The organism is Halomonas sp. AOP7-E1-9 (assembly GCF_052376035.1).
Taxonomy (GTDB): Bacteria; Pseudomonadota; Gammaproteobacteria; order Pseudomonadales; family Halomonadaceae; genus Vreelandella; species Vreelandella citrativorans.
Map to the genome: position 1 here is coordinate 1 of NZ_JBQSVC010000014.1, position 92,056 is coordinate 92,056.

The 92,056-nt window shown below is 53.8% G+C and carries 84 protein-coding genes and 4 tRNA genes; 40 read left to right on the forward strand and 48 right to left on the reverse strand.

Annotated elements, in window-relative coordinates; genetic code table 11:
• Positions 1-168: 168 nt before the first annotated feature.
• The 4 genes from ACT3R4_RS09620 to ACT3R4_RS09635 all read right to left on the reverse strand — a co-directional run bounded on the left by ACT3R4_RS09620 (position 169) and on the right by ACT3R4_RS09635 (position 5,507).
• Positions 169-1,974, reverse strand: coding sequence for an acyl-CoA dehydrogenase C-terminal domain-containing protein (locus ACT3R4_RS09620; protein WP_441678724.1), 1,806 nt, complete (start codon positions 1,972-1,974; stop codon positions 169-171).
• 231 nt (positions 1,975-2,205) lie between these two features.
• A complete protein-coding gene (locus ACT3R4_RS09625; protein ID WP_193054906.1) occupies positions 2,206-2,973 on the reverse strand; it encodes an SDR family NAD(P)-dependent oxidoreductase in 768 nt (255 codons plus the stop codon).
• 20 nt (positions 2,974-2,993) lie between these two features.
• On the reverse strand, positions 2,994-4,658 hold the full coding sequence (locus ACT3R4_RS09630; RefSeq protein ID WP_441678726.1) for an AMP-binding protein: 1,665 nt from the start codon (positions 4,656-4,658) through the stop codon (positions 2,994-2,996).
• A gap of 276 nt (positions 4,659-4,934) precedes the next feature.
• Positions 4,935-5,507 (reverse strand): TetR/AcrR family transcriptional regulator, encoded by a 573-nt coding sequence (locus ACT3R4_RS09635; protein WP_441678728.1) that lies wholly within the window; start codon positions 5,505-5,507, stop codon positions 4,935-4,937.
• A gap of 117 nt (positions 5,508-5,624) precedes the next feature.
• Between ACT3R4_RS09635 and ACT3R4_RS09640 the strand changes: the two genes are divergently transcribed.
• Positions 5,625-6,812 carry an acetyl-CoA C-acyltransferase gene (locus tag ACT3R4_RS09640; RefSeq protein ID WP_441678730.1) on the forward strand — a complete coding sequence of 396 codons (1,188 nt, stop codon included), beginning with the start codon at positions 5,625-5,627 and terminating at the stop codon, positions 6,810-6,812.
• A gap of 75 nt (positions 6,813-6,887) precedes the next feature.
• Here the strand turns inward: ACT3R4_RS09640 and pstB are convergent, their stop codons facing one another.
• The 5 genes from pstB to ACT3R4_RS09665 all read right to left on the reverse strand — a co-directional run bounded on the left by pstB (position 6,888) and on the right by ACT3R4_RS09665 (position 12,957).
• Positions 6,888-7,691, reverse strand: a complete 804-nt coding sequence (gene pstB / locus ACT3R4_RS09645) for a phosphate ABC transporter ATP-binding protein PstB (protein ID WP_441678813.1) — start codon at positions 7,689-7,691, stop codon at positions 6,888-6,890.
• 36 nt (positions 7,692-7,727) lie between these two features.
• Positions 7,728-9,086, reverse strand: coding sequence for a phosphate ABC transporter permease PstA (pstA, locus tag ACT3R4_RS09650; protein WP_441678731.1), 1,359 nt, complete (start codon positions 9,084-9,086; stop codon positions 7,728-7,730).
• 6 nt (positions 9,087-9,092) lie between these two features.
• The gene (gene pstC / locus ACT3R4_RS09655; RefSeq protein ID WP_172117051.1) at positions 9,093-10,472 is read right to left on the reverse strand and encodes a phosphate ABC transporter permease subunit PstC; all 1,380 of its coding nucleotides are present in this window, start codon (positions 10,470-10,472) and stop codon (positions 9,093-9,095) included.
• 107 nt (positions 10,473-10,579) lie between these two features.
• Positions 10,580-11,590 carry a substrate-binding domain-containing protein gene (locus ACT3R4_RS09660; protein WP_172117052.1) on the reverse strand — a complete coding sequence of 337 codons (1,011 nt, stop codon included), beginning with the start codon at positions 11,588-11,590 and terminating at the stop codon, positions 10,580-10,582.
• Positions 11,591-11,769: 179 nt separating this feature from the next.
• Positions 11,770-12,957 (reverse strand): multidrug effflux MFS transporter, encoded by a 1,188-nt coding sequence (locus tag ACT3R4_RS09665; RefSeq protein ID WP_441678733.1) that lies wholly within the window; start codon positions 12,955-12,957, stop codon positions 11,770-11,772.
• A gap of 166 nt (positions 12,958-13,123) precedes the next feature.
• Here ACT3R4_RS09665 and ACT3R4_RS09670 point away from each other — a divergent pair, with 166 nt between their 5' ends.
• Entirely contained in the window at positions 13,124-14,788 is a 1,665-nt protein-coding gene (locus tag ACT3R4_RS09670) for a methyl-accepting chemotaxis protein (protein WP_441678735.1), read from the forward strand.
• A 26-nt stretch (positions 14,789-14,814) separates the two neighbouring features.
• Entirely contained in the window at positions 14,815-15,753 is a 939-nt protein-coding gene (tal, locus tag ACT3R4_RS09675; RefSeq protein WP_441678737.1) for a transaldolase, read from the forward strand.
• A gap of 96 nt (positions 15,754-15,849) precedes the next feature.
• Here the strand turns inward: tal and ACT3R4_RS09680 are convergent, their stop codons facing one another.
• The 8 genes from ACT3R4_RS09680 to ACT3R4_RS09715 all read right to left on the reverse strand — a co-directional run bounded on the left by ACT3R4_RS09680 (position 15,850) and on the right by ACT3R4_RS09715 (position 27,010).
• Complete coding sequence (locus tag ACT3R4_RS09680) at positions 15,850-16,368, reverse strand: STAS domain-containing protein (RefSeq protein ID WP_441678739.1); 519 nt, start codon at positions 16,366-16,368, stop codon at positions 15,850-15,852.
• A complete protein-coding gene (locus tag ACT3R4_RS09685) occupies positions 16,358-17,548 on the reverse strand; it encodes a PP2C family protein-serine/threonine phosphatase (RefSeq protein ID WP_441678741.1) in 1,191 nt (396 codons plus the stop codon). The genes ACT3R4_RS09680 and ACT3R4_RS09685 overlap by 11 nt, the downstream gene beginning before the upstream one ends.
• A gap of 8 nt (positions 17,549-17,556) precedes the next feature.
• Positions 17,557-18,381: an MlaA family lipoprotein gene (locus tag ACT3R4_RS09690; RefSeq protein ID WP_193054899.1), complete on the reverse strand. Its 825-nt coding sequence runs from the start codon at positions 18,379-18,381 to the stop codon at positions 17,557-17,559.
• Positions 18,382-18,428: 47 nt separating this feature from the next.
• Positions 18,429-19,550, reverse strand: a complete 1,122-nt coding sequence (locus tag ACT3R4_RS09695) for a beta-ketoacyl-ACP synthase III (protein ID WP_441678743.1) — start codon at positions 19,548-19,550, stop codon at positions 18,429-18,431.
• Positions 19,551-19,662: 112 nt separating this feature from the next.
• Positions 19,663-23,667, reverse strand: coding sequence for an ATP-dependent RNA helicase HrpA (gene hrpA, locus ACT3R4_RS09700; RefSeq protein WP_441678745.1), 4,005 nt, complete (start codon positions 23,665-23,667; stop codon positions 19,663-19,665).
• Between the two features lie 169 nt (positions 23,668-23,836).
• The gene (locus ACT3R4_RS09705) at positions 23,837-25,522 is read right to left on the reverse strand and encodes an AMP-binding protein (protein WP_441678747.1); all 1,686 of its coding nucleotides are present in this window, start codon (positions 25,520-25,522) and stop codon (positions 23,837-23,839) included.
• A 246-nt stretch (positions 25,523-25,768) separates the two neighbouring features.
• Positions 25,769-26,548, reverse strand: a complete 780-nt coding sequence (locus ACT3R4_RS09710) for a class II glutamine amidotransferase (protein ID WP_441678749.1) — start codon at positions 26,546-26,548, stop codon at positions 25,769-25,771.
• 33 nt (positions 26,549-26,581) lie between these two features.
• On the reverse strand, positions 26,582-27,010 hold the full coding sequence (locus tag ACT3R4_RS09715; RefSeq protein ID WP_172117063.1) for a hypothetical protein: 429 nt from the start codon (positions 27,008-27,010) through the stop codon (positions 26,582-26,584).
• A gap of 62 nt (positions 27,011-27,072) precedes the next feature.
• Here ACT3R4_RS09715 and ACT3R4_RS09720 point away from each other — a divergent pair, with 62 nt between their 5' ends.
• Together ACT3R4_RS09720 and ACT3R4_RS09725 are read left to right on the forward strand one after the other, a co-directional pair.
• Positions 27,073-29,175, forward strand: a complete 2,103-nt coding sequence (locus ACT3R4_RS09720) for a S9 family peptidase (protein WP_441678814.1) — start codon at positions 27,073-27,075, stop codon at positions 29,173-29,175.
• A 141-nt stretch (positions 29,176-29,316) separates the two neighbouring features.
• Entirely contained in the window at positions 29,317-29,499 is a 183-nt protein-coding gene (locus ACT3R4_RS09725) for a hypothetical protein (RefSeq protein WP_441678751.1), read from the forward strand.
• 87 nt (positions 29,500-29,586) lie between these two features.
• On the opposite strand, the gene ACT3R4_RS09730 is transcribed toward ACT3R4_RS09725, so the two are convergent.
• The 8 genes from ACT3R4_RS09730 to grxD all read right to left on the reverse strand — a co-directional run bounded on the left by ACT3R4_RS09730 (position 29,587) and on the right by grxD (position 35,723).
• Positions 29,587-30,042: a YcgN family cysteine cluster protein gene (locus ACT3R4_RS09730; protein WP_172117064.1), complete on the reverse strand. Its 456-nt coding sequence runs from the start codon at positions 30,040-30,042 to the stop codon at positions 29,587-29,589.
• Between the two features lie 2 nt (positions 30,043-30,044).
• A complete protein-coding gene (locus ACT3R4_RS09735) occupies positions 30,045-30,644 on the reverse strand; it encodes an acyl carrier protein phosphodiesterase (RefSeq protein ID WP_441678753.1) in 600 nt (199 codons plus the stop codon).
• 8 nt (positions 30,645-30,652) lie between these two features.
• Positions 30,653-30,955, reverse strand: coding sequence for a YcgL domain-containing protein (locus tag ACT3R4_RS09740; protein WP_193057112.1), 303 nt, complete (start codon positions 30,953-30,955; stop codon positions 30,653-30,655).
• On the reverse strand, positions 30,952-32,085 hold the full coding sequence (gene rnd / locus ACT3R4_RS09745) for a ribonuclease D (RefSeq protein ID WP_441678755.1): 1,134 nt from the start codon (positions 32,083-32,085) through the stop codon (positions 30,952-30,954). The genes ACT3R4_RS09740 and rnd overlap by 4 nt, the downstream gene beginning before the upstream one ends.
• A 51-nt stretch (positions 32,086-32,136) precedes the next feature.
• Entirely contained in the window at positions 32,137-32,742 is a 606-nt protein-coding gene (gene recR, locus ACT3R4_RS09750; RefSeq protein WP_172117068.1) for a recombination mediator RecR, read from the reverse strand.
• A gap of 3 nt (positions 32,743-32,745) precedes the next feature.
• Complete coding sequence (locus ACT3R4_RS09755; protein ID WP_172117069.1) at positions 32,746-33,072, reverse strand: YbaB/EbfC family nucleoid-associated protein; 327 nt, start codon at positions 33,070-33,072, stop codon at positions 32,746-32,748.
• Between the two features lie 60 nt (positions 33,073-33,132).
• Entirely contained in the window at positions 33,133-35,232 is a 2,100-nt protein-coding gene (gene dnaX / locus ACT3R4_RS09760) for a DNA polymerase III subunit gamma/tau (protein ID WP_441678757.1), read from the reverse strand.
• A gap of 140 nt (positions 35,233-35,372) precedes the next feature.
• Complete coding sequence (gene grxD / locus ACT3R4_RS09765) at positions 35,373-35,723, reverse strand: Grx4 family monothiol glutaredoxin (RefSeq protein WP_087106653.1); 351 nt, start codon at positions 35,721-35,723, stop codon at positions 35,373-35,375.
• Positions 35,724-35,929: 206 nt separating this feature from the next.
• On the opposite strand from grxD, the gene argF reads away from it, so the two are divergent.
• Positions 35,930-36,850, forward strand: a complete 921-nt coding sequence (argF, locus tag ACT3R4_RS09770) for an ornithine carbamoyltransferase (RefSeq protein WP_441678759.1) — start codon at positions 35,930-35,932, stop codon at positions 36,848-36,850.
• A gap of 157 nt (positions 36,851-37,007) precedes the next feature.
• Here argF and ACT3R4_RS09775 read toward each other — a convergent pair.
• Positions 37,008-37,083: transfer RNA gene (locus ACT3R4_RS09775), tRNA-Ala, on the reverse strand.
• A gap of 180 nt (positions 37,084-37,263) precedes the next feature.
• On the opposite strand from ACT3R4_RS09775, the gene uvrY reads away from it, so the two are divergent.
• The 7 genes from uvrY (at position 37,264) to nadB (ending at position 42,539) form a co-directional block, all read left to right on the forward strand.
• Positions 37,264-37,914, forward strand: a complete 651-nt coding sequence (uvrY, locus tag ACT3R4_RS09780; RefSeq protein WP_087106657.1) for a UvrY/SirA/GacA family response regulator transcription factor — start codon at positions 37,264-37,266, stop codon at positions 37,912-37,914.
• A gap of 42 nt (positions 37,915-37,956) precedes the next feature.
• Positions 37,957-39,771 carry an excinuclease ABC subunit UvrC gene (uvrC, locus tag ACT3R4_RS09785; RefSeq protein ID WP_441678761.1) on the forward strand — a complete coding sequence of 605 codons (1,815 nt, stop codon included), beginning with the start codon at positions 37,957-37,959 and terminating at the stop codon, positions 39,769-39,771.
• 97 nt (positions 39,772-39,868) lie between these two features.
• Positions 39,869-40,417 carry a CDP-diacylglycerol--glycerol-3-phosphate 3-phosphatidyltransferase gene (pgsA, locus tag ACT3R4_RS09790; protein ID WP_087106661.1) on the forward strand — a complete coding sequence of 183 codons (549 nt, stop codon included), beginning with the start codon at positions 39,869-39,871 and terminating at the stop codon, positions 40,415-40,417.
• Positions 40,418-40,500: 83 nt separating this feature from the next.
• Positions 40,501-40,575: transfer RNA gene (locus tag ACT3R4_RS09795), tRNA-Gly, on the forward strand.
• An 11-nt stretch (positions 40,576-40,586) separates the two neighbouring features.
• Positions 40,587-40,660, forward strand: a tRNA-Cys gene (locus tag ACT3R4_RS09800).
• Positions 40,661-40,696: 36 nt separating this feature from the next.
• Positions 40,697-40,783: transfer RNA gene (locus ACT3R4_RS09805), tRNA-Leu, on the forward strand.
• 157 nt (positions 40,784-40,940) lie between these two features.
• The gene (gene nadB, locus ACT3R4_RS09810) at positions 40,941-42,539 is read left to right on the forward strand and encodes an L-aspartate oxidase (RefSeq protein WP_441678763.1); all 1,599 of its coding nucleotides are present in this window, start codon (positions 40,941-40,943) and stop codon (positions 42,537-42,539) included.
• On the opposite strand, the gene ACT3R4_RS09815 is transcribed toward nadB, so the two are convergent.
• Positions 42,516-42,914 carry a hypothetical protein gene (locus ACT3R4_RS09815; protein WP_226912177.1) on the reverse strand — a complete coding sequence of 133 codons (399 nt, stop codon included), beginning with the start codon at positions 42,912-42,914 and terminating at the stop codon, positions 42,516-42,518. The genes nadB and ACT3R4_RS09815 overlap by 24 nt on opposite strands.
• Positions 42,874-43,167 carry an FAD assembly factor SdhE gene (locus ACT3R4_RS09820; protein WP_441678765.1) on the reverse strand — a complete coding sequence of 98 codons (294 nt, stop codon included), beginning with the start codon at positions 43,165-43,167 and terminating at the stop codon, positions 42,874-42,876. Before ACT3R4_RS09820 ends, ACT3R4_RS09815 begins: the two co-directional genes overlap by 41 nt.
• 213 nt (positions 43,168-43,380) lie before the next feature.
• Between ACT3R4_RS09820 and ACT3R4_RS09825 the strand changes: the two genes are divergently transcribed.
• The 3 genes from ACT3R4_RS09825 (at position 43,381) to lapB (ending at position 45,295) form a co-directional block, all read left to right on the forward strand.
• On the forward strand, positions 43,381-43,677 hold the full coding sequence (locus tag ACT3R4_RS09825) for an integration host factor subunit beta (protein WP_172117076.1): 297 nt from the start codon (positions 43,381-43,383) through the stop codon (positions 43,675-43,677).
• A gap of 112 nt (positions 43,678-43,789) precedes the next feature.
• Positions 43,790-44,095 carry a lipopolysaccharide assembly protein LapA domain-containing protein gene (locus ACT3R4_RS09830; protein WP_087106669.1) on the forward strand — a complete coding sequence of 102 codons (306 nt, stop codon included), beginning with the start codon at positions 43,790-43,792 and terminating at the stop codon, positions 44,093-44,095.
• Complete coding sequence (lapB, locus tag ACT3R4_RS09835) at positions 44,096-45,295, forward strand: lipopolysaccharide assembly protein LapB (protein ID WP_441678767.1); 1,200 nt, start codon at positions 44,096-44,098, stop codon at positions 45,293-45,295. It abuts the gene before it with no gap.
• Between the two features lie 22 nt (positions 45,296-45,317).
• Here the strand turns inward: lapB and pyrF are convergent, their stop codons facing one another.
• Positions 45,318-46,010 (reverse strand): orotidine-5'-phosphate decarboxylase, encoded by a 693-nt coding sequence (gene pyrF / locus ACT3R4_RS09840; protein WP_441678769.1) that lies wholly within the window; start codon positions 46,008-46,010, stop codon positions 45,318-45,320.
• A gap of 230 nt (positions 46,011-46,240) precedes the next feature.
• Here pyrF and ACT3R4_RS09845 point away from each other — a divergent pair, with 230 nt between their 5' ends.
• Positions 46,241-46,525, forward strand: a complete 285-nt coding sequence (locus ACT3R4_RS09845) for a ComEA family DNA-binding protein (RefSeq protein WP_172117079.1) — start codon at positions 46,241-46,243, stop codon at positions 46,523-46,525.
• A 178-nt stretch (positions 46,526-46,703) separates the two neighbouring features.
• Here ACT3R4_RS09845 and prpD read toward each other — a convergent pair whose 3' ends face one another.
• The 6 genes from prpD to ACT3R4_RS09875 all read right to left on the reverse strand — a co-directional run bounded on the left by prpD (position 46,704) and on the right by ACT3R4_RS09875 (position 54,983).
• Entirely contained in the window at positions 46,704-48,188 is a 1,485-nt protein-coding gene (gene prpD, locus ACT3R4_RS09850; RefSeq protein WP_441678771.1) for a 2-methylcitrate dehydratase, read from the reverse strand.
• Between the two features lie 28 nt (positions 48,189-48,216).
• The gene (gene prpF / locus ACT3R4_RS09855) at positions 48,217-49,413 is read right to left on the reverse strand and encodes a 2-methylaconitate cis-trans isomerase PrpF (RefSeq protein ID WP_172117081.1); all 1,197 of its coding nucleotides are present in this window, start codon (positions 49,411-49,413) and stop codon (positions 48,217-48,219) included.
• Positions 49,414-49,442: 29 nt separating this feature from the next.
• On the reverse strand, positions 49,443-52,052 hold the full coding sequence (acnD, locus tag ACT3R4_RS09860) for a Fe/S-dependent 2-methylisocitrate dehydratase AcnD (protein WP_441678773.1): 2,610 nt from the start codon (positions 52,050-52,052) through the stop codon (positions 49,443-49,445).
• 66 nt (positions 52,053-52,118) lie between these two features.
• Positions 52,119-53,246, reverse strand: a complete 1,128-nt coding sequence (gene prpC / locus ACT3R4_RS09865) for a bifunctional 2-methylcitrate synthase/citrate synthase (protein ID WP_087106683.1) — start codon at positions 53,244-53,246, stop codon at positions 52,119-52,121.
• A gap of 70 nt (positions 53,247-53,316) precedes the next feature.
• On the reverse strand, positions 53,317-54,210 hold the full coding sequence (gene prpB / locus ACT3R4_RS09870; protein WP_441678776.1) for a methylisocitrate lyase: 894 nt from the start codon (positions 54,208-54,210) through the stop codon (positions 53,317-53,319).
• On the reverse strand, positions 54,210-54,983 hold the full coding sequence (locus ACT3R4_RS09875) for a GntR family transcriptional regulator (RefSeq protein ID WP_087106687.1): 774 nt from the start codon (positions 54,981-54,983) through the stop codon (positions 54,210-54,212). The genes prpB and ACT3R4_RS09875 overlap by 1 nt, the downstream gene beginning before the upstream one ends.
• 235 nt (positions 54,984-55,218) lie before the next feature.
• Here ACT3R4_RS09875 and pabB point away from each other — a divergent pair, with 235 nt between their 5' ends.
• Together pabB and ACT3R4_RS09885 are read left to right on the forward strand one after the other, a co-directional pair.
• Complete coding sequence (gene pabB / locus ACT3R4_RS09880; RefSeq protein ID WP_087106689.1) at positions 55,219-56,592, forward strand: aminodeoxychorismate synthase component I; 1,374 nt, start codon at positions 55,219-55,221, stop codon at positions 56,590-56,592.
• A gap of 117 nt (positions 56,593-56,709) precedes the next feature.
• A complete protein-coding gene (locus tag ACT3R4_RS09885; protein WP_441678779.1) occupies positions 56,710-57,345 on the forward strand; it encodes a phosphoadenosine phosphosulfate reductase domain-containing protein in 636 nt (211 codons plus the stop codon).
• A 223-nt stretch (positions 57,346-57,568) separates the two neighbouring features.
• Here ACT3R4_RS09885 and cysB read toward each other — a convergent pair whose 3' ends face one another.
• Entirely contained in the window at positions 57,569-58,543 is a 975-nt protein-coding gene (gene cysB, locus ACT3R4_RS09890) for an HTH-type transcriptional regulator CysB (RefSeq protein ID WP_172117087.1), read from the reverse strand.
• 256 nt (positions 58,544-58,799) lie between these two features.
• Between cysB and trxA the strand changes: the two genes are divergently transcribed.
• Positions 58,800-59,183, forward strand: a complete 384-nt coding sequence (gene trxA, locus ACT3R4_RS09895; protein WP_140398967.1) for a thioredoxin — start codon at positions 58,800-58,802, stop codon at positions 59,181-59,183.
• A 51-nt stretch (positions 59,184-59,234) separates the two neighbouring features.
• Here the strand turns inward: trxA and ACT3R4_RS09900 are convergent, their stop codons facing one another.
• A complete protein-coding gene (locus ACT3R4_RS09900; RefSeq protein WP_193057098.1) occupies positions 59,235-60,386 on the reverse strand; it encodes an AI-2E family transporter in 1,152 nt (383 codons plus the stop codon).
• 195 nt (positions 60,387-60,581) lie between these two features.
• Between ACT3R4_RS09900 and ACT3R4_RS09905 the strand changes: the two genes are divergently transcribed.
• Complete coding sequence (locus tag ACT3R4_RS09905; RefSeq protein WP_193057097.1) at positions 60,582-61,409, forward strand: SIMPL domain-containing protein; 828 nt, start codon at positions 60,582-60,584, stop codon at positions 61,407-61,409.
• Here the strand turns inward: ACT3R4_RS09905 and serS are convergent.
• Entirely contained in the window at positions 61,354-62,631 is a 1,278-nt protein-coding gene (serS, locus tag ACT3R4_RS09910; protein WP_441678781.1) for a serine--tRNA ligase, read from the reverse strand. The genes ACT3R4_RS09905 and serS overlap by 56 nt on opposite strands.
• Before the next feature lie 291 nt (positions 62,632-62,922).
• Between serS and ACT3R4_RS09915 the strand changes: the two genes are divergently transcribed.
• From ACT3R4_RS09915 to ydiJ, 3 genes are all read left to right on the forward strand, one after another.
• A complete protein-coding gene (locus tag ACT3R4_RS09915) occupies positions 62,923-64,173 on the forward strand; it encodes a dicarboxylate/amino acid:cation symporter (RefSeq protein WP_172117091.1) in 1,251 nt (416 codons plus the stop codon).
• Between the two features lie 74 nt (positions 64,174-64,247).
• Positions 64,248-64,829 carry a DUF4202 domain-containing protein gene (locus tag ACT3R4_RS09920; protein ID WP_441678783.1) on the forward strand — a complete coding sequence of 194 codons (582 nt, stop codon included), beginning with the start codon at positions 64,248-64,250 and terminating at the stop codon, positions 64,827-64,829.
• A 90-nt stretch (positions 64,830-64,919) separates the two neighbouring features.
• On the forward strand, positions 64,920-68,033 hold the full coding sequence (ydiJ, locus tag ACT3R4_RS09925; RefSeq protein WP_441678785.1) for a D-2-hydroxyglutarate dehydrogenase YdiJ: 3,114 nt from the start codon (positions 64,920-64,922) through the stop codon (positions 68,031-68,033).
• A 6-nt stretch (positions 68,034-68,039) separates the two neighbouring features.
• Here the strand turns inward: ydiJ and trpC are convergent, their stop codons facing one another.
• The 3 genes from trpC to ACT3R4_RS09940 are packed head-to-tail and all read right to left on the reverse strand — an operon-like array spanning position 68,040 to position 70,499.
• Positions 68,040-68,843, reverse strand: coding sequence for an indole-3-glycerol phosphate synthase TrpC (trpC, locus tag ACT3R4_RS09930; RefSeq protein WP_193054944.1), 804 nt, complete (start codon positions 68,841-68,843; stop codon positions 68,040-68,042).
• Positions 68,844-68,852: 9 nt separating this feature from the next.
• Positions 68,853-69,872, reverse strand: coding sequence for an anthranilate phosphoribosyltransferase (trpD, locus tag ACT3R4_RS09935; protein ID WP_441678787.1), 1,020 nt, complete (start codon positions 69,870-69,872; stop codon positions 68,853-68,855).
• A gap of 36 nt (positions 69,873-69,908) precedes the next feature.
• Positions 69,909-70,499, reverse strand: a complete 591-nt coding sequence (locus ACT3R4_RS09940; RefSeq protein WP_441678789.1) for an anthranilate synthase component II — start codon at positions 70,497-70,499, stop codon at positions 69,909-69,911.
• Between the two features lie 264 nt (positions 70,500-70,763).
• Here ACT3R4_RS09940 and ACT3R4_RS09945 point away from each other — a divergent pair, with 264 nt between their 5' ends.
• Together ACT3R4_RS09945 and ACT3R4_RS09950 are read left to right on the forward strand one after the other, a co-directional pair.
• Complete coding sequence (locus tag ACT3R4_RS09945) at positions 70,764-70,961, forward strand: hypothetical protein (protein ID WP_441678791.1); 198 nt, start codon at positions 70,764-70,766, stop codon at positions 70,959-70,961.
• A 462-nt stretch (positions 70,962-71,423) separates the two neighbouring features.
• Positions 71,424-72,338, forward strand: coding sequence for a metal ABC transporter solute-binding protein, Zn/Mn family (locus ACT3R4_RS09950; protein ID WP_441678793.1), 915 nt, complete (start codon positions 71,424-71,426; stop codon positions 72,336-72,338).
• Between the two features lie 29 nt (positions 72,339-72,367).
• Here ACT3R4_RS09950 and ACT3R4_RS09955 read toward each other — a convergent pair whose 3' ends face one another.
• Complete coding sequence (locus ACT3R4_RS09955) at positions 72,368-73,036, reverse strand: phosphoglycolate phosphatase (protein ID WP_441678795.1); 669 nt, start codon at positions 73,034-73,036, stop codon at positions 72,368-72,370.
• Positions 73,037-73,209: 173 nt separating this feature from the next.
• Here ACT3R4_RS09955 and ACT3R4_RS09960 point away from each other — a divergent pair, with 173 nt between their 5' ends.
• Complete coding sequence (locus ACT3R4_RS09960; protein WP_441678796.1) at positions 73,210-74,508, forward strand: NAD(P)/FAD-dependent oxidoreductase; 1,299 nt, start codon at positions 73,210-73,212, stop codon at positions 74,506-74,508.
• 5 nt (positions 74,509-74,513) lie between these two features.
• Here the strand turns inward: ACT3R4_RS09960 and rpe are convergent, their stop codons facing one another.
• The gene (gene rpe / locus ACT3R4_RS09965) at positions 74,514-75,209 is read right to left on the reverse strand and encodes a ribulose-phosphate 3-epimerase (RefSeq protein ID WP_441678798.1); all 696 of its coding nucleotides are present in this window, start codon (positions 75,207-75,209) and stop codon (positions 74,514-74,516) included.
• Between the two features lie 287 nt (positions 75,210-75,496).
• On the opposite strand from rpe, the gene cysP reads away from it, so the two are divergent.
• From cysP to ACT3R4_RS09990, 5 genes are all read left to right on the forward strand, one after another.
• Positions 75,497-76,507, forward strand: a complete 1,011-nt coding sequence (gene cysP, locus ACT3R4_RS09970) for a thiosulfate ABC transporter substrate-binding protein CysP (RefSeq protein ID WP_441678800.1) — start codon at positions 75,497-75,499, stop codon at positions 76,505-76,507.
• 27 nt (positions 76,508-76,534) lie between these two features.
• Positions 76,535-77,389 (forward strand): sulfate ABC transporter permease subunit CysT, encoded by an 855-nt coding sequence (gene cysT, locus ACT3R4_RS09975; protein ID WP_441678802.1) that lies wholly within the window; start codon positions 76,535-76,537, stop codon positions 77,387-77,389.
• On the forward strand, positions 77,389-78,216 hold the full coding sequence (gene cysW, locus ACT3R4_RS09980; protein WP_441678804.1) for a sulfate ABC transporter permease subunit CysW: 828 nt from the start codon (positions 77,389-77,391) through the stop codon (positions 78,214-78,216). Before cysT ends, cysW begins: the two co-directional genes overlap by 1 nt.
• Positions 78,213-79,307: a sulfate/molybdate ABC transporter ATP-binding protein gene (locus ACT3R4_RS09985; protein ID WP_193054950.1), complete on the forward strand. Its 1,095-nt coding sequence runs from the start codon at positions 78,213-78,215 to the stop codon at positions 79,305-79,307. The genes cysW and ACT3R4_RS09985 overlap by 4 nt, the downstream gene beginning before the upstream one ends.
• A gap of 160 nt (positions 79,308-79,467) precedes the next feature.
• Positions 79,468-80,061, forward strand: coding sequence for a YajG family lipoprotein (locus ACT3R4_RS09990; RefSeq protein WP_441678806.1), 594 nt, complete (start codon positions 79,468-79,470; stop codon positions 80,059-80,061).
• A 25-nt stretch (positions 80,062-80,086) separates the two neighbouring features.
• On the opposite strand, the gene ACT3R4_RS09995 is transcribed toward ACT3R4_RS09990, so the two are convergent.
• The 3 genes from ACT3R4_RS09995 to ACT3R4_RS10005 form a co-directional block, all read right to left on the reverse strand.
• Complete coding sequence (locus tag ACT3R4_RS09995; protein WP_193054952.1) at positions 80,087-80,719, reverse strand: thiopurine S-methyltransferase; 633 nt, start codon at positions 80,717-80,719, stop codon at positions 80,087-80,089.
• A 107-nt stretch (positions 80,720-80,826) separates the two neighbouring features.
• Positions 80,827-81,456, reverse strand: coding sequence for a TIGR04211 family SH3 domain-containing protein (locus ACT3R4_RS10000; RefSeq protein ID WP_172117106.1), 630 nt, complete (start codon positions 81,454-81,456; stop codon positions 80,827-80,829).
• Positions 81,457-81,537: 81 nt separating this feature from the next.
• Positions 81,538-81,867 carry a DUF1820 family protein gene (locus ACT3R4_RS10005; RefSeq protein WP_018916745.1) on the reverse strand — a complete coding sequence of 110 codons (330 nt, stop codon included), beginning with the start codon at positions 81,865-81,867 and terminating at the stop codon, positions 81,538-81,540.
• Positions 81,868-82,074: 207 nt separating this feature from the next.
• Between ACT3R4_RS10005 and ACT3R4_RS10010 the strand changes: the two genes are divergently transcribed.
• Positions 82,075-82,233, forward strand: a complete 159-nt coding sequence (locus ACT3R4_RS10010; protein ID WP_441678820.1) for a hypothetical protein — start codon at positions 82,075-82,077, stop codon at positions 82,231-82,233.
• A gap of 217 nt (positions 82,234-82,450) precedes the next feature.
• Positions 82,451-83,212, forward strand: coding sequence for a TlyA family RNA methyltransferase (locus ACT3R4_RS10015; protein ID WP_441678816.1), 762 nt, complete (start codon positions 82,451-82,453; stop codon positions 83,210-83,212).
• Positions 83,213-83,219: 7 nt separating this feature from the next.
• Here the strand turns inward: ACT3R4_RS10015 and mscK are convergent, their stop codons facing one another.
• Positions 83,220-86,522 (reverse strand): mechanosensitive channel MscK, encoded by a 3,303-nt coding sequence (mscK, locus tag ACT3R4_RS10020; RefSeq protein ID WP_442353238.1) that lies wholly within the window; start codon positions 86,520-86,522, stop codon positions 83,220-83,222.
• A gap of 214 nt (positions 86,523-86,736) precedes the next feature.
• Between mscK and ACT3R4_RS10025 the strand changes: the two genes are divergently transcribed.
• The 4 genes from ACT3R4_RS10025 to ACT3R4_RS10040 all read left to right on the forward strand — a co-directional run bounded on the left by ACT3R4_RS10025 (position 86,737) and on the right by ACT3R4_RS10040 (position 88,877).
• Complete coding sequence (locus tag ACT3R4_RS10025; RefSeq protein WP_441678818.1) at positions 86,737-87,768, forward strand: phospholipase A; 1,032 nt, start codon at positions 86,737-86,739, stop codon at positions 87,766-87,768.
• Between the two features lie 80 nt (positions 87,769-87,848).
• A complete protein-coding gene (locus ACT3R4_RS10030; protein WP_172117107.1) occupies positions 87,849-88,181 on the forward strand; it encodes an ElaB/YgaM/YqjD family protein in 333 nt (110 codons plus the stop codon).
• Positions 88,181-88,585, forward strand: a complete 405-nt coding sequence (locus tag ACT3R4_RS10035) for a phage holin family protein (protein ID WP_087106740.1) — start codon at positions 88,181-88,183, stop codon at positions 88,583-88,585. The genes ACT3R4_RS10030 and ACT3R4_RS10035 overlap by 1 nt, the downstream gene beginning before the upstream one ends.
• Positions 88,560-88,877 carry a YqjK family protein gene (locus ACT3R4_RS10040; protein WP_193054958.1) on the forward strand — a complete coding sequence of 106 codons (318 nt, stop codon included), beginning with the start codon at positions 88,560-88,562 and terminating at the stop codon, positions 88,875-88,877. The genes ACT3R4_RS10035 and ACT3R4_RS10040 overlap by 26 nt, the downstream gene beginning before the upstream one ends.
• A gap of 22 nt (positions 88,878-88,899) precedes the next feature.
• Here the strand turns inward: ACT3R4_RS10040 and ACT3R4_RS10045 are convergent, their stop codons facing one another.
• Complete coding sequence (locus ACT3R4_RS10045) at positions 88,900-90,084, reverse strand: BaiN/RdsA family NAD(P)/FAD-dependent oxidoreductase (RefSeq protein ID WP_172117110.1); 1,185 nt, start codon at positions 90,082-90,084, stop codon at positions 88,900-88,902.
• A gap of 133 nt (positions 90,085-90,217) precedes the next feature.
• Between ACT3R4_RS10045 and ACT3R4_RS10050 the strand changes: the two genes are divergently transcribed.
• Complete coding sequence (locus ACT3R4_RS10050; RefSeq protein WP_441678811.1) at positions 90,218-91,297, forward strand: efflux RND transporter periplasmic adaptor subunit; 1,080 nt, start codon at positions 90,218-90,220, stop codon at positions 91,295-91,297.
• Positions 91,297-92,056 (forward strand): efflux RND transporter permease subunit (locus ACT3R4_RS10055; RefSeq protein WP_496201863.1); only part of this gene is annotated, 760 nt, incomplete at its 3' end. The genes ACT3R4_RS10050 and ACT3R4_RS10055, both read left to right, overlap by 1 nt.

Below are 92,056 nucleotides of genomic sequence, written 5' to 3' on the forward strand. Positions count from 1 at the left end.
CGGACGTTTGGCAAGCACTATCTTTAAAAAGATCCAGCGCCCTATAAAAAAAGCGGCAGGTCTGCTTGATGGATATGCTCCATAACAAGAGACTGCCGCAAACCACCGAACACAGTACTGATAAAAACGTTTGGCGAATAACCAAAGCGTGCCTGCACACACTACATGTTAGATCTCAAAGCCCAGACCAAAATCTTCGCTGGAGATAGCCATTAAGCTGCCAGCACCGACCTGGATCATCTGCGCATGCGCTTTCGTACGCGGCAGTAGCCGCTGATAGTAGAATCGCGCAGTATTAAGCTTGGCGGCATAAAACGCCTTATCATCACCTTCAAGCGCAACAGATGCTTGTTTAGCCGCTCGCGCAAACAGATAAGCAAGCGCGACATAGCCGGAATACATCAGGTAGTCGACACTTGCCGCCCCAACTTCCTCACGATCCTGCATCGCTTTCATGCCAACCCCCATCGTCAGCTCACCCCACTCTGCGTTGAGCTTAGACAGCGGCTTAACAAACTCTTTAAGCGCAGGGTTATCAGCCTCGGCTTTACAGAATTTATGAATCTCTTTGGTAAAGACCTTGAGCGACTCCCCTTGGCTCATCAGCACTTTTCGCCCCAACAGGTCGAGTGCCTGAATGCCGGTAGTGCCTTCATAGAGCCGCGTAATACGTGCATCACGCACTAACTGCTCCATTCCCCACTCTTTAATAAAGCCGTGACCACCAAAAATTTGTACGCCTTCATTAGTACTCTCAAAACCAACTTCCGTTAGGAACGCTTTAACGATCGGCGTAAGCAGTCCCAGCAAGGTTTCAGCACGCTCTTTTTCTTCACCAGGCTGACCAAGCTCAACGGTGTCCAGCAACTGGGCGGCGTAAAGCACCAGCATGCGCCCACCTTCGGCAAACGCTTTTTGCGTTAGCAGCATCCGGCGCACATCCGGATGAACGATAATCGGGTCGGCAGGTTTTTCGGGCGCCTGCTTGCCTGACAAACCACGCATCTGTAGGCGGTCACGGGCGTAATTCAACGAATTTTGAAAACTGGCTTCAATGAGACCAAGCCCCTGGATACCCACGCCAAGGCGCGCAGCATTCATCATGGTAAACATGCACGCCAGGCCTTTATTAGGCGGCCCAACCAGATAACCAGTGGCACCATCAAAGTTCATAACGCACGTCGCGTTACCATGAATGCCCATTTTATGTTCTAGGGAGCCGCAGGTTACCCCATTGCGCTCACCGGGATTGCCATCCGCATTAGGTAAAAACTTAGGCACGACAAAGAGTGAAATACCTTTTGACCCTTCTGGCGCATCAGGCAGTTTGGCGAGCACCAGATGGACAATATTTTCGGCCAGATCATGCTCACCAGCGGAGATAAATATTTTGGTGCCGGTAATGGTATAAGCCTCCCCAGCGGCTGGCACGGCGCGAGTCTTGATTAACCCAAGATCGGTACCACAGTGAGGCTCTGTTAAGCACATGGTGCCCGTCCAAACGCCTTCCACCAGCTTGGTAAGATACGTCGCTTTCTGCTCGTCGGTGCCATGATGGCGCAGCGCGTCAGCGGCACCATGAGAAAGCCCTGGATACATACCCCAGGCTAAATTGGTCGCGCAGATCATTTCCGAAAGCACCATAGCAAGCGAAGGCGGCAACCCTTGCCCACCGTGCTCGGGATCAGCCGCCAGACTTGGCCAGCCGCCTTCTACGTACTGCTGGTACGCCTCCTTGAAGCCTTGAGGCGCTTTCACCTCACCGCCCTCTAGCACACAACCCTCTTCATCGCCGCTTTGATTAATTGGCAGGAGAACATCACGAGAAAAGCGCGCGCCCTCTTCCAGAATGGCGGCCACTACGTCGGGTGAAGCGTCATCACCTTCTGGCAATGCAGCGTAGTGAGTAGGGTAATCAAGCATTTCGTCCATGACGAAACGCATATCACGCAGAGGGGCCTGATAACTTGGCATAGCACTTCTCCTAAACGGGGAGTTGAAAGCAGCGCTGGATTTCAAAAAAACAGCTTTCAAACACATGTTTGAAAGCTAGCGCGCACCGCAAAGCGAGTCAAGCGAGCGTTTGAATTAAAGCCACATTAACGCTAGTCTTTTGGTCGAAGCATTGAGAATTGATCGGCTAAACGCAAAAAAACTCGCCAGCCGAATTGCTGGCGAGTTGATGTCTAAGCAACGGATGCGCTTTCACTGCATCCGAATACCACCGTCCAACCGAATCACCTCACCATTAAGCATGGAATTAACAATAATATGCTCGGCTAGCTGGGCAAACTCCTCTGCCCTGCCTAACCGCTTGGGAAAAGGAACAGAGGCGGCAAGCGCTTGGGCGGCTTCATCAGGTATGTCGCCCATCATCGGCGTTTCAAACACGCCCGGCGCAATCGCCATGACACGAATAGCATGCCGAGAAAGCTCTCTAGCGGCAGGCAAACTCATCCCCACTACGCCTGCTTTAGAGGCGCTGTAAGCGCACTGCCCCACTTGGCCATCGAAGGCGGCTATAGATGCCGTGTTAATAATCACGCCACGCTCGCCATCCTGATTGGGCGTGTTTTTTGCCATGGCCGCCGCTGCCAAGCGCATGACGTTGAAGGTGCCTACCAGATTGATATGGATTGTTTTGGCATAGGCATCCAGGTCAGCCGGATTGCCCTCCCGATCCACTAGCTTGGCCACGCTAATCACGCCAGCACAGTGAATAACACCCGCGAGCCCTTTTTCTTCGCTCAATTTGGCAGCGACCTCGAACGCCTGCTGCATCTGTTCTGAAGAGGTAATATCGGCCATACAGGCTTTTGCGCGCTCTCCTAGTTGGGCAGCATGACAGCGAATACTGTCTTTTACATCACACAGCACCACCTTGGCGCCAGCGGCCACTAACCGCTCAGCCGTTGCTGCGCCCAACCCAGACGCCGCCCCGGTAATTAAAAACGTGCTCTCCTTTACCTGCATAATGGCTCTCCCTGGATTGATTAATTGTTATGGCCGGCTTGTTCAACCGCTTGCGCACGTAGCTTGAAGCGTTGGATCTTGCCGCTAGGCGTTTTAGGCAACTCCTCGACGAATTCAATGACCCGAGGGAACGCATGGGCAGATAGACGTTCACGCACCTGCTGGCGAATCGCCTCAGCCAGCTCATTGCTTGGCTCGTATCCTTCGCGAAGCACAATATAGGACTTGATCACCTCGCCGCGAATTTCATCAGGCTGCCCGACCGCCGCAGATTCCGCCACGGCAGGATGCATCATGACACTATTCTCCACATCGGTAGGTCCTACCCGGTAGCCAGCGGTGGTAATGATGTCATCATCACGGCCTGCAAACTGGAACGAACCATCCTCATTACAGATCACTACATCGCCGGTCAGATAATAGCCTTTCACAAAGGGGTTTTTCTCTTGCCACGTATACCCTTGGAAAAAATGCGCCGGTGAATGTTCAATATCCACGGCCAATACGCCCGGCTCTCCCGCTGGCAACTCATTATACTCTGCATCCAGAATGGCCAGCCGATAGCCCGGCAAAGGTACGCCCATGCCACCTACATGCTTGGGGTGATCAAGGGTGTGATGATTGTTGCAGGTCATGCCCGTTTCGGTTTGCCCGTAGTGGTCCATCACTGAACAGCCAAGCGATTTTTCGACCCAGTTGACCACTTCAGTATTTAACGGCTCGCCTGCCGAGCTCGCAGCGCGCAGCGATAACGTTTGATAGGCATCATCGAACAACCCTGACGCCTTCATTAAACGATAGGCCGTGGGGGCTGCCGCAAAATTGGTGATCCGGTGACGTTTCATAAAGTCAAGCGCCCCTTCGGCACTAAACCCGGCTTCGCAGAAATGCGTGGTCACACCTAACAGCAGCGGTCCGGTAATGGCGTAGTAAAGGCCATACGCCCACCCAGGGTCCGCCATATTCCAGAAGCAGTCATCATCACGCAGGTCAACGGCAAGTTCCATATACAGCGCAAAGGCGGTCATTGCCGAAAGCGGCACGGCCACACCCTTGGGCTTGCCCACGGTACCCGAGGTGAACATTTGCAAAAAAGGCTGGGTAGGATCAAGGCGAGGCGGCTGGGTCGTCATCGACGCATGCGCCAAGGCAGCCTGCCAATCCAGATCATTTGGATGTTCGCGGCTCGCCCCTCCTACCGTCAGTATTGACGGGCACTGACTCAAGCCGTCAAATTTATCGCGGTTGGCGTGATCGGTGATCACCAGCTTGGTATCTGCCCGGCCTAAACGGTAATCCACTGCATCAGGCCCAAAGGCTGTAAATAGCGGCTGATACACACCACCTATCCGCCAGGTAGCCAGCACAGCTATCAGTAATGCCTCTGACCGAGGCAGCATACAGGCAATGCGGTCTCCCTCTTTTAGGCCTTGCGCCACCAACCAACCCGCCAGCTTGCCACTCTGTTCGTCCAGCTCGGCATACGTCAGGGTGTGCGTTACACCTTGGGTATCCTCATGAATCAGCGCCAGCACTTCTCCGCGCCCCGCTCGCACATGGCGTCCGCAGCACGCTTCAAAAGCATTGAGCTGGCCGTCCTGATAATCATCCAGACGGGCAACCATCTGGTCGATTGAGAAATGCTCAAGATAACCCGAATAATCGGGGAGTGGTGTCGCTGTCATGATGGCTCTCTTATGTTGTTGGTAATGAGCAGTCTTGCAACAGGCGGGGTAACGTTTTAAGTCATGCGTGCATTGCTTTCAGTTTACGTTAACGTAATCCCACAGATAACCTCAACGCTAAAAGCAATCCGCAGGAAGCGCAAGCTATCTACCGCATTAAAGGGTTATACGTTGGTCGAGGAAATACACAGACGAGTCGCTGGCAGCAAGTGCCTATTTACTACTGCTAGAAAAAAGCACTGAGGGCGTCTGGCTGGTTGCTTAAAAAAATAGCGCTTAGCGCGCCATGATCATCGCCACCAGCTCATCCGCAAGGTCATCTGGCGTACGTGGGCCACCTGGGTCATACCAGCGCACGGTCCAGTTCAAAGCGCCCAATATAAATCGCGAAACCAGAAAGCGATCCCCACGGATAAGCTTCGCTTCCAGTGCATCGTCTATAACCTGCACCCACAAGGCCTCATACGCATCGCGCAAATGGCTTAAGTGTGCGCTAGCGGCAGGGTCCAGGCGCCGCCATTCAAACAGGGCCACCACATGAGCATTGCGGTCGGTAAACAGCGTTTCCAGATGAGCACGTGCCATCGCGCGCAGCCGCGCTTCAGGGTCAGACGAGCAGCGCTCAATCGATTGACGAGCAATCATTAGCGCATTCTGCATTCCTTCCTCGATTACCGCAGCAAGGATTTCCTGTTTATCCTTGAAGTGATGAAACAGGCTGCCGGACTTGATCCCCATTTCCTGCGCCAGCATACGTACAGTGGTACGATCAAAGCCCTCCTGGACAAAGAGCTGAGCCGCTAAACGCGTCAATTCCTTGCGGCGCACAGATGCATTTATTACATTCATTTCACTCACACTAGCGCTTGCTTGGTTATCCACGAGAAAACCACAGCCCCGCCAACGGGTCAACGCATCGCTTATCGCCCAGCAGAATAATCACAATAAATCCTAAGGAGTTAGCTAATGAATACTGCAACCGATATCGTATTTCTATCCGCTGCACGCACCCCCATGGGAGGCATGATGGGCAGCTTATCGAGCATGAGCGCCCCTGAACTGGGCGCGGTTGCTATTCGTGCAGCGGTTCAACGTGCGGGCATTGAGCCCGATGCCATTGATGAAGGCATTATGGGCTGCGTGCTTCCGGGGGGCGTCAAACAAGGCCCTGCTCGCCAAGCCATGCGTCAGGCCGGCATACCCGATGCGTGCGGCGCAATGACGATTAACAAGCTATGCGGTTCAGGCATGAAGGCCACCATGCTCGCCCACGACGTAATTAAAGCGGGTAGCGGGCAAATTCTACTGGCGGGGGGCATGGAGTCCATGTCCAACGCCCCCTACGTGCTGACCAAAGCCCGCGGCGGTTATCGGTTAGGCCACGGCGAACTCAAAGACCACATGTTTTTGGATGGTCTTGAGGATGCTGAAACGGGCACATTAATGGGCGTTTTCGCTCAGGATATCGCTTCACGGCGAGGCTACACACGGGAGCGTTTGGATGATTTTGCCATTGCCTCGCTCGAGCGCGCTATCGCGGCTTCCAACGGTGGGCAACTGGATGCTGAAATGGCGCCCGTCACCGTATCTACGCGCCAAGGCGACACGCTTATTGAACATGATGAACAACCGTTTCAAGCCAAACTCGACAAAATTCGCCACATGCGACCAGCCTTTTCTAAAGACGGCACCATCACTGCAGCAAACGCCAGCTCTATCTCCGATGGCGCTTCAGCGCTTATTGTGGCAAGCGCAGAAGCAGCCGAACGCCACGGCGTGAAGCCATTAGCCAGAATGCTGGGGCATGCAACCCACGCTCGCCACCCCAGCGAGTTTACGATTGCCCCGGTAGGCGCCATAGAAAGCCTGATGAAAAAGCTTGGCTGGAGCGTCGGCGACGTCGATTTATTTGAGATTAACGAAGCCTTTGCCGTGGTGACGCTAATGGCAATGGACGATCTTGGCTTACCTCACAGCAAGGTCAATATTTTTGGTGGCGCCTGCGCCCAAGGGCACCCTGTTGGCTCTACCGGTTCACGCATCATTGCCACGCTTATTCATGCCCTACGTACTCAAGGCAGCAAACGTGGCATTGCCAGCCTGTGTATTGGTGGCGGCGAGGCCACAGCGGTTGCCGTTGAGCTTATCGACTGACATAAACGACGCGGGGCCAACGCTTTGCAGCGTTAGCCCCGCGTCTTCCTATCACTCACGCCAGGAAGTTGTTGCTTATCCAAACCGCCCGGTAATGTAGTCGTGAGTACGCTGATCCTGAGGGTTAGTGAATATCTGATCAGTGCTATCCACTTCGACCAGGTCGCCCATATGGAAGAACGCAGTGCGGTCTGCCACTCGAGCGGCCTGCTGCATATTGTGAGTCACCATAACGATGGTATAGCTCTCACTTAACTCATCAATCAGCTGCTCCACTTTGGCCGTGGCAATCGGGTCAAGTGCAGAGCACGGCTCATCCATCAAAATGACATCCGGACTTACCGCGACCGTCCGTGCAATACACAAACGCTGCTGCTGACCACCTGACAACCCGGTACCTGGCTGATCAAGACGGTCTTTTACCTCTTCCCAAAGCCCTGCGCGGCGCAGGCTGCTTTCTACAATATCGTCAAGCTCGGCCTTACGCCGAGCCAAGCCGTGCAAGCGCGGCCCATATGCAATATTTTCGTAGATGGATTTCGGGAAGGGGTTCGGCTTTTGGAACACAATCCCCACCTGAGCGCGCAGCAATACTACATCACGGTTAGCCGCATAAATATCGTTTTTATCTAATGTAATTTTGCCTTCAACACGACAGATATCGATGGTGTCGTTCATGCGGTTTAAGCAGCGTAAAAATGTCGATTTACCGCAACCGGAAGGCCCAATAAAGGCCAGCACTTCGTTTTCGTAGATATCCAGGTCAATACCGTTAATTGCCTGAGAGTCACCGTAAAACACCTTAACGGCTTCGGCACTCATTTTGACCTTGTCTTTCGCCTTGCTGGTGCGGCTTTCACCGCCCCCGACGCTAACCATGGGAGTTGTTGTCATCGGCTCTGTTGAAGTATTCACTTACCACCTCGTCTCGAATTTTTTACGCAACCAAATCGCCAATGCATTCAAGCTTAACATTAGTCCCAGCAATACAATGATGGCCGCAGACGTGCGTGCTTCGAAGAAATTACGCAGCTCATTGCCTTGCCATAGATAAATCTGTACTGGCAGCGCGGTTGATTGATCCAACGGTGTTGCTGGCACACTCGCGACAAACGCGTTCATACCGATCAGAAGCAAGGGCGCTGTTTCCCCCAATGCTTGAGCAACACCCAAAATAGAGCCTGTCAAAATACCGGGAAGCGCCAAGGGCAGTACGTGGTGAAATACCGTCTGCACTCGCGATGCCCCGATCCCCAACGCCGCTTGACGAATAGAGGGCGGAATGGAGCGTAACGATGCCCGCGTAGCGATAATAATGGTCGGTAATGTCATCAACGTAAGCACCAGCCCCCCTACCAGGGGCGCTGAAATAGGCAATCTTAAATAGCCAATAAAGATAGATGCGCCCAGCAAACCGAACACAATGGAAGGAACCGCTGCCAGGTTATTGATATTGATTTCAATTAGATCGGTTAAGCGATTCTTGGGCGCAAACTCTTCCAGATAAATAGCGCTTGATACCCCTAACGGCACAGACAGCGCGATGACGATGATCATCATAAACAGCGAACCCATAAAGGCACCGGCCAGGCCCGCTGATGCCAAAGAGCTGCGTGAGTCAGTATTTAAAAATAACGAGGTACTAAACGCGTTACGAATGACGCCAGAGGCTTCAAGCTCGTCAGCCCAGGCGCGCGTTTGAGCACTTAGCTGTTGGCGTGCATCCGGCAAATCACGATCAATATTGCCTTTGATCCAGACATCCACGTTCGCACTCGCCAGCATCTTGAGTTCGACGGTTTGCCCCAACAGCGAAGGATCTTCAATAAACCGATCACGCAACGCGTAGCGCTCGCCAGAGGTGACAAGCGCACGCAGATCACGTAACTGCGGCCCCTCTACCTCTACCCCCAACGCCTCTTCCAGTGCGTTATCAATTAAGGATTGCCAATTGGCCAGCCCTGCTTGTGTTTCCCACTGTAAAAAACGCTCTTCAAACTCAAACTGGCTCTCGCCACTAGCGCGTTCAGGCTTGGGCTCAAGCTGGATAACCTCAGGGTCGAAATACACATCCATGTACATGGTGGCTTGCCAAAATGCCGGCACACCACGCATTAGAATGCTGATAAACAGGATGGCGACCAGCACCATACCGGTAATAACAGCGACAAGTCCCATCCGCCGAAAGCTGTTTTCTTTACGATGCCGTTTCGCCAGCGACTTTTCTATCGTCATCAGCCGGTGTTGCCGGCGCTGCTCAATCGTTATGGACATAGTCACTTACTCGTATTGCTGGCGATATTTACGCACGACAACCAGTGCGATGACGTTTAGGCCTAAGGTGATCACAAACAGGGTAAGACCGAGGGCAAACGCAACCAGGGACTGGGGGCTTGCAAAATCCATATCCCCGGTCAACTGGTTAACAATCGTTACGGTAATAGTCGATACCGCCTCGAAAGGGTTGGCATGCAGTACAGGGTTATTACCAGCGGCCAATACCACAATCATGGTTTCCCCAATCGCGCGGCTAGCTGCCAGCAAAAAAGCACCCACAATGCCGGGAAGCGCAGCGGGCAATACCACCTGTCGAATCGTTTCAGACTTGGTGGCGCCCAAACCTAATGCACCATCCCTCAGCGACTTAGGCACTTGGGTAATAATGTCGTCAGACAGCGAGGAGACAAAAGGAATGATCATGATCCCCATGACCAGGCCCGCTGTTATCGCGCTGGTTGTGCGAATATTAATGCCAATCAGATCACCAAAAGCGGAGAGAAAGGGGCCCACAACCATCAGCGCGAAAAAGCCATAAACAATGGTCGGGATACCCGCCAAAATCTCAATCACCGGCTTGGCCACATTGCGCAACCAGGGCGGCGCGTACTCTGCCATGTAGATTGCGGTCATTAACCCAACAGGAATCGCTACCAACAGTGCAATGCCACTGACCATTATGGTGCCCCAGAGGAGGGGTAATAAACCAAACTCCCCTTGGTCAGAGGTACCAGAGGTGCTAAATCGAGGGTTCCAGGTAGTGCCAAAGAAGAAGTCGACGGGACTAATAAAACTAAAGAACTTCATTGCCTCGCCCAGCATGGAGAGCACAATGCCAATCGTTGTAAATATAGCGACAGCCGAGCTTGCGGCTAGCGCAAACATAATAACCCGTTCAACCTGGTTACGGGCGCGCCACTGGGGCGTGATACGCCGCCGTGCAATGACCAGGCCCGCCACAGATAGCACGGCGACTAATGCCACCAGGCTAAAATTTTCAAACGTTTGAAGCCTTGCCATATGTGCCGCAGCGGCCCACTCTTCAGGACTACCACCACCCGCTACGCCACGTTCGTTTGCCAAGGCAGTTACACGATCCAGAAACGTTTGCATTTCACGGTCGCTCATACTGGCAACCATGTCAGTAGGCAACTGCTGAATAACCAGCATGTCGATTAACTGAGGGGCTAAAAATGACCATAACAAAAATATAGCGAGTGCAGGCAAGCCGCACCAAAGCGCCACAAGCGTACCGTAATAGCCCGGCCGCGAATGCATTCGTACATCTTGAGTTGCCGCAACCGCACGGCTGCGCGTCAAGCCTAAATGGTATGCCAAGGCCATCAACACCAACAGCGTGGCTATCAAGGCAAAGTTGCTCATTATCTTTCCGCCTTTGACTTGCTACGTTTAAGCGCCAGCATCAACTGCATGATGCTGGCGCAAAAACAAACTTAATAAGGTACACCGAATCTGAAGCAGTGCCGCACTTAGTCGACGCTTACGACCGTACGGGATTCGAACTGCTCAAGCACTTGGCTACGCTCGCTCTCATCCATCGGGATCAGACCAGCGTCTTCCAGCGGGCTGCCATAGCCAGAGGTCATTTCGTTCAGGAAGAACTCCGTGTATTCCGCCAGGCCAGGAATCACGTCAATGTGCTCGCCCTTTACGTAGAAGAACAGCGGACGAGAAACCGGATACTCACCAGAGCCAATCGTTTCCAGGCTAGGTGTTACACCATCAACGGTCGCCACTTGCAAGCGGTCACGGTTTTGATCGTAGAAGCTAAGGCCGAAGACACCTACTGCATCTTCCTGAGCATCCAGGCGCGCCAGGGTTTCGGTGTAATCGCCGGCAATTTCAACGATACGGCCATCGCCACGCAGGTTGATGCAAGCATCGCCTTCTACTTCAGCAACAGTGTCACAACCCGGGTGAACGACTTTCTCTTCAAAGACTTCACGCGTACCGTGGTTGGAAGCCGGGATAACCAGTACGATTTCCTGGTCAGGCAGGTTGCTGTCGATTTCAGACCAGCGGGTGTAGGGGTTATCAACCAGTTCGCCGTTTTGCGGCAGTTGAGCAGCCGCCGCTTTGAAAACATGCTCAGGCGTTAGGGCAAACTCGCCACGATCAAGGCGCGAGGCAAATACAATGCCGTCGTAGCCGAATTGGATTTCAATAATTTCGTTAACACCGTTTTCGGCACAGCTCTCAACCTCACCGCTACGAATTGAGCGAGAAGCGTTAGCGATATCAATGGTGTTTTCACCAACGCCCTGGCAGAACTGACGAAGGCCGCCACTTGAACCACCAGAACCAACTACCGGCGTATTAAACTGAGAATACGTATTACCAAACTCTTCAGCCACGATACCTGCAAACGGCAGTACAGTAGAAGAGCCCGCAATTTGGATTGTGTCGCGAGCCATGGCAGCGCTTGAAACACCTACCGCTAGACCGGCTACTACTGCAACACTTAGCGTATGCTTTTTCACGTCGTGTTCCCCTCTGGTTTGATATCCGGCCAGCTGATGCTTACCGGAAGAGTTGGCCTTCTGGCCTTTCACAAAAGAGAGTTTGCACACGTATCATTGCAGAAATATGACAATCTCTAAATCGTTAAATACGCAAAACGTCGTATAGCAAAGGAGAACACTACGACAGGGTAAAACGACTAGCGACTCTGTTCTGAATTGGCGGTTAGCATCCGCACACCAATATTTCCAAGTAATGACGCCCCCAGCATGGTCAATACCATGGGCCACAGATGGGCGACTTCAAACGCCCCGACCAGCACCCCGGCAAGCGCGCCACAGCTAAACTGGATGCCACCCAGCAACGCCGTTGCGGTCGCACTGATATGCCCAAAGTGATCCAGCAGTGACGAGATAGCATTCGGAGTGATCAAGCCAATCATGCCGGTAAATACCATCACCAGAGGCACAACGGTATATAGCGTGACCATATCCAGCGCTGTAACGATCACCAAGCCCAAGCCCGCGATCATCTGGATCATTAACCCCAGGCGCAGGTTTTGTTGGGGTGTGCGTTGACGCAGCATATAAATATTAACGCGGTTGGAGAGCGCAATAACAACGACGTTAACCCCGAAAATCAGCGGATACATCCCCGGAGAGAGACCAAAATAATCAAGATAGACAAAGGGCGATGCTGTTACAAAGGCGAAAAGACCGGCAAAAGAGGCGGCCACTGCACAGATATACCCCATGCCTTCTTTATGCCGCAGCACGCTTACATAATTGCCGAGCACCTGACGAGGCGACGCTGCAGGCAGCGTCATATCACGGGTTTCGGGTAACCGCGTCCCCAGCAGCCAAAGCAAAAAGCCGGCATAAGCCGCAAGAAAAACAAAAATCAGCCACCAGCCTGCAATATGCAGCAGCATACTCCCCACCGCCGGAGCCACCAGGGGAGCCAACATCATGATCATGGCCATGGTCGACATCACTTTGGCAGCCTCTCGGCCGCTAAAGCAGTCGCGTACAATGGCGGCAGAGTTTACCACGCAGGCTCCGCCACCCAGTGCCTGGATAAATCGCCAAAACAAAAGCGAGTTAAGGCTATCAGCCGTGGTAATCATCAGGCTTGCCAGCATAAATACGACTAAACCGCCCATGAGTACCGGCTTGCGCCCTATCCGGTCAGATAGCGGTCCAAAGACAAGTTGGCCAATGGCAAAACCAAACAGGAACACACTAATCGAAAGCTCCGCGTGATGAATGCTGGCATTAACGGATTCCGCTAACACGCCAATCGCAGGCAAATAGGCGTCAATCGCAAAAGGGGCAAGCGCTGTGTTGGCAGCAACCAACAAAGCAACCCGTCGTGGGTTAAGTTCCATAGGACTCCCTGAATTAATTAGCCACCATCAAGCACAGCAGCAATCGATAGGCCGCTAATAGTAACGCGGTGATGAAAATTAAGCACCGCAGCCCCGAAAAACTGAAACATAAACTGCTTAGCCTAGGATTCATAAGCCTTTTCCAAGACCAACTCATGGAAGCACTATGAATTTTAGAGCGCTGAAAAATATCCCACTACGCTGGCTAAGCCTATCCGCCTTACTGCTTGTAGCACTGTGTGTGCTCATGTTTGCCCTACTGACATGGAAAATGATGCAGCAGAGCCAGAACGATTTAGCGCTTCTTGAACAGGTTAATGTTCAACAGTCGTCATCGCTAAACCGGCTTCATATAGCGGGCCTTGAGGGATTGCACCGTTTGGACAGAGCGCTTGAACGCAAATTGCGTCCCTCGCTAGGAGACCCGACAGAGGCGCTTCAAGCGGTCGAAAATGAGCTCTCTGAAATGGCAGTAGCGCTGGCAACGTTTTTGGAAGCAACCGCTGAAACACCTCACCCGACACTTCGAGACGCTATTGAGCAGCAGGCAACAGCGCTTATTGGCACGATGAATGAACAATTAAACGCCGTTCAGACAGGTGACCGCGGCGGCTACCGGCAATTGACGCTTGATGCGTTAGCACATAGCCAAGCCCTAACCGAAGAGGCACGTAGCTTTTATCAACTGGCTGACCGTCAGGGTACAGAGCTAATGACTAACGCTCAACGCCGCGGTCAGTTGATTGGTCAATTGCTGTCAGGAGGCATTGCTATTGCCTTGGCACTGCTAGGTTTAATGGCCTGGATTGGGCAGCGCCATGTTCTATTACCTATTAACCGCTTGGTCGCACACTTTCGTACAATGGCCGAGGGTGATTTAAGCGTTAAGGTCCCGGCTCAAGGCAATAATGAAATAGGCCAGCTCTACCAAGAGCTGGATAATATGCAGCGTGCACTCATTGAAACCGTTTCAGAGCTTCATAGTAATAGCCGCCATATTTTCGATAGCGCTCAACGCCTGGCGCTAGGCAATGAAGACCTTGCTATCCGAACGCGCCAGCAAAACGCATCCCACGAAACGACCGCGGCTAACCTGGATGAGCTGACAGAGAACGTTGCCACCACCGCTGGTTTTGCCGCCGATGCAACCCAACTAACGTCTACGGCGGCATCACAAACCCAAGACGGTAGCCAGATAATGACCAACTTCCTGACCACCATGGAGGAGATTCACGCACGCTCAAAAGAAGTCGATGAGATTGTTAATGTTATTGACTCCATCGCTTTTCAAACCAATATTCTTGCGTTAAACGCCTCTGTAGAGGCCGCTCGCGCTGGCGAACAAGGCCGAGGCTTTGCCGTCGTGGCGGGCGAAGTACGCCAACTAGCCTCACGCAGCGCTGAAGCTGCGCGCCAAATCCAAACCTTGCTTGCCACATCAGGCAACAGTATTGAGCGTGGCCATACCTTATCCAATAAGGCCAGCCACGGCATGAACGCGATTGTTGAAACGACCGAACAAGCCAATAGCATCATGCTTCAGATCGCTGATGCGGCTAATGAGCAGCACCGCCACATTGAACATCTGAATTCAACACTGCACGAACAGACCCAGGTGAATCGGGCCAATACCAAGCAGGTTGAAGCTACTGCTCAGGATGCAATGTCGCTTGAAGCCGCTGCAGAAAGGATGCGTGAACAAGCCGCACGCTTTAAAATCGGAGAGATATCCAGCGATGATTTTATTTGGCAAGCCTCTCCGCCAACACCTGACTTATCCAATACCCCCACATCGGATAATATTCAGCGAGCGCCTGCCTTGCTACAGTAAAGGACTAACGACGCAAGGAGTAATGAATGGCCACTAGCCTGCTAACACAGCTTAAAGAAATGACCTCGGTAGTCGCCGATACCGGCGACCTTGAAGCCATCCGACGTTTTGCGCCACAAGATGCAACGACGAACCCTTCGCTCATCCTACAAGCCGCTCAGCAAGAGCAGCGCCGCGCCCACTTGGCCACTATTGCCAAGGAAAGCAAGGATATTGATGATGCGGTTGACCGCGTGGCTGTCGAGATTGGCAGTGAAATTAGTGAACTGGTGCCCGGCTACGTATCCACCGAAGTAAGTGCTCGGCTTTCATTTGACCGTGATGCCACTATTGCGCGCGCGCATTCATTGATCGAGCGGTACGCCCAAAAGGGCGTGGGTCCTGAGCGCATACTAATCAAGATGGCCTCCACTTGGGAGGGTATTCAGGCAGCGCAGCAGCTTGAGCGTGAAGGCATCCGTACCAACCTCACGCTGCTGTTTGGTTTTGCTCAGGCTCAAGCATGTGCCGATGCAGGCGTCACTTTGATTTCGCCGTTTGTCGGGCGCATCCTCGATTGGCATAAATCTCGTCAGCCTGAAGCCGATTTTAACGGTAACAATGACCCAGGCGTACAGTCTGTCAAACAGATTTACAGCTACTACAAGGGCCATAACTACGCCACCATCGTAATGGGCGCAAGCTTTCGTAATATCGGCGAGATTATATCTCTGGCAGGCTGCGACCGTCTGACCATTTCGCCCAAGTTGCTTACCGAGTTGGATGAACAGCAGGGTGAACTAACTCGCCAGCTAACGCCGATGGGCGCGAGTAGCTCAGCGGACGAGCCATTAACGCAAAGCGATTTCCGCTGGGCCATGAATGAAGATGAAATGGCGTCTGATAAACTAGCGGAAGGTATTCGCAAATTTATGGCCGACCAGCGTGAGCTGGAAACATTGCTCGGCACACTGCGAAAGTCATAAGTTATTAAATTGCGCCACGCTTAAACGACACCCCCCACAAAAGTGGGGGGGGTTGTCAGTCGTCGGAGCCTCCCTTTCTTTATCAGGGAGGCTTTTTTAATGGTGGGGTTCTGTATTCTGCGCTTCCAACATCTCAACCAACGGCTGGAACTGCTCGCGATTATGCTCATTCATGTGCATTAAAATACGATGCGCTTCAAGAATTCGCTCGCGCAGCCCATCTTCATCCGCAGGCTCTTCAGGCAGCTCAACAAGCGCATCGCTAAGCGCTGGCGGCTGTTGAAGCGGCGCCTCCATCAAGGTAAAAAAACGCGCAAAGCCCATAACATCGAGCATTTTACGAACATCAGGATTATCCGCAATGATAGTAGGCGGGTGGGCCAAGCGCCCTTTTACAGCCATCGCCACCTTTGCAAGAAAACCCAATGCCGTTGAATCGACATTGGTCGCTTCACGCAAGTCAATCATTACCGCACGTAACCCAGGCGTTTCAGCCAGATGTTGTGCCTGGGTATCCAGCGTGGCACAAAGCGTTAACCGCACATCGCCACAGAGTTTTAAGACAAAAACACCGGACTCGAACGCCGCTTTAATACGGCCTTCATCAATCAGCATGACCAAATCCGCTCACCATCATGATTGTTAGATCATCGGGTAAAGCACCGCGTTCCTGGTTCGCCTCACCCGTCTCCCCTGCTGCCAGCAGGACACTTGTTTTGGCTAGCCGTTCGCGCAACTGCTCAAGCGTGACACTTTCGCTTACTAATTGCTCAAGCTCCTTGAGCCGCGTGTCGAGCGTTTTACCCGGCAAGCATTCCAATACACCATCTGAACACAGCCATAATCGAAATTCGGCCGGCAAGGCACAGCTCAGCGAAGGATACTCTATATCGGGGAAAAGGCCTACTGGCATCCCCTCTCCTTCAAGCCGGGAGAGCTTACCGCCCGCAACCAAAAAAGGCATCGGTAGCTGTGCACCGAGCGAATAGTGAAGAGTATGAGAGTGATGGTCAATAACACCTACAAACAACGTTGCATGTTTACCGATATCGGTCCCCTGCAACTCTCGATTCATAGCGGCCAACCAGTCCGGCGCCAAGCACTCGGGCTTGTGGCCGTCCCACTCATTTAGCCAACGGTTGCATAAATACTTTAACAGCACGGTCACAAACGCCGAGGATGCGCCGTGCCCAGAAACGTCTGCAAAATAAAACGCACTGTAACGGTCGTTGTAACGCTGATAATCCAGAAAGTCGCCGGATAGATAAAGCGAGGGCGCAAACCAATAATCATAGTAAACGCCGTTCACCACCTTGGGGTGAGCAGGCAATAACCGACGCTGAATATGCCCCCCACTTTGCTGGTCCATGCGCAGCAGCGCCAGATGTGTCTCCAGGCTCTCGTTTAATTCAGCGAGTCTTTCTCTATCACGGTCTCGCTCAATGGCTAACTCATTGAGCTCAATAGCCTTACGAATCATTCGTCGCAGCAGTTCAGCATGGCGTAGAGGATGAACGATATAGTCCACCAACCCTATGTCAATCGCCTTGATCAGGTCCGCATCCTGACGCGAGTCGCTTACCACCAACGTGGGTAAGCGACGCGTCAACTGCGACCACTGCTGCTGAGGCACCGAGTGCGCATGCGCAACAATTAAAGCGGTTTCTTCTGGAAGATAGTCGATATTATCTGCAGCATATACGCCCATACCGTCACACGTGATGGCTTCTGCCAGCGCATCGCGCTCCGGACCGGGCGCGTCAATTACCGCAACCAGTTGCCTGGAATGATCCATATCAAGCCTCAATCGGCGAAATCGTCGTCACTAACATCGCTGTCGTCGAAATCACTGTCATTGAAATCGCTGTCGTTAAAGTCAAAATCATCCATTGCAAACGGGTCATCGCCTAACTCGCCGTCACTAATTTCAAACTGGCGGCTCTGCAAATAAGCGTCGCGCACAAAGCTGTAGCGATCACCACTAATCAAGTTTTCCCGATCAAGTAATGCGGCGCGTCGATCAATAATATTGAGCGCGCTTAATACAAGCTCGGTGGTGTTATCATCCACGTAAACGATGGGATAGGTCATGATATCAGCAGGCCGACCCGTAGCATCACGTAACGTACTGGGCCCCAAAAACGGCAAGACAAGGTAGCGTGAGTCATCCCACCCCCAGGCCGCCAGCGTTTGCCCGAAATCCTCGTCGCTTGCGTTAATCTCCATCAACGTCGCGTAATCAAGCAACCCACCGATACCCACCGTTGTGTTGATCAAAAAACGGGATGTTGCCAACCCAGCGTTCGCCGGTTTTCCTTGAAGAAGACTATTTATAGTCGTACGAATTTCGCCAAGGTTGGAGAAAAAGTTGCTGACACCGGTTTGTACAGGGCTCGGCGTAATCGTGCGATACCCTTGGGCTACCGGCTTCAACGTATACTGATCAACGACATCGTTAAAGGCGAAAACGCGGCGATTAAAGCCCTCCCACGGATCATCCGGATTCGCATCTTGAGCCATTTGCGTGCTGGCACAACCGCTAGCCGCCATGGTGATAAGCAGCACAGCTGGTAGGGCTGCGTTACGCAGTGAAAAAGTGGTGGCTTGCCTGGCTAACAACCGCAGCATGGTTATTCCTCTTCAAAAACTAACGTACTATCACTGACGTCGTACTGTTACTGACGTCGAACTACGACGCTACCTGCGCTGTAGCCTGCTCCAAAGGAGCAAATCACACCAATGTCGCCCTCCACCATATCCTCATGATGTAAATGAAAGGCAATAATGGAACCAGCGGAGCTTGTGTTTGCATAGCGGTCTAAAATGATGGGCGCTTGCGCCTCACTGGGCTCAAAACCCAATACCCTGCGGGCGATAAGATCGTTCATATGGCGGTTAGCCTGATGCAGCCACATTTTTTTGAGATCACTTCCCGATAGCTCCAACGAGGTCAAGTGATCTGTAATCAACTGGGCTACCATGGGACATACTTCTTTGAAAACTCGCCGCCCTTCTTGCACAAAGAGCTTATCAATTGCTAACGGATCACTGTCCGTCACACGGTTTAAAAAGCCGGCATTATTGCGAATGGCATTGGAAAACTGGGTAACAAGCCGCGTACCTATAATTTCAAAGCGCTCATCGGCCACTGCATCGACACTATTTTCCAGGACCACAGCGGTGCAAGCATCGCCGAAAATAAAGTGGCTGTCACGGTCTCGAAAGTTTAAATGTGCCGAACAGATTTCCGGGTTCACTACCAGGGCGCGCTTAATACTGCCGGACGCAATAGCATTAGCGGCCGATTCAAGGGCGAACGTAGCAGAGCTGCAAGCCACGTTCATATCAAATCCATAACCCTTGGCACCCAGCATCTGCTGCACTTCTACCGCTAACGCAGGATAGGCACGCTCCATATTGGAGCAAGCCACAATCACCAGTTCGATGTCACCAGGTGCTACCTGGGCCTTTTCCAGCGCTTGGCGTGCGGCAGAGACGGCCATGTCACACTGAATAGAGGGCTCGTCATTTTGACGTAATGGCAGCCGAGGACACATCCGCTCAGGATCTAAAATACCTGAAGCATCCAATACGTAACGACTTTTAATACCAGAGGCTTTTTCGATGAACTCGCTGCTGGAGTGGGCTAGCGGCTCACGCTCACCCCGTGCAATCGCATCCGCATGACACGCATTTTCGTTATCCACCCACGTATTAAATGCAGCCACCAGCGCCGCATTATCAATGGCGTGTTCCGGTGTATAAAGCCCTGTCCCGGTTATCACCACGTTTGTCATGCCTATCTCCTCTAAGCGGCTTTTGCCCCTATTGCTTGCTGTTCAGACTCAGGCCCAAGGCTCGCGCTTAATATTACTGTGTGCGTTATTTGCAGGGTTTACCAGTCATCTTTTAAACGCTAATTATTTCTTGCCAACGCTTTTCAAGGCGCTTTGCCGATACGGGCATCAGCGTTCCCAACTGCTGAGCAAAAAGGGAAACGCGAAGCTCCTGTATCCACCAGCCAAATTCCACCAACTCGGGATCTTCAACACGCCCCCGACACTCGCTTTTACGCCGCGCATCAAAGCGAGTTTCAAGGGCCTGAACGTCATGCATCAGCATCTGGTCACGCCCGCGCTCACGTGCGGCTTTCTCAAGGCGGATGAGCGCGGCTTCGGTGTAACGAGGATACTCTGTCAGCCATTGGCCTGCATCACGAATGAACCCCGGGTAGACCAGCCGCTGCATCTGTACGCTGATATCGTTATACACTAGGGCAAGCGCAAAATTGAGCTTGCCTTTAAGCACTTTACTCACTGCCAAGTGACCTTTTAGCGCCGCCTCGACCTGTTCAAGCAGGGAAGTCGCGTAATCAATCAACGCTGCTTTGGTAACATCCAGGCGAGCACTCAATTCGGCCGATGAACGCGGCAAAGGGTGCTGGGCAACGACTTGAGTAAAGACGGCTAACATCAGGTCATCCAGCAACGCTTGCTTGCTGCCCACTTTGGCAAACAGCAGCGCGCATTTTTCAACACCGGGTAGGCGCTTAATCGCTTTTACCTGGTCAGGCTGTTTGGCAATTGCCAGCCGGGCAACCCCCTCTTGATGCGCCGCCAATGCCTTTGCCGGATGATCAAAAAGTGCGACCTTAAACTCACTGGCTTCAGCCACCAACGCCGGGTAGGCCTCGACACGAATACCCGCCTGCGTAGTCACACGCGAATCAGGCAATGGCTCCTCAGGCAGGCCGTCAAGCGTAGGCGCCTGGTTTGCCTGCTCGGCCAACGCCTGGGCACCGGCACTGGCCGCCGCTTCAAAGCGCTGCTCCAGCGCTCTGACATCGCGCCCTTGACCCAGCAGCTCTCCAGCATGATTGACGACTCGAATGTTCATAATCAGGTGGGCATCGAGTAAATCCAGCCGCCAGTCATCCGGATGAACACGCGTTGCGGTACGTCGACGTATAAATTCGCCCAATGCTTCTGTGAGCGGGCGCTGATCGGGCACTAGGGTTTCCAACGCTGCATCGACCCAATCAGGAATGGGTACCACCTGGCGGCGAATGCTTTTAGGCAGCGACTTTAAAAGCGCAATACACTTTTCTCTTAACAGCCCAGGCACCAACCACTCTAATGCGTGCACAGGCAATTGAGGCAGCATGGCGGCAGGTACGGTCAATGTAACGCCATCATCGTCTGCATTGGGATCAAAGTGATAACTCACCGGATAAGCCACCCCGGCAAGTGTTAAATGGTCAGGGTACTGCGCTTGGGTGACATCGGCGGCGTCACGCGCTTTCAGCGCATCCAGATCAAAATTCAACAGCGCAGGCGTCTGGCGTTCAGCCTGCTTGCGCCAGTGCTCGAAGCCTTTACCATTGACAATGTCGTCTGGAATACGCGCGTCGTAAAACGCAAACAACGCCTCTTCATCGACCAGAATATCACGGCGGCGGGCGCGGTCTTCAAGCGCCTCCACTTCGTCAATGAGTGCGCGGTTATGAGCAAAAAACGCGCCCTGAGTCGTAAACTCGCCTTCCACCAGCGCACGGCGGATAAACAGCTCGCGCGATTCTTTGGGGGCAATCGGCCCATAGTGCACACGCCGACGCGCGACAATAGGCAGGCCAAACAGCGTTACTTGCTCAAAAGCAACGACCTGCGCGCGCTTTTGTTCCCAATGAGGTTCGCTATAGCTGCGTTTCACCAAGTGCTGAGCCTGCGGTTCGATCCACTGGGGATCGATCTTGGCAACGGTGCGTGCATACAGTTTTGTGGTTTCAATCAGCTCAAATGCCATTAGCCATTTGGGCGATTTTTTGGCGAGCCCCGAGCCGGGGTGAATCATGAATTTACGATTACGTGCGCCCAGGTACTCGCGATTTTCCACTACCGTGCCCAGGTTAGACAAAAGGCCTGAAAGAAGCGCCTGGTGTAACTTACCTGAGGTCTTGCGTCTGGCCTGACGCGCCTGCTCTTCGCTCTCCTCGTCATTGCGCGGTAGCGGCGCAGGAACATCGATCTGCATATCGCGCAGCAACTGCCTAAGTTGGCGGAACGTATCGTGCCATTCACGCATACGCAGATAATTAATATAGTGCTCGCGACACCAGCGGCGCAGCTGATTGCCGGATAATGCTTCGCGGGCATTCTCAATGCCGTGCCACAAATTGAGCAGCGCGACAAAATCTGAATCCGGGTCGTGCCAACGCTGGTGCGCCTGATCGGCAGCCTGGCGTTTATCGGCCGGACGGTCTCGCGGGTCCTGAATGGCAAGCGCGGACACCACCACCAGAACATCACGCAGGCTACCGCGCTCCGCACCTGCTAACACCATTCGTGCCAAGCGCGGGTCGATGGGTAGTTTCGCTAACTTTCGCCCCAACTCGCTCAGGTGATGCTTTTCGTTGACCGCGCCCAGCTCAAACAGTAGCCGAAAGCCATCTTTTACAAAGCGGCTGTCCGGTGGGTCTACAAAGGGAAACGCTTCAATATCACCCAGTTTTAGCGCCAGCATCGACAGAATGACCGAGGCTAAATTGGTCCGCTGAATTTCAGGATCGGTAAAGGCTGGACGCGAGACGAAGTCCTCTTCGTCGTAAAGACGAATACACACCCCTTCTGCCACCCTACCGCAGCGCCCCTTGCGCTGATTGGCACTCGCCTGGCTTACCGGCTCAATCGGTAGGCGCTGAATTTTTGCCCGATAGCTGTAGCGGCTAATCCGGACAAGCCCCGGGTCCACCACATAACGAATGCCGGGCACCGTCAACGAGGTTTCCGCAACGTTAGTGGCCAACACAATGCGCCTTCCACGGTGGGCAGAAAAAACCCGGTTCTGCTCCTCATTGGAGAGACGTGCGTACAGCGGCAGAATTTCCGTCCCTTGCAAATCAGCCCGGCGTAACGTATCGGCTGTTTCACGAATTTCTCGCTCGCCCGGCAAAAATACCAGAACATCCCGGGGGCCATGTAGCCAGCCTTTTTCGCGCTCGATGGCTTCGATTTCGAGAACGGCGTGCAAAATCCCTTCTTGTAAGGTGCGATCCTCTTCATCTTCTTCATCACGCACCAAAGGGCGATAATGCACATTGACCGGATACGTGCGTCCTGATACCTCAACGACGGGCGCGGGTGCTTTAGGCGTACCGAAATGCGCGGCAAAACGATCAACATCAATGGTTGCCGAGGTAATAATCACTTTAAGGTCAGGACGTTTAGGCAACAGCCTTTTTAAATAGCCCAGCAGAAAATCGATGTTCAGGCTGCGCTCGTGAGCCTCATCAATAATGATGGTGTCGTAGCGCAGCAACAAGGGGTCGTGCTGGGTTTCAGCCAGCAAGATACCATCGGTCATTAGCTTCACTAGCGTGGTGGAGCTACTTTGATCCGTAAAACGTACCTGATAGCCCACCTGCTCACCAAGCGGCACCTCAAGCTCTTCGGCCAGCCGCCCGGCAACACTGCGCGCCGCCAAACGCCGCGGCTGTGTATGACCAATAAGTCCTTTACGTCCACGGCCTAACTCTAGGCACATTTTGGGGAGCTGAGTCGTTTTTCCCGACCCGGTCTCCCCCGCCACTACCACCACCTGATGGTCACGAATGGCGTTTAAAATATCTTCCCGGCGCTCAACCACCGGCAATTCAGCCGGATAGTTAAAGGTCACCTTCAACGCCTCGCGCTGGTTAAACACTTGCTGTGCCCGGTGAATATCGCGCTGCACCTCGTGCAAACCGTGATCAATCGGCTTGTTGTCACGCAGGCGACGCACCAGCCCTGCTACGCGCCGCTCAAGACGCTGGGCATCACGCAGCATAACGTTGCTTATGGTTTCATTAAGCTTAGCCAAGCGTTGATTATCGGTAAGATCAGAGGGCATATCGGTGGTCACGTTAGGCTCAGTTTCCATTCGTTATTGAAAAGCAGATGTACCAATGGATTATCGGTAGGGCAAATAACTATTCGGCCCGCTACGCAAGCGGGCCGAATATTGTAACGCTTTCACCAACGCGACGCCTAACCAGTGGCGTAATCGCTCATCAGTGCGTTATCTATTTTCGTCACTATAGACGTCTCCTCTAACTATCTGCCTCACTGGCCGCAGGCTCGTTTTCATCGCGCAGTTCACGGCGCAATACTTTGCCCACATTGGTTTTGGGCAGTTCATCACGAAACTCGATAAACCTGGGCACTTTATAGCCGGTTAACTCTTTTTTGCACCAGCTACGCAGCGTTTCGGCATCCAACTGACTGTTTTTGGAGACGACAAACAGCTTGATGACTTCACCTGCGTCGTCATCCGGCACACCGACTACCGCCGCTTCGATAATATCCGGATGAGCGGCGACCACGTCTTCCACCTCATTGGGGTAGACGTTAAAGCCCGACACCAGAATCATATCCTTCTTACGGTCAACGATGCGGATGTAGCCGTCGTCCTGAAGCACAGCGATATCACCGGTATGAAACCAGCCACCCTCATCGATGGAGTTACGGGTTTCATCGTCTCGCTGCCAGTATCCCTTCATCACTTGAGGGCCCTGCACGCAAAGCTCGCCCGGCTCGCCCAGAGCCACATCATTGCCATTAGCATCCACTACTTTTACCGAGGTGCCTGCAACGGGCTTACCGATCGTACCCAACTGAATATCATCGGTTGGGTTAAAGCTCACAATTGGCGAGGTTTCTGTCAACCCATACCCCTCAGCAACTGGGCAACCCGTCGTTTGCTCCCAACGCAGGGCGGCTGCCTTGGTGAGCGCCATACCACCAGAAATAGTCAGCTTTAGATGGGAAAAATCGAGCTGCTTAAAGTCGTCACGATTACACAGCGCATTGAACAGCGTATTTAAGCCAATAAACGCTGTGAACTTTAGCCCTTTAAGCTCTTTTATAAAGCTATCCAGATCACGGGGGTTGGTAATCAGCAGCGAATGATTGCCTGACTCCATTAAAAACAGGCAGTTAACTGTAAAGGTGTAGATGTGATAAACCGGCAGCGGAGCTATTACTAACTCCTCGCCCGCGTTTAGATGCGTACCAATAGCGGCACGCGCCTGCAGCATATTAGCAATCAAGTTACGGTGGGTTAGCATCGCCCCTTTTGGCAGGCCGGTTGTGCCGCCGGTGTACTGCAGCGCGGCCAAATCATCCTGCGCTCGGCTTACCTCAGTGTGATTTAAAGAAGCGCCCTTTTTCAAAACATCACGAAAGCTTAACGCGGTGGGCAGCGAGTAGGCAGGCACCATCTTTTTCACATGCTTCACGACCGCATTAATCAACCACCGCTTGGGCAGGCCGTGCAGGTCTCCCAGCTCGGTGACCAGCACATATTTGATATCGGTTTTATCAACGACGTTTTCAAGCTTTTTAGCCATATTAGCTAATATCAACACAGCCTTGGCGCCTGAATCCTTAAACTGGTGGGTCATCTCCCGCTCGGTATAAAGCGGATTGGTATTTACCACGACCAGACCTGCCCGCATGGCACCAAACACCGCCACAGGGAACTGCAAGACATTGGGCAGTTGAATGGCGATCCGGTCGCCCGGCTTCAAATCAGTCTCGTGCTGAAGCCAAGCGGCAAAGTCTGCTGAGAGACGGTCAAGATCAGCAAAAGTAAGCGTTTTGCCCATGCAGCTAAAAGCAGGCTTTTGCTGATACCGGCTTACAGCCGCGTGAAAAACATCTGTGACAGAGTCGTACTTATCCAACCCTTCAAGCGCTGGGCCGCGTAAAATAGGCGCTGTGGCGTGTTCGCTCATGGGCAATCTCCGCTATCCATGTCGATGTTATAACCGACCTTGTTATTGTCGCGAGGCAAGAGGACCAACGATATACGACCCCAGACATGCTGTAAAACGATCGATTGAAACTTGTGTTTCAACTTTAGCCGATAAAGGGCCGAACTCTTAACTTTCCTCCTAACCTTCCTCCCATCTTTTCTAAATGTCTACGTAACAATGTAGCGTAATAGACAGTTCTTATGGACAGTTCTTATGGACAAGCCCTTATGGACAATAACGCGCCTCGATTTCTCCTTCACGCCACACTAAAAGCTCGCCGGGCACCATGGTGCACCAGGCTTCATTGTGGGTTAGCGGCTCGGTGGCTATAACAGAAACCACATCATTGGGTGTCGTGTGCTCGGCAAAATTAACCGTAAGTTCGGCATCAGAAAGCTCGGCATCACCAAAGGGTGCTCGCCGGGTAATATGCGCAAGCTTCGTCGAGCAGTAGGTATAGAGATACTGACCATCGGACAGCAACAAGTTAAACACGCCCAGAGCACGTAGCTGTTCACATCGCGCGTGCAGCGTCTCCCGCAAGGGTTCGGGAGATGCCGGGGCCGTTGGAAAAGCGTCTCGCAGTTGACCCATTAGCCAACAAAAAGCATGTTCGCTATCGGTATTGCCAACCGGCGTGTACACCCCCAACGGTAAGTGCTGCCATTCGCTTAGCTGGCCATTGTGCGCATAGCACCAAGGGCGGCCCCACATTTCACGCGTAAAAGGGTGAGTATTCGCCAGGCGCACACCGCCAACGTTTGCCTGGCGGATATGGCTAATCACTACGTTTGATTTAATCGGGTAATCGCAGATTAGCCGTGCGATGGGCGAGTTGACAGAAGGATGCGGGTCACGAAACTCGCGATACCCGCCCTCTTCATAAAAAGCGATACCCCACCCGTCGCGGTGCGGCCCAGTGCCGCCACCACGATGTAAAAAGCCTGAAAAACTAAAGCAGATATCGGTCGGGACATTAGCGCTCATCCCCAACAGCTCACACATAACAGCGCCTCCTTCCGCTTTTCATTATCTGCATTAACCAATAACCGGTTCGCGGCGACGCGTAGGCTGTGGGTCTTCAGCTTCCTCCTGTTTCACGCGCTTGGCGGGCGGCGCACTTGGCGGCCGACGCCACCACCAGAGAGCAATGCCTATCGCTGCGCCGATAGCAATCCCAGCGACCAGGCACAACAGGCTGCCACGCAGCGCATTAACGTTATGCTCAAGAAAACCAACCGCGGCCACCATCGCCGCAGGCGCCCAACCGGTATAGAACTCACCCTCTTCTACTAGCGGTAGACGAAACATCGCTGGCGTCCACATGGCGCCCGCCATTCCCCACGTCACCACCAGGCGCGGCAAACGCGGTAGAAACGCCACCGCAAAATAGATGGCAATGACGACCAGCAGCGAAATACCGTAATAACTTAGCCACAGCTGTGACATTGAACCTGTAAACAGCATAATACCCCTCATGTGGGTGCATGCACCCGACGTTAATTTCCCGCTATGGTACCTATCAATTTATGAAAGCACAGCCAGACACGCTCGCAGGCTCACCCGTCGCGCGCTATTATCGCGCTAATGATCCCAAATGGCACTGGTTGGAAGCACGAGATTCGCCTGATGTTAGCGCATTTTTAGAAGCCGCCAACCAGCAGCAGGCCCAATGGTTTGCACCGCTGGCTCCGCTGGCCGAAACGCTCTATAAAAGCCATCTTGCGCGCCGTGAGCTTGCCGTCACCAGCCTTGAGACAGCGCTTGACCACTTTACGTTCTGGAGCGAGACCGGCGCCGACGATGATTACCCTCGCTGGTGGCGTTTCCCAAACGGGCAACCGGCACAGCGTGAATGTTTTTTTGATGTTCAAGCCCGTGCTGCGGATGAAGAATTTTATGACATGGGCGATATGGCACTCTCTCCTGACGAGCAGTGGCTCGCCTGGACAGAGGACACACAAGGAGACGAGCGCTACACACTTTGGATAAAATCGCTGCCCAGCGGCGAGCCTGTCTCTCTACTCAGCGATATTGGCGCGGGCTTATGTTGGGCTGAAGACCAGACAGCAAGCTCGGCAACCCTCTTTTTTACTCGATTTGATGCAACCCAACGCCCTGACAGCATTTGGCAAGTATCGCTCCCTTTTAGCGCACCTGCACAGCACTCAGCGCCTACTCTGGTGCTGCGTGAAAAGGACCCTGAATTTTGGCTGGGCATTGGCAAAACCCGCTCGCGCCAGTGGTTACTGATCGAAAGCGGCTCGAAAGATACCAACGAGATTTACGCACTGCCCGCGCATCAGCCATCGGCCGTGCCACTCTGTGTGCAGCCCCGTCAATCCGGCGTTGAGTACACGATTGATCACCGGCCAGGCACCTTTTACCGCGTCCATAACCAGACAAGCGCGCATTTTCAGCTCGACTTCCTGGACGAACCTGCCTTGGGTAACCCTGAAGCACGCTGGCAGCCAATTATCGCGCCGCGCGATGACACCACACTGGAAGGTATTGACGCGTTTTCCTGGGGACTGATTATCGCAGAGCGCGACCATACCCAAGCGCAGGTAGTGCTGCGTCGCTGGGTGTTGGATGCACAGCATCATCGCCTGGTTGACGACTACCTTAGCCTGCCAGAGCAACCCTGTTCCCAATCACTTGAAGATGCGCCGCACTTTGACACCCAGGAATTACGCTTACGCGAGGAGTCTTTTACACAGCCCCCCAGCTGGTTTGCGCTTGATCTTGCCAGTGGCGAGCGAACACTCCTTAAGCGCGTTCCCGTTTATGGTGGTTTAACACCGGAGCAGTTGGTAAGCCGCCGAATATGGGCCACCAGCGCAGATGGCGAGCAAGTACCGATCTCTATCGTAATGCGTGCGGACCTGGTCGGCGAGCCATTACCCACGCTACTTTATGGCTACGGTGCTTACGGGGAAGCGCTTGACCCGTGGTTTTCTATTGCCCGCCTGGAGTTGCTTGAACGCGGCGCCGCGTTTGCAGTTGCCCATGTGCGCGGCGGTGGCGAGCGGGGTGAACCCTGGTACTTGCAGGGTAAAATGGCGCACAAAGAGAATAGCTTTAACGACTTTCTGGCCGCGCGGGATGCGCTGGTGGAGTGCGGAGTAAGTGACCCTGCGCGAGTAGTCGCTTACGGCGCCAGCGCTGGCGGTTTATTGGTCGGCACGTGTGTTAATCGTGCTCCCAAGGCTTTTTGTGCCGCTGTGCTTGATGTGCCGTTTTTGGATGTCTTACGCACGATGCAAAACCCCGAACTTCCCCTAACCACCGCTGAGTACAGCGAATGGGGAAACCCCGAAACACCCGAAGTGGCCGAACGCATTCGTCACTACTCGCCCATGGACAATATAACGGCCCAAGAGTATCCCGCGCTTTGGATTGAAGGCAGTTGGTTTGATACACGGGTGAGCTACTGGGAGCCTGCCAAATATTACGCGCAAGTCACCCAACAGCAGCTAGGCAGCGCCCCTGTTTTGATGCATACCGATATGAGCAGCGGGCATGGCGGTGCATCCGGCCGATTTAAAGCGTGGCAAGATACCGCTAGGCAGGACGCGTTTATCCTTTGGGCATTGGGGTTAGCCGCCGATTTCAAGGATAGCGCCATCTAAGCAGCCCACTGCTTTAAACCTCCCATCGTTAGGCAGCCTTCGTGCTGCCTTTTATTTTTTTGAAAATACTTTCCACAAAAACCATTTTGCTTCATACTCAACTTTAGTCGAATACTTTTGCCTTTACTATTGGAGCAAGCAATGAAGCACCAGGACCACTTCCCAACCATTTGGGACATGCCGCTTAAGCAACCGTCCGCCAAGCCGAATAAAAACAGAGCAGCTAAAAACACAGCGGCTAAAAACGGAGCAGCTCAACCATCCTTGTTCAAAGGCATAATGCTTGCCTTAAGAAATATAGCCAAGCACAAGCCCGTCGCCTAACGATCACGTCAGGCTGGATATTTGTGTGGACCGGCTTAATGTCGTCAAAAAGGAGAGGGCTGGGGCTGCCACTTGCAGGATGGTTACTTACATGGGCAGTACAGCAATAATGTGGGATTCAAGTTCTCGTTCAGGCACATCATCCTGAGAGACCGCAAAGCTACGCACGCTGATGCCTTTACGGTGCACGCGCTCGGCATCATTACTCAGCAGCGGATGCCAGCCAGCTAACTTCCGCCCTTCGGATACTCGGCGATACGCGCACGAAGCGGGCAGCCAGGTAAACTCTTTTACCAGTGCAGGCGTCAGTTGGGTGCAGTCAGGCACACTATCAAAGCGATTCGGGTAATCACTGCATTGGCAGCTTTGAATATCCAGCAGGCGGCAGGCGACGTTCAAGACAGCCAGCTCCTGCGTTTCATCATCATGTAGCTTTAACAGGCAACACTGCCCGCAGCCATCGCAAAGTGCCTCCCACTCTTGCGGGGTAAGCTCTTCCAGCGTGTAACGCTCCCAAAAGCGCTCGCGCATTCCGGTTTCCATCCTTACTCCTCTTGCGGGTTATACGCGTAATTTACAGCCCCATCGCTGCTTAACGTGGCGCTTAACGCTGGCCATAGCGAATGATAATCCGCTTCCAGTAAACGATAGTCGCTTTGCAGCCAAGGGATGAGTTCAGCAAGCCGATTTGGTCCTGACAAGCGCTGACCAAGACCCGCAACTGCCTTGCAGGTAAAATCAAAATCGGCGTAATTTCTTAGCCAATCGTGCTTGATCATAAAGGGCATCATCGCCTCCAGCCGATTGGGCGCCGGTCTCGCTGACAACAGGCGATAACAGCGCTCTACCATTTGCTGCTGCTCAAGCAAGCCGGCCTTATCTCGCGCTAAAAAATGATCCCACACAATATCCAGCGCAATACCAGCGTAGCGTCGCTTATCTGCAGGCGCCCGATGTTTCGCATTTAGCACGCTTGGATGCTGGTCGACCCAGGCATCCACTTTACGGTGATGCTGTATGCCGCTCGCGACATCCGCTGGCCAATCACCCAGATGGCTACCTTTAACACCATCGGCAATCAGGTTGCCGTAAAGAAAATCATCACTCCCTTCACAGGCAAGCCAGGCATGGGCCAGGAAATTCACGGTAGCGGCTACTGCGCCGCATCGCGCGCGTTTAATTGCGCGCGATGTACATCAAGCAAGTAATCCTCTTTTGCAGGCGGCATCTGCAGATAAAAGCCCTGCTCATCAATAGCGGCTATAACGTCATCCACATTTACTCGGGCCAGTTTTTTATCGGCGGTGAGAATCATGGTGAATACCGCGACGGGCTTTCCAAACGTTGCGAGCAGCGCCTCAGGAACGGGCGTGAGCCCTTTGCGCTTATCAACGTATAAATACATTTCATCTTTTCGCGAGCTTTTAAAAATCTCACAAAGCAGCTTGTCACTCATTTAGACAACTCCTTTAATGCCTGCTCAAGCTCATCGGCCAAACATTCGCCCCGCCATCCTTGTGGCAGAGTTAACGGCTGGCTTGCCATGTCCTGCATGACCAACGCCTCAATATCACGGCGGCGCATCAACACTTCAGACGCCATGCCAAGCCCGGCCGCTTTCGTGTTAATAACGGATTTTAGGGCTTTGAAACGTTGTTTAAAGGCGGGCTGCATCGGGTCCGGCCAGCGCGCCAACAGCTCATTTTCGTCGCAGTGCTGGGCCTTTTTAACCATTGCCAATAGCGTGTCGCCCTCTTTTTTGACCAACGCTGGCTTAAAGCCTTCCACCTCGGCCAACTCATAGCGATTTTTCGGCATGGCGTCAGCAGCTGCAAACAGCAACTTGTCACTAATAAGCCAATTGCGCGGCAAATTACGCCGCCGTGTTTCGCCTTCCCGCCAAATGGTCATCAGCCGATAAGCCTCTAATTGGCGCGGATCAAGCCGCCATAGCTGACGGTGACGGGCGTACCACTGGCCATCCGCTTCAACGCTGCGCCCGGCCTGTTCGATCAAACTGGCACACTCTTCATGCAGCCATTGGCCGCGGCCTAACCCTTCCAGTCGTTCAGCCTGATGCGCCCATACTTGAAGCAGGTAAATAACATCCAACGCCGCATAGTCACACTGAGAGGGCGTCAAAGGCCGCTCTAGCCAGTTGGAGCGCGTCTCCTCTTTGGGCAGCGTTTCGCCTATCCAAAACTCCACCAGCTTTTGATACCCCATCGAGGGCACTTCACCGAGAAACCCTTGAGCAACCTGCGTATCCACCAATGGCGTTGGTAACACCCCGGCCCAATGCTGAAAAACTTCTAAATCTTCACTACACGCATGCAGCAGTTTAATGGCGCTATTTTGCAGTAACTGCCGAAAGTCAGGCGTGCAGGACGTGGCCAGCGGGTCAACCAAGTACGCAACGTCCCCGGCAGCAAATTGAATTAATGCAGGGACGGGGAAAAACGTGTTTTCACGGAAAAACTCTGTATCCAGCGCGATGACAGGGGCGTTGGCCACTTGTGCGCAGGCCGCGTCAAGCGCCTCGGGGCTGTCAATCCACTGGTATACGGGGGAGGCTAGAGAAGACAAAGCATACTTCCAGGTTGCTACAACCGCGATTGCGCTTGCAATGTTGATGGGTTAATCGCTGGTAAAGGGCTGTCGGCCATTAAACGCACGGCTTAAGGTACCGCCATCGACATACTCAAGCTCACCACCCATAGGCACACCATAAGCTAAACGTGAAAACTTCACGCCGTAGTGGGCCAATTGAGCGGCGATATAGTGCGCGGTTGCTTCACCTTCGACGGTTGGGTTGGTCGCCAGTACAATTTCTTCGATATGGCCTTCTGCTACACGCGTTTCCAACTGCTCAAGCCCAATCGCGTCAGGACCGATACCATCCAAAGGCGACAAGTGCCCATGAAGCACAAAATAGCGGCCCTGAAAGCCACCCGCTTCCTCAATCGCCAGCTGATCAGCGGGTGACTCAACCACACACAATAAGGCATCGTCGCGGCGAGGCGTTTCGCATATCGCGCAAATATCAGCTTCGGTCAGCGTGCGACAGCGCTGACAGTAGCCGACCTCGTCAATCGCTTTTTGAATGACCGAAGCAAGACGCTGACCGCCTGCCCGCTCACGCTCAAGCAAATGCATTGCCATACGCTGGGCCGTCTTCGGCCCAACCCCTGGCAACACACGAAACGCATCCATCAGTTGTTCAATAAGAGGAGAAAATCGCATTACTTAGAACGGCATCTTGAAACCAGGCGGCAGGTTCAATCCAGCCGTTGCTTCTTCCATCCGAGCTTTAGAGTTTGTTTCAACTTTACGTACAGCATCATTCACCGCGGCGGCTAAAAGATCTTCAAGCAGCTCTTTATCTTCTTCCATTACGCTTGGATCGATGCTGACCTGACTCACGTCATGGCGTCCGTTCATGGTGACTTTAACCATGCCTGCGCCGGCTTCACCGTATACTTCTGACTGAGCGGCTTCTTCCTGAATGCGCTGCATTTTTTCCTGCATCTCTTGGGCTTGCTTCATCAAGTTGCCCATTCCACCTTTCAACATGGTGTGCTCTCCTGGCTAATTAAAGACGGGGTTGTTAAAAAACGAGTATCCGGTGCAATGCTAACGCTTGGCGGCCGCGGGCTTGACGGTTGATTCTATCAGCGTCGCACCAAACGCCTGCTGTAACTTCTGTATATTGGGATCGTGGTTCAAGAGATCAACAGCCTGCGCATGCTGCTCTTGATTCAACCGCTCTTCGCGCTGACGCGGTGTCTCACTGTCCGTCGAGAGTTCGGCCACCATGAACTCTACCCGGCGCGGCAGCCCTTGTTCACTTAATGCGCGCTCGATGCGCGTTTTATGGACATCTGCCTGCATGGCCGCTTGGCTTGGATCCAGGCGCAGCATCAACGTATTGCCATCGTCGCTCTCCAGCAGACAATTCGCCGCCAAACTGCGCGTTAAGCCGCCCAAGCCTAGAGAATCAAAGCATAGCAGCCATTTTGCATGGTCCAGCACTTCATTGCCGACGTCAGCGATGGGCGCTGTCTGCTCAGGGGCTGGCACGGCTTCTGACTCAGAGGTTGATACCGGCGCTGAAGCCAACACGGTCTCTGAAGCGGGGGCTTTGCGAACACTTGGCGAAGGCGCTTCCGCTTGGCCGCTTTCATGTGCTTCGGCTTGCTCCACCTCATCAAGTGACCATGGCGGCGGCATTGGGCTATCCGCGGCAGCTGCCTCGTTATCGTCTGTTTTATAGCCCGTTGAGCCCATGTGTATATCGGGACTCTCGCCAGGATCTTCCCCTTCAACGCGTGCATCAGACGCTGGCTGCTGGCCATGTTTTTTTTCGAGCTCTGCTTGCGGCGTATCTATATGGTCTATGTCTGCCTTTGGCTGATGCCCAGCCCCAGGTAAAGTGGCATCGGGTAGAGAGCTAACCGCAGACGCGGCAGACGTTTCGGGCGCTGGTTGAACATAATTGCTGACCGAGGCTGCGGCAGGTGGCTTAGCCGCCGTACTGGCTGGCGCTGCGCCCTGCCCCACACTTTGGCTGCCCCCTGACCCTGTTGGCTCAGCACGCAGCGGTAGCGGCGTGCGGGGCGGCTTGGGCACGCCCTGCGGCCGGAACGCGAGCATGCGCAGCAGTGTCATTTCCAGCGCACTGCGCAAGTCAGGCGCGTGTGCCATATCGCCTCGGCCTTGAAGCCCTATCTGGTAGTAGAGCTGAATATCTTCAGCGGTAAAGCGGCTGGCAAGCTGTAAAATAGCCTCTCGATCACCATGACTGTTATCGACGGCGTCCGGTACCATCTGAGCAACAGCCAGACGGTGCAAAATAGCCGACAGTTCGTCTAGTACGGCGGCAAAATCCGGGCCCTGTTCTGCCAGCTGTGCTACTTCAGCCAGCAGTTGCTGCACATCCACATCCGCCAGCGCGCTTACCAGCGCTAAAATATGCCGGTGGTCCAGCGTTCCCAGCATCGCCGCTACATCGACATGGCGGACCGTGCCCTGCCCAAAGGCAATCGCCTGGTCGGTCAGGCTCATGGCATCGCGCATTGAGCCTTCGGCTGCTTTGCCTAATAGCCATAACGCGCTTTCATCAAATGCCACACCCTCTTCACCCAACACGTAGGTCAGATGCTCAACGACTCGCTCCGGCGGCATGTGTTTAAGCGTGAACTGCAGGCAGCGCGACAGCACCGTTGCAGGCAGCTTTTGCGGATCAGTAGTGGCAAGCAGAAATTTAACGTGGGGAGGCGGCTCTTCCAGCGTTTTCAATAGCGCGTTAAAGCTGCTGGTTGAAAGCATGTGCACCTCATCAATCAGGTACACCTTGTAACGACCCTGGGTGGGCGCGTACTGAACGTTATCCAGTAATTCGCGGGTATCTTCCACCTTGGTGCGCGAAGCCGCGTCGACTTCGATCAAGTCGACAAAACGCCCTTCATCAATGGCTATGCAGCTATCGCACTGACCACACGGTGTTGAGGTAATGCCCTCATCGCCGCGTCCGTTAGCCGTACAGTTCAAACACTTGGCTAATATGCGTGCAAGCGTGGTTTTGCCGACACCGCGGGTGCCGGTAAATAAATAGGCGTGGTGAAGACGCCCTTGGTCAAGCGCATTGACCAGGGCGCGCTGAACATGGGCCTGGCCCACGAGTTCGTGGAATGTACGTGGTCGCCACTTGCGGGCCAGAACCTGATAGCTCATTGAGCAATACTTCCTTCGGCGGGCTGTCCTGATGATGCATCTTTCAATAACAGCAGGTGCCACAATGCGTGATAAAACGCCATTCTAGCGGCTACGCCGCAGCCCGCCAACCGCCCGAGCGGGCAACTCGGGCGTTATCGTTAGGCGTTATCTGCACCGTCTTCAGCACCCGCCCGCTGAGCAGCTTCTTTAACCAGCTTTTCGAGTTCGCCGTTTTGATGCATTTCAATGACGATATCGCAGCCACCGACCAATTCACCTTCAACCCATAGCTGCGGGAAGGTAGGCCAATTAGCGATTTTAGGCAGCTCAGCACGAATATCCGGGTTATCCAAAATATTAACGAACGCAAAGCGCTCACCGCAGCTCATCAGCGCCTGAACCGTCTGCGCCGAGAAGCCACACTGAGGCAGTTGAGGCGAGCCCTTCATGTAAATAAGGATCGGGTTTTCACTGATTTGACGCTGAATATTTTCGGCTGTGGTGCTCATGTGAGTACTCCATTAAGTAAAGAACCAAACGACAAGGTGAGTATACGCACGAAATAAACCGTGATTCACTCAGGTTAAACGCCTTGCTAAATACCTGAGTGCGCCACTCGGCCTTAATCTTTGGACGCCATTCTACGCGTGCCGTTCGCGTTGCGCATCCCCCGCCGCCTCGCTAGGATGGTGTTTTTACGCGGAGAGAAGCAATCATGGCGACACGCCATTTCCTTACCCTGCTGGATTTGACGCCCGATGAACTGAGTTATTTGATTCAGCGTGCCATCAAAATTAAAACAGATCTTAAAGCCAACGGGCCGGAGTATACGCCGCTGGCGAACCGCACACTGGCGATGATCTTTGAAAAATCGTCTACACGTACACGCGTATCGTTTGAAACCGGCATGGCGCAATTTGGCGGGCACGCGCTGTTCTTATCTCCGCGCGACACTCAGTTAGGGCGCGGCGAGCCAATCGAAGACACCGCTCGCGTGCTTTCCGAGATGGTCGATGCCGTTATGATCCGCACCTTCTCTCATGCGGGCCTTGAAACCTATGCCAGCGCCAGCAGCGTTCCCGTCATTAACGCGTTAAGCGATGACTATCACCCCTGCCAGCTACTGGCCGATGTGATGACCTGGACCGAGCTACGCGGAAGCGTTAAGGGCCGCACCGCCGTCTGGATTGGCGACGGCAACAACATGTGTCACTCGTGGATTAACGCGGCGCGCCAGTTTGATTTCCATCTTCGCATTTGCTGCCCGAAAGGCTACGAACCACGCGCCGACATCATGGAGGCCGCTGGGGATCATGTCACACTAATGCACGACCCGCAGGCAGCCATTCAGGGCGTAGACCTGGTGACCACCGATGTTTGGGCGTCCATGGGTCAAGAGGAAGAGCAGGCCAAGCGTGAAGCGGATTTTTCCGGCTTCCAGGTCACAGAAACCATGCTGGATCAGGCGCAAAGCGATGTACTGTTCTTACACTGTCTGCCTGCACACCGTGGCGAAGAGATCAGCCATACGCTGCTTGATGACCCCCGCGCAGTGGTGTGGCAAGAAGCTGGAAACCGCTTGCACGCGCAAAAGGCGTTAATCGAGTTTTTACTGCTTGGCCAGGTTAGCGAATAAACCCGCATCAATAGCCACCAAAGAACCCTGTTTGGTGGCTATTGATATTGATGTTTTGCATCAGATGGCGAGTTTTAGGCAACTATCACCCAAGAGCCATTGATACACACATACGAAAAAGCCTCGCTATGAATAGCGAGGCTTTTTCGATTAATTCTGGTGGAGCCTAGCGGGATCGAACCGCTGACCTCAACACTGCCAGTGTTGCGCTCTCCCAGCTGAGCTAAGGCCCCAATGCCGTCGCCCTTACGGACTAAGCGAGGCGCATGCTATTATGAAACCGGACCAAGGTCAAGAACCCATTCAAATACGCATTTGCTAATTCTACTTTATAGTCAGCTGTGGCACTCTATGGGTCAGCGTCAGAGGCTACCTTCTGAGCCCACTATGTTTCCACGCAGGAGCCAGCCCCCTTGATCAACGTTCTAATCGCCGATGATCATCATCTGGTAAGAACCAGTATTGCTCATCTGCTAAATGAAGAGAGCGATATCAAAATTGTCGGTGAGGTCGACGATGGCGAAAGCGCAGTCACCCAGTGCCGTCATTTAAAACCGGACATTGTCCTGATGGACATACGCATGCCGGGGATAGGCGGGCTGGAAGCAACGCGCCGCATCCATCGTACGATGGAAGATATCAAGGTACTGATCTTAACGGCGCACATGGAAGACAGCGTACTACGCCGCATGTTGGAGGCTGGCGCATCAGGGTTTTTAAGCAAGGGCGCCGGCGCAACAGAAATGACCGATGCGATCCGCCAGGTATTTCATGGTCGTCGCTACGTCAGCCAAGAGATAGCCCAGCGCTTGGCCTTGTCTCACTTTACTAACGAAGACAACCCGTTTAGCCATCTCTCCCATCGCGAGCTACAAATTGCATTAATGATCGTCAACTGTCAGCGCGTTCAGGATATTTCTGACCGCTTGCATTTGAGTCCCAAAACCGTGAATACATACCGCTATCGGCTATTTGATAAACTTCAGGTGGCCACCGATGTCGAACTGACACACCTGGCACTACGTCATGGGCTAGTGGATGGCTTTGACGCCAGTCAGGGATAAACCTAACATCCTTAGCCACTCCTCGGCGTTCGATACGGTGCAATGACATTTAATGCAAAACAGTTTTTAAGCTCGGTAAGCACCTCCCCCGGCGTTTACCGTATGCTTGATGAACACAGCGATACGCTCTATGTAGGCAAAGCGAAACGCTTAAAAGCCCGCCTTGCCAGCTATTTTCGTGGCCAGCTGAACACTAAAACGCAGGCGATGGTGGCACGGATTGCGGATATTCAAATCACCGTAACCCGCAGCGAAACCGAGGCACTGCTCCTTGAGCAAACCCTGATCAAGGAGCTTCGCCCACCCTACAATATTTTATTACGGGATGATAAGTCCTACCCGTTTATCTTCGTCACCGACCGCCACAACTATCCCAGACTTGAATATAAACGCGCACGTCAACGGCGTGACGACGGCCGCTATTTGGGCCCCTATCCCAGCAGCGGCGCGGTACGCGAAAGCCTGTCACTCATGCAAAAAATCTTCCGCATTCGCAACTGCGAAGACAGTGTTTTTGCCCATCGCTCTCGTCCGTGCCTACAGCATCAAATCCAGCGCTGTAGCGCTCCTTGCGTAGACTACATTGCAGAAGAGGATTACCGCCGCGACGTTGAACACGCCGTTATGTGTCTGGAAGGCAAAAGTGAGCACGTAACCCAAGCGCTGACCGAGGCGATGGAAGCCGCCAGCCAAGACCTGGATTTTGAGGAGGCTGCCCGCTTCCGTGACCAGATACAGCAATTACGCCAGCTACAGCAGCGCCAGTTTGTCGATAACCAGAACGGCGATGCCGATATTTTCGCGCTCGCCCAACGGCCAGGCGCGCTAGGCGTTTCGGTGTTAAGCGTTCGCGATGGGCGCATGCTCGGCGCCCGCCACCATGCGCCCAAAAACGGTCTAGACCTTTCCCCAGAAACCCTACTGACCGAGGTGGTGAGCCAGTACTATTTTGGCCAGCCGCATAACGTGCCCAGTGAAGTCATTACCAGCCATGCGCTGGATGACAGCGACCTGATTGCCGAGGCGCTCACACAGCAAGCGGGCAAGCGTATTCGTGTGACAAGCCAGGTACGCGGGCATCGCGCCCAGTGGCAGCAACTGGCGATGACCAATGCTGAGCAGCAGTTAGCGTCTCAATTGGCGAACCATACGCAGCTCACCCAACGCTTTGCAGCGCTTCAGAAAGCACTGGGCCTTGAATCCATGCCCGAACGGCTTGAGTGTTTCGATATCAGCCATAGCCAGGGTGAAGCCACCGTGGCCTCCTGCGTGGTCTTTGACCATCAAGGACCGCGCAAGAGCGACTATCGCCATTTCCGCATAGAAGGCGTGGCGGCGGGCGATGATTACGCCGCCATGCAGCAAGCGCTGACGCGAAGGCTGAAACGCGTAGAAAGCGGCGAAGCCATCGCCCCGGATATTTTGATTGTCGATGGCGGCAAAGGTCAGCTTAATATGGCCCGAGAGGTGCTCAACCAACTCGGCATTACCACGATCATTTTGCTAGGCGTTGCCAAAGGCACCACACGCAAAGCCGGGCTTGAGACACTCTTTTTGGAAACATCGGATAACCCACTTCCCTTGGATCCCGCGTCCCCTGCTCTGCACTTAATTCAGCATATCCGGGATGAATCGCACCGTTTTGCAATTGCAGGCCACCGAGCCCAGCGCGACAAGGCCAGGCGCACTTCTACTCTGCAAGACATTCCCGGCATTGGTCCTAAACGGCGCCGTGAGTTGTTACGTTTTTTTGGCGGATTGCAAGGTGTGCAGAAAGCGAGCCGCGCCGAGCTGGCAAGAGTCCCTGGCATTAGCGCCGCACTTGCAGAGAGTATTTATTTGGCCCTGAATGGATAAACCACCATTGGGCATAGATGCTAGTCGCTAAGGCGGATAGAATAGCCTTTACTACATTTCGAATTTAATGACTCTCCGGTAAGGATCGCCAGTCGCGATGAATATACCCAACGTACTTACACTGGCAAGAGTTGCCTTTATTCCCTTGCTCGTTGTGCTGTTCTACTTGCCTTTTAATTGGAGCATGCCGCTGGCGGCTGGCCTTTTTGCGCTAGCCTCGATGACCGATTGGCTAGATGGCTATTTGGCCCGCCGCTGGAATCAGTCAACACCCTTTGGCGCTTTCTTAGACCCAGTGGCCGACAAACTAATGGTCGTTGTGGCACTCGCGCTGCTGATTGAGCGCTACGACACACTCATTCTGACCTTGCCTGCGCTTGTCATTATTGGCCGTGAAATCGTCATATCGGCCCTGCGCGAATGGATGGCAGAAATGGGCAAGCGGGGTTTGGTCGCGGTTTCCTGGATAGGCAAGCTTAAAACCACGCTCCAGATGGTGGCCCTGCTGATCCTTTTGGCGCTGCCGCCCACACACGAGATCGCCCTACTGGGTGTGGTAGTGCTGTACGTCGCTGCGGCCTTAACGCTTTGGTCCATGATCCAATATTTAAAGGCTGCCTGGCCGCACCTTAGCCGCTCCATGTAAGCAGTTGATTCCTCGAAGGGGATGTTTGCATCATTGATGATTGACAACCGCTCAACGATGCGTATAATTCGCCCTCGAGTCGAGCGGGAATAGCTCAGTGGTAGAGCATCGCCTTGCCAAGGCGAGGGTCGAGAGTTCGAATCTCTTTTCCCGCTCCATCGACTCTTTAGGCTGGATGGCAGAGTGGTTATGCAGCGGACTGCAACTCCGTGTACGCCGGTTCGATTCCGACTCCAGCCTCCACTTTTGTGTTAAGTGCAACGATACACCAATTGCACTGCCCGGATGGCGAAATTGGTAGACGCAAGAGACTTAAAATCTCTCGGAGGTAACTCCGTGCCGGTTCAAGTCCGGCTCCGGGCACCATTGTTTTTATCTCCCCCTATGACTTTATTATCTGCGAGATCATTTTGATCGACGCGGATTTTTTTGCGTCTATACATCGTCAACGACTAATGACTACGCTATACGCTTACCTTTTATGCGCCATAGCGCCAGATAGCAAAAATAAGGAGCGGGCCGCATGAGCACGCCAACAACCGATGTATTAATTATTGGCGGCGGCGTCGCCGGGTTAACCCTCGCCCTGGATATTGCCGACAAACTGTCGGTGACGCTGGTAAACCCGGCCCACAATGACAAAGGCGCCAGCCGATGGGCCCAGGGTGGTATTGCAGCGGTGCTCTCCCCTGAAGACAACCTGGAAGCGCATGTTCGTGACACACTTGTCGCTGGTGACGGCTTATGTGATGAGCAGGCCGTACGCTTCACAGTTACCCACGGTCCGGCTGCTATCCAATGGTTAATTGATCGAGGGGTATATTTCACCCCGGACCCCGCCCCTGACGCTTGCTATCCGTATCACCTGACCCGTGAAGGCGGCCATAACGCCCGGCGTATTATTCATGCCGACGACGCCACGGGGCGCGCTGTGGTAGATACCCTGCAAGACAAAGTCGCCGCGCATGCCAATATTACCCTACGCCGCGATATCACTATTTTAGGATTACTCCAAAACAGCCACGGGCACTGCACGGGTGCCTATGGCGTCGATACAGAGCGACAACGGCAAACACTCACCGCGACTTACACCACGCTAGCCACCGGTGGCGCTAGCGGCCTTTATCGCTATACCACAACGCCGACCCCAGGCAGCGGCGAAGGCATGATGATGGCTGCGGAGCTTGGTGCGCGATTAATGAATCTGGAGTTTCAGCAGTTTCACCCGACCAGCCTGTATGATCCTGACGGCCCCGCGTTTTTAATTAGCGAAGCGGTACGTGGCGAAGGTGGTTACTTGCTCAATGAAGCCGGTGAGCGGTTTATGCCAGCCATTGATCCTCGCGCAGAACTTGCTCCCAGGGACGTTGTTGCGCGAGCCATCGATGCTCAAATTCAGCAAGGCACCCAAGGGCACGTATGGCTGGATATCCGCCACCTTGGTGAAAAAGCTATTCACCACCACTTCCCAACCATTTTGGCACACTGCGCCTCGCGCGGGGTTGATATCACCCAACAACCCATCCCTGTCGTCCCCGCCGCCCATTATAGCTGCGGGGGCATTGCCACCGATCATCAGGGCGCGACAGGCATACCGGGGCTTTATGCAGTCGGTGAAGCTGCCTGTACCGGCCTACATGGTGCCAACCGCATGGCCAGCAACTCACTATTGGAGTGCCTGGTGTATGCGCGTAGCTGTGCAAGCGCACTTCGAGAACAACATCTCAACGAATGGCACACGCCGCCCATTACGCCCCTACCACCGTCCGCCCGGTTATTAAGCGTTGAAGAGCAGGACCTACTGGCTCAATGGCGCCACGAGCTACGAACCACGATGAGCCAACAGGTGTCGATTGTACGCAGCAACTCAGGATTAGCTGCCGCCCATGAGCAGTTGGCGTTATTGGATAAGCGTTTGGAACGCTTAGGAGCCGGCCAGTTTCAACCTGAGTACATGCAGTTACGTCAAACAATCAGGCTGGCTCAACTAACCGTTATCGCTGCATCGAAACGGCATGAATCACGCGGGTTACATTACTCTATGGATTGGCCATCTCACCTTCCCGCCCCTGCGGTTTCTTGTTTAACGCTGGCGGATTTAATGCCCGGCACGGTGGTATAAACGGCGCAACAAACGGTGATGATGACGAGAGAAACTATCGGGCCACAGCCAGAGCCGCTGTGGCCCCACCCACAAGCCCACCAACCAAGGCCCCAGGTAATCACAGCGAACCACCACTTCATCGCTCAGCTCTCCATAGGGCTTTCGCCAACGGCCATAAATAGCCGTATCACGCTTGCTTAGATAAAGCACGCCATGGACTTGCCTATGCAGAGTACGCCATAGCAAAAGGCTGATGACAAAGGTAATGCCGCTGCCTACCCAAAGCCCCAATACCCAGTAGCTCAACGAACACAGCCCCATCGCCAAACCCGAGTGAAGCAGGCCTGCCGTTTTAGAGGGTACGATAGGCAGAATTATCGGTGTTTTCTGCATGCTCAACGATCATTTTCACCATATGCTTTAACGCTGGGTCTTCAGGCCATTCACGGTGCATGAGCCAAACAAACAAGTCCTGGTCTTCTTCTTCAATTAGGCGCTGATAAATCAACTGCTCCTCTTCGCTAAGTGTGTCAAAGCGTTTTTCTAAAAACGGGATCAGCAACAGATCAAGCTCCCACATACCGCGACGCGAATGCCAGTAGAGTCGCTTACGTAGCACGGCTGCTGGGGATGTATCGTCGTTCAAGGTCAGCCTCTTTCATTGGTAAAAATGAAGCGTCAGTATACCTAAGCTAAAGGGTCGCGCCAGCGCCAAGCTTCGCCTATGCTGTTATTCAGTCTAGTACCTTGTTTTATCTGAATTGTTTAATATCAATTTGCACAGTATGCTGAATTCGAGGTTATCAAGGTCAGCCGCTATTATTAACGGCAGCCTTCACCGTTTACAGGGAGCCAACCGATGACAAAATCTGAACTAATCGAACAAATCGCGATGCGTCAACCGGAGCTATCCGCCAAAGAAGTCGAGACGGCGGTACGTATTATACTGGACGATATGACGGACGCTCTTTCCAGCGGCGGTCGTGTGGAAATACGTGGCTTTGGCAGTTTCTCACTGCATTTCCGTGAGCCGCGTACTGGCCGCAACCCCAAAACGGGCGACCCGGTCGAGCTGGACGGTAAATATGTACCGCACTTTAAGCCCGGCAAAGAGCTGCGCGAACAGGTAGATGCCAGCCGTGCGCTGGGTTACTAACACAGATCCCGAAGCCGCCATACTTTGATAATCTGTGACTGTGGGATGACGTCGCGCCAAGACTCATACACAATAGGGTCATACTGCGAACGTCACTGACTAGGAAACTCTCATGCGTTGGATTAAAGGGCTGATTCTCGCCATTATTTTGCTGGTTGTTTTACTGGTAGGCATCTTGTTTGCCGTCAACAATCAGCAAACCATTGCCTTGAATCTGATCTGGGTTGAACTCCCCCCCATCACACTCTCGGTATGGCTGCTGGCGACATTAACGTTTGGCGTCATACTCGGCATGCTCGCAATGATGGGGGTATACGTACGATTGAAAGCACGTCTTGCACGCAGCGAGCGCCATAACAAACAGCAGCGCAAAGAGCTTGATCGTTTACGCACCCAGGAGTTTAAGGAACTAGCGTAAATGCATGATGTCATGCTGCTAGGGCTACTATTGGTAGCGATTGCCATAGGCTTCGGGCTAGGCATTCGATACGCTGCCCAGCGCCACCGGCGAGCGCCAACAGCGCCGCCTTCTCAACTGTCGCGCGAATATTTCGTTGGGTTAAATTACCTGCTGAATGAGCAACCCGATGAAGCCATTAACACGTTTATCAGTGCACTTGATGTTAATAGCGATACGGTAGATACCCATATCGCGCTGGGTAAGCTCTTTCGCACACGTGGCGAGGCAGACAAAGCCGTCAGTATTCACCAAAACCTGCTTGCACGCCCGGCCCTATCGCATGGCACCAACGAGCGCATCCAGCTTGAGCTTGCGCGCGATTTTATAGCGCTAGGTGTTCATGACCGTGCCCAGAGACTGCTGCACTCGCTGCTTGAGCAATCCACCGACGATGATCGCCGCTATGCGGCCAAGCAGCTACTGGTGGATCTTCTGGAGCGCGAAAAGGAGTGGCAAACTGCTTTAGAGGTAATCCAACCCCTGCTAAAGCAGCACCCAGGTATGCGGCGCCCAGCGTCACACTGGCTATGCGAGCTGGCCATAGAAGAGATCCAACAGTCCAGCCGTGCGCTCGCGAAAAAGCATCTAAAAAAAGCCTTACTGCTGGATGAACGCTGCATTCGCGCCACACTACTGTTGGCGGATCTTGAAATGGATAACGGCCACTATGGCCGCGCGATAGAACGTCTTGACCATATTCCTGAGCAGGATGCCGCGCATATCCCAACCATGCTGCCAACCCTTCAGCGGGCCTATGCGCGTAACGACGATATAGCAGGTCTGGAGAAGCACTTATACCGTCTACTGGGCCAGGCACCTTACACCAGCGTTATCGTGATGCTTGGCGAGCTTATTCACCAGCGGGATGGCGTGGATACCGCCATTGAGTTAACCGGAAACTGGCTACGTGATGCGCCGAGCCTTGGCGGGTTGGACTATCTGCTGGATCTGTATGTCGAAAGCCAGAAGCTAAGTGGAAGAGCGGCGCCGGACACTCGCTTATCACTGCTGAAATACCACACGGATGCGCTTTTAAAAGATCGTCCACGCCATCAATGCAGGCGCTGTGGTTTTACGAGTGATGCCCTTGCCTGGCAATGCCCCAGCTGCCGCCGCTGGGGCACTACCAAGCCGATTACCGGCGTAGAGGGCGAGTAAACAAACCCGCACACATATCGTGCTACTGAAGCTCTGCTTCGATAGCCGCCAGCGCCGCCATGGGGTCAGACGCCTGAGTAACAGGCCGCCCTATCACCAAATGTGTACTCCCTGCCTGCATCGCTTCGCTCGGCGTCATAATACGCTGCTGATCGTTAACGGCGGCAAAACTCGGCCGAATACCGGGCGTTACTTTTAAAAACGACTCACCACACACGGCCTTTAAATGTGACGCCTCTTGGGCTGAACATACAACGCCGTGCAGGCCGCTTTGTTGGGTCAACTGCGCCAAGCGCTCCACCTGTTCGGCGGGCGAAACGTTTAACCCCACTTCACACAGGTCGCTTTCCTGGAGGCTGGTTAATACGGTCACAGCGATAAGGTGCGTGTCTAAACCTTGGCTAACCAAACGCTCGGCGGCTGCCTCCATCATCTTGCGGCCACCGCTGGCGTGCACATTCACCATCCAGACGCCTTGCTCTGCTGCGGCCTGAACAGCCCCCGCCACCGTATTGGGAATATCATGAAACTTGAGGTCAAGGAACACGTCGAACCCGCGCCCATGCAGCGCTTCAAGGATAGCCGGGCCGCTGCGGGTATAAAGCTCTTTACCTACTTTTAAACGACACCGGGCGGGGTCTAGCTGGTCCGCCATGCACAAGGCGGCGTCAAGTGACGGGTAATCAAGCGCGATAATCAACGGGGATTCAGACACAACACTACTCCATACGCATTTTTAAGCATTATATCAGCCCAACACAAACCGTTTGTAAGCAATTTACTAACCCGTACAAGCGAAACTCCTACAAATAGTGTCCTACATCACTGACAACAATCAGGTAGCAAACGCGTTAAGTTAATTGAGGCACCCACTAATGCAGTGTTCGTTAGTACAGTGCCCGGTTGTGCTACTTTTCTTTATCGACAAAAGGAACAATACGCGTAATGAACATGACATTAAAAAGCTTGTTTGCCGCCCTGTTACTTAGTTTAAGTCTGGGATTATCCAGTAGCGCACTGGCTCAAGCCGTCGCGCCTATCAATGTTAATACCGCCAACGCCGAGCTGTTGAGCGAGCTTCCCGGCATTGGACCAAGCCGCGCTACCGCCATTATCGAAGAGCGTGATACCAAGGGAGAATTTGCAAGTATTGATGATTTAACGCGCGTCAGCGGCATCGGCGCAGCAACCGTAGATCGCATGCGCGACCAAATCGTACTCGAAGACTAAAGCCCTGAAGTAAGCCCTGCAGTAAGCCCTGCAACATAGCAGGATTACTATTGCCCGGCGGCAGCACAGCAGCTGTTTGCCGGGCAAGTGTTTATCACATACCCAACATTGAAAAGCTCACCTAACGACTCCTCTCTCTTCCGCATTACTGCCCGTGACCTCGTGACTAGGCAAACTTTTAAATCATCCAAAGTGACATGAATTGATCCACCGGCATTGCTTCAAGCGTCGCTTGATTGCCGCAGAGCTGGCTAATCTTTTCGCAGCGAAATGCAGGGAAACGGGTGGCGAGATGGCGCTCAAACTTATCGACCAATAGCGGCATTCCCTCTTCTCGACGTCGCTGATGGCCTATCGGATACTCCACTGCAACTTTGTCTGTTGCACTACCATCACGGAAAAAGACCTGTACCGCATTCGTTATAGAGCGTTTCTGCGGGTCGTGGTAATCCGCTGAATAGTCGCTATTCTCCTCGACCACCATTTTGTCGCGCAGTACATCAATTAGCGGATGAGCCGCATGAAAGCTGTCTTCATAGTGCTCGGCGGTAAGCGAGCCAAAGATAAGCGGCACGGCCGTCATGTATTGCAGGCAGTGATCGCGGTCAGCGGGGTTAGCCAACGCTCCGGTTTTGGAAATTATCCGAATCGCTGAATCATGTGTGGTAATCACAATGCGCTCAATATCAGCCAAGCGCTCTTTTACCTGAGCGTGCAGAAGTACGGCCGCTTCGCAGGCGGTTTGGGCATGGAACTCCGCCGGGAAAGCAATTTTGAATAGAATGTTTTCCATCACATAGCACCCAAACTCACGCTGAAAACGCAGGCGCCGCTCTACTTCAGGTTTAAGGCTCAGGTCTTTATTACTATGGCTAAAGGACACATCGTAAAACCCCCATTGCGGTGCGCTGAGCGCGCTGGGAATGCCCATCTCACCGCGCAACGCCATATCCGCCAAGCGAACGCCTCGGGAAGTGGCATCGCCAGCCGCCCAGCTTTTGCGCGACCCGGCGTTGGGTGCATGTCGGTAGGTGCGCAGGCTCTGGCCGTCTACCCACGCATGGGAAAGCGCGGCCAGCAACTGCTCGCGCGTAGCGCCCATTAGCTTGGCAACCACCGCCGTCGAAGCCACTTTCACCAACAGTACATGATCCAGCCCCACCCTGTTGAAGCTGTTTTCCAGGGCCAGCACTCCCTGAATTTCATGCGCCATGATCATGGCGTTCAACACATCACGCATCGTCAGAGGCGCATCCCCCTGGGCAACCCGCTTTTGCGACAGGTGATCGGCAACCGCCAGGATGCCACCCAGGTTGTCAGAAGGATGCCCCCACTCGGCGGCAAGCCAGGTATCGTTATAATCCAGCCAGCGGATAGTTGCGCCGATATCCCAGGCCGCTTTTACCGGGTCAAGGCGTAGCGAAGTGCCCGGCACACGCGCCCCAAATGGCACCTGGGTACCTTCTACCAGCGGGCCAAGATGCTTGGTGCACTCTGGAAAACGCAGCGCCAGAAGCCCACAGCCCAACGTATCCATTAAGCAGTAACGAGCCGTAGACAGTGCCGCCGGCGAGGGAGTATCAAAGCTCAGCACATAATCAGCGATTAGCTGTAGCTCATCATCGTATTCTGGCCGCTCGTTTATCTCCGCTGTGACATTCATGGAGTCGCCTCCCAATCAATGCAGTGAGTTAAAAGCTGTCGCCCGGTACGCGTACCGCACCTTCCATTAGCACGCGCGCGCTGCGGCTCATAATGGCCTGATCAATCTGCCAGTGCCCGTCAACCAGATTGGCCTCTGCGCCAACGCGCAAACTGCCCGACGGGTGGCCAAACGTAACGGACTGACGCTTTCCGCCTCCGGCCGCCAAATTAACCAGCGTACCGTCTATCGCAGCGGCAGCAGCAATTGCCACGGCGGCAGTGCCCATCATGGCGTGATGCAATTTACCCATGGACAGCGCCCGCACCACCAGATCGATATCACCAGCGTTAACGGTCTGACCGCTCGAGGAAACATAATCAGTTGGCGGCCCAACAAACGCTACCTTGGGCGTATGTTGGCGGCTCGCAGCCTCACTGACATCCCCTATCAACCCCATACGTACAGCGCCATGGGCACGGATAGTCTCAAACATACTTAATGCTTTACCGTCGCCATTGATGGCGTTTTGCAGCTCGGTACCGCGGTAACCAATATCAGCGGCATTAATAAACACCGTGGGGATACCTGCATTGATAAGGGTAGCTTTCAGAATACCCACACCTGGCACATTCAGGTCATCCACCAGGTTGCCGGTGGGAAAAATCGCCCCCTCGCCGTCAGCCGGGTCCATAAAAGCCACGGGAATTTCGGCGGCGGGAAAGGTCACGCCATCCAACTCGAAATCGCCGGTCTCCTGAACCTCCCCATTCACGATGGGCACCTGCGATACGATAGTTTTCTGGATATTGACCTGCCAGATTCTCACCTCGACCACACCGTTTTCAGGCAGACGTGCCGGATCAACCAGCCCGTTCGCTACGGCAAATGGGCCTACCGCCGCCGAAAGATTGCCGCAGTTGCCGCTCCAATCCACGTAGGGCTTATCGATGGATACTTGGCCAAACACATAATCCACATCGTGATCAGCCGAGTGGCTTTTGGAAAGAATGACCGTTTTACTGGTGCTTGAGGTCGCGCCGCCCATACCGTCAATCTGTTTTTCGTACGGGTCGGGGCTTCCAATCACACGCAGCAGCAGCTTGTCACGCGCCTCGCCCGGCACCTGAGCAGCCTGGGGTAAATCGCTTAATTTAAAAAACACGCCTTTGCTGGTACCGCCACGCATATAGGTGGCGGGGATTTTTATTTGCGGCACATGGCGGGCGTTGGCGACATCAGTCATCTTGTTCACTCCGAAAAATAACCCGGCACTTACGCAGCCGTTGACTCGAGGAAGTCCTGAGCAAAGCGCTGCAGCACACCACCGGCGGCGTAAATTGATACTTCCTCGGCGGTATCCAGGCGGCATTTGACCGCTACGCGCTCGCTGCCCCCGTTTTGACGATGGATCACCAGCGTAAGCATCGCGCCCGGCGAAACAGCCCCCTCAACATCAAAGGTTTCGGTGCCATCCAGGCCTAATGTCGTGCGCGTGGTTCCCGGCTCAAACTCTAGCGGCATTACGCCCATACCAATCAGGTTTGTGCGATGAATACGCTCAAACCCTTCAGCAGCAATGGCTTCCACACCCGCGAGCGCCACACCTTTGGCAGCCCAGTCTCTTGATGAGCCTTGGCCATAATCGGCGCCAGCAATAATGATCAGCGGCTGCTTACGCGCCATGTAGGTTTCGATAGCTTCCCACATGCGGGTCACTTCCCCTTCAGGTTCGACCCGCGCCAGCGATCCCTGAACGACATTGCCTTCTTCATCGCGGACCATTTCGTTAAACAGCTTGGGATTGGCAAAGGTAGCGCGCTGGGCGGTGAGGTGATCGCCGCGATGAGTCGCATAGGAGTTGAAGTCCTCCTCCGGCAGGCCCATTTTCGCCAAATACTCACCCGCCGCGCTGTTAAGCTGAATGGCGTTGGAAGGCGATAGGTGATCGGTGGTGATATTGTCCGGCAAGATTGCCAGCGGGCGCATGCCTTTCAAGGTACGCTCTTTCGCCATATTGCCCTCCCAGTAAGGTGGGCGACGAATGTAGGTACTCTGGGGGCGCCAGTCGTATAGCGGGTTAACCTGGGCACGCGCGCTTTTATCAATATCGAACATGGGGATATAGGTCTGGCGGAACTGCTCGGGCTTCACCGAGGATTTCACAATAGCGTCGATCTCTTCATCGGCTGGCCAGATATCCTTCAAGGTAACGGGATTCCCCGCCTGGTCGATCCCCAGCACGTCTTTTTCAATATCAAAGCGAATAGTGCCTGCAATGGCGTAAGCAACCACTAATGGCGGCGAGGCCAAAAAGGCCTGCTGGGCGTAGGGGTGAATCCGCCCATCAAAGTTGCGGTTACCGGAAAGCACTGCCGTGGCGTAAAGGTCCCGGTCGATAATTTCCTGCTGAATAACAGGGTCAAGCGCACCCGACATGCCGTTACAGGTGGTGCACGCATAAGCCACCACGCCAAACCCCAGATCCTCCAGCTCATTCATCAAGCCGGCTTCTTCCAGGTACATCTTGACCGTTTTTGAACCAGGCGCCAAGGATGACTTTACCCAGGGTTTACGCAACAAGCCGAGCCGGTTGGCGTTGCGCGCAATTAACCCAGCCGCCACCATATTGCGCGGGTTGGACGTATTGGTGCAGCTGGTAATGGCGGCGATAATAACGGCGCCATCAGGCATTTTGCCCGCTTTCTCTTCTTCGCGTGCTGCATCGAGCCCTACCGCAATACCGCGCTGAGCCAGCTCGGAGGTCGGCAGGTGCGCATGTGGGTTGGAAGGCCCTGCCAGCGTCCGCGCGACCGATGAAAGATCAAAGCTCAGCACCCGCTCGTACTCAACCTGCGTCAGGCTGTCCGCCCAAAGGCCGGTGTGCTTGGCATAGGTCTCTACCAGCGCCACCTGCTCATCTTCACGACCGGTGAGCTTCAAGTAATCGATGGTTTGGCTATCGATATAGAACATCGCCGCCGTCGCACCGTACTCGGGCGTCATGTTCGAAATCGTGGCGCGATCACCGACCGTCAGCGCATCGGCGCCTTCGCCATAAAATTCCAGATAGGCACCGACCACGCGCTCTTTACGCAGAAACTCGGTGATCGCCAGCACCATATCGGTGCCCGTGATTCCTGGCTGCAACTTACCGGTCAGCTCTACCCCGACGATATCCGGCAAGCGCATCATGGAAGCGCGCCCAAGCATGACGCTTTCAGCCTCTAGGCCACCCACGCCGACTGAAATAACCCCGAGCGCGTCCACCATGGGGGTATGGCTATCGGTGCCCACGCAGGTATCAGGATAAGCAATGCCGTCCCGGTTCTGCACTACCGGCGACATTTTCTCCAGATTGATCTGGTGCATGATGCCGTTGCCAGGCGGGATAACATCAACGTTTTCAAAAGCCGTTTTGGTCCAGTTGATAAAGTGGAAGCGGTCATCGTTGCGCCGGTCTTCAATGGCGCGATTTTTCTCAAAAGCCCCCTCTTCAAAACCCGGGTGCTCTACCGCCAACGAGTGGTCAACAATCAACTGAGTGGGAACAACGGGGTTAACCTTGGCCGGATCACCGCCCTTCTCGGCAATGGCATCGCGCAGCCCGGCCAAATCAACCAGCGCCGTCTGGCCTAAAATATCGTGGCATACCACGCGTGCCGGGTACCACGGAAAATCGAGATCGCGCCGACGCTCGATAAGTTGCTTAAGCGCATCCGTTAACAGCTCAGGATCACAGCGGCGTACCAATTGCTCTGCCAGCACGCGCGACGTGTAAGGGAGCGTGGCGTAGGCTCCTGGCTGAATATCCTCAACGGCTTGGCGCGCATTAAAGTAATCAAGGCTGGTGCCTGGCAGTGGTTGACGATATTGGCTATTCATAAAAACAGACTCGCGAAAGGGGAGCTTAAACATGCCCGGCAGCCAAGCCGCCGGGTAGCACGCTGATTAATCTCGCGCTTCTATCGGCACCCATTCGCTTTTCTCGGGACCAATATAGTCAGCGCTGGGGCGGATAATTCGATTGTTGGCGCGCTGTTCAAAGACATGTGCGGCCCAGCCCGTTAGCCGGGACATGACAAAAATCGGCGTGAACAGCTTGGTGGGGATATCCATAAAGTGATAGGCGCTGGCATGGAAGAAGTCTGCGTTGCAGAACAGCTTTTTCTCACGCCACATCACTTCTTCGACCCTTTCAGATACGGGATAAAGCACCGTATCGCCTACGTCATCGGCAAGCTTTTTGGCCCACTGCTTGATAATCTCGTTGCGTGGGTCAGATTCTCGGTAGATGGCGTGCCCAAAGCCCATGATCTTATCCTTGCGCGCCAGCATGCCCATGATCTGACTTTCCGCTTCTTCCGGCGATTTCCAGTTTTCGATCATCGCCATGGCCGCTTCATTGGCACCGCCATGCAGCGGGCCACGCAGCGAACCGATGGCGCCGGTGACGCAAGAATGCATATCAGAAAGCGTTGAGGCACACACCCGGGCGGTAAAGGTAGAGGCGTTAAACTCATGCTCGGCATATAAAATAAGCGATACGTTCATCACTCGCGCATGGAGCTCAGAGGCCGGCTCGCCACGCAGCAGATGCAAGAAATGCCCGCCAACCGATGCAGCGTCGGTTTGGGTATCAATCCGCACTCCGTCATGAGAGTAGCGATACCAGTAGCAAATGATCGAAGGCAACACGGCCAGCAGCCGATCGGCGACGTCTTGCTGCTCATCAAAGCTCTGCTCGGTTTCAAGATTACCCAGCATGGAGGTGCCGGTACGCATGACATCCATGGGATGAGCATCTTTCGGAATTTGCTCAAGCACCGTTTTCAGCGCATCGGGCAACCCACGCAAGCCCTTTAATTTGCGGATGTAGTCGTCAAGCTCTGCCTGATTAGGCAATTTACCTTTCAAGAGCAGGTACGCTACTTCTTCAAATTTAGCCTTTTCAGCCAGCTCTTTGATATCAAAGCCACGGTACGTTAGGCCCGAGCCAGTCTTTCCAACGGTACACAAGGCGGTAGTTCCCGCACTTTGTCCACGCAGCCCTGCTCCCGCTAGCGGTTTATCAGCCATGACGAGTCTCCTGGTGTGCTTATCGTTGTACCTATCATTAATTGCAGATAACAGTGTTGTCGTGCACGCCTTATTGCGGCTCTTCGCCCTTTTCGGCGAATAACGCGTCTAGTTTCTGCTCGAAATCGTGATAGTTGAGGAAATCGTAGAGTTCATCGCGCGTCTGCATGGTGTTAACGACTTCTTTTTGATGCCCGTTATCCAGAATGCTTTGATAGACATTCAGGGCAGCAGCGTTCATCGCTCGAAACGCAGAGAGCGGGTAAAGCACCATGCGGCAACCAACCTCGCCAAGCTCGGCTTGAGTAAAGAGCGGCGTCGCACCAAACTCGGTGATATTGGCCAGAATCGGGGCATCCACTCGCTCGCAGAATGCCTGGTAATCTGAAAGGGTATATACGGCTTCAGCAAAGATGGCATCCGCACCGGCTTCAACGCAGGCATTGGAGCGCTCAATAGCCGCGTCCAGACCCTCTTTTTGAAAAGCATCGGTGCGTGCAATCAGATAAAAATCGGGGTCTATTCGGGCATCGGCGGCGGCTTTGATACGATCAACCATCTCAGCCTGGGAAACAATTGCCTTGTTGGGTCGATGACCACAACGTTTTTGCGCCACCTGGTCCTCCAGATGAACGGCGGCGACGCCAGCACGCTGCATCTCTTTCACTGTACGGGCAATATTGAACGCGCCGCCCCATCCGGTATCAATATCCACCAGCAACGGCAGGTCCGTTGCACCACAGATACGGCGCGCATCCTCTGCGACATCGTTCATGCTGGTCATCCCTAAATCAGGCAGGCCAAACGAGGCATTTGCCACCCCACCGCCGGAAAGGTAGATCGCCTGATGGCCGACACGTTCAGCCATCATCGCCGTATACGCATTAATAGTGCCTAAAATGGCCAGCGGGCGCTGGGCGTCAAGGGCGGCTTTAAAACGGGCGCCAGGGGTGAGCGTTGACATTAGCGTGTCTCCTGAAGGGTAGTGGCCTGCCGTTCCTCGGCAGGCTCAGATGATTGCTGTTTAAGAATCGCGGCATAACGGTCGGCAACATTGGCACGCGAGGCACTGACGTGGCGGCGCATTAATAGCTCAGCAAGTTCGGCGTCACCTGCTTCAATGGCATCCACGATCCGGTGGTGCTCAACAAAGGCGCGCTGCGGGCGCGTACCGCTGGCACTAAACTGCGTACGATAAAGGCGCACCAGGTAGTACAAGTCATTGCACAGCAGGCTCATTAGCATCTTGTTGTGGCTGCCTTGCACAATGCGGTAATGAAAGTCGAGATCGCCCTCACGCTGATAATAAGCTTCACCGCGTTGTAAATCGGCCTGCCCTTCGTGCAATGCCAGCACATCACGAAGGCCTTGTATTTCCTCTGCCGACATGTGCTCCGCTGCTAGCCTTGCGGCCATGCTTTCCAACGCTTCGCGTACATCAAAGAGCTCTATCAGCTCTTTCATAGAGAGCTTAACGACGCGTGCGCCGACGTGAGGTACGCGCTCAATCAAGCGGTGAGACTCTAAACGCCGCATGGCTTCGCGAAGCGGACCACGAGAAATGCCGTACGTTTTTGAAAGCCCGGGCTCAGTGATTTTGCTGCCTGGCGCCAGGACGCCACGAACAATATCGCTTTGCAGCTGATGAAATACCCGCTCGGCAAGCGTTCGCACTTCAGGCGGTACCATTTCAAGCGGCGAATCGTCACAATTAGAAGAGGAAACGGGTAAGCGCATGTTTGATTGTCGACAATTAGAGAAGGTGATGAAACTTTAGCTTTATGACTTTAAACCGTCAACCCTTCAATATAGGCGATATGATGCATCTTTCGTTGTACGCAGAAAGTCTAGCGCTTGACCCAATGTCTACAATCTTTCAAAAAACGTGAGAAATGCGTCGATGGCACGACTGGTGTCAATCTTGCTCGCCCTCTAAGATAGGCGCCCCTTTCATTCGCTAGGCGTTCGCTACATGACCAAGGCATTGTCGGCCTTTACTCTGCCCTACTCCCTCGACCCATTACATTTATTTAATGCGCTTCGCCAACGCCCCGGGGCCGTATTGCTGGATAGTGGACGCCCTGCCGCTACAGGGCGCTACGACATTATGAGCAGTGACCCGTTAGCGACACTGGAAGTCGATGTGTCAGGAAAGTCAGCGCTCACTAGCGACTACCTTGAGGTATCAGCCCTGCCGCCGGATGACGGCTTTTTCCAGCAGCAGTGGCTACTCGATCAATTGCCGAGCCGAATTAGCGCGCAAGGCTTACACGCCCAGCATGACCACTTGCCTTTTATGGGTGGGCTAATAGGTTATTGGGGTTATGACTTAGGGCGCCAGCCCTTGGCAAGCACTCACCAACCCAATGCCACCCGCTTACCCCAGGCACGCCTGGGCTTATACGACTGGTGTATTACGCTCGACCACGAAACTCAGCAAGCCTGGCTGATTGCCACCGCGCAGCGCCGCGAACAGGTGCTTCAGTGGTTAAGCCAACCGGCGGTTAACCGCGAACCGTTTATCTTAACCGAGCCCTTCCAGGCCGAGCTTAACCGAAGTGAATATTCAAAACGCTTCCAGGCCGTTCAGCGTTACATACGAGCAGGCGACTGTTATCAAATCAACCTTGCCCAACGCCTTTCAGCCGCTTATCAAGGCGATGAGTGGCAGGCGTATCTGCGCTTACGAAACGCCACTCCCACTCCTTTCTCAGGGTTTATGGCGTGGGGCGACCAGGCTCTCCTTTCCCTTTCGCCAGAGCGCTTTATTCAGTGCCGAAACGGCGCTGTGGAGACACGCCCCATTAAAGGCACTCGCCCTCGAGGCGCGACAAAAGAAGAGGACATTGCACTCGCCAACCAACTGATGAGCAGCACGAAAGATCGCGCCGAAAATGTGATGATCGTTGATTTGTTGCGCAATGACCTTGGTCGCGTATGCAAACCTGGCACTATTCATGTACCTCAGCTTTGCCAGTTAGAGAGCTACCCTAACGTCCACCACCTGGTCAGCGTGGTGCAGGGCCAGCTTGCACCGGGCGCCTCGCCGCTGACTTTATTAGCCGCCGCCTTCCCCGGGGGCTCGATCACGGGTGCCCCCAAAATTCGTGCGATGGAAATTATTGCAGAGCTGGAACCCTGCCAGCGCAGCGCGTACTGCGGAAGCATGGGCTACGTCGATATACGCGGCAGCATGGATACATCGATTACTATCCGCACGCTGGTGGCTGATGCAGGCAAGCTGCACGTATGGGGCGGCGGCGGCCTGGTTGCCGACTCAGCGCTTGAGGAAGAGTACGTGGAGACACTGGATAAGATTCGTCATCTTATTAAGGCACTGGAATAACAGCCACCGTACTTAAATCAAAAAGGAATATAAAAGCCAAACCAAACGGTATTGGGGGGAACGACAGGCAATTTGATAGCCTAGCGGTATGGTTCATTAATATGACAAGGAGGCAGCATGTCCTCATCGCTAGATGCGATCAATCGTGATTTTTCCGAGACCGGTTTTAGCAAGAACCCACAAGCACTTATTGAGTGGGCGTTAACACAAGGTGAAAGGGCGATCTGTACGACGAACTTTCGCCCTTTTGAAGCCGTTATTCTGCACATGGTGACGCAGGTCCGTCCTGACATGCCGATTGTCTGGATGGACAGTGGCTATAACACCGAAGCCACTTATCAATTAGCCGACGAGCTAATAACGCGCTTGAACCTGAACATGGTCAGCTATATACCCAAGCGGACACGCGCGCACCGTGAAGCGCTCGAAGGCCCCATGCCGGGCATTGATGACTCGCGCCATGCGGCGTTCACCCAAGAGGTCAAAATCGAGCCGTTTGAACGTGCATTAAGTGAGATGCGCCCTGACGTATGGTTTACAGCGCTTCGTGCAGAAGACACGCCCGAACGGGCCAAAATGCAGCCCGTCAGCCGTAACAGTGATGGGCTGGTTAAAGTGGCGCCGGTGTTGCATTGGAGTGCCAAAGAGATGTATCAATATTTACAGGCGCACGATCTGCCTAACAACTTCGATTACTTCGACCCCACCAAGGTGGAAGAGAAACGCGAGTGTGGCTTGCACCTACAGCATTAAACCTGTCTCTGAAAACCTGTCTCTGAAAATCTGTCACTGAAAACCCGTCGTTGAAAAGCCAGGTACTGAACACCCTGGCACCGAGGTTAGGCCACAAGCCAAACGTATGACTCACGTTGTTAGCGGCTTGCCAGCGGTTTCGCTGGCATCATGCCCCCTAACAACGTGGGCGCTTAAAGCGTTAATACATTAATGCTCGTAATACGTCAGTACCCACAAAATATCAGTACTCAGGCAGCTCTATCCCTTCAAACAGCGCTTGTTCAAAGCGCGGGCCGGCAATGAGCGCCTCATCCACACGGTCTCGCGTCAAGTGTGGCGCAAAGCGCGCCAGGAAATCGTACATATAGCCGCGCATAAAGGTGCCTCGGCGAATGCCTATTTTAGTCGTTGAACTCGCAAACAGGTGGCTGGCATCCACCGCGACTAAATCCCCGTCCAACTTATCGTCTACCGCCATATGTGCCACGATCCCAACGCCCATGCCGAGCCGCACATAGGTTTTAATCACGTCGGCATCCGCCGCCGTTAGCACAACGTTAGGCGTCAAACCCTTCGCTTTAAACGCATCATCCAGCTGGGAACGACCGGTAAATCCAAAGACATACGTCACCAGCGGATGTTCTGCCAACGCTTCCAGCGTTAAAGGTCCACTCAGCGCTGCCAAGGGATGCCCTTTAGGCACCAGAATACAGCGATTCCAACGGTAACAAGGCAAGAGCACCAGATCTGTAAACAGTTCCAGCGATTCAGTGGCAATCGCAAAATCGGCCTGCCCCTCACTCACCATTTGAGCAATTTGCTTAGGCGTACCCTGCTGCATATGTAGCGCGACTTCCGGATATTTCAGTGTAAATTCACTGATAATCGGCGGAAGTGCATAGCGTGCCTGGGTGTGTGTGGTCGCAATAGATAAGCTTCCCCGCCGCTCATCGCTATGCTCCTGGGCCACCTGTTTAATATTTTCGGTAAGCTTGAGCACCTGGCCCGCCAGGTTAATAATGGACTGACCTGCTGGCGTTACCCGGGTTAGATGTTTTCCGCTACGCGCGAAAATCTCAACGCCCAGCTCATCCTCCAACAGCCGTATTTGCTTGGAAATACCAGGCTGAGAGGTAAACAGGCTTTGAGCGGTCGCCGATACATTTAGGTTGTGTCGGTTAACTTCCCAAATATAGCGAAGTTGTTGTAGCTTCATATCATCACCTCATTATCTATACCGATAGCAGGCAGGTCATCTAACGCTGGCACCGCCTATCTTGCACTCGCCACAAAGCACTATTTGGCATAAAAAAATATCCTATAATTCACTTATATTATAAGAGATAATCTCTATTAGCATCTATTAATTTTGTAATTAAGCACAAAAATAAGCGCAGATATTTGCCAGCAAACGCCGCGCCCGCTAACATCTGCCGACTTGGCGTAATGAAAGTGCGCAGGTTTAACGCGTAATGACCGTTGCTCCATTTGAGGCAACGACACTGCAAGAGCAACGCAAACGGGAGAAGCAAATGGCTAATAATGTTGACGTCACTAACGCTAATTTTGAGCAAGAAGTCCTCAACGCCGACCAGCCTGTCCTGCTAAAATTTTGGGCGCCCTGGTGTGGCCCGTGTAAAGTTATGGCACCGGTTGTCGATGAAGTGGCAGCCGAGCGCGGTGATAACTTAAAAGTGGTCAGCGTAAACGTTGACGATGCACCTGAAATTGCCGCAGAACAAGGCGTACGCGGTGTACCGACCGTTATGCTGTTCAAGTCTGGTACCAAAGTCGCTTCACTGGTAGGCGCGCAATCCAAGTCTCAACTAACGCAATTCATCGACCAAAACGCTTGATGAAATTGGCCACCGCCGGCACAACCGGTGGTGGCCGTGCGGCCCCTCCTGTTAACTCTCCCCCTCTTTTAGATGCTCTTCGGGCGTAGCACTATTTTTACGTTTCCACGGTGCGCGACCTGCATCTTGCTGGCTAAGATAACGCCCCGTGCGGTGCCTCCCTGGTCCCAGAAAATGGGCAATCCAACGCGTCTGCGGATGGCTATCCAAGGCAATTTTTAGGGTCATGGTTAACACGACAGATAGCAGCATCCCCGCCGGTCCAAAAATCCACCCCCAAACAACCAGCGAAAGAAACGCCACAAACGTTGAAAGCCCTAGCGCTTGCCCCATGACACGCGGTTCAATCAGGTTACCCAGTACAAAGTTAATGACCAGGTAAGCGGACGCCAGCAGCAGCGCCTGTAGCGCGCCACCGTCCTGGGACACCAGAAGCAGCAGCACTGGAGGGATAGCCGCAAGTGCTGAGCCAATGTTAGGGATAAAGTTAAGCCCAAACGCCAGAACACCCCAAAGTAATGGGAAATCAACCCCGACAATCACACAGGAGAGCCAAATTAATACCGCCGTGGCTAGGCTAATCATTGTTTTTACGGCCAAATAGCGCTTTAGCGTTAAGCTGAATTCGCTAAATCGCTTTAAACTAGGTGCAGGGTTTTCCAAGGCACGCGAAACTTTTTGGCGAAGGTTCAGCGTTTCAAACAGCATAAAAATAACCAGCAACCCCACGATGATACTCTGCATCACCAGGTTGCCCAGTTCACCCAACAGCGTTGCCACCCAAGAAGAGCCTTCCTCATCCTCATTGAAAAAGACGGCGCTAAGCTCATCAGGGTCAATATTGAAGCCATGCATAGCGAGCGTATTAAGCAAATCCCAATAGTGCTCGTAAAGCCGCTCCTCAATATCAGGCAGCGCCGCCACAAAGGTGCTAAAACTGTTGACGACCAACACGCCAATCAGTGAAAGAAACCCCAACAACACCATCAGGGTTAAAAAAGCCGACACTCTCATGCTTAGGCCACAACGGTGTAGCCACTGCACCGGAGAGGTACACACTACCGCGATAAATACCGCCAGCAGCAAGGGTACAAGTAAATCTGCCCCCCCTTTCATTCCCGCAATAATTACCACTAATGCCGCTAGCGCCAACGTGGCATTTAAGGGGATACTTCGATAATCCTCATCCGATAATCTCGACATAGCCTCATCCTTAGCTCGTTACCCATACATAATGGCGGCAATAAAGGTATTGCACAAACCGTGCAAATAATAAGCAACTGTTTTGCGTCACCTCTTTTACGCTGAACTTTCCCTGTAGTCGCTATTCCAAACAAGCGTCTATACTTTTAATTGACGCATACCCGGCTAGTTTTCTCTACCTCAAGGAGTTTCTCTATGAGCCCAGTATCGGCACGTTTACCGCGTTTTCGTTATGGAATTTTAAGTGGCGCTCTGTTGGCGCTTCTGAGCACTCCCCTCGCCTTTGCGGCCCCGCCTGCACCGCCCAGCTTAAATGTCCAGGCACAGTCCTGGGTTGAGGTTGAACCCGACCAAGCGACGTTCACAGCGCGCCTCTGGGAAAACACGCCTGCCGTTTCTTCACTGGAAGATACCGACAGCGAAGCGTTAGGAGAAGCACGTGAACGCCTTGAGAATCGCGCCAGCGAACTGATCGAAGCCATTGAAGCCCTGGGAATTGAGCGACGCGCTATTAATGCCGGGTCGCTGAACGTTTATCCTGACCATGTCGCTGCGCCACGCAGCGAAAATGGCGACCAGGAGATGCTCCAACGCACGCGTCTTGAACGCCCGTTCAGCATAGAGCTAACCGACCTTGATCAATTGGGCGATGTGCTCAACGCGCTGATCGGGGTGGGTGTGAATGCAATGGACGGCGTCCAATTTGATTTACAGGACAGAGAAGCCGCCACCGATGAAGCGCTGGTAAAAGCACTGGAGAAAGCTCGCCACAAAGCCAACCTGATGGCCAGCACGCTGGAAACCGAACTCGGCCACGTTCAGCGTATTGAAGAGACGCAAGCGCCTATGTTTCAGCCCCGCATGATGGCCATGCGGGCTGAGAGTGATATGGCCAGTAGCGGATCACAAAGCGATTACAGCCCCGGCACCATCCGTATTGATGCCGGGGTTAACGTCGAATGGACGCTTAAAGGGCCAGACGCTCCTGACCACCAAGATAGGGACGTAGCGGCTCAGGAATAACCACCGAGCCGTCTGCCTGCTGGTGATTTTCAAGTATTGCCAGCAGGCAACGGCCAACGGCCAAGCCAGAACCATTTAACGTATGCAGGAGCTGTGGCTTTTTCACATCCGGTTGACGGAAGCGCGCCTGCATACGTCGCGCCTGAAAGTCTTCGCAGTTGGAAACAGACGAAATTTCCCGATAAGTGCTCTGACTGGGCAGCCAGACTTCCAGGTCGTAGGTCTTCGATGCTCCAAAGCCCATATCGCCCGTGCAAAGTGTCACTACCCGGTACGGCAACTCTAACGCTTGTAAGATCGCCTCTGCATGACCACGCATTTCATCCAGCGCTTCATAGCTCTTCTCTGGTTCTACAATCTGCACCATTTCCACTTTATCAAACTGATGCTGACGGATCATGCCGCGAGTATCACGCCCGTGCGAACCAGCCTCGCTACGAAAGCACGGCGTGTGCGCCGTAAGCTTCATCGGCAATGCCGCTTGATCCACAATCTCATCACGCACAAAGTTGGTGAGCGGCACTTCAGAAGTAGGAATCAAGTAGTACTCGCGCTCATCATCCAGCTTGAACAGGTCTTCGCCAAACTTCGGCAGCTGGCCGGTGCCCGTTAGTGAGTCGCGGTTCACCATATAGGGCACGTAGCACTCTTCATAGCCGTGCTTCTCGGTTTGGGTATCCAGCATAAATTGGGCCAGCGCGCGGTGCAGACGAGCAATGGGCCCACGCATAACGGCAAAGCGGGCACCGGTCAGTTTAACGGCCAATTCAAAATCCAGATAACCGGATTTTTTGCCTAAATCGACATGATCGAGCACATCAAAATCGAACTCGCGTGGTGTACCCCAACGGTGCAGTTCAACGTTGTCTTCTTCTTTTTCACCTTCCGGCACGCTTTCATGAGGCAAGTTAGGAATGCCGCTGACCGCGTCATCCCAGGCCTCTTGCACCTTGGCCAACTCACACTTGGCGTTATCCAGACGATCGCCTAAATCGCTGACTTCATCCAACAGCGGCTGGATATCTTCGCCACTGGCTTTGGCCTTGCCAATGGCTTTTGAGCGCGTATTACGCTCGCTTTGCAGTTGCTCGGTCTGCGTTTGCAATTCACGGCGGCGCGACTCCAGCGTCTGAAGCCCCTCTTTATCCAGTACAAAGCCGCGACGAGCTAGTTGTTGCGCTAGCGCGTCCAGATCACCGCGCAGCAGTTTCGGATCGAGCATGAGTTATTCCTTGGCCTGTATTCAGTTAAACACGGCGCCAAACGCCAGTATCAAAGGCCCCTATTGTAGGCAAAAGCACGGCGGGGAGCTATGGGGGCGTTATAGCAACGTGCCCGGCAACTCACGTCGGCGATTAAATAACCAGAGGCTGCTTCGAAGCCGCGGCCGCCCGTAAGCGCTCACTTGCCCATTACAAGCCCCCGCCCTTCTTACTAAAAAGTGATAAAGTGCGCGCCGAATCGTAATCCTGCTATTGATCAACCGTAAATAAAACTCCAAGGAGAGAGATCCGTGAGCACATCACAAGGCGCCTTCGGCTGGTGGAGAGGCATCGCCCTCTGGAAGAAAATTCTCGCAGGTTTAGCGCTAGGGATAGCGGCGGGCGCACTACTGGGTGAAAACGCCAGCATCTTTAAGCCGCTGGGCGATATTTTTATCAACGCGATCATGATGCTGATCGTACCGCTAGTGTTCTCAACCCTAGTGGTCGGCATTACGTCGATGCGCGACCCGCAAAAAATGGGTCGCATTGGCGCCCGCACCATCGGCCTTTATCTTTTGACCACGGCCTTTGCTATCAGTATCGGGTTGTTGCTTTCGACACTGCTACAGCCTGGAGCAGGCGTTAACATCAGTTTTGATAGCAGCGTGAATGCAAGCGAGGCGCCTACCCTGGCGTCCATTTTGATTAACCTGGTACCCCGTAACCCCATTGATGCGCTGGCCAACGGCAACATTCTGCAAATTATTGTATTTGCGATTGGCCTGGGCATTTCACTGACTCTGATTGGTGAAAAGGGTGAAGCACTGGTTGTGGTGTTCGATAGCTTTGCCGAGGCAATGTACAAGCTCACGGGCATCGTCATGGCCTTTGCACCTTTTGGGGTGTTTGGCCTAATGGCGCATGTATCTGGCCAATACGGGCTGGAAATCCTGTTACCACTTGCCAAGCTGATTGGCGTGGTGTATTTAGCCTGTGCGCTGCATGTTCTGGTGATTTACTCAGGCTTTATTCGCCTGTTGGGGCGGCTTAATCCAGTGCGTTATCTCCAGGGTAGCTTGGACGCCATGATGATAGCGTTCTCCTCCGCCTCTTCGGCAGGATCACTGCCGGTATCGATTCGCTGTGCACAGAAAAACCTGGGCGTATCTGAAGGCGTTTCAAGCTTTGTACTGCCTGTGGGTGCGACCATTAATATGGATGGTACAGCGCTTTACCAAGGCGTCGTCGTGCTGTTTATTGCCCAAATGCTGGGTATTGAGCTGAGCCTGGTCGACTATGGCATGATTGTCGCCACCGGCACGCTTGCTTCCATTGGCACCGCGGGCGTACCCGGTGCGGGTCTTATCATGCTCTCTATCGTGATGGCTCAAATTGGCTTACCGCTTGAGGCCATCGCCGTCGTAGCAGGCATCGACCGTATTCTCGATATGGCGCGCACCAGCGTTAACGTGGCGGGCGACATTATGGTCACCACCCTGGTAGGTAAAAGCGAAGGCGAATTGAACCTCGACGTTTATAACGCCGATAATAAAGCCTGACCGCCCGCCCCACGCCAGAATACTCTGCGACGAGACCGTTGCAGAGTATCGCGACAGCTAACCAGGAGAGCATCATGTCCCACCGCCTTGAACAGGTATTAACTGCGCTGGACCAGCTTCATAGCGAAGACCCCAAAACGACCAACGTGGCCGATGAGCCGCTCCCCGCCGAGCTGCTTTACGCACAGCGCATGAGCAAATGGCTTGCTCACCTTAACCAGGCACCCAGCGAGTGCTTACAGATTGCTGTCCGCGCCCAGCACTTGCAGCGCTGGCAGGTAGCACGCGAAGCGTACCCTGAAGGTCGAGTAGGCTACTTAACCTGGCGGCGCGACCAGGGTATCCGCGCAGGCGACACTGCCGCCCAATTAATGCGTGAAGCAGGCTATAGCACAGAGGACGCCGAGCGGGTTATCACACTCATCACCAAAAAGGGGTTGGGCCGTGACGCCGACGTACAGACACTTGAAGACTGCGCCTGTCTGGTATTTTTGGAAAACTACTTTGCCGATTTTTCGCGCAAGGTCGAACATGACCATATGGTGCGAATTATTCAAAAAACCTGGCGCAAGATGTCACCCCAAGCTCATGAATTGGCCCTGGCACTGCCCATGTCGCCTGCTTCTGCCGCCCTGGTAAAAGAAGCTTTGAGCTAGCATGTTTAGCGCAGGGTGCAGCCGGGCAGGCACTGAGGTAAAGTAGCGCTCTCTTTTTTTGATGCCCCGGCACTGACGGCTTGAACGATTATGATTGCATCGCTGGACTCTCGAACCGCCCCGTTTGAACGCTTGGCCTCCCACTACCAGCGCTTTCTGGAAGCCCTTAAAACACGCGGCTTCGATGGTGAGATTGCCCCTGACTATGCCCACCGCACGGTGCTGGCAACCGACAACTCGATCTATCAGCGCCTGCCTCAGGCGGCGGTGTTTCCCCGCCATGCAGAAGACCTGGAATGCCTGGCCAAACTGGCCGCTGAAGCGCCTTACCGCGAGGTGGTGTTAACGCCGCGAGGCGGCGGCACCGGCACCAACGGTCAGTCGCTTACCGATGGCATCGTGGTGGATATCTCCAGGCACATGAATCAGGTGCTGGACATTGATGTCGAGAACCGTCGGGTACGCGTTCAAGCGGGAGTCGTGAAGGATCAGTTGAATGCCGCCTTAAAGCCCTACGGGCTGTTTTTTGCCCCAGAGCTCTCGACCTCCAATCGAGCGACCATCGGCGGCATGATTTCGACCGATGCCAGCGGTCAGGGTAGCTGTGCTTACGGAAAAACCCGTGACCACGTGCTGGAACTCGACACGGTACTGCTGGGTGGCCAGCATCTGCATAGCCGGGCACTCAGTGCCGATGAGGAACAGCAGGCCTGCCAGCAGGACGGTATTGTCGGGCAGGTGCACCGCACAGCGGCCAGTATTATTGATCAGCAGCGCGATCTGATCGAGGCCACCTTTCCGCCGCTTAACCGCTGCCTGACCGGTTACGACCTGGCTCACCTGCGCAACGACCAGCATGCGCTTGATCTCAACAGCCTGCTGTGTGGCTCGGAAGGCTCGCTGGGGTTTCTGAACGAAGCCGTGTTGAGCGTACTGCCCATCCCCCAACACGCCACCCTGGTTAACGTGCGCTATACCCGCTTTATGGATGCGCTGCGCGATGCCAAGACACTGATGGCCAGCGCCAGGCCTGTGTCGATCGAAACCATCGACGATACGGTGCTCACGCTCGCCATGGCCGACTTTGTGTGGGACAGCGTGGCCGAGTTCTTCCCCGAGAGCGACACACCGATTCGGGGTATCAACCTGGTCGAGTTTAGCGACGACGACCCGGCTGCGTTGGCCGAACAGGTTGAGGCCTTTACGCGTCACTTGAATCAGGATGCCACGGTCACGCGATTGGGCTATACCCTGGCCGAAGGCCGTGAGCAGATCAGCACGGTTTACGGCATGCGCAAACGCTCGGTGGGCCTTTTGGGCAATGTGCAGGGTGAGAAGCGTCCACTGCCGTTTGTTGAAGATACCGCGGTACCACCAGAACATCTGGCCGCTTTTATTAGCGAGTTCCGCGCCGCGCTGGACGCGCGTGGGCTCGCTTACGGCATGTTTGGGCATGTTGATGCAGGGGTGCTGCATGTGCGCCCCGCACTGGACATGAAAGACCCGGCCCAGGAAGCACTGATTCGGGACATCTCCGATGAAGTCGCCGCCCTGACCCAAAAATACGGCGGATTGTTGTGGGGTGAGCACGGCAAAGGGGTACGCTCCGAGTATGCACCCAAATTTTTTGGCGAGCTTTACCCCAGCCTGCAGCGGGTCAAGGCCGCGTTTGACCCGTTTAACCAGCTTAACCCTGGCAAGATCGCTTCACCGGCACAGAACAGCGCGCTGATCGCCAAAGACCGCGACCCAAACCTGCTAAGCATCGACGCCGTGCCGATGCGCGGCCAGCTGGACCGTACCATTGATGAGCGCGCCTGGCAGGCCTATGACGCAGCGGTGTACTGCAACGGTAACGGCGCCTGCTACAACTACGACGTGGACGACCCCATGTGCCCGTCGTGGAAGGCGACCCGCAACCGCATTCACTCGCCCAAGGGGCGCGCCAGCCTGATGCGTGAATGGCTGCGCCTGCAGTCCCAGGCGGGCATCGACGTGGTGGAAGAGTCGCGCAAGAAAAAAGCAGAAGGCCGATGGGGCTTTGTTAAACACTTCCCGAAACGCCTGGCGAATACGTTCAGCCGCCAGCAGCACCACGACTACTCTCATCAGGTCTACGACGCCATGGCCGGCTGCCTGGCATGCAAGTCCTGCGCGGGGCAATGCCCCATCAAGGTCAACGTGCCGCAGTTCCGTTCGCAGTTTTTAGAGGTCTATCACGGGCGCTATTTACGCCCCCTGCGCGACTACGTGATAGGCAGCACAGAGTTCATGCTGCCCACGCTTGCCCGGGCAGCGCCGCTGTATAACGCCGTGATGGGCCAGCACTGGGTGGAAACGCTGATGCGCCGCAGTGTGGGCATGAGCGACTCGCCATTGCTCTCCCGCGCCAGCGTGAAAAAGCAGCTACGTGCCTGGGGCGTAGCGGAAGCCACGCCCACCTCGCTTGCTCTGCTCACCGACCAGCAGCGCGCCAATAGTGTGATTGTGGTTCAGGATGCGTTCACCACCCATTTTGAAGCCAAACTGGTCATGGACGTGGTCGAACTGCTCTCACGGCTCAACTTGCGCGTGTTGGTGATGCCCTATAGCGCCAACGGCAAACCGCTACACGTCCAGGGCTTTTTGGGCGCGTTTGAGCGTACGGCCGAAAAGCAGGCCAAGCGCCTGCGGGCGTTGCGCGAGTTTGAGGTGCCCATGGTGGGGATCGACCCGGCGATGACGCTGACCTACCGCCAGGAGTACGTAAAAGCGCTGGGACCCGACGCCGTGCCCGAGGTATTGATGCTACAGGAGTGGCTGGCTATCCGGCTGCCCACCCTGGCACCCCGACAGCTAGCGCCCAATGCCCTTGGCTTTAAGCTGCTTTCGCACTGCACCGAAAAAACCAACGCGCCCGGAAGCCCGAAGGCGTGGCAGCAAGTATTTGCCGCATTTGGCCTGCCGTTGGAGTTGGTCAATACCGGCTGCTGTGGAATGTCCGGTACCTACGGCCATGAAACGCGCAACGCCGAAACGTCCAAAACGATTTACGCCCAATCCTGGCAGCCCCAGGTTGAGGCAGTGGAAAACACTGACAGGCTGCTGGCCACGGGGTATTCGTGCCGCAGCCAAGTGAAGCGTTTTTCAGAACAAACGCTTCACCACCCGCTGCAAGCCCTGCTTTATGCCTTACGCAGCGCGGGCGAACACCCCAGTGATTAACAAGGCTTAGAAGAATAGCTTTTTAAGCGCCAGGCCAGGGTCGGCTTGGCGCATAAAAGCCTCCCCAACCAAAAACCCATTAACGTGGTGATCCCGCATTAACTGAACATCCGCCTGAGTATGGATACCCGACTCAGTAATAACGGTTACGTTTTCAGGAATATGCGCCAGTAAATCCAGCGTCGTGTTGAGGCTGGTATCGAACGTGTGCAGGTTACGGTTGTTAATGCCTACCAACGCCAAATCAAGCTTAAGCGCACGCGTTAGCTCATCGGCATCATGGACTTCCACCAACACATCCATTCCCAGTTGATTGGCCTGCTGGTGCAAGTCAAGCAGCCTGGCATCATCCAGTGCGGCGACAATCAGCAAAATACAGTCGGCTCCAATGGCGCGCGCTTCTGACACCTGGTAACCGTGGGTAATAAAGTCTTTGCGGATAACCGGCAGCTCGCAGACGTCCCGCGAGACGATCAAATAGTCTTCATGCCCCTGGAAAAAGTCCGCATCAGTCAGTACGGACAAGCAGGCTGCACCACCTTGAGCGTAGCTTTTGGCGATATCCGCCGGATGAAACTCTTCTCGAATGACGCCTTTGGAGGGCGACGCCTTTTTAACTTCTGCAATAATCGCCGGGTCACCGACCGCAATACGCTGATTAAGCGCGTTGATGAACCCGCGCGGAGCACTCTGCTGCTTGGCAAGCGCGAGCAAATCCGTCTCGGATACCGCCTGCTGGCGCTCGGCGACTTCCTCATCCTTGCGGGCAAGAATTCGCGTCAAAATAGTGGGTGTTGCCTGTTGGTTCATAGCGGTCACTTACTCTTTGAAAACGCTGGTGAAGTGTGAAAGCTCTCTGAGCTTCTCAAGCGGCAGTTTAGACCCCTGAGCGTCCTGAGCGATCAGAACGCCCTCTTTCAGGCTGTCAGCCACACCCGCACAGTAAAGGGCGGCACCTGCGTTCAAGGCCACCATGTCGGATGCGGGGCCTTCACCGCTCAATGCCGCCTTTACCAACCGCAGGCTATCTTCTGCGTTAGCGGCCTTCAGCGTTGCCAGGCTCTGGCGCTCGATGCCAAACTCTTCAGGGGAAACCGTGTACTGAGTAATTTCACCCTCTTTAAGCTCAGCCACTTGCGTAGAAGCTGCCAGCGATATTTCGTCCAAACCATCTTCTGAATGGACCACCATGACATGGCGGCTGCCCAGCTTTTTAAGCACTTCGGCCATCAGCGGCACCAGTTCTGGCGAGTACACACCGACCACCTGGTTGGGCGCCCCAGCAGGGTTAGTCAGCGGGCCCAGAATATTGAAGAGCGTGCGCACGCCCATCTCACGGCGCGGGCCAATGGCATAACGCATCGCCGGGTGGTGATTCGGCGCAAACATAAAGCCAACCCCCACCTGCTCAATACAACGGGCGACCTGCTGAGGCTTAAGGTCAAGGTAAATACCGGCAATATCAAAAAGATCGGCGCTGCCGGAAGACGACGATACGCTGCGATTACCGTGCTTTGCGACATGCGCACCCGCCGCTGCAGCCACAAAGCTGGACGCGGTGGATACGTTAAATAGATTAGCGCCATCGCCGCCGGTACCCACGATATCCACGACATTTTCAGCGTTTAGCTCAACACGGCGCATTAAATCGCGCATGACCTGGGCGGCAGCGCTAATTTCCACCGCGCTCTCCCCTTTCATGGCAAGCCCGACCAATAAGCCGCCTACTTGAGCATCGGACGCTTCACCCGTCATTATCTGGCGCATCAGGGCATGCATAACGTCAAAAGGGAGGTCTTCACGGTGTATCACCGCATTAATTGCATCTCGCATTTGCATGAACAGAGGAGCCTCTAAAGCGTGTGAACCAGGCAATCAGCCACGTTTTAAAAAATTTGCCAATAGCTCATGGCCTTGGCGAGTCAGTATTGATTCAGGGTGAAATTGCACCCCTTCTACATCCAGTGTGCTATGGCGCAGTCCCATGATCAAACCAGGCGTCACGTCATTGTCTATTGTCCAGGCCGTTATTTCCAGGCAGTTGGGGAGCGTTTCCCTTTCCACCACTAACGAGTGATAACGGGTTACTTCGAGGGGGTTATCCAACCCGTCAAAAACGCCCTGATGGGTATGTAAAACAGCCGATGTTTTACCATGCATCACCTGGGGCGCACGGACCACCCGAGCACCGTATACCTGACCAATCGCCTGATGCCCCAAACAAACACCCAATATAGGCAGTTTACCGGCAAAGTGACGAATAGCGGCTATTGAAATCCCCGATTCGTTGGGCGTGCATGGCCCCGGGGAAATAACCAGATGCGTAGGCGCCAGGGCTTCAATCTGTTCAAGGGTAATGGCATCGTTTCGATGCGTTACCACCTCTGCACCCAATTCATTCAAGTATTGGACAATGTTAAAAGTGAAACTGTCGTAATTGTCCAACATCAAGACTTTTTTCGGCATAGCCTATTGATTACCTTAATTATTGCATGGCAATCAGCGTATCGTTACCCAGACTATTAGCCAGGTATGCCATTGCTAGCGATTTTACGTAAGTGTGCTGGATTGTATCGCCAGACGAGGTTAATCGCCACGACAGTTGCGCGCAGTTACGTTTTCGTCGCACTGGGCTATGCTGGAAAATATGCAGGAAAGCATGCTGAAAAGTACGCTGAACAATATGCTCGACAGCATGTTCAACAGAAGTGCGATCAAAAGGAGCGCGCCATGGATAAGGCCATCATTGACGTTATTCGAGAAAATGAACAGCTACCCGACCACATGACCGATAGCGAGATCGCCAAGCAGTACAAGGGCACCTATACCGCTGCGAGAGCCGCTATCAGCCTGGACCATACGCCGCTTGATCAGCAACTCGCTGACGCCACGGCCAGGGTTCTCCCCTTTATGAAAAAAAAGAAGTAATACCAGGCACGGTATAACTTTATACAACAAGCCCCTAACAGCAAGCCTTTGGGCTTTCTGTTAGGGTACGAAACGATATTTCCTCAACCGTTAACCAAGTGAGTTTTCATTGAGGCGCTTTGCCTCGCTCTCGGCTTCCTGGCGAGTAGCGTAGGAGACAACAGAGGTGTTATCGGCCTGAGTGAGCCTTCCCAAGTGCTACTGTTAGCAACTTTCGCCGTTAAGGCTATATTTTGCTATTACAGCGCGAAAACGGTTGTAATGGTCAAGTAACACTGGCCAGCGCTCTATTTTTAACGTTAGTTATCTAAAGACAGCCGCACCGCTAGCGACATTGCGTTTGCACAATGCATACGCCAAAAAGAACAACAACTTATATCCATTTTTTTTAGCCGGGAGGAACTAGCCACAGAGCGTAGCAGTCTTTATTATCTTGAGCCTTCAAACGAGTGGGAGCGTGAAATGCAAAAGCAAGTGAGCTGGGTAAGCACGCTCTTGCTAGGAATTTTGGTAAGTGTGTCACCGCTAGCAGGCGCTTCGACACTCAACGTTATCGCTTCTTTTTCCATACTTGAAGACCTGGTCAAGCGCATTGCCGGCGAAGATATTGACGTAAACGTTATCGTTCCCCCCGGTGAGGATGTCCATACGTGGGAACTGACGCCGCCCAATGTGCTGTCCATCGAAGAAGCCGACATCATGTTTTATAACGGCTTTGGGCTAGAGCCTTGGCTACGCCATGTAGAGGCCATCGCAAATGATTCGCTTACCCTAAAGGCCGTGGCTGAAAACGCTGACTTTGCGCCGCTCCCTATTATTACAGGGCAGTATCAAGGCACAAATGACCCGCATATGTGGATGGATCCGAAAGGTGCGGCCGCCTACATCAAGGTGATTGCTGAAACGCTGGCCGAGCACTACCCCGAAAAAGCGGGGGCGTTTTATGCCCGTGCGGAGGACACCTATCGCGCGCTGGATACGTTAGACCAGGCCATCAACGAGCGCCTGGAAGGTATCCCCAAAACGAACCGCTCCCTGGTGACCAGCGAGGCCGGATTTAGGTACTTTGCGCACGCCTATGGTTTTGAGTACGACGCTATTTGGGGGCTGAATAACGAAACACAGGGTAACGCCCGGGCAATGGCCGAGATGAACGAACGCTTGGCCAAAACACGCCCCCCGGCACTATTTTATGAAAGCACTGTTCCCTGTATCCACATGGATGCGTTGTCACGCGCCACCGGCATCTCACTGGCTGGCCCACTCTATGTTGACTCATTTAGCTCACAAGACGATCAAGCCGATGACTACCCCGCCATGCTGCACTATAACGCCGAGCTTATTCATGGTGCATTAGGTGGCGCTCGCCCGGAATAGCCTTTTTGCAGCCAGTCAGTCAGTCAATCTTAAGTGACAAGCGCCAGCAGCGACGCCATCACACAATCAGGCTGGCTGAGTTCAATAGGATCGCCATGGTTATAGCCATAAGGCAGTGCGAGGGTGGCAAACCCGGCTGCCTTGCCCGCGGCAATATCATGACGAGAATCGCCGACCATGAGGCACTCACTTGGCAAAAACTGGCACGCCTGCGCGGCATGTAAAAGGGGTAAGGGGGAAGGCTTCTTCTCCGCCAAGGTGTCTCCTCCTACCCATAGCGTAAACCATTGACGAATCCCGAAGTGATCAAGAATGGGCACAATAAACCGCTCTGGCTTATTGGTGATGAGCACCAGCGTAAAGCCCGCGCCATGCAGCGCTTCGAGTGCTGTTTTTACACCGGGATAGAGCGTCGTTAACGCATTCGGTGCCGCACCGTAATACGCCATAAAAGCATCAAAGGCGCGCGCTTGAAGCACCTCCTCAGGAGACCGGCCCAACGCCCAGGTAAGTGCACGCTCCACCAGGATCGGCGCACCATTGCCCACCCAGTCGCGCACCTGAACACCATCAGGTGTGGGCAAATTAAGCTCGCCTAACGTTTTCTGCACTGCAACGGCCAAGTCAGGTACGGAATCAACCAGCGTGCCGTCTAAATCGAACGCGACTAATCGTTTTCCCGTGAGTATTGAGTGCACTGCCCTGCTCCCTTAACGCTGACTTATGTAGGCATTGGCAATGACACGCCTACCATTTTCAATGTCTTAACCTGCCAAATTGCTCAGCATCTTACTGCGTCCATGGCGCTAGCGCATTAGTCAGAAGAGAGAGAAGCTTCTATGCTAAAGCCAGATTAGCCAAGGAGAAACCAATGGCCATACCCAGGATTGTTATTGTCGGTGGCGGCGCAGGCGGTTTAGCGCTTGCGACTCGGCTAGGGCATACGTTAGGAAAACGCAAGCGCGCTGAAATTGTATTGCTTGACCGCAATGCAACCCATGTATGGAAACCGCTGCTTCATGAGTTAGCGACGGGGGTTTTAAACTCCAGCATGGATGAGGTGGATTATCGCGGGCATTCATCTGCGCATTTCTACCGCTACCAACGCGGCTCACTGCATGGCCTGGATCGCGAACAGAAAGTACTACACTTATCGCCTATTTATGATGAAGACGGCAATGAAGTGCTCCCCGAGCGCACGCTAAAATACGACTTCCTGGTGCTTGCCTTGGGCAGCGTTTCCAACGACTTTGGCACTCAAGGGGTGGCCGAGCACTGCCACTTCATCGACTCCCCCCAGCAGGCCAAGCTGTTTCAACGAGAGATGATCAATACGTTTTTGCGCTATACCGACCCCTCATTACGTCAGCATACCGTGCTGACCATCGGCATTGTGGGCGGAGGCGCCACAGGGGTTGAGCTTGCTGCCGAGCTTTTCGACGCTTCGCGCTTACTTAACGCTTACGGGGTAACCGCACTGGACCATCAGCAAATTAGCGTGCATATCCTTGAAGCGGCACCTCGACTACTGCCTGGCCTTTCCGAACGCATTAGCCAGACAGTGCAACAAGAACTGGAGACAATGGGCGTAACGGTGCATATCGGCACGGCGATTAAAGAAGCCCACGCCAACCAACTCGTTACAGCCGACGGCGATACCATTGAAACCGACCTAAACGTATGGGCGGCAGGCATTAAAGCCCCCGAGTTTTTAACCAAACTGGGGCTTTCAACCAACAAGAAAAATCAGATTAACGTTGAAAAGACACTGCAGAGTGTTGATGACCCCAGCATTTTTGCCTTGGGTGATTGCGCCAGCTGCCCGCAGGGTGAAGATGGCACCGTACCTCCTCGCGCTCAAGCGGCTCATCAGCAGGCGAAACTGCTAGCCAAAAATATCAACCACTTGCTGGAAGGCAAAGCACTTAACGAATTTCACTACCGCGACCACGGCTCGCTTGTTTCGCTGGCACGCTACGACGCGGTGGGTAATCTGATGCGCAGCTCCGCATCGCGCGGCCTCTTTTTAGAAGGCTGGTTTGCTCGCCAGTGCTACGCATCGCTTTATCGCATGCATCAAGTGTCGATCCATGGCGTCCCGAAAACCGGGCTTACGTGGCTAGTCGATAAGATTAACCGCTACCTCAGGCCTCGCATGAAGCTACATTAAACGTCTTAAACCTTGGCCAGCGCCGCACGCATTTTCTTGATAACCGAGTCATAGCCGTGTGGGTCGCTGGCCTGGTGCGCGTTAAAAATAGCGGAGCCCGCCACAAAGGTATCCGCCCCTGCCGCTGCGATCTCGGCAATATTGTCGGCTTTTACGCCGCCATCAATTTCCAAACGAATCGCTTTACCGGATGCATCAATACGAGCACGCGCCTCGCGCAGTTTATCCAGTGTGCCAGGAATAAACGACTGGCCACCAAACCCTGGGTTAACGCTCATTAGAAGCACCATATCGACCTTATCCATCACATAGTCAAGATAAGAGAGCGGCGTTGCCGGATTAAATACCAGCCCTGCCTTGCAACCACCATCACGAATCAACTGAAGCGAGCGGTCGACATGCTCAGACGCCTCCGGGTGAAACGTAATATAGCTGGCCCCTGCCTCAATAAAATCGCTAATCATGCGATCAACCGGCTTCACCATCAAATGGACATCAATAGGCGCCGCCACACCATGATGTCGCAATGCTTTACATACCATCGGACCAATCGTCAGGTTCGGTACGTAATGGTTGTCCATTACATCAAAGTGGACAATATCAGCGCCCGCGGCCAGCACGTTATCCACCTCCTCCCCTAGGCGTGCAAAATCAGCGGAGAGAATAGAAGGGGCAATTAAAAAATCATGCGCAGCGGTCATGGGCACTCCTGACTAGCCATTGAAATGAGGGATCACCAGGTGGCGCAGCGACAACCTGGTGATGCCCCTGGAAAACGGGCATTTTAACAGAGCAATTGAAAAAACGGCGCGGTTTTGGCTACCCATTGCAGTTAATCATTTCCAACCATGTGTCTGCCCCCTTTATCAATCAGGCACACCGTTATTTCCAAAAAGAATAACAATCGCAATTGTAATTCCACAATGTCAGGTTTAATCTTATGCCAATTACGATCCATATCGTTTACCGCTTTAAGAAGGAGCTTGCCATGTCTCTGCCACTCTTTTTCCGTCGCAGCCTGCTTGCCATTACACTAGGCGCTAGCATCGCTAGCCCTGCCATGGCGCAAGAGCGCGAAATGCTTAACTCCTCCTACGATATCGGGCGCGAGCTATTTAGCGCGATCAACCCTGAGTTTATCGCTTGGTGGCAAGAACAGAATGACGAACAAATCAGCGTTAACCAGTCCCACGGCGGCTCTTCTGCTCAGGCGCGTGCCATCCTGCAGGGTCTGCGAGCAGACGTCGTCACATTTAACCAGGTAACCGACGTTCAGGTACTGGCGGATGCTGGCTTGGCGAATGAGGATTGGCAGAGCGCGTTGGATAACAATGCATCGCCTTACTACTCCACGACGGCCTTTCTGGTCCGCAAGGACAATCCCAAAGGCATTGAAAACTGGGATGACCTCGTAAAAGAAGATGTTCAAGTCGTCTTCCCTAACCCTAAAACATCCGGTAATGCGCGCTACACCTATTTAGCGGCATGGGGATTCGCCGACAAGGAATTTGACGGTGATGAAGAGCAGATCCAAGACTTTATGCGCACGTTCTTGGGCAATGTAGCCGTTTTTGACACTGGTGGCCGCGGCGCGACCACCAGCTTTATAGAGCGCGGTATCGGTGATGTGCTGATCAGTTTTGAATCCGAAGTGAATAACATTCGCCAGGAGTATGGCAGCGACGACTACGAAGTGGTCGTTCCGCCCATGAGCGTTTTAGCCGAATTCCCCGTCGCGGTCGTTACTGAAAATGCTGAGCGCAACGGCAACACCGATTTAGCGCAGGGATACCTTGAGTATCTCTACACTGAAGATGCCCAGCGACAGCTGGCGAACTTTAACTATCGCGTACATAACGAAACCGTGGTTGAAGAGTTTTCCGACCACTTCCCGGAAACTGAGCTGTTCAGCGTAGAAGACGTATTTGGTAGCTGGGACGAAGTAATGGAAACGCACTTCGAGGGTGGCGCGCTGCTCGATCAACTACAGCGCCGTTAATAGGACATCAGTCGTTATCAAAACATTATGAATCAACACGCTTTACGACTAACCGGCAGCACGCGAGTGCTGCCGGGTTTTGGCCTTTCAATGGGCATCAGCGTGCTGTTTATCTCGCTGGTGCTGGTACTACCTATCACTGGGCTTTTCGGGCAGCTTGCCGAGCTAAGCCTTGCCCAATACTGGTCAATTATTACCGAAGGCCGAGTGGTCGCAAGCTATATGGTCACCATGGGCGCAGCGGCGGTGGCGGCATTAATTAATGCGGTCTTCGGTCTGCTACTCGCTTGGGTATTGGTGCGCTACGAGTTTCCCGGCAAGCGACTGCTGGATGCTTTAATGGACCTGCCGTTTGCTCTCCCCACCGCGGTGGCGGGCATTACGTTGGCCACTCTCTATGCCAGCAGTGGCTGGATGGGGCGCCTGCTTGAGCCTTTGGGCCTTCAAGTGGCCTACACCTGGGTCGGTATCGCGCTGGCGATGGCATTTACCAGTATCCCGTTTGTGGTACGCACCGTGCAGCCCGTACTGGAAGACTTACCCGCTGAGGTTGACGAAGCCGCCATGTCACTGGGCGCGACCGACTGGGTGGCCTTTCGCCGGGTGATCATGCCGCACTTATGGCCCGCTCTGGTGACAGGAACAGGTCTTGCGTTTGTGCGCTCGCTTGGCGAATTTGGCGCGATTATCTTTATCGCAGGCAATATGCCCTACGAAACGGAAATTACCGCGTTAATGATCTTCGTCAAGCTGCAGGAGTATGACTACGCAGGCGCCTCCGCAGTGGCCTCCGTGGTGCTGTTTGTTTCGCTCGCGCTGCTGCTTGCCATCAACATTTGGCAAGGCCGTTTTGTCCGCCGCCTGCATGGAGGTAAGGGATAATGCGTAGAATTGGTGATGCACCGGGCGTCAAGCGCCTGCTAATTGGCGCGGCGTTAATCCTTTCGGCGCTGTTTTTATTGCTGCCGCTTGTCGCCATTTTCGCTCAGGCCTTTTCTCAGGGCATTGCGACTTTCTGGGTCAATGTAAGTAATTATTTTACCCTGCATGCGATTGGTCTAACGCTGGTCATCGCCCTGCTCACCATTCCTATTTGCCTGGTGTTTGGCGTGGCCCTGGCGTGGCTTGTTACGCGGTTTAGCTTTCCAGGTCGACGCATTCTGCAAACCTTGATTGATATCCCCTTTGCCGTTTCCCCTGTTGTTGCCGGGCTTATTTACCTGCTGCTTTACGGCCGCAATGGGTGGATCGGCAGTTGGCTGGATGGCCATGATATTCAGCTGATGTTTGCCTGGTCTGGAATTTTGATGGTGACCGTGTTTGTTACCTGCCCCTTCGTTGCCCGCGAGCTGATTCCGCTGATGCAGGCGCAGGGCTCGCGTGAGGAAGAGGCAGCCGCCACGCTAGGGGCCAAAGGGTGGGTCACCTTTTGGCGAGTCACACTGCCGAATATCCGCTGGGCACTGCTTTACGGGATTATTTTAACCAACGCCCGCGCCGTCGGTGAATTTGGCGCGGTATCGGTGGTCTCGGGCGCGATACGTGGTCAAACCAATACACTTCCTCTTCACCTTGAACAGCTTTACCAGGACTACAATGCGGTTGGTGCATTTGCATGCGCGGCACTGTTAGCACTGATTGCCCTGCTTACCCTGGCGGCCAAGGCTAGCCTGGAATGGCGCGCATCGCGCCGGGAGGCGCTCTTATGAGCATTCGCTTAGAAAATATTGCAAAACACTTTGGCAACACGCAGGCCCTTGAACCTGTCAATCTGGATATCCATGAGGGCGAATTAGTCGGCCTTCTGGGGCCCTCGGGGTCGGGCAAGACCACGCTTTTGCGGATTATTGCTGGCCTTGAAAGTGCTGACCACGCTACCCAGTCGGCCAGGATCATGTTCGGCGAACGCGATGTCACAAATGTGCATGTGCGCGACCGGCGTATCGGCTTCGTATTTCAGCACTATGCGCTGTTTCGTCATATGAGCGTTTACGATAACGTCGCGTTTGGCTTGACGGTGATGGCCAAAAAAGAGCGCCCTTCCAGCGGTGAAATTCGCGCACGCGTGTTTCGCCTGCTTGAAATGGTTCAACTTGAACACCTGGCCAAGCGTTACCCCGCCCAGCTTTCAGGCGGCCAACAGCAGCGTGTTTCTCTCGCCCGTGCGTTAGCGGTAAAACCCGACGTACTGCTACTTGATGAGCCGTTTGGCGCGCTGGATGCCAAGGTACGCCAGGACTTACGCCGCTGGCTTCGTCGCCTACATAGCGAGCTGAACTTTACCAGCGTTTTTGTTACCCATGACCAGGAAGAAGCGCTGGAGCTTTCCGACCGGGTCGTGGTGATGAGCAATGGGCGCATTGAGCAAATTGATGCTCCGGACACACTCTATCATTCGCCAAAAAATCGCTTTGTCTTCGAGTTTCTGGGTGACGTCAACCACTTGGAAGGCAGCGTTCGTAACGGCATTTTGACCTGCGGCGATGCCTATTTGCACGTTGACCTACCCGAAGGTAGCGAAGAACTGCTTTTGCGCCCTCACGAGGTACGCCTGGCAGAACAGCCCAGCGACACCTGCCATCTACCGGTAGTGATAACGGCGATCTCCCCCGTAGGTGCCGAAGTGCGTGTTGAGCTGGAAGCCGACTGGCTAGAGAAGCCATGGCTTGCGACCGTACGCCATGCGGATTTTGAACGTTTAGCGATGAAGCGCGGGCAACGCCTTTATGCCCACCCGCGCCAGTGGCACCGGTTTAAAGACGGGGTAACGGACTCAGCAAAACAGGCACGAGCCGCTTAACTAGCCAACAGCGCCCACCCTTGATCCTGCTGGCGTTTTGCGCATAACAGCGGCATAGTTATTCAGAGAGCTCTTTGAAACAAGCGCTTTGAAACAAACTATCTGAAACAGGTTATTAGAACCAGTTATTGGAACAAACCGTTACTGCGGGGAATAAAATATGCTTCGGCGCCATTTTTTACGTCTTTCAGGAGTGCTGCTGGCAGGCCTCTGGTTAGCAGGCTGCTCAGGTCCTCAATACCTTCAGCTTAGCCCGGAGCGTAGTACGAACGTGCCGAAAGCCGGGTCAGGCCAACACGTCACGGTCGTCGCCGTTGATGCTCGAGAAAGCGAGGTTATTGGTACAAGGGCTGGCGGCAGCATGTCAACGGCTCAGATTACCGTTAGCAGCCATGAACTGATTCCCCAACTGCAAGCAGAAGCCGAGCGCGCGGTTCACGATATGGGCTTTAACCCCACCACCGAGCAGGCCCAAGGCCGACCTACCCTTACCCTGGAGCTTGTTAGCCTACAGTATGGGCGTGGCGACAGCGGTCAGCCTTTGGTAGACGAGGCGCGTATTGAGGGCGTTTTCCGGGCCATCGCCCAGAATAAAGGCACCACGTATACCGGCACCTACACCTCGCGCCGCACACAAGGCTATGCCGTTAGGCCGGGTGAAGATGCTAATACACGTATGCTGAATGACCTGCTCAGCGACGGCCTTAACCGGGCCTTCAACGACCCAGAGCTTGGTCAGCTACTCGCCCGCTGATATACATTGAGCGCGCTGGTACGCGCTATTTGTGTGGTCCGCGCCGCTCTAATGACCAGACAGACTCCGTTCGGCCCCGTTCATCGGGGCTTCCTTGCTCAAGCAGCGTGACGCGAAAATTGGGTGTGAACAGTTGAGTCACTTCCTGGTCAGGCACGCTATACGGTGGGCCCGCACCCTCATCCTCGTGCGTTATGCTCACCAACAGCCCAGCGGCTCCGGGCGGAACCAGCTGGGCCAAGTGGAAGGCATAGCGCTCGCGCGTGGCAGGCGGTAACGCAATCAGTGCTGCACGATCATAAAACGCGCCTACTTCGGCAGCTTGGCGTATGTGCAAATGAAAAAAATCCCCACACCAGAGTTCCACACTACCTTGACGTGATATTTCAAACCCTGCTTGGGTATAGCGCGATACAGGCGTCTGGCGTTGGGCCAGGAATTGCGCTATTGCCTCAGGCGCCAACTCAATGCCTAGCACCGGATGCCCCGCATCAGCCAGCCAACGCATGTCCAGGCTTTTACCACACAAGGGCACCAGCACTTTAGTACCCTGCTCAACGCCCAATGTGGGCCAGTACTCAAGCAGCGCTGGATGCGGCTGAGACAGATGAAAACCAATCCGACCTTCTTGCCAGCGCTGCCGCCAGGAAGTGCTCATTAGACGCCCTTTTACCCTTGAATCCAGAACCTAAAAAACGGGTCCTGATGCTGAGAACCTGGAACTTAAAACCTGGAACTTAAAACCTGGAGCTTAAAACCCGGAACCTAGAACCAGCGATCACGCTTTTTACGCCGACGCGGCAAGTGCGGAACGATAAGCCCCACTAACAGCCCGGCACCCGCCACACCGCCGCCATACATGAAGTAGCGCATTAACAGGTCTTCTTCCTGGGTATCCAACCGAGCCTGAAGCGCGCGTACCTGCTGGCGCGACTGCTCGGCCTCGTTATCAAGCTCGTTATTGCGCGTTTCAAGGTCAGCAATGCGCTGCTCGCGCAGTTCAAGCGTCTCTGTCATCGAGGAGGTGCGCTGCTCCCAGGTATCGTTAATACCATCAAGCTCTGCGGTGAGCTCATCGACCCGGGCCTGGAGCACCGGCAACTGCTCGCGAGCACTAGGCGTTTCCTGGATTTCGTTCGTCAATACCCACACGGTGTCGCCGCTTTGGCCACGCACCCGGGTGTAATCACCGCTCTCTTCCAGTACCTCTACCTGCTCACCGGCATTTAACGTGCCAATAATGCGGTATCCATCCGTAGGCCCGCTGCGCACGTAAGTGCTCAACTCATCGCTCACCCACGCTTGACCGTCGGTTTGTGCCATTGCTTGTGCGCTGGCCACACTTAATAAAACACCGGCCGCGATATAAGAGAAACGAAATTTATCTGCTTGCATAACGTCATGTCCTGATTAAAAAAAACGCTGCATAGCGGACGAGGCCACCAGCGCTTACAGCGTCGCGCCTGTCTTGAGCGCTTATCCTTCGCTACGTGGTGGTAGGGGGAAGGGACGAGGAAACTCAGCAACGCGGGCATCGCTTTTTACTGCCTTCAAAGGGCCTTCACGCTCCACCTCATCAATACGCACAATCGCATTAAGAGGCAGGTAGCTACGTTTGACACCCTCGAAGGTTCGCTGCAATTTTTCAGTTGCAGGATCAACAACTACCCGTGACGCGTCGTCAAAGACAAACTCCTCGACTTCAATAAAGCCCCAGAGTTCGCTTTGAAATATTTCTCGAACGTATAAATCCCAAATTTCACCCTGTTGGTGAACCACTACTCGATAAATCGGCTTGGCCGCCATTTTGGCCTATCCCTCTTGCCCTATGAACATAAAATTTTCCGGCCTAGCGTACCATAACCCTATCAGCAGAGCCTTAGCTGACCTGACTCAATGCGTTAATAAACGCTAACTGCCCACTCTACGATCTACTCATTAGCCGATATAGCGGGCGTCGTGTAGGGTGAAGAGAGCGAACGGGAATACTCTCACCCTACAGGAGTAACGGTCATGCAAAAGAAGAGACCCACGATAAAGCAGGCCGCCTGGGGCACCCGTTATCCGCACCGCCTTTGGCACCCACTGGGGCTGATTTATTTTAAAGGCGATGATGCCCATACCCTGCGTGACCTTCTAAAACGACAGGAAGACCTCGACTTCTATGTATAATCCCCGTGATCACCGGGACAAGGAGTCATTGTGACGCCTCATAATGGCGCTATTGTGAGCACCGCAGGTAACGGATGACGAGCTTGATAGCGTCAAACAGTCTTTATATCGCAGTTGGGGAGCCTCTCGCTTGCCAGATACCGAGTTACAGGCCCTTGAAGGGTCTCACTCGCCACTTAACCCGTTATAGCCACGCGTTTAATTAACCATGTCATCAATGTTAAGACTCGATCAACTACTGGTCAGCCAAGGGTTAGCCAGTTCGCGTACACGTGCCCAGCGGCTTATTCGCCATGGGCGTGTGCGTTTAGAGGCGCCTTCGCGCGTGCTTACCAAACCCTCTGAAAAGTGGCCTGAGGATACACCGCTATTGGTCGACGACGACCCTGAGGAGCGTTATGTCTCTCGCGCCGGTTTAAAACTTGAAAGCGTATTAACGGTTTTAAATAAGCGCTTGGATGACCATGTCATTTTGGATGTAGGACAGTCCACGGGGGGCTTTACCGATTGCGCGTTGCACTTTGGCGCACGCCACGTGATTGGCGTAGAAGTTGGCCATAGCCAGCTCGCGGAATCGCTACGTACCCACCCGCGTGTTACGTGCCTCGAAGGCCTTAACGCCAGGCACATGAGTTCATCCGTAGCACTGCAAGAAGCGATTACCGCGACTCCTATTGATACTGCAGTGATGGACGTCTCCTTTATTTCTCAGACGCTGATTTTGCCGGAGATCGCCGCACTGCTGCCAACAGGAGGAGAGCTAATTTCGTTGGTTAAACCTCAGTTTGAACTCACCCCTGGAGCGCTGGATAAGCGGGGCATCGTTCGACGCACGGCTGACTACCACACGGTGGAAGAAAAGATTCGCAAGGCCTGTGACACTTGTGGGTTAGCGGTGCAGCACTGGCAGGAGAGCCCGATTACCGGAGGAGACGGTAATCGGGAGTTTCTTCTTCATGCCCTTAAGCCTGCCCCCTGACATACGTCTAACTGTGCGTAGACGGCGGTAACTTATTAATTGACTGCACTTTGACCGACTCCCCCCGGTCACGGTGCAGCCATACATCCATCTGCTCAAACGCCACACGAACACCTGCTTTTTGAAACAGCTCATTTACCCGACAATTGATTTCATCCGTCGCAGGCAAGCGCTCCTTGATGTCATCAACAAAAATGCGCAGCTCAAAATTGAAGCTATGGTTGCCATAGCTCAAACAGAACACCTGAGGCTCCGGGTCAATCAACACCCGCTCGTTTTCATCTGCCGCCTGGCGTAAAAGCTGATGCACTTTGGCCAGGTCCGAGTTATGCGCAACGCCATACGTCAGCACGACCCTGGTCACGTTATCTGAAAGAGACCAGTTAATAAGCTGATCCGTCACAAAGGTTTTATTGGGAATAATAATTTCTTTGCGATCGAAGTCAGTAACGGTTGTCGCTCGTATCCTTATGCGGTTCACGGTCCCGTGCAAGTTACCCAGCGTAATCGTATCCCCAATGCGGATAGGCCGCTCGAACAGGATAATCAAACCTGAAATGAAGTTGGCAAAGATTTCCTGTAACCCAAAGCCCAGCCCCACACTGAGCGCCGCCACCAGCCACTGTAACTTGTCCCAGGAAACGCCCAGAGTGGCCAACGCAATCAGCATGCCCGTACCCACAATCGCATACGAGAGCAGCGAACTGATGGCATAGGCACTGCCCTGCTTTAGTGCCAAGCGAGACAAGACCATTACCTCTAAAAGGCCAGGCAGATTGCGCGCCATAATAAAGGTGACCGCGACCACCAGCAGCGCGGTAATAACATCCGTGACAGACAGTTCACTGCCAATCAAATCCTCATCGCCAGAATCCCACAGGGAAACGTGATCCAGATATCCCACCACGGATAAAAGATCCGACCAGACAAGATATAAAAGTAAGCTGAAGCCGATTAATAAAATCAGCTTGGAGAGGCGTAGCGACTGAGTATTGATTTTCTCCATATCCAGCGGCGGCTCTTCCACCACCTCCAGCCCCCCTTCAGCTTCCTCCTGCGCTTGAGCACGTCGGGCAAGTGCTCGTCGGTAAGCCAAGCGTCTGGCGGCAACAGCCAAACTACGCACTACCGTCGCCTCAACAACCACCCACAGCCCCAATAAATAAAGCGTGATAGCAAACCGTCCCACCAAACGCAGTGCGGTATATTCATACCCCCACACGATCAAGCCCACCAATACGAGCGGGATGGCGGCCATGGCGAGTCCCAACACCAAACGGAATAAGCGAAGCCCAAAAAAAGGAACATGTGCCAAAATCAGCTTCGTTAGCCACCAGCTCATGGCTAACAGCCCCGCGACCATCAGGCCCAGTGCAATAGGACGCAAGGCTAGAGGTGCTTGCACCTGCCCCGATATTGTCGCAATCGCTATCACCGGCACCAGCGCAAACCCCAGCCAACGTAATAGCTTACGAATCTGGGCGTTATAACGAGCAGGCCAGGTAAAGTGCCGTTCGGCAACGCCGTCAGGTGCGAGCAAACGCCGCCCCCACGCGACCACCCCCCAGCTTAACGCGAGTTGCATTAACGCAGGCGCAATACTGTGGGTTAATACATCGTCTGTTTCGCGAAGCCCGACTCCAACACCGGCTAGCATCAACGGCCCCGGAATAGCCAATAGCGCGTTTAACAGCACTGCTTTTGGTGTGTGTAACTGAGTATCGCTTTTTAAACGACCAATCTGAGAATGGATAGTCGCCAAGCGCTCTTTTATCCGCGCGCGCAACCCGATGAGCAACAGACCAAGCAGCATCCATGGCAGCCCAAACACTATTTTCCAGGAAAGCGCCTGCCAGTGGTTTGAAAAAATGACTCGCCACTCGCCTTCTCGCCACTCCAGGCGAATGTTGTTGGGCAACTGGCGCAGCCAGTTAATATCCACAGGCTGACTGTTAGCGACCCAAAATAACTGCTCATAAATGGTGGTACGTAGCTCACGTGTCGTGGTGAGCAGCTGCTTCTGATTAAGCTGTAGCTCAATCGCAGAACTTAAAAGGCTGCTGTAGGATTGCTCCAACTGCTCTACCAGCTCACGGCGCTCTCTATAAATCTGGTTCAATGCGTCGATCACACTTGGGGTTGCCTCAAGGCCTGCCTCTTCCACGCGCTGAATGGCTAACCGTCTGCCGTGGCGCAACTGGTCACTCTGACGGGTTAAATCAAACTGTCTCAATCGAAGATCCGCAATTTCATCCTGCAAATGTCGATGCGGAACTGGCGTAGGCAATGATTGGCGCTGCTCATTTAAAATAAGTGATAACAAATGACTCCCACGCATGGCATCGATCTGTTCATTGAGGCTACGCTGCAATTGGAGTACATAGTCCAGATCACGCTGCGCCTCAAAATTTTCACGCAAGATAGTGTTGCTGCGGTCAGTTGCCTGCAGCAGCTCCTGGCTTATGCGTTGATTAACTTGCTGGGCATCACGTATGACAGGGTTGCCCTCAGCCAAAAGCGAATTATCCACGATGGCTTCGGCCGCCACTTGCTCAGACTCAAGGGTACGCTGAAGATCAATGGCACCCTCAAGTAAACCCAAGCGCTTTTCCTGGTAATCAATTTGCAACGAAAAGAGGTCGCGCCGTTGTTGCGCGAGTTCACGCAGTCGACTGTTAACACTTAACTCTCGTTGGTTATAAGCGGCTTCTCGTTCCGCCAAGAGACGTGCCAAGCCAAGCTGTATGAGCTGCGCATCCTTTGAGAGTGAGAGCTGGCTATCCGTTAATAGCGCTTCGCGATCGTCGTACTCACGGCGTAGCGTTTCAGCACGTTGCAGGGCATTGGAGATTGCCTGCTGGGCTCGCTCGGGTAACGTAATCGAGGCCAGTAACTGCGAGTTCACATCGGTCAATTCCCCTTGCAGCTGCTGCAGTTCAAGGACAGCATCTGCCTGCTGTGACGTTAAATCGTCCAACGACATATCGGCGAATGTTTGGGCAGTTAACTGCTGAAAACTCTCCTCCACCTCACCCAACGCAAGCTCTAACTGGTACAACTGTTCAGGCGCCTCATCAACCCGCTGGTTAAGTACCTTTAAACGTTCATCATTAGCATCCAAACGTTGGTAAATTTCCAGCGCGGCCCTTAAATTGGTCTGCTCGCTAACCTGCTGCGCGGTTAGCTCACCATCTACTGAATCGAGCGCTGCCAAGCGCGCCGCTATTGTCTCTTGTGAGGGTACTTGATCAACGTCAAAGGCGCCCTGAACGCTAACGCACACCGTCATCAAATAAAGCGCCAATAGCACCTTCAAGGTATAATTACAGATACATCTAACCACGGTTGATATACCCTCAGAAAAAAATGATAGTGGTAAAAATTAAATACCAGCCATTGTCAGGGGTTCCATTGACCTGCGCAACGAAGAGGTTGACTTACTCTCTTGGCATGTATAGAAACGACTCTGATAATTGATCCTTCCCCTTTATTATTTGCGAGTCGCTTCAATGGTCACCCGAAAAATGGTCACCCGAAAACTGCTGTATGCAAGCGTAATAGCCTTGCTAAGCACAGTAACGTACAGTAGCCCTGCCTTAGCCGACTCCCAGGAAGAAATTGAAGCGCGTATTCGTGAGCTCAATAGTGAACTCTACCAGCTTCAACAACAACTAAATAACCAAGCAGCACTTGGCGATACGCCTGCAAAAGTGACGGTAAAGCAACCACCCGAAGTCTCCGCTCGTGAAGATATCATCGAACGCCGGCTGCTTGAGCAAGAATCAACACGCAATCCCTTTTCGATCACCACACACCGCCTTAACTATTTGTTCCCTGTCAGCTATAACGCAAAACCGAATGCTGAGAATTTTCGGGAAATCACCACTGATTCAGACGCGGATCGCTACGAAATCAAGTTCCAATTAAGCGTTAAAGTCAACCTGGTAGAAGATGTTTTCGGCGATGCAGGGGATCTCTATTTTGGCTATACCCAGCGCAGCTGGTGGCAGGCTTACAATACCGATGCCTCCTCCCCGTTTAGAGAAACCAATTACGAACCCGAGCTGTTTATCGACTTCGATAACGCCTGGGATGCGCTTGGCTGGGTAAATACACGCAATCGCGTTGCATTTAATCACCAATCGAATGGCCGCTCAGACCCTCTCTCGCGCAGTTGGAACCGCGTCTACCTGGAAAGCACATTCCAACGTGGCGATTGGGCAGTGACGTTCGCTCCTTTTTGGCGCGTTCCTGAGTCTGCCAGTAATGATGATAATCCTGATATTGAACGTTATATGGGCTATGGCGATATCCATATTGCCAAGCGGCTCAATAACAACCATGAAATCAGCGCGTTATTTCGAGGCAACCCGGGCGCAGGTAACTATGGCACTCAAATTGACTACAGCTGGCCTACGTTTGGCAACCTGCGCGGGCACATCCAGTATTACTATGGCTATGGTGAAAGCATGATTGACTACGATGATCGTGTTAACCGTCTAAGCATTGGTTTTAGTTTAAATCCCCTGTTTAGTGCGACGGGTTTGAACCGGTAAAAAATGGCCTTGTCTATCATGTGTCGGCTGCTATGCTGATATAGATTAATTATTTCATTCATTCGTCAAAGGAAGACAAAATGGCTAAGCGTCAATTCGATACTGAGCACCGCGCTGACCAGTGGAAAGAAGATCTGCGCCACTTAAGCGACACCATAGAAGAACTGGTTAACGCAACGTCCAAGGATGCCAGCAGCGAAATGCACGACCTTCGCGCTCGTGCTGAAAGCCGCCTTAAAAATGCTCGTGAACGCCTGGAAGCTCGCGGCGAGCGAATTTATGATGAAACCCGTGAAACGCTTTCAAATCAAGTTGACTGCTGTGATCGTTATGTACGCGAAAACCCGTGGTCCAGCATCGGTATCGGCGCAGCCGTCGGTCTATTGGTAGGTATGCTGCTCGGACGCCGCTAATGTCTTTGGGGCCAACCCAACGCGTATTTTCTGCCGCCAAGCGCTTGGTAAGGTCACTGGTTGCTAACAGTGAAACCCGACTGCGTTTGGCGGTTTTAGAACTCGAAGAAGAGCGCGCTCGTTTAGTCACCCTGTTTCTTTTGACCGGCGCCAGCTTATTACTTTTATTGCTGGGTGTAATAACGCTTACCGCGCTAGTCATCGTGGTTTTTTGGGACTCTTACAGGCTGCTGGCGATTGGTGTCAGCGCGGGTGTCTTAATAGCAGCCAGTCTATTATTGGCAGCCATTGCTATTCGTCAGGCCAAACGGCATACGTTTTTAAAAGAAACGCTTAAACAACTAGCGGCTGATCGTGCTCTGCTTGAGGTGAAAGGCGATGAAGCAAACCAACAAGAGCGTTAAGCCGCCCAACCGCTCTGAGCGTATAAGCCGTGCTGAGCGCAAAGCAGCATTACTTGCACAGCTTGAGCAGCAGCGCATTGATATTCTGGTATGCAGCGATTATCTACAGCGTTCGGCCTCCCCACTTGATCAAAAGTGGCGCAGCATCAAGTTACCGCTTTACGCCGCTGGCGGTCTGCTCGCCTACAAATTTGTACGCAGACCGGGCGGAGTAATGGCAGCCGGTAGAAAAGCGCTTGCAGGCTATATGCTATTTCGCAAACTGAAGCTGCTTTCTAACGTTGTTACTTAATTGCCGGGCCGCATCACGCGGCCTAGCAAGCTTGCCCACAAGCAACCCCACTCGCCCACGCCCACTGAAAGTTATACCCTCCAAGCTCACCGGTTACATCCAGCACTTCTCCTATAAAGCGCAGTTGAGGCACATCTTTCACCTCAAACGATTTCGATGAGATAGCGTCTGTATTGACCCCGCCCATGGTTACCTCTGCCGTACGCCACCCTTCAGTGCCCGCTGGTTTAAGCTGCCATTGGTTAAGCCGATAGGCCCATTGATCTACTTCATCGTTACTGTATTGAGCTAGCGGCGCTGCCTGATTCGAGTCTGGGTACCACTCTAAAAGTGCCTGAGCAAAGCGTTTGGGAAAGCGCTCTCCCAGCCAGGTGGATAGCTGACGTTTGGGTGTTGTTTGACGCGCCTCACGCAGTGACGCGGCGGCATCCTCGCCCGGCAATGTATCAATTTCTATGGATGAACCGGGTTGCCATACGCTGGATATCTGTAGCATAGAGGGGCCCGACAAGCCCCGGTGCGTGAACAGCATCGGCTCAACAAACCGCCGCCCTGCACAGCTCACCGCGACAGGCAAGCTGAGTCCGGAAAGCGCAGCACTGCGCTCCTTCCAGAAATCACTCAGGGCAAAAGGCACTAGCCCAGGCCGAGTAGGCAACACGTCCAGGCCAAACTGGCGTGCCAGTTCATAACCAAACCCGGTGGCGCCCATCGTGGGAATCGACAAGCCACCGCTCGCCACCACTACAATCCCAGCATCAATGCTCCCCATGGATGTCATCAGGCGCATGGCGTCGCCTTGCCTGGCGACTTTATTGATCTGGGTGTTTAGCGCTATTTCCACGCCCGCCCATTCGCACTCTGTCCACAGCACTCGCACAATCTCTTTAGCCGACGTTGCACAGAATAGCTGTCCAGGGGCTTTTTCCACGTACTCGACGCCATGCCGGTCAACCAGTTCTACAAAGTGTTCCGGCCGATAGCGCTTAAGCGCGGAAATACAAAAATACGGATTTTCAGAGTAAAAATGCTGAGGTGTGGTGCCAAGATTGGTAAAGTTGCAGCGGCCACCGCCGGACATCAGTATCTTCTTACCTGCCTTGTTGGCGTGGTCGAGTACCAGCACGCGTCGGCCTGCATAGCCAGCCTGTGCAGCGCACATTAGGCCTGCGGCACCGGCGCCGATAACCACGACATCATAAACCATAGAGAATTGCTCTTGGGGGGAGAAGACCCGCATTTTAACAGTTCAAGACCAAGAGAAAATGTTTCTTCACGTTTCATGACATCATATAAGAGTGCTAACCAGGGTTACCCCCACGCCTGATACCGAGAAACCTATGTCCGCGTATGCCCGACCGTATTTGCTTGTTTTGCTCTTTGTTTTACTCTCAAGCCCCGCCCAAGGGCAAACCGCAGCGCAGCCTGCACCTTCTGTAATTGGCAGCCGCGCAGAAATAATGACGTGGTCTGACCCACTGGAAGCCTTGGGCACCCTGCGTGCCGATGAGAGCGTTACGCTTTCTGCGACGGTTACCGATATTGTGGCCGAGATCAATTTTGAGGATGGCGCCCAGGTTGAACAGGGGCAAGTACTGATTCGCCTGGACGATGCCGAAGAGCAAGCCCAGTTGCGCTCAGCTCAAGCCATCAGTGACGAACGAAGTAACACGCTTGGTCGTACCATCCAGCTACAGGAACGCAACCTGGCCGCTCGGGCGGACCTGGAAGACTTTCAAGCACAGCTTCGCCAAGCGCAAGCCAATACACAGGTTATCGAAGCGCGGCTTACCAACTACCAAATCAAAGCGCCGTTCAGCGGCCGCGTGGGGTTGCGTAGCCTTAGTACCGGCACACTGGTAACGCCCGGCATGGAATTGGTAACGCTCGACAAGCTGGATGTGATGAAGCTTGATTTTAGCGTTCCTGAACGCTTTCTAAGCCGCCTTTCAATCGGGCTACCGCTCAGTGCTACGACAGCCGCCTACCCCGACGATAGTTTTACTGGCGACATTGCCAGTATCGATACACGCATTGACCCTATCTCGCGAAGCGTTAACGTGCGAGCCGTGCTTGAAAACCCCGATATGCGCCTTCGGCCGGGTATGTTGATGGAAGTGGTCGTTCAACAGCGCGTACGCGATGCCATCGTGCTGCCCGAAGCGGCACTCGAACCCAGTGGCGACCAACACTATGTCATGGTGATTGACCAAAGTGGCCCTACCCCGCGCCTTGAAAGGCACAGCGTAGTGATAGGTGAGCGGCGCTACGGGCAGGTAGAAATTCTTGAAGGCGTTGAAGCAGGCGACCTGGTGGTGGTTCACGGCTTGCAACTGGCAAGAGACGGGCTGGAAGTGCGTTTACTGGGCATCGTGGACGATGAAACGAGTATTCGCGCCTTATTGGAGGCCGATCGCTAATGCGTCTATCGGACATTTCCGTACAGCGACCCGTGCTTGCCATGGTCATCGCCGCGCTGATCATTGCCTTTGGCTTACTGGCGCTTAATCGGCTTCCTCTGCAAGAGTATCCCACCGTGGATCCTCCCATCGTCAGTATTGATACCCGCTACCCGGGTGCGTCCGCCGATGTCGTCGAAACGCGCATTACTCAAGTGCTGGAAGACCGAATTGCAGGCGTCGAAGGCATTGAGTTAATTACCTCGCAAAGTGAGGATGGCCGATCACGCATTGAAATTGAGTTTGGCATTGAAATGGATATTAACGCGGCGGCAAATGATATTCGTGATCGAATTTCGGGCGCCTTGCGTAACCTGCCCGACGATGCCGACGCTCCGGAAGTCACCAAGGCCGATAGCAGCGAAGAGATCGTGGTATGGCTAAGTCTCTCGGGCGCCGACTACTCAATTACCGAGCTTACGGATTACGCCAACCGCTTTCTGGTTGACAGCCTGTCTGTACAACCGGGCGTTGCCCGCGTTCGTATCGGCGGTGGCCGGGATTACGCCATGCGCGTATGGCTGGACCGCAATGCGCTTGCTGCTCGCGGCCTGACCGTCGGCGATATTGAAGATGCCCTGCGCGCCGAAAACGTTGAGCTACCGGCAGGCTCCATCGAATCACAAGACCGCCAGTTTATCGTTCGCCTCCCGCGCAGCTTTGCAACCGCCGATGACTTTAAACGCCTGGCTCTAAATCAACATGATAATGGCTATCTAG

Coding starts and splice junctions, on each gene's coding strand:
- ACT3R4_RS09620 (WP_441678724.1), bottom strand. CDS start 1,974: ATGCCAAGTTATCAGGCCCCTCTGCGTGATATGCGTTTCGTCATGGAC.
- ACT3R4_RS09625 (WP_193054906.1), bottom strand. CDS start 2,973: ATGCAGGTAAAGGAGAGCACGTTTTTAATTACCGGGGCGGCGTCTGGG.
- ACT3R4_RS09630 (WP_441678726.1), bottom strand. CDS start 4,658: ATGACAGCGACACCACTCCCCGATTATTCGGGTTATCTTGAGCATTTC.
- ACT3R4_RS09635 (WP_441678728.1), bottom strand. CDS start 5,507: ATGAATGTAATAAATGCATCTGTGCGCCGCAAGGAATTGACGCGTTTA.
- ACT3R4_RS09640 (WP_441678730.1), top strand. CDS start 5,625: ATGAATACTGCAACCGATATCGTATTTCTATCCGCTGCACGCACCCCC.
- pstB (WP_441678813.1), bottom strand. CDS start 7,691: ATGGTTAGCGTCGGGGGCGGTGAAAGCCGCACCAGCAAGGCGAAAGAC.
- pstA (WP_441678731.1), bottom strand. CDS start 9,086: ATGTCCATAACGATTGAGCAGCGCCGGCAACACCGGCTGATGACGATA.
- pstC (WP_172117051.1), bottom strand. CDS start 10,472: ATGAGCAACTTTGCCTTGATAGCCACGCTGTTGGTGTTGATGGCCTTG.
- ACT3R4_RS09665 (WP_441678733.1), bottom strand. CDS start 12,957: ATGGAACTTAACCCACGACGGGTTGCTTTGTTGGTTGCTGCCAACACA.
- ACT3R4_RS09670 (WP_441678735.1), top strand. CDS start 13,124: ATGAATTTTAGAGCGCTGAAAAATATCCCACTACGCTGGCTAAGCCTA.
- tal (WP_441678737.1), top strand. CDS start 14,815: ATGGCCACTAGCCTGCTAACACAGCTTAAAGAAATGACCTCGGTAGTC.
- ACT3R4_RS09680 (WP_441678739.1), bottom strand. CDS start 16,368: ATGCTGATTGATGAAGGCCGTATTAAAGCGGCGTTCGAGTCCGGTGTT.
- ACT3R4_RS09685 (WP_441678741.1), bottom strand. CDS start 17,548: ATGGATCATTCCAGGCAACTGGTTGCGGTAATTGACGCGCCCGGTCCG.
- ACT3R4_RS09690 (WP_193054899.1), bottom strand. CDS start 18,381: ATGCTGCGGTTGTTAGCCAGGCAAGCCACCACTTTTTCACTGCGTAAC.
- ACT3R4_RS09695 (WP_441678743.1), bottom strand. CDS start 19,550: ATGACAAACGTGGTGATAACCGGGACAGGGCTTTATACACCGGAACAC.
- hrpA (WP_441678745.1), bottom strand. CDS start 23,667: ATGGAAACTGAGCCTAACGTGACCACCGATATGCCCTCTGATCTTACC.
- ACT3R4_RS09705 (WP_441678747.1), bottom strand. CDS start 25,522: ATGAGCGAACACGCCACAGCGCCTATTTTACGCGGCCCAGCGCTTGAA.
- ACT3R4_RS09710 (WP_441678749.1), bottom strand. CDS start 26,548: ATGTGTGAGCTGTTGGGGATGAGCGCTAATGTCCCGACCGATATCTGC.
- ACT3R4_RS09715 (WP_172117063.1), bottom strand. CDS start 27,010: ATGCTGTTTACAGGTTCAATGTCACAGCTGTGGCTAAGTTATTACGGT.
- ACT3R4_RS09720 (WP_441678814.1), top strand. CDS start 27,073: ATGAAAGCACAGCCAGACACGCTCGCAGGCTCACCCGTCGCGCGCTAT.
- ACT3R4_RS09725 (WP_441678751.1), top strand. CDS start 29,317: ATGAAGCACCAGGACCACTTCCCAACCATTTGGGACATGCCGCTTAAG.
- ACT3R4_RS09730 (WP_172117064.1), bottom strand. CDS start 30,042: ATGGAAACCGGAATGCGCGAGCGCTTTTGGGAGCGTTACACGCTGGAA.
- ACT3R4_RS09740 (WP_193057112.1), bottom strand. CDS start 30,955: ATGAGTGACAAGCTGCTTTGTGAGATTTTTAAAAGCTCGCGAAAAGAT.
- recR (WP_172117068.1), bottom strand. CDS start 32,742: ATGCGATTTTCTCCTCTTATTGAACAACTGATGGATGCGTTTCGTGTG.
- ACT3R4_RS09755 (WP_172117069.1), bottom strand. CDS start 33,072: ATGTTGAAAGGTGGAATGGGCAACTTGATGAAGCAAGCCCAAGAGATG.
- dnaX (WP_441678757.1), bottom strand. CDS start 35,232: ATGAGCTATCAGGTTCTGGCCCGCAAGTGGCGACCACGTACATTCCAC.
- grxD (WP_087106653.1), bottom strand. CDS start 35,723: ATGAGCACCACAGCCGAAAATATTCAGCGTCAAATCAGTGAAAACCCG.
- argF (WP_441678759.1), top strand. CDS start 35,930: ATGGCGACACGCCATTTCCTTACCCTGCTGGATTTGACGCCCGATGAA.
- uvrC (WP_441678761.1), top strand. CDS start 37,957: ATGACATTTAATGCAAAACAGTTTTTAAGCTCGGTAAGCACCTCCCCC.
- pgsA (WP_087106661.1), top strand. CDS start 39,869: ATGAATATACCCAACGTACTTACACTGGCAAGAGTTGCCTTTATTCCC.
- nadB (WP_441678763.1), top strand. CDS start 40,941: ATGAGCACGCCAACAACCGATGTATTAATTATTGGCGGCGGCGTCGCC.
- ACT3R4_RS09815 (WP_226912177.1), bottom strand. CDS start 42,914: ATGCAGAAAACACCGATAATTCTGCCTATCGTACCCTCTAAAACGGCA.
- ACT3R4_RS09825 (WP_172117076.1), top strand. CDS start 43,381: ATGACAAAATCTGAACTAATCGAACAAATCGCGATGCGTCAACCGGAG.
- ACT3R4_RS09830 (WP_087106669.1), top strand. CDS start 43,790: ATGCGTTGGATTAAAGGGCTGATTCTCGCCATTATTTTGCTGGTTGTT.
- lapB (WP_441678767.1), top strand. CDS start 44,096: ATGCATGATGTCATGCTGCTAGGGCTACTATTGGTAGCGATTGCCATA.
- ACT3R4_RS09845 (WP_172117079.1), top strand. CDS start 46,241: ATGAACATGACATTAAAAAGCTTGTTTGCCGCCCTGTTACTTAGTTTA.
- prpD (WP_441678771.1), bottom strand. CDS start 48,188: ATGAATGTCACAGCGGAGATAAACGAGCGGCCAGAATACGATGATGAG.
- prpF (WP_172117081.1), bottom strand. CDS start 49,413: ATGACTGATGTCGCCAACGCCCGCCATGTGCCGCAAATAAAAATCCCC.
- acnD (WP_441678773.1), bottom strand. CDS start 52,052: ATGAATAGCCAATATCGTCAACCACTGCCAGGCACCAGCCTTGATTAC.
- prpC (WP_087106683.1), bottom strand. CDS start 53,246: ATGGCTGATAAACCGCTAGCGGGAGCAGGGCTGCGTGGACAAAGTGCG.
- prpB (WP_441678776.1), bottom strand. CDS start 54,210: ATGTCAACGCTCACCCCTGGCGCCCGTTTTAAAGCCGCCCTTGACGCC.
- ACT3R4_RS09875 (WP_087106687.1), bottom strand. CDS start 54,983: ATGCGCTTACCCGTTTCCTCTTCTAATTGTGACGATTCGCCGCTTGAA.
- pabB (WP_087106689.1), top strand. CDS start 55,219: ATGACCAAGGCATTGTCGGCCTTTACTCTGCCCTACTCCCTCGACCCA.
- ACT3R4_RS09885 (WP_441678779.1), top strand. CDS start 56,710: ATGTCCTCATCGCTAGATGCGATCAATCGTGATTTTTCCGAGACCGGT.
- cysB (WP_172117087.1), bottom strand. CDS start 58,543: ATGAAGCTACAACAACTTCGCTATATTTGGGAAGTTAACCGACACAAC.
- trxA (WP_140398967.1), top strand. CDS start 58,800: ATGACCGTTGCTCCATTTGAGGCAACGACACTGCAAGAGCAACGCAAA.
- ACT3R4_RS09900 (WP_193057098.1), bottom strand. CDS start 60,386: ATGTCGAGATTATCGGATGAGGATTATCGAAGTATCCCCTTAAATGCC.
- ACT3R4_RS09905 (WP_193057097.1), top strand. CDS start 60,582: ATGAGCCCAGTATCGGCACGTTTACCGCGTTTTCGTTATGGAATTTTA.
- serS (WP_441678781.1), bottom strand. CDS start 62,631: ATGCTCGATCCGAAACTGCTGCGCGGTGATCTGGACGCGCTAGCGCAA.
- ACT3R4_RS09920 (WP_441678783.1), top strand. CDS start 64,248: ATGTCCCACCGCCTTGAACAGGTATTAACTGCGCTGGACCAGCTTCAT.
- ydiJ (WP_441678785.1), top strand. CDS start 64,920: ATGATTGCATCGCTGGACTCTCGAACCGCCCCGTTTGAACGCTTGGCC.
- trpC (WP_193054944.1), bottom strand. CDS start 68,843: ATGAACCAACAGGCAACACCCACTATTTTGACGCGAATTCTTGCCCGC.
- trpD (WP_441678787.1), bottom strand. CDS start 69,872: ATGCAAATGCGAGATGCAATTAATGCGGTGATACACCGTGAAGACCTC.
- ACT3R4_RS09940 (WP_441678789.1), bottom strand. CDS start 70,499: ATGCCGAAAAAAGTCTTGATGTTGGACAATTACGACAGTTTCACTTTT.
- ACT3R4_RS09945 (WP_441678791.1), top strand. CDS start 70,764: ATGGATAAGGCCATCATTGACGTTATTCGAGAAAATGAACAGCTACCC.
- ACT3R4_RS09950 (WP_441678793.1), top strand. CDS start 71,424: ATGCAAAAGCAAGTGAGCTGGGTAAGCACGCTCTTGCTAGGAATTTTG.
- ACT3R4_RS09960 (WP_441678796.1), top strand. CDS start 73,210: ATGGCCATACCCAGGATTGTTATTGTCGGTGGCGGCGCAGGCGGTTTA.
- rpe (WP_441678798.1), bottom strand. CDS start 75,209: ATGACCGCTGCGCATGATTTTTTAATTGCCCCTTCTATTCTCTCCGCT.
- cysP (WP_441678800.1), top strand. CDS start 75,497: ATGTCTCTGCCACTCTTTTTCCGTCGCAGCCTGCTTGCCATTACACTA.
- cysT (WP_441678802.1), top strand. CDS start 76,535: ATGAATCAACACGCTTTACGACTAACCGGCAGCACGCGAGTGCTGCCG.
- cysW (WP_441678804.1), top strand. CDS start 77,389: ATGCGTAGAATTGGTGATGCACCGGGCGTCAAGCGCCTGCTAATTGGC.
- ACT3R4_RS09985 (WP_193054950.1), top strand. CDS start 78,213: ATGAGCATTCGCTTAGAAAATATTGCAAAACACTTTGGCAACACGCAG.
- ACT3R4_RS09990 (WP_441678806.1), top strand. CDS start 79,468: ATGCTTCGGCGCCATTTTTTACGTCTTTCAGGAGTGCTGCTGGCAGGC.
- ACT3R4_RS09995 (WP_193054952.1), bottom strand. CDS start 80,719: ATGAGCACTTCCTGGCGGCAGCGCTGGCAAGAAGGTCGGATTGGTTTT.
- ACT3R4_RS10000 (WP_172117106.1), bottom strand. CDS start 81,456: ATGCAAGCAGATAAATTTCGTTTCTCTTATATCGCGGCCGGTGTTTTA.
- ACT3R4_RS10005 (WP_018916745.1), bottom strand. CDS start 81,867: ATGGCGGCCAAGCCGATTTATCGAGTAGTGGTTCACCAACAGGGTGAA.
- ACT3R4_RS10010 (WP_441678820.1), top strand. CDS start 82,075: ATGCAAAAGAAGAGACCCACGATAAAGCAGGCCGCCTGGGGCACCCGT.
- ACT3R4_RS10015 (WP_441678816.1), top strand. CDS start 82,451: ATGTTAAGACTCGATCAACTACTGGTCAGCCAAGGGTTAGCCAGTTCG.
- ACT3R4_RS10025 (WP_441678818.1), top strand. CDS start 86,737: ATGGTCACCCGAAAACTGCTGTATGCAAGCGTAATAGCCTTGCTAAGC.
- ACT3R4_RS10030 (WP_172117107.1), top strand. CDS start 87,849: ATGGCTAAGCGTCAATTCGATACTGAGCACCGCGCTGACCAGTGGAAA.
- ACT3R4_RS10035 (WP_087106740.1), top strand. CDS start 88,181: ATGTCTTTGGGGCCAACCCAACGCGTATTTTCTGCCGCCAAGCGCTTG.
- ACT3R4_RS10040 (WP_193054958.1), top strand. CDS start 88,560: ATGAAGCAAACCAACAAGAGCGTTAAGCCGCCCAACCGCTCTGAGCGT.
- ACT3R4_RS10045 (WP_172117110.1), bottom strand. CDS start 90,084: ATGGTTTATGATGTCGTGGTTATCGGCGCCGGTGCCGCAGGCCTAATG.
- ACT3R4_RS10050 (WP_441678811.1), top strand. CDS start 90,218: ATGTCCGCGTATGCCCGACCGTATTTGCTTGTTTTGCTCTTTGTTTTA.